104 protein-coding genes and 1 tRNA gene (2 of these 105 only partly in view) are annotated in these 114,442 nt (G+C 71.6%); 61 read left to right on the top strand and 44 right to left on the bottom strand.

Annotated features, from left to right (window positions below):
• On the top strand, positions 1-86 hold the final stretch of the coding sequence (gene pyk / locus OIE75_RS09400) for a pyruvate kinase (RefSeq protein WP_329470317.1). 1,345 nt of this gene lie to the left of the window's left edge; the window shows 86 of its 1,431 coding nt (coding positions 1,346-1,431); its start codon lies beyond the left edge, outside the window; its stop codon occupies positions 84-86.
• Positions 87-134: 48 nt separating this feature from the next.
• On the opposite strand, the gene OIE75_RS09395 is transcribed toward pyk, so the two are convergent.
• A tRNA-Leu gene (locus tag OIE75_RS09395) sits at positions 135-208 on the bottom strand.
• Positions 209-309: 101 nt separating this feature from the next.
• Here OIE75_RS09395 and OIE75_RS09390 point away from each other — a divergent pair.
• The gene (locus tag OIE75_RS09390) at positions 310-966 is read left to right on the top strand and encodes an ANTAR domain-containing response regulator (protein ID WP_122615019.1); all 657 of its coding nucleotides are present in this window, start codon (positions 310-312) and stop codon (positions 964-966) included.
• Positions 967-1,034: 68 nt separating this feature from the next.
• Here the strand turns inward: OIE75_RS09390 and OIE75_RS09385 are convergent, their stop codons facing one another.
• From OIE75_RS09385 to OIE75_RS09345, 9 genes are all read right to left on the bottom strand, one after another.
• Complete coding sequence (locus tag OIE75_RS09385) at positions 1,035-1,751, bottom strand: ABC transporter ATP-binding protein (protein WP_122615020.1); 717 nt, start codon at positions 1,749-1,751, stop codon at positions 1,035-1,037.
• Entirely contained in the window at positions 1,748-2,662 is a 915-nt protein-coding gene (locus OIE75_RS09380) for an ABC transporter ATP-binding protein (RefSeq protein WP_307011299.1), read from the bottom strand. The genes OIE75_RS09385 and OIE75_RS09380 overlap by 4 nt, the downstream gene beginning before the upstream one ends.
• 5 nt (positions 2,663-2,667) lie before the next feature.
• Complete coding sequence (locus OIE75_RS09375) at positions 2,668-4,494, bottom strand: branched-chain amino acid ABC transporter permease (RefSeq protein WP_307011297.1); 1,827 nt, start codon at positions 4,492-4,494, stop codon at positions 2,668-2,670.
• Positions 4,495-4,499: 5 nt separating this feature from the next.
• A complete protein-coding gene (locus OIE75_RS09370) occupies positions 4,500-5,432 on the bottom strand; it encodes a branched-chain amino acid ABC transporter permease (RefSeq protein ID WP_307011294.1) in 933 nt (310 codons plus the stop codon).
• A gap of 122 nt (positions 5,433-5,554) precedes the next feature.
• A complete protein-coding gene (locus OIE75_RS09365) occupies positions 5,555-6,790 on the bottom strand; it encodes a branched-chain amino acid ABC transporter substrate-binding protein (RefSeq protein ID WP_163015660.1) in 1,236 nt (411 codons plus the stop codon).
• Positions 6,791-7,077: 287 nt separating this feature from the next.
• Positions 7,078-7,680, bottom strand: coding sequence for a Tat pathway signal sequence domain protein (locus OIE75_RS09360; protein WP_329470315.1), 603 nt, complete (start codon positions 7,678-7,680; stop codon positions 7,078-7,080).
• Positions 7,677-8,093 carry a hypothetical protein gene (locus tag OIE75_RS09355; protein WP_307011291.1) on the bottom strand — a complete coding sequence of 139 codons (417 nt, stop codon included), beginning with the start codon at positions 8,091-8,093 and terminating at the stop codon, positions 7,677-7,679. Before OIE75_RS09355 ends, OIE75_RS09360 begins: the two co-directional genes overlap by 4 nt.
• An 86-nt stretch (positions 8,094-8,179) precedes the next feature.
• On the bottom strand, positions 8,180-8,659 hold the full coding sequence (locus OIE75_RS09350; RefSeq protein ID WP_307011289.1) for a PaaI family thioesterase: 480 nt from the start codon (positions 8,657-8,659) through the stop codon (positions 8,180-8,182).
• A gap of 79 nt (positions 8,660-8,738) precedes the next feature.
• The gene (locus OIE75_RS09345; RefSeq protein WP_329470313.1) at positions 8,739-11,033 is read right to left on the bottom strand and encodes an FdhF/YdeP family oxidoreductase; all 2,295 of its coding nucleotides are present in this window, start codon (positions 11,031-11,033) and stop codon (positions 8,739-8,741) included.
• Positions 11,034-11,221: 188 nt separating this feature from the next.
• Between OIE75_RS09345 and polA the strand changes: the two genes are divergently transcribed.
• Together polA and OIE75_RS09335 are read left to right on the top strand one after the other, a co-directional pair.
• Positions 11,222-13,945, top strand: a complete 2,724-nt coding sequence (gene polA, locus OIE75_RS09340; protein WP_307011286.1) for a DNA polymerase I — start codon at positions 11,222-11,224, stop codon at positions 13,943-13,945.
• A 724-nt stretch (positions 13,946-14,669) separates the two neighbouring features.
• Positions 14,670-15,017, top strand: a complete 348-nt coding sequence (locus OIE75_RS09335) for a hypothetical protein (RefSeq protein ID WP_329470312.1) — start codon at positions 14,670-14,672, stop codon at positions 15,015-15,017.
• Here OIE75_RS09335 and OIE75_RS09330 read toward each other — a convergent pair.
• Positions 14,938-15,792, bottom strand: a complete 855-nt coding sequence (locus OIE75_RS09330; RefSeq protein ID WP_329470311.1) for a DUF4184 family protein — start codon at positions 15,790-15,792, stop codon at positions 14,938-14,940. The genes OIE75_RS09335 and OIE75_RS09330 overlap by 80 nt on opposite strands.
• 270 nt (positions 15,793-16,062) lie before the next feature.
• On the opposite strand from OIE75_RS09330, the gene OIE75_RS09325 reads away from it, so the two are divergent.
• On the top strand, positions 16,063-17,856 hold the full coding sequence (locus OIE75_RS09325) for a lytic transglycosylase domain-containing protein (protein ID WP_329470310.1): 1,794 nt from the start codon (positions 16,063-16,065) through the stop codon (positions 17,854-17,856).
• 78 nt (positions 17,857-17,934) lie between these two features.
• Here the strand turns inward: OIE75_RS09325 and hrpB are convergent, their stop codons facing one another.
• Both hrpB and OIE75_RS09315 read right to left on the bottom strand, forming a co-directional pair.
• Positions 17,935-20,481, bottom strand: coding sequence for an ATP-dependent helicase HrpB (hrpB, locus tag OIE75_RS09320; RefSeq protein ID WP_329470308.1), 2,547 nt, complete (start codon positions 20,479-20,481; stop codon positions 17,935-17,937).
• Positions 20,482-20,548: 67 nt separating this feature from the next.
• The gene (locus OIE75_RS09315; RefSeq protein WP_329470307.1) at positions 20,549-21,520 is read right to left on the bottom strand and encodes a class I SAM-dependent methyltransferase; all 972 of its coding nucleotides are present in this window, start codon (positions 21,518-21,520) and stop codon (positions 20,549-20,551) included.
• Between the two features lie 226 nt (positions 21,521-21,746).
• Between OIE75_RS09315 and rpsA the strand changes: the two genes are divergently transcribed.
• From rpsA to OIE75_RS09295, 4 genes are all read left to right on the top strand, one after another.
• Complete coding sequence (rpsA, locus tag OIE75_RS09310) at positions 21,747-23,258, top strand: 30S ribosomal protein S1 (protein ID WP_104635556.1); 1,512 nt, start codon at positions 21,747-21,749, stop codon at positions 23,256-23,258.
• A gap of 183 nt (positions 23,259-23,441) precedes the next feature.
• Entirely contained in the window at positions 23,442-24,380 is a 939-nt protein-coding gene (locus tag OIE75_RS09305) for a PAC2 family protein (protein ID WP_307011278.1), read from the top strand.
• A gap of 57 nt (positions 24,381-24,437) precedes the next feature.
• Positions 24,438-25,058 (top strand): dephospho-CoA kinase, encoded by a 621-nt coding sequence (gene coaE, locus OIE75_RS09300; protein WP_307011276.1) that lies wholly within the window; start codon positions 24,438-24,440, stop codon positions 25,056-25,058.
• Positions 25,059-25,107: 49 nt separating this feature from the next.
• Positions 25,108-25,488: a tetratricopeptide repeat protein gene (locus tag OIE75_RS09295; protein WP_307011274.1), complete on the top strand. Its 381-nt coding sequence runs from the start codon at positions 25,108-25,110 to the stop codon at positions 25,486-25,488.
• A gap of 3 nt (positions 25,489-25,491) precedes the next feature.
• On the opposite strand, the gene OIE75_RS09290 is transcribed toward OIE75_RS09295, so the two are convergent.
• Entirely contained in the window at positions 25,492-25,749 is a 258-nt protein-coding gene (locus OIE75_RS09290; RefSeq protein ID WP_307011272.1) for a DUF6343 family protein, read from the bottom strand.
• Positions 25,750-25,921: 172 nt separating this feature from the next.
• Here OIE75_RS09290 and OIE75_RS09285 point away from each other — a divergent pair, with 172 nt between their 5' ends.
• Positions 25,922-26,608, top strand: a complete 687-nt coding sequence (locus OIE75_RS09285; protein ID WP_307011271.1) for a class I SAM-dependent methyltransferase — start codon at positions 25,922-25,924, stop codon at positions 26,606-26,608.
• 136 nt (positions 26,609-26,744) lie between these two features.
• Complete coding sequence (locus tag OIE75_RS09280) at positions 26,745-27,164, top strand: DoxX family protein (RefSeq protein ID WP_329470304.1); 420 nt, start codon at positions 26,745-26,747, stop codon at positions 27,162-27,164.
• 41 nt (positions 27,165-27,205) lie between these two features.
• Here the strand turns inward: OIE75_RS09280 and OIE75_RS09275 are convergent, their stop codons facing one another.
• Entirely contained in the window at positions 27,206-27,745 is a 540-nt protein-coding gene (locus OIE75_RS09275) for an RNA-binding S4 domain-containing protein (RefSeq protein WP_307011267.1), read from the bottom strand.
• Positions 27,746-27,818: 73 nt separating this feature from the next.
• Between OIE75_RS09275 and OIE75_RS09270 the strand changes: the two genes are divergently transcribed.
• Positions 27,819-28,532 carry a uracil-DNA glycosylase gene (locus OIE75_RS09270; RefSeq protein WP_329470303.1) on the top strand — a complete coding sequence of 238 codons (714 nt, stop codon included), beginning with the start codon at positions 27,819-27,821 and terminating at the stop codon, positions 28,530-28,532.
• A 41-nt stretch (positions 28,533-28,573) separates the two neighbouring features.
• Positions 28,574-29,539 carry a prolyl aminopeptidase gene (gene pip / locus OIE75_RS09265; protein WP_329470302.1) on the top strand — a complete coding sequence of 322 codons (966 nt, stop codon included), beginning with the start codon at positions 28,574-28,576 and terminating at the stop codon, positions 29,537-29,539.
• Positions 29,540-29,600: 61 nt separating this feature from the next.
• Here the strand turns inward: pip and OIE75_RS09260 are convergent, their stop codons facing one another.
• On the bottom strand, positions 29,601-30,071 hold the full coding sequence (locus tag OIE75_RS09260; protein WP_329470301.1) for a GNAT family N-acetyltransferase: 471 nt from the start codon (positions 30,069-30,071) through the stop codon (positions 29,601-29,603).
• Positions 30,068-30,481, bottom strand: coding sequence for a RidA family protein (locus OIE75_RS09255; RefSeq protein WP_307011260.1), 414 nt, complete (start codon positions 30,479-30,481; stop codon positions 30,068-30,070). Before OIE75_RS09255 ends, OIE75_RS09260 begins: the two co-directional genes overlap by 4 nt.
• Before the next feature lie 151 nt (positions 30,482-30,632).
• Between OIE75_RS09255 and OIE75_RS09250 the strand changes: the two genes are divergently transcribed.
• From OIE75_RS09250 to OIE75_RS09230, 5 genes are all read left to right on the top strand, one after another.
• Positions 30,633-31,412 (top strand): nucleotidyltransferase domain-containing protein, encoded by a 780-nt coding sequence (locus OIE75_RS09250; protein WP_329470299.1) that lies wholly within the window; start codon positions 30,633-30,635, stop codon positions 31,410-31,412.
• Between the two features lie 148 nt (positions 31,413-31,560).
• The gene (locus OIE75_RS09245) at positions 31,561-33,417 is read left to right on the top strand and encodes an FUSC family protein (RefSeq protein WP_307011257.1); all 1,857 of its coding nucleotides are present in this window, start codon (positions 31,561-31,563) and stop codon (positions 33,415-33,417) included.
• A 53-nt stretch (positions 33,418-33,470) separates the two neighbouring features.
• Positions 33,471-34,835, top strand: a complete 1,365-nt coding sequence (locus OIE75_RS09240; protein ID WP_329470297.1) for an amidohydrolase — start codon at positions 33,471-33,473, stop codon at positions 34,833-34,835.
• Between the two features lie 112 nt (positions 34,836-34,947).
• Positions 34,948-35,637, top strand: coding sequence for a DUF899 domain-containing protein (locus tag OIE75_RS09235; protein WP_329470295.1), 690 nt, complete (start codon positions 34,948-34,950; stop codon positions 35,635-35,637).
• 157 nt (positions 35,638-35,794) lie between these two features.
• Positions 35,795-35,980: a hypothetical protein gene (locus OIE75_RS09230; protein WP_307011254.1), complete on the top strand. Its 186-nt coding sequence runs from the start codon at positions 35,795-35,797 to the stop codon at positions 35,978-35,980.
• A gap of 9 nt (positions 35,981-35,989) precedes the next feature.
• On the opposite strand, the gene OIE75_RS09225 is transcribed toward OIE75_RS09230, so the two are convergent.
• The 3 genes from OIE75_RS09225 to OIE75_RS09215 form a co-directional block, all read right to left on the bottom strand.
• Positions 35,990-37,855, bottom strand: coding sequence for an ABC transporter ATP-binding protein (locus tag OIE75_RS09225; protein WP_307017828.1), 1,866 nt, complete (start codon positions 37,853-37,855; stop codon positions 35,990-35,992).
• A 343-nt stretch (positions 37,856-38,198) separates the two neighbouring features.
• Positions 38,199-38,639, bottom strand: a complete 441-nt coding sequence (locus tag OIE75_RS09220; protein WP_329470294.1) for a hypothetical protein — start codon at positions 38,637-38,639, stop codon at positions 38,199-38,201.
• Entirely contained in the window at positions 38,630-39,289 is a 660-nt protein-coding gene (locus OIE75_RS09215; protein ID WP_307011250.1) for an ATP-binding protein, read from the bottom strand. Before OIE75_RS09215 ends, OIE75_RS09220 begins: the two co-directional genes overlap by 10 nt.
• A 256-nt stretch (positions 39,290-39,545) precedes the next feature.
• Here OIE75_RS09215 and OIE75_RS09210 point away from each other — a divergent pair, with 256 nt between their 5' ends.
• Together OIE75_RS09210 and OIE75_RS09205 are read left to right on the top strand one after the other, a co-directional pair.
• Positions 39,546-40,406, top strand: a complete 861-nt coding sequence (locus OIE75_RS09210) for a helix-turn-helix domain-containing protein (RefSeq protein WP_122615049.1) — start codon at positions 39,546-39,548, stop codon at positions 40,404-40,406.
• Positions 40,407-40,682 carry a DUF397 domain-containing protein gene (locus OIE75_RS09205; RefSeq protein WP_161330137.1) on the top strand — a complete coding sequence of 92 codons (276 nt, stop codon included), beginning with the start codon at positions 40,407-40,409 and terminating at the stop codon, positions 40,680-40,682.
• A gap of 98 nt (positions 40,683-40,780) precedes the next feature.
• Here OIE75_RS09205 and OIE75_RS09200 read toward each other — a convergent pair whose 3' ends face one another.
• Together OIE75_RS09200 and OIE75_RS09195 are read right to left on the bottom strand one after the other, a co-directional pair.
• Positions 40,781-42,271: a glutamate synthase subunit beta gene (locus tag OIE75_RS09200; protein WP_329470293.1), complete on the bottom strand. Its 1,491-nt coding sequence runs from the start codon at positions 42,269-42,271 to the stop codon at positions 40,781-40,783.
• 146 nt (positions 42,272-42,417) lie between these two features.
• Positions 42,418-42,897, bottom strand: a complete 480-nt coding sequence (locus tag OIE75_RS09195; RefSeq protein ID WP_307011246.1) for an anthrone oxygenase family protein — start codon at positions 42,895-42,897, stop codon at positions 42,418-42,420.
• A 163-nt stretch (positions 42,898-43,060) separates the two neighbouring features.
• On the opposite strand from OIE75_RS09195, the gene OIE75_RS09190 reads away from it, so the two are divergent.
• Together OIE75_RS09190 and OIE75_RS09185 are read left to right on the top strand one after the other, a co-directional pair.
• Positions 43,061-43,693, top strand: coding sequence for a uridine kinase (locus OIE75_RS09190; RefSeq protein WP_329470292.1), 633 nt, complete (start codon positions 43,061-43,063; stop codon positions 43,691-43,693).
• Between the two features lie 66 nt (positions 43,694-43,759).
• Positions 43,760-44,203, top strand: a complete 444-nt coding sequence (locus tag OIE75_RS09185) for a PPOX class F420-dependent oxidoreductase (RefSeq protein ID WP_307011242.1) — start codon at positions 43,760-43,762, stop codon at positions 44,201-44,203.
• 32 nt (positions 44,204-44,235) lie between these two features.
• Here OIE75_RS09185 and OIE75_RS09180 read toward each other — a convergent pair whose 3' ends face one another.
• Positions 44,236-45,363 carry a magnesium and cobalt transport protein CorA gene (locus OIE75_RS09180; protein WP_329470291.1) on the bottom strand — a complete coding sequence of 376 codons (1,128 nt, stop codon included), beginning with the start codon at positions 45,361-45,363 and terminating at the stop codon, positions 44,236-44,238.
• Positions 45,364-45,623: 260 nt separating this feature from the next.
• Between OIE75_RS09180 and OIE75_RS09175 the strand changes: the two genes are divergently transcribed.
• Positions 45,624-46,418, top strand: a complete 795-nt coding sequence (locus OIE75_RS09175) for a methyltransferase domain-containing protein (RefSeq protein WP_122615056.1) — start codon at positions 45,624-45,626, stop codon at positions 46,416-46,418.
• A 197-nt stretch (positions 46,419-46,615) separates the two neighbouring features.
• Here the strand turns inward: OIE75_RS09175 and OIE75_RS09170 are convergent, their stop codons facing one another.
• Complete coding sequence (locus OIE75_RS09170) at positions 46,616-47,533, bottom strand: carbohydrate kinase family protein (protein ID WP_329470290.1); 918 nt, start codon at positions 47,531-47,533, stop codon at positions 46,616-46,618.
• The gene (locus OIE75_RS09165; protein ID WP_329470288.1) at positions 47,530-48,438 is read right to left on the bottom strand and encodes a pseudouridine-5'-phosphate glycosidase; all 909 of its coding nucleotides are present in this window, start codon (positions 48,436-48,438) and stop codon (positions 47,530-47,532) included. Before OIE75_RS09165 ends, OIE75_RS09170 begins: the two co-directional genes overlap by 4 nt.
• A gap of 136 nt (positions 48,439-48,574) precedes the next feature.
• Between OIE75_RS09165 and OIE75_RS09160 the strand changes: the two genes are divergently transcribed.
• Complete coding sequence (locus OIE75_RS09160; protein WP_329470286.1) at positions 48,575-49,003, top strand: VOC family protein; 429 nt, start codon at positions 48,575-48,577, stop codon at positions 49,001-49,003.
• A gap of 34 nt (positions 49,004-49,037) precedes the next feature.
• Here OIE75_RS09160 and OIE75_RS09155 read toward each other — a convergent pair whose 3' ends face one another.
• Positions 49,038-49,592: a methylated-DNA--[protein]-cysteine S-methyltransferase gene (locus tag OIE75_RS09155; RefSeq protein WP_307011236.1), complete on the bottom strand. Its 555-nt coding sequence runs from the start codon at positions 49,590-49,592 to the stop codon at positions 49,038-49,040.
• A gap of 79 nt (positions 49,593-49,671) precedes the next feature.
• Positions 49,672-50,565: a glycerophosphodiester phosphodiesterase gene (locus OIE75_RS09150; RefSeq protein ID WP_307011235.1), complete on the bottom strand. Its 894-nt coding sequence runs from the start codon at positions 50,563-50,565 to the stop codon at positions 49,672-49,674.
• Between the two features lie 290 nt (positions 50,566-50,855).
• On the opposite strand from OIE75_RS09150, the gene OIE75_RS09145 reads away from it, so the two are divergent.
• The 7 genes from OIE75_RS09145 to aroQ all read left to right on the top strand — a co-directional run bounded on the left by OIE75_RS09145 (position 50,856) and on the right by aroQ (position 59,885).
• Positions 50,856-51,734, top strand: a complete 879-nt coding sequence (locus tag OIE75_RS09145; RefSeq protein ID WP_329470284.1) for an MHYT domain-containing protein — start codon at positions 50,856-50,858, stop codon at positions 51,732-51,734.
• Between the two features lie 40 nt (positions 51,735-51,774).
• A complete protein-coding gene (uvrB, locus tag OIE75_RS09140) occupies positions 51,775-53,916 on the top strand; it encodes an excinuclease ABC subunit UvrB (RefSeq protein ID WP_307011232.1) in 2,142 nt (713 codons plus the stop codon).
• Positions 53,917-54,057: 141 nt separating this feature from the next.
• Positions 54,058-54,636 carry a TerD family protein gene (locus OIE75_RS09135; RefSeq protein ID WP_329470282.1) on the top strand — a complete coding sequence of 193 codons (579 nt, stop codon included), beginning with the start codon at positions 54,058-54,060 and terminating at the stop codon, positions 54,634-54,636.
• Between the two features lie 125 nt (positions 54,637-54,761).
• Positions 54,762-56,801 carry a TerD family protein gene (locus OIE75_RS09130; protein ID WP_329473953.1) on the top strand — a complete coding sequence of 680 codons (2,040 nt, stop codon included), beginning with the start codon at positions 54,762-54,764 and terminating at the stop codon, positions 56,799-56,801.
• A gap of 256 nt (positions 56,802-57,057) precedes the next feature.
• The gene (locus tag OIE75_RS09125; protein ID WP_307011229.1) at positions 57,058-58,056 is read left to right on the top strand and encodes a TerC family protein; all 999 of its coding nucleotides are present in this window, start codon (positions 57,058-57,060) and stop codon (positions 58,054-58,056) included.
• 152 nt (positions 58,057-58,208) lie between these two features.
• Complete coding sequence (locus OIE75_RS09120; protein WP_307011228.1) at positions 58,209-59,309, top strand: calcium:proton antiporter; 1,101 nt, start codon at positions 58,209-58,211, stop codon at positions 59,307-59,309.
• A gap of 102 nt (positions 59,310-59,411) precedes the next feature.
• Positions 59,412-59,885, top strand: coding sequence for a type II 3-dehydroquinate dehydratase (gene aroQ, locus OIE75_RS09115; protein WP_307011226.1), 474 nt, complete (start codon positions 59,412-59,414; stop codon positions 59,883-59,885).
• A gap of 207 nt (positions 59,886-60,092) precedes the next feature.
• On the opposite strand, the gene OIE75_RS09110 is transcribed toward aroQ, so the two are convergent.
• A complete protein-coding gene (locus tag OIE75_RS09110) occupies positions 60,093-60,749 on the bottom strand; it encodes an MBL fold metallo-hydrolase (protein WP_307011225.1) in 657 nt (218 codons plus the stop codon).
• Between the two features lie 49 nt (positions 60,750-60,798).
• Positions 60,799-61,485 carry a maleylpyruvate isomerase family mycothiol-dependent enzyme gene (locus OIE75_RS09105; RefSeq protein ID WP_307011223.1) on the bottom strand — a complete coding sequence of 229 codons (687 nt, stop codon included), beginning with the start codon at positions 61,483-61,485 and terminating at the stop codon, positions 60,799-60,801.
• A gap of 224 nt (positions 61,486-61,709) precedes the next feature.
• Here OIE75_RS09105 and uvrA point away from each other — a divergent pair, with 224 nt between their 5' ends.
• Complete coding sequence (uvrA, locus tag OIE75_RS09100; RefSeq protein ID WP_307011222.1) at positions 61,710-64,787, top strand: excinuclease ABC subunit UvrA; 3,078 nt, start codon at positions 61,710-61,712, stop codon at positions 64,785-64,787.
• A gap of 159 nt (positions 64,788-64,946) precedes the next feature.
• Here uvrA and OIE75_RS09095 read toward each other — a convergent pair whose 3' ends face one another.
• Both OIE75_RS09095 and OIE75_RS09090 read right to left on the bottom strand, forming a co-directional pair.
• Positions 64,947-65,855 (bottom strand): carbohydrate kinase family protein, encoded by a 909-nt coding sequence (locus tag OIE75_RS09095; protein ID WP_329470278.1) that lies wholly within the window; start codon positions 65,853-65,855, stop codon positions 64,947-64,949.
• A complete protein-coding gene (locus tag OIE75_RS09090) occupies positions 65,852-66,916 on the bottom strand; it encodes a LacI family DNA-binding transcriptional regulator (protein WP_329470276.1) in 1,065 nt (354 codons plus the stop codon). The genes OIE75_RS09095 and OIE75_RS09090 overlap by 4 nt, the downstream gene beginning before the upstream one ends.
• Before the next feature lie 204 nt (positions 66,917-67,120).
• On the opposite strand from OIE75_RS09090, the gene OIE75_RS09085 reads away from it, so the two are divergent.
• Positions 67,121-67,546: a Rieske (2Fe-2S) protein gene (locus tag OIE75_RS09085; protein ID WP_329470274.1), complete on the top strand. Its 426-nt coding sequence runs from the start codon at positions 67,121-67,123 to the stop codon at positions 67,544-67,546.
• Between the two features lie 78 nt (positions 67,547-67,624).
• Here the strand turns inward: OIE75_RS09085 and OIE75_RS09080 are convergent, their stop codons facing one another.
• Positions 67,625-68,575 carry a hypothetical protein gene (locus tag OIE75_RS09080; RefSeq protein ID WP_329470273.1) on the bottom strand — a complete coding sequence of 317 codons (951 nt, stop codon included), beginning with the start codon at positions 68,573-68,575 and terminating at the stop codon, positions 67,625-67,627.
• Positions 68,576-68,927: 352 nt separating this feature from the next.
• Between OIE75_RS09080 and uvrC the strand changes: the two genes are divergently transcribed.
• From uvrC to pgi, 11 genes are all read left to right on the top strand, one after another.
• Entirely contained in the window at positions 68,928-71,102 is a 2,175-nt protein-coding gene (gene uvrC / locus OIE75_RS09075) for an excinuclease ABC subunit UvrC (protein WP_329470272.1), read from the top strand.
• Positions 71,099-72,115, top strand: coding sequence for an RNase adapter RapZ (gene rapZ, locus OIE75_RS09070; RefSeq protein WP_307011210.1), 1,017 nt, complete (start codon positions 71,099-71,101; stop codon positions 72,113-72,115). Before uvrC ends, rapZ begins: the two co-directional genes overlap by 4 nt.
• Complete coding sequence (locus OIE75_RS09065) at positions 72,112-73,203, top strand: gluconeogenesis factor YvcK family protein (protein WP_125492556.1); 1,092 nt, start codon at positions 72,112-72,114, stop codon at positions 73,201-73,203. The genes rapZ and OIE75_RS09065 overlap by 4 nt, the downstream gene beginning before the upstream one ends.
• On the top strand, positions 73,194-74,186 hold the full coding sequence (gene whiA / locus OIE75_RS09060; protein WP_307011207.1) for a DNA-binding protein WhiA: 993 nt from the start codon (positions 73,194-73,196) through the stop codon (positions 74,184-74,186). The genes OIE75_RS09065 and whiA overlap by 10 nt, the downstream gene beginning before the upstream one ends.
• A 211-nt stretch (positions 74,187-74,397) precedes the next feature.
• Complete coding sequence (locus OIE75_RS09055; RefSeq protein ID WP_329470270.1) at positions 74,398-77,352, top strand: M14 family metallopeptidase; 2,955 nt, start codon at positions 74,398-74,400, stop codon at positions 77,350-77,352.
• Positions 77,353-77,578: 226 nt separating this feature from the next.
• Positions 77,579-78,589 carry a type I glyceraldehyde-3-phosphate dehydrogenase gene (gene gap, locus OIE75_RS09050; RefSeq protein ID WP_122615080.1) on the top strand — a complete coding sequence of 337 codons (1,011 nt, stop codon included), beginning with the start codon at positions 77,579-77,581 and terminating at the stop codon, positions 78,587-78,589.
• A gap of 139 nt (positions 78,590-78,728) precedes the next feature.
• A complete protein-coding gene (locus tag OIE75_RS09045; RefSeq protein WP_329470267.1) occupies positions 78,729-79,940 on the top strand; it encodes a phosphoglycerate kinase in 1,212 nt (403 codons plus the stop codon).
• Between the two features lie 39 nt (positions 79,941-79,979).
• Positions 79,980-80,735 (top strand): triose-phosphate isomerase, encoded by a 756-nt coding sequence (gene tpiA, locus OIE75_RS09040; protein ID WP_307017823.1) that lies wholly within the window; start codon positions 79,980-79,982, stop codon positions 80,733-80,735.
• Positions 80,736-80,851: 116 nt separating this feature from the next.
• On the top strand, positions 80,852-81,082 hold the full coding sequence (secG, locus tag OIE75_RS09035; protein WP_030866729.1) for a preprotein translocase subunit SecG: 231 nt from the start codon (positions 80,852-80,854) through the stop codon (positions 81,080-81,082).
• Between the two features lie 199 nt (positions 81,083-81,281).
• Positions 81,282-81,617 (top strand): RNA polymerase-binding protein RbpA, encoded by a 336-nt coding sequence (locus tag OIE75_RS09030; RefSeq protein WP_003976875.1) that lies wholly within the window; start codon positions 81,282-81,284, stop codon positions 81,615-81,617.
• Between the two features lie 104 nt (positions 81,618-81,721).
• Positions 81,722-83,377 carry a glucose-6-phosphate isomerase gene (gene pgi / locus OIE75_RS09025; RefSeq protein ID WP_307011200.1) on the top strand — a complete coding sequence of 552 codons (1,656 nt, stop codon included), beginning with the start codon at positions 81,722-81,724 and terminating at the stop codon, positions 83,375-83,377.
• Between the two features lie 25 nt (positions 83,378-83,402).
• Here the strand turns inward: pgi and OIE75_RS09020 are convergent, their stop codons facing one another.
• The 3 genes from OIE75_RS09020 to OIE75_RS09010 are packed head-to-tail and all read right to left on the bottom strand — an operon-like array spanning position 83,403 to position 87,091.
• Entirely contained in the window at positions 83,403-85,736 is a 2,334-nt protein-coding gene (locus tag OIE75_RS09020; protein ID WP_329470266.1) for an ABC transporter permease, read from the bottom strand.
• A 51-nt stretch (positions 85,737-85,787) separates the two neighbouring features.
• Positions 85,788-86,543, bottom strand: a complete 756-nt coding sequence (locus OIE75_RS09015) for an ABC transporter ATP-binding protein (RefSeq protein ID WP_329473952.1) — start codon at positions 86,541-86,543, stop codon at positions 85,788-85,790.
• A gap of 32 nt (positions 86,544-86,575) precedes the next feature.
• Positions 86,576-87,091: a PadR family transcriptional regulator gene (locus tag OIE75_RS09010; protein WP_307011196.1), complete on the bottom strand. Its 516-nt coding sequence runs from the start codon at positions 87,089-87,091 to the stop codon at positions 86,576-86,578.
• A 110-nt stretch (positions 87,092-87,201) separates the two neighbouring features.
• On the opposite strand from OIE75_RS09010, the gene OIE75_RS09005 reads away from it, so the two are divergent.
• The 5 genes from OIE75_RS09005 (at position 87,202) to OIE75_RS08985 (ending at position 93,931) form a co-directional block, all read left to right on the top strand.
• Positions 87,202-88,473, top strand: a complete 1,272-nt coding sequence (locus OIE75_RS09005; protein WP_329470265.1) for an ABC transporter substrate-binding protein — start codon at positions 87,202-87,204, stop codon at positions 88,471-88,473.
• A gap of 190 nt (positions 88,474-88,663) precedes the next feature.
• Positions 88,664-90,346: a glycoside hydrolase family 13 protein gene (locus tag OIE75_RS09000; RefSeq protein WP_329470263.1), complete on the top strand. Its 1,683-nt coding sequence runs from the start codon at positions 88,664-88,666 to the stop codon at positions 90,344-90,346.
• Positions 90,347-90,381: 35 nt separating this feature from the next.
• Positions 90,382-91,710, top strand: coding sequence for an ABC transporter substrate-binding protein (locus tag OIE75_RS08995; RefSeq protein ID WP_307011192.1), 1,329 nt, complete (start codon positions 90,382-90,384; stop codon positions 91,708-91,710).
• A gap of 6 nt (positions 91,711-91,716) precedes the next feature.
• Entirely contained in the window at positions 91,717-93,081 is a 1,365-nt protein-coding gene (locus tag OIE75_RS08990) for an ABC transporter permease subunit (RefSeq protein WP_307011191.1), read from the top strand.
• Between the two features lie 10 nt (positions 93,082-93,091).
• Complete coding sequence (locus OIE75_RS08985; protein WP_125492569.1) at positions 93,092-93,931, top strand: carbohydrate ABC transporter permease; 840 nt, start codon at positions 93,092-93,094, stop codon at positions 93,929-93,931.
• 117 nt (positions 93,932-94,048) lie between these two features.
• Here the strand turns inward: OIE75_RS08985 and pgl are convergent, their stop codons facing one another.
• Genes pgl through tkt form a run of 5 tightly spaced genes read right to left on the bottom strand, consistent with a single transcriptional unit; the run spans position 94,049 to position 100,650 of the window.
• Entirely contained in the window at positions 94,049-94,834 is a 786-nt protein-coding gene (pgl, locus tag OIE75_RS08980) for a 6-phosphogluconolactonase (protein WP_161332845.1), read from the bottom strand.
• Complete coding sequence (gene opcA, locus OIE75_RS08975) at positions 94,831-95,886, bottom strand: glucose-6-phosphate dehydrogenase assembly protein OpcA (RefSeq protein ID WP_329470261.1); 1,056 nt, start codon at positions 95,884-95,886, stop codon at positions 94,831-94,833. Before opcA ends, pgl begins: the two co-directional genes overlap by 4 nt.
• Complete coding sequence (gene zwf / locus OIE75_RS08970; protein WP_307011186.1) at positions 95,883-97,406, bottom strand: glucose-6-phosphate dehydrogenase; 1,524 nt, start codon at positions 97,404-97,406, stop codon at positions 95,883-95,885. Before zwf ends, opcA begins: the two co-directional genes overlap by 4 nt.
• 3 nt (positions 97,407-97,409) lie before the next feature.
• A complete protein-coding gene (gene tal / locus OIE75_RS08965; protein ID WP_307011185.1) occupies positions 97,410-98,528 on the bottom strand; it encodes a transaldolase in 1,119 nt (372 codons plus the stop codon).
• Positions 98,529-98,562: 34 nt separating this feature from the next.
• On the bottom strand, positions 98,563-100,650 hold the full coding sequence (gene tkt / locus OIE75_RS08960; protein WP_329470259.1) for a transketolase: 2,088 nt from the start codon (positions 100,648-100,650) through the stop codon (positions 98,563-98,565).
• Positions 100,651-101,011: 361 nt separating this feature from the next.
• Here tkt and OIE75_RS08955 point away from each other — a divergent pair, with 361 nt between their 5' ends.
• From OIE75_RS08955 to OIE75_RS08945, 3 genes are all read left to right on the top strand, one after another.
• Positions 101,012-101,980, top strand: coding sequence for a heme o synthase (locus tag OIE75_RS08955; RefSeq protein WP_373462942.1), 969 nt, complete (start codon positions 101,012-101,014; stop codon positions 101,978-101,980).
• Between the two features lie 96 nt (positions 101,981-102,076).
• Complete coding sequence (locus OIE75_RS08950; protein WP_307011181.1) at positions 102,077-102,436, top strand: hypothetical protein; 360 nt, start codon at positions 102,077-102,079, stop codon at positions 102,434-102,436.
• 84 nt (positions 102,437-102,520) lie between these two features.
• Positions 102,521-103,657, top strand: a complete 1,137-nt coding sequence (locus tag OIE75_RS08945) for an amidohydrolase family protein (RefSeq protein WP_307011179.1) — start codon at positions 102,521-102,523, stop codon at positions 103,655-103,657.
• Here the strand turns inward: OIE75_RS08945 and OIE75_RS08940 are convergent.
• From OIE75_RS08940 to OIE75_RS08925, 4 genes are all read right to left on the bottom strand, one after another.
• A complete protein-coding gene (locus OIE75_RS08940) occupies positions 103,644-104,654 on the bottom strand; it encodes a COX15/CtaA family protein (RefSeq protein ID WP_329470257.1) in 1,011 nt (336 codons plus the stop codon). The genes OIE75_RS08945 and OIE75_RS08940 overlap by 14 nt on opposite strands.
• 54 nt (positions 104,655-104,708) lie before the next feature.
• Entirely contained in the window at positions 104,709-105,512 is an 804-nt protein-coding gene (locus OIE75_RS08935; protein ID WP_329470256.1) for an ABC transporter permease, read from the bottom strand.
• On the bottom strand, positions 105,509-106,432 hold the full coding sequence (locus OIE75_RS08930; RefSeq protein WP_329470255.1) for an ABC transporter ATP-binding protein: 924 nt from the start codon (positions 106,430-106,432) through the stop codon (positions 105,509-105,511). The genes OIE75_RS08935 and OIE75_RS08930 overlap by 4 nt, the downstream gene beginning before the upstream one ends.
• A gap of 91 nt (positions 106,433-106,523) precedes the next feature.
• Positions 106,524-107,312, bottom strand: a complete 789-nt coding sequence (locus OIE75_RS08925) for an aminoglycoside N(3)-acetyltransferase (protein WP_329470254.1) — start codon at positions 107,310-107,312, stop codon at positions 106,524-106,526.
• A 160-nt stretch (positions 107,313-107,472) separates the two neighbouring features.
• On the opposite strand from OIE75_RS08925, the gene OIE75_RS08920 reads away from it, so the two are divergent.
• From OIE75_RS08920 to OIE75_RS08880, 9 genes are all read left to right on the top strand, one after another.
• A complete protein-coding gene (locus OIE75_RS08920) occupies positions 107,473-108,231 on the top strand; it encodes a helix-turn-helix transcriptional regulator (protein ID WP_329470252.1) in 759 nt (252 codons plus the stop codon).
• Positions 108,228-109,649, top strand: coding sequence for a Fe-S cluster assembly protein SufB (gene sufB, locus OIE75_RS08915; protein ID WP_003976894.1), 1,422 nt, complete (start codon positions 108,228-108,230; stop codon positions 109,647-109,649). The genes OIE75_RS08920 and sufB overlap by 4 nt, the downstream gene beginning before the upstream one ends.
• Positions 109,650-109,709: 60 nt before the next feature.
• Entirely contained in the window at positions 109,710-110,894 is a 1,185-nt protein-coding gene (sufD, locus tag OIE75_RS08910) for a Fe-S cluster assembly protein SufD (protein ID WP_307011169.1), read from the top strand.
• A complete protein-coding gene (locus tag OIE75_RS08905) occupies positions 110,891-111,208 on the top strand; it encodes a non-heme iron oxygenase ferredoxin subunit (RefSeq protein WP_003976896.1) in 318 nt (105 codons plus the stop codon). Before sufD ends, OIE75_RS08905 begins: the two co-directional genes overlap by 4 nt.
• Positions 111,209-111,215: 7 nt before the next feature.
• On the top strand, positions 111,216-111,980 hold the full coding sequence (gene sufC / locus OIE75_RS08900; RefSeq protein WP_307011159.1) for a Fe-S cluster assembly ATPase SufC: 765 nt from the start codon (positions 111,216-111,218) through the stop codon (positions 111,978-111,980).
• Complete coding sequence (locus tag OIE75_RS08895) at positions 111,977-113,233, top strand: cysteine desulfurase (RefSeq protein ID WP_307011157.1); 1,257 nt, start codon at positions 111,977-111,979, stop codon at positions 113,231-113,233. Before sufC ends, OIE75_RS08895 begins: the two co-directional genes overlap by 4 nt.
• A 17-nt stretch (positions 113,234-113,250) precedes the next feature.
• Entirely contained in the window at positions 113,251-113,721 is a 471-nt protein-coding gene (sufU, locus tag OIE75_RS08890) for a Fe-S cluster assembly sulfur transfer protein SufU (protein WP_307011155.1), read from the top strand.
• Positions 113,718-114,050 (top strand): metal-sulfur cluster assembly factor, encoded by a 333-nt coding sequence (locus OIE75_RS08885; RefSeq protein ID WP_125493824.1) that lies wholly within the window; start codon positions 113,718-113,720, stop codon positions 114,048-114,050. Before sufU ends, OIE75_RS08885 begins: the two co-directional genes overlap by 4 nt.
• 84 nt (positions 114,051-114,134) lie before the next feature.
• Positions 114,135-114,442, top strand: partial view of a DMT family transporter gene (locus OIE75_RS08880; protein ID WP_125493823.1) — the 5' portion only. Its footprint extends 13 nt past the window's final position; 308 of the gene's 321 nt are visible here — the first part of the coding sequence; its start codon is at positions 114,135-114,137; its stop codon lies off the right edge, out of view.

Raw genomic sequence — 114,442 nt, 5'->3', positions numbered from 1 at the left:
TGGTCATCACGGCGGGCTCACCGCCCGGCGTCTCGGGTACGACGAACCTGGTGCGGGTGCATCACATCGGGGAGGACGACCGCTGAACGGGTGCCTCGACGGATCTGAGGGATGCCTTCGAAATGAAGGTAAAGTGCCCCGGGTGGGACTCGAACCCACACTGAATGCCTTTTGAGGGCATCGTCTCTGCCGATTGGACTACCGGAGCCTCTTCGAACCGAAGGTCAGTGTAGCCCCTCGGTGACTCAAAGATACAGGAGCTAGGTAGGCTCTTGTCAGCGGTACCCCTGCCCCGAACTAGGAGCTCACGTGACCTCCCCCGAGTCGCCCCAGCCCGTAGACGTGCCCGACGACGACAAGTCGCACGTGCCTCCGCTGACGACCCGTGTCGTCATCGCCGAGGACGAGGCGCTCATCCGGCTGGACCTCAAAGAGATGCTGGAGGAGGAGGGTTACTCCGTCGTCGGCGAGGCCGGGGACGGGGAGCAGGCCGTGGAGCTGGCCCGCGAGCACCGGCCGGACCTGGTGATCCTCGACGTGAAGATGCCCAAGCTGGACGGCATCTCCGCGGCCGAGAAGATCGCCGAGGAGAGCATCGCGCCGGTGCTGATGCTCACCGCGTTCTCCCAGCGCGACCTGGTGGAGCGGGCCCGGGACGCCGGCGCCATGGCGTATCTCGTGAAGCCCTTCAGCAAGAGCGACGTCGTTCCGGCGATCGAGATGGCCGTCTCGCGGTTCACGGAGCTGAAGGAGCTGGAGAAGGAGGTCGCCGACCTCAGCCAGCGCCTGGAGACGCGGAAGCTGGTGGACCGGGCCAAGTCGGTGCTCCAGACGGAGTACGGCCTGACCGAGCCGGCCGCCTTCCGCTGGATCCAGAAGACCTCCATGGACCGGCGGATGTCGATGCAGCAGGTGGCCGAGGCGGTCATCCAGGACGCCGACGAGAAGAAGGCGGCCAAGGGCTGACACCCAGGACCACGAGAGAGGCCCGCACCCCCGAGGGGGCGCGGGCCTCTCCGGTTCCCGGGGGCGGCTCAGTCCTCGCCGAGGTAGGCCTTGCGGACCGACTCGTCGTGCAGCAGGTCCTGCCCGCTGCCGGACAGGACGATGCTGCCGACCTCCATCACATGGCCGTGGTCCGCCAGGGACAGGGCCGCCTGGGCGTTCTGCTCGACGAGCAGGATGGTGGTGCCCTGGGACTTCAGCTCGGCGATCGTCTGCATGATCTTCTGCATCATGATCGGGGAGAGACCCATGGAGGGCTCGTCGAGCATGAGCAGCTTGGGCTGGGACATCAGGGCGCGGCCCATGGCGAGCATCTGCTGCTCACCGCCGGAGAGGGTGCCCGCTGCCTGCTTCCGGCGCTCCCCGAGGATCGGGAACAGGTCGTAGGCGCGCTGGATGTCCTTCTCGATGCCCGCGCGGTCGCTGCGCAGGAAGGCGCCGAGGCGGAGGTTGTCCTCGATCGTCATGCGGGGGAAGATGTGCCGCCCCTCGGGCGAGTGGGCGAGCCCCATGGAGACGATCTGGTGCGCCGGCACCTTCTTGAGCGACTTGCCCCCGAACTTGATCTGACCGCCGACGGGCTTCAGCAGACCCGACAGCGTGCGCAGGGTGGTGGTCTTGCCGGCGCCGTTGGTGCCGACGAGGGTGACCACCTCACCGGCGTCGACCTTGAAGGAGACGCCCTTCACGGCCTCGATCTTGCCGTAGGCGACGCGGAGGTCCTCGACCTCGAGCAGTGCGGTCATCGGTCGTTCTCCTTGCCGGCCGAGGTGTCCGAGGAGGCGTCGGCCTGGGCGGCCTCGGCGGCCTCCACCTCGGCGGCCTCCGCGGCACCGGGGTCGTTCTCCAGGGGTTCGCCGAGGTAGGCGGCGATGACACGCTCGTCGCCCTGCACGGTCGCGCTGTCGCCCTCGACGAGCTTCTGGCCCTGTACGAGGACGGCGACGCGGTCGCAGAGGTTGAAGATGAACCGCATGTCGTGCTCGATGACGAGGACCGCGATGCCCTTGTCGCGGATGGCGAAGACCAGTTCCTCGGTGGTCCGCGTCTCCTGCGGGTTCATGCCGGCCGTCGGCTCGTCCAGGAGCAGCAGCCCCGGCTCGCTGGCGAGGGCGCGGGCGATCTCCAGCTTGCGCTGCTCGCCGTAGGGCAGGTTCCGTGCGAGGTGGTCGGCCTTGCTCGCCAGGCCCACGAACTCCAGCAGCTCCTCGGCGCGTTCGCGGGAGGCCTTCTCCGCCTTGTGGAAGCCCGGTCCGCGCAGGACGGCCGACCAGAAGCCCTCCTTGGTCCGCGTGTGGCGGCCGACGAGGACGTTCTCCAGGACCGTCATGTTGGAGAACAGGCGGATGTTCTGGAAGGTGCGGGCGATGCCGGCGGCGGTGACCTTGAAGGACTTGGCCGGCAGGACCTTGTCCTTGTAGCGGACCTCGCCCTCGGTCGGGATGTAGAGGCCGGTCAGGCAGTTGAAGAAGGTGGTCTTGCCGGCGCCGTTGGGGCCGATCAGGCCGACGATCTCCCCGCTGTTGACGGTGAGGTCGACGCCGTTGACGGCCGTCAGTCCGCCGAAGCGCATCGTGACGCCGCGCGCGTCGAGGACGGTGGTGCCGGGGGCGGGTGCGCCCGGGGTGGTGTCCCTGGTGGTGGTGTCGGTGGTCATGGTGGTCAGGCCCCTGTCTTGCTCAGGGTGGTGGGTGCTTCGGCCTCTTCGTGGAATTCGAGCTTGCGGCGCCGGTTGGCGATGAGTCCCTCGGGGCGGAAGCGCATGAGCAGGACGAGCGCGAGTCCGAAGGCGAAGAGCTGGTAGTCGCCGAGGAACTGGAGCTTGTTGGGGATCAGGAAGAGCAGCGAGGCGCCGATCAGCGGACCCGCGATGGTGCCCATGCCGCCGAGGACGACCGCGGCGAGCAGGAACGCCGAGTTGGGCGGGGTGGTGCCGGCGAAGAGGTACTGCTCGGGCGTCACGGTGTAGGTGACGTGCGCCTGCACGGTGCCGGCGAGACCGGCGAGGGTGGCGCCCACGGCGAAGGCGATGAGCTTGACGCGGAAGCCGTTGATGCCCATGGCGAGGGCGGCGGTCTCGTCCTCGCGGATGGCGACCCAGGCGCGGCCGATGCGGGAGTCGCCGCTGCGCCGGAAGACGAGCACGACCACGGCCGTGATGACGAGCATCAGGAAGAAGTAGTTGGCGAACCGGCCGATGGTGAAGCCGCCGAAGTCGTGCTGGACGCCGAGGTCGAGCCCGAAGATCTTCAGGTCCGGGATGGACGACACGCCGTTGGAGCCGTTGGTGAGGTCGGGACCCGAGGTGCCGTCGAGGTTGTTGGCGGTGATGCGGAAGATCTCACCGAAGCCGAGGGTGACGATGGCGAGGTAGTCGCCGCGCAGCCGCAGGGTGGGGGCGCCGATGAGGACGCCGAAGACCAGCGACGCCAGGGCACCCACGATGACGGCCGCCCAGAAGGGGAAGTGCACGTCGAACGGCGAGCTGGGCGAGCCGGAGACCAGCGCGGCCGCGTAGGCGCCGACACCGAGGAAGGCGACGTAGCCGAGGTCGAGCAGACCGGCGAGGCCGACGACGATGTTCAGGCCGAGGGCGACCGTGGCGAAGATGAGGATGTAGACGCCGAGAGTCGCGTACTGGTCGTCGGACTGGGTGAAGGGGAAGCAGGCGGCCGCGATGAAGGCACCGCAGACGGTGATGTTCTGGTGCCGGGTGGTGATCTCGGTGGCCTGGGCGACCAGGCCGGCCTTGTTGAGGGCGGCGAAGCCGAGGCCGGCGGTGACCAGGAAGCCGACGAAGAGTTCGTCGTACTCGGTGCCGATGCCGTAGGTGAAGACCAGCAGGGCGATCGCGAGCACGGCGACGATGATCAGGATCTCGACGTACGAGGGCAGGGCGCGCACCGGGCGCGGGGTGCCGCCGGCGAAGGCCGCCCTGACGGTCTGCCAGTTGTGCGCGGTGGTGTGCTTGAACTGCTCCCAGCCGGTGTCGTCCGGGTCGAACGGGTCGGGTTCGGGGCGTTCGAAGGGAAGGGCGAGCGAGCCGAGGACGGCGAGCAGGGTGGCGACGGCGGCGACGTAGGCGCCCGGTTCCAGGTTGACGAGTCCGCCGAGCTGGGCGCTGATCGCGATGACCGTGTACCAGGTGGTGGCGAATGCGGCGAGCGCGGCGAACTTGAGGGCGGCGTCGGCGCCGGCGGGCACCAGCCAGCGCAGCCCCTTCACGTCGTAGGAGGCGAGGCCGAAGAGCGCGGTGAGGGCGCCGGCGATGAGGACCAGGACCTGGAGGCCGCCCGGGTAGCCGTAGAAGGTGAGGTCGCCGGGGAATTCGTCGGTCCAGGTCCAGGCGAGGAAGGTGGAGACGACGGTGAGGATGCCGCCGCCGGTGGCGAGGGCGCGGCCGGCCTGTGCGGGTATGCCGATGAGGCCGGAGGCTTCGCGCGCGGCGGAGGTGCCGGCGTTCTCGGGTGCGGTGGTCTGTGTGGTCATCGGTGTCACGCCCTGTCCGCGACGCGTTCGCCCAGCAGGCCCTGTGGCCTGAACAGGAGCACGAGGATGAGGAGGATGAAGGCCCAGACGTCGGCCCAGGACTGGCTGCCGAGCTTCTCCAGACCGGGTACGTCGGCGATGAACGCGGTGGCCAGGGTCTCGGCGACGCCGAGGACCACGCCGCCGATCATGGCGCCGTAGATGTTGCCGATGCCGCCGAGGACGGCGGCGGTGAAGGCCTTGAGGCCGAGGATGAAGCCCATGCGGAAGTCGATGTCGCCGTACTTCAGGCCGTTGGCGACGGCTCCCACGGCGGCGAACACGGCGCCGAGTGCGAAGGCGATCACGATGATGCGGTCGGTGTCGACACCCATCAGCTTGGCGGTGTCCCGGTCCTGCGCGGTGGCCTGCATGCCGCGTCCGGTGCGGGTGCGCATCACGAAGAAGGCGAGGATGGCCATGCTGACGGGGGCCGCGACGAGCAGGAAGATGTCACCGGTCTGGAGCGTGACGCTGCCGAGGTGGAAGGGGCCGCCGTCGATCTGCGGAAAGCTGATCTTCGACTTGGCGCCGGGGTACCAGGCCCACACGGCCTGCTGGAGAGCGAGGGAGAGACCGATGGCGGTGATGAGGGGGGCGAGGCGGGGTGCGCCGCGCAACGGACGGTAGGCGAACCGTTCCGCCCCGACCGCGACGGTGACCGAGACGATCACTGCGCCGATCAGCATCAGGGGTAGGGCGATCAGCATGGAGGTGCCGTCGGGCAGGATGTAGAGATAGACCGTGAGCGCGCCGAAGGCACCGGTCATGAAGATCTCGCCGTGGGCGAAGTTGATGAGCTGGACGATGCCATAGACCATCGTGTAGCCGATGGCGACCAGCCCGTACATGGATCCCAGTAGCAGGCCGTTGACCAGCTGCTGCGGCAGTTCGTTCACCGCATGTCCTCCGAGACTTTCGGAACTATCGACGGATGTGGCCGGATGCGAGTCCGCGCGGGGCGCCTGGAACGGCGCCCCGCGCGGCTCGTGATCACGTGATCAGTGGTGGGTGCGGTTGATCAGCCGGTGTAGGTGCCGGACTTCACCGACTTCCAGGCACCGTTCTCGACGGCGTACACGGTGAGCTGCTTGTTCGTCGCGTCACCGAACTCGTCGAAGGAGACCTTGCCGGTCACACCGTCGAAGGAGACGTTCTGCATGGCCTCCACGACCTTGGCGCGGGCGTCGTCGGGGAGCTTCCCGTCGTTGTCCTCGACGACCTTCTTGACGGCCTCGATGATCGCCCAGCCGGAGTCGTAGGAGTAGCCGCCGTACGCCTCGTAGGCCTCCTTGTAGCCCGCGGCCTTGTAGTTGGCGACGAACTCCTTGGCCGAGGGCAGCTCCTCGACCGGAGCGCCGACCGAGGTCGCGAGGTCGCCGTTGCCGGTGGCGCCGGCGAGCTTGATGAAGTCGGCGCTGTAGATGCCGTCACCGCCGACCACGGGGATCTTCGCGCCGGCCGCCTTGATCTGCTTGCTGAGCGGACCGGCCTGCGGGTACTCGCCGCCGTAGTAGACGACGTCGGCGCCGGAGTTCTTCACCTTGGTGGCGACGGCGTTGAAGTCCTTGGTGTCCGGGTTGATGTGCTCGGTGCCGACGACCTGGCCGCCGAGCTTCTTGAACTCGTCGGTGAAGGTGGCGGCCAGACCGGCGCCGTAGGTCTTCTTGTCGTCGATGACGAAGACCTTCTTCTTCTTGGAGTCGTTGAAGACGTACTGCGCGGCGAACGGGCCCTGGATGGCGTCCGTGGTCGCGGTGCGGAAGTACGACTTGTACGGCCGGACCTGCTTGGTCTGCCAGTCCACGCCCTGGGTCAGGGCGGGGTTGGTGTTGGCGGGGGAGACCTCGACCAGCTTGGCCGTGTCGAAGACCTTCTGCATGGACTCGCCGACCGAGGAGTTCAGCGGGCCCACCACACCGAGGACGTCGTCGTTGGCGACGAGCTTGGTGGCGTTCTGCTGGCCCACGGACGGCTGGCCCTGGTCGTCCAGCGCCTGGATCTCGAACTTGACGCCGTCGACGTAGTTGTCCTTGTTGGCGGTCTTCGCGGCGAGGTCGACCGAGTTCTTGATGCCGAGGCCCAGCGCGGACAGGTCGCCCGTCAGCGGGGCGTCGACGCCGATGACGACGGTGGTTCCTCCGCCGCCGCTTCCGGAGTCCGAGCCGCCGTCGTCGTCGCGCGAACCGCAGGCGGTGAGGGTGAGCGCTCCCGCCGCCAGAGCGGCGGTGATGGCGATGAGCGAACGTTGACGCACGATCAGTCCTTTCCCTGGCACAGCCGCTTCCCCGTGGAGACGGCCGAGTCGAGCGCTGGGCCGAAGTGACAATCCGACGGCGCGGTGACTGGCCGTGACTCTAAGCGTGTGTGGGGAACGTGGAGGAGGGTCTGACTCATGCTGTGACGCTCTTGTTATGACACCGGGTAATGCAGAGCGGTACTGGCTGGGAAGAAGGGCGGAATTCAGGCCGATTCGCCCTGTCCGCATGGTGAGAACCCGCAGGACGCGCCGCCTGTGTTCAGGTGTCTGGAGCGTTTTGGTGATTACCGTGAATCGTTGCTGCAGGCGACCTGAAGTGCCTGGGAGAGCTGCCGCGCATAGCGTGACCCCAGGATGAAACTGTGGGCTTGTATTGCGCGCGCATTACGCAGCGTTACATCCAAGAAAGGGAATCCGAGGTTCCGGGGCGCTTTATTGCATTCCGTCACCCGCAGCGTGACAATGATCTTGCTGGCGGAATGCGGCTTTGTCTGGAAAGGTGCCGCGGGCGACGAGGTCACCGAGAGGCCGGCCGAGGGCTGGGCGATCCGCGTCACGGTGACGGGCGGTCCCGACCGGACGCTCAGCCGCACCGCGAAGCTGAAGCCGCCGCCCTTCGCCCCGCTCGGGCCGTCCACGGCGTCCAGGTATTCGAGCGTGACCGCCTGGGAGGGGTAGGGCGGCGGGTCGGCCGCCGGCTCCCGGGTCCGGTCGGCGTACAGGTAGCCCCCGCCGAGCAGCAGGAGGAGGGCGGCGGCGGTCGTGAGCACGGTCCGGCGGCGACGCTCGTAGAACCGAGCGACCCGGCCGCGCGGGCGGGCGTGGTCGGCCACGTCCCAGGCGTGGGTGTCCTCGCCCGGCTCGACCGGCCCGATGCCGCCCGTCACTGCCACGGGCCCTCGCTCGGGCCGCCGCCGGCGTACTGCTCCTCGCACGCCTCGCGCACCCGGCGGTCGATCAGCTGCCGGGCGGCGCGGTCGCCCTGGTGCCGCTCGGCGACCCGCGCGGCCGCCACGACCTCGCGCAGGATGCCGTACTGACGGTTGGACAGCCCCATCGACTGGTAGTCGCCGTAGGGCTCGCCGCCGGCCAGCAGCTCGCGGGCCCAGTGGCCGACGGCGCCGACGCAGGCTTCCGTGGGGGAGGGCGGCTCAGCCGTCGCGCTGCTGCTGCCCGAACCGGCCTCCTGGTCACCGGAGTCGCCGCAGGAGACGGTCGTGACCGCCGTGGCGGCCATCAGGGCGCCGAGAAGGAGCCGCCGAGCCGCCACCCCCGGCCAGGGGGCCTCTCCCCGTCCCATGCCCCGACGCTAGGACGGGGGAGAGGCCGGGAGCAATGCCCGAGCCGCGAGTGCTCGGCCGGGGAGGGCCGTGGGACCCCGGCGCCTCAGCTCGCCGGAGCCGCGTCACCCGGGTTCACGTCCCGCAGCAGGCAGGTCAGACGGGCGGTGCACACCCGCCGGTCCTGCTCGTCACTGATCACGATCTCGTACGTCGCCGTCGACCGGCCCCGGTGCACCGGCGTGGCCACCCCGGTGACCAGGCCGGAGCGGGCCCCGCGGTGATGCGTGCAGTTCAGGTCGACGCCGACGGCGATCTTGGAACTGCCTCCGTGCAGCATCGAACCGACCGACCCGAGCGTCTCGGCCAGCACCGCCGAGGCGCCGCCGTGCAGCAGCCCGTACGGCTGGGTGTTGCCCTCCACCGGCATCGTGCCGACGACCCGCTCGGGCGACGCCTCGACGATCTGGACGCCCATGCGCGTCCCCAGGTGCCCGGCGGAGAACAGCGCGGGCAGGTCGACGCCGAGCGCGGCGTACTCGTCGATGACTTCCTGCGGGAACTGCGTCTGCTGCTGCTCGCCCATGGGCCGGCTCCGTCTCGTCGCTCCGTCTGGCTGGCGCGCCGGCCGCCCGGTCGGGCCGTCGGCTCGACTGAGCAAACGCTCAGTCGGTCGCCGATTGTTCCAGACGGACGACCACGGACTTGCTGGCCGGGGTGTTGCTGGTGTCCGCGGTGGCGTCCAGCGGCACCAGCACGTTGGTCTCCGGGTAGTAGGCCGCCGCGCAGCCCCGGGCCGTCGGGTAGTGCACGACGCGGAAACCGGGCGCCCGCCGCTCCACCCCGTCCCGCCACTCGCTCACCAGGTCGACGTACGAGCCGTCCTCGACGTCCAGCCTCCGGGCGTCCTCCGGGTTGACCAGGACGACCCTGCGGCCGTTCCTGATGCCCCGGTAGCGGTCGTCCAGGCCGTAGATCGTGGTGTTGTACTGGTCGTGCGAGCGCAGCGTCTGGAGCAGCAGCCGTCCCTCGGGCAGCTCGGGGTACTCGACGGCCGCGGCCGTGAAGTTGGCCTTGCCGGTGGCCGTCGGGAAGCGGCGCTCGTCGCGAGGGGCGTGCGGGAGGGCGAAGCCCCCGGGGTGCGCCACGCGCGCGTTGAAGTCCTCGAAGCCCGGGACGACCCGCCCGATGCGGTCGCGGATCGCCGCGTAGTCCTTCTCGAACTCCTCCCACGGCGTACGGCTGTCCTCGCCCAGCACCCGGCGCGCCAGGCGGCACACGATCGCCGGCTCGGACAGCAACTGCCCGCTCGCGGGCTCCAGCCGGCCCCGGGAGGCGTGCACCATGCCCATGGAGTCCTCGACGGTGACGAACTGCTCTGTGCTCTGCCCGTCCGGGCCGACTTGGAGATCGCGTTCCGTGCGGCCCAGCGTCGGCAGGATCAGCGCCCGCGCGCCGGTGACCGCGTGCGAGCGGTTCAGCTTCGTCGACACGTGCACCGTCAGGCGCGCCCGGCGCATGGCCGCCTCGGTGACCTCCGTGTCGGGCGAGGCCGACACGAAGTTGCCGCCCATGGCGAAGAAGACCTTCGCCTCCCCGTCGCGCAGCGCGCGGATGGCCCGTACGACGTCGTAGCCGTGCTCGCGCGGCGGGGCGAAGCCGAACTCCTTCTCCAGGGCGTCCAGGAACGCGGGCGCGGGCCGCTCGAAGATGCCCATCGTGCGGTCGCCCTGCACGTTGGAGTGGCCGCGCACCGGGCAGACGCCGGCGCCCGGGCGGCCGATGTTGCCGCGCAGCAGCAGGAAGTTCACGACCTCGCGGATCGTGGGCACGGAGTGCTTGTGCTGGGTCAGACCCATCGCCCAGCACACGATGGTGCGCTCGGAGGCGAGCACCATGCGCAGCGTCTCGTCGATCTCCGTGCGGGTGAGGCCGGTGGCCGCCAGCGTCTCGTCCCAGTCGGCGGCCCGCGCGGTCTCGGCGAACTCCTCGAACCCGTGCGTGTGTTCCGCGACGAAGTCCTCGTCGACCGCGCCCTCGGTCTCCAGGATCAGCTTGTTCAGCAGCCGGAACAGGGCCTGGTCGCCGCCGAGGCGGATCTGCAGGAACAGGTCGGTGAGCGCGGCGCCCGCGGTGAGCCCCTTGGCGGTCTGCGGGTTCTTGAAGCGCTCCAGCCCGGCCTCGGGCAGGGGGTTGACGCTGATGATCCGCGCGCCGTTCGCCTTGGCCTGTTCCAGGGCGGAGAGCATGCGCGGGTGGTTGGTGCCCGGGTTCTGCCCCGCCACGATGATCAGGTCGGACTTGTACAGGTCCTCCAGGAGGACGCTGCCCTTGCCGACGCCGATGGTCTCGGACAGGGCGGAGCCGGACGACTCGTGGCACATGTTGGAGCAGTCGGGCAGGTTGTTCGTGCCCAGCTCGCGCGCGAAGAGCTGGTAGAGGAACGCCGCCTCGTTGCTCGTGCGTCCCGACGTGTAGAAGACCGCCTCGTCGGCGGAGTCCAGGGCGGCGATCTCCTCCGCGACGATGCCGAAGGCGCGCTCCCAGGTGACCGGTTCGTAGTGGTCGCCGCCCTCGGGGAGGTACACCGGGTGCGTGAGCCGTCCCTGCTGGCCCAGCCAGTACCCGCTGCGGGTGGCGAGGTCGGTCACGGGGTGCGCGGCGAAGAACTCCGGGGTGACCCGGCGCAGGGTGGCCTCCTCGGCCACCGCCTTCGCGCCGTTCTCGCAGAACTCCGCCTTGTGCCGGTGGTCCGGCTCGGGCCAGGCGCAGCCCGGGCAGTCGAAGCCGTCCTTCTGGTTGACACTCAGCAGCGTCAGCGCGGTCCGCTTCACGCCCATCTGCCGCTGTGCCATCCGCAGGGTGTGGCCGATGGCCGGGATGCCGGCCGCCGCGTGCTGGGGCTGTGTCACCTGCGGCGCGTCCTGGACGGGATCACCCTTGGGCGGCTTGCTGGCCATCGCGCGCTCCTTCGCTGACGCGTGTGAGGTACGTCTCCGATCCTCGCACGCGCTGCCGACAACTCGTCCGGCCGGGGCGGGCGGAGATCGTGAGCAAGGGTCGCGGACTTCGCGCGCACCACCGCGCCCACGGCGTGGACGGGCGCGGCCGGGACCGACTGTCAGTGGTCCGTGGCAGGATCGGTGTCGTGGCGAAGACAGCATCGAAGAAGACCGACAGCACCTCCGGCGCCCGCCCGCGGCTGATGCTCATGGACGGGCACTCGCTGGCCTACCGCGCGTTCTTCGCGCTGCCCGCGGAGAACTTCACGACCGCGACGGGCCAGCCGACCAACGCGATCTACGGATTCGCGTCGATGCTGGCCAACACGCTGCGTGACGAGGCGCCCACGCACTTCGCGGTGGCGTTCGACGTCTCCCGCAAGACCTGGCGGTCGCAGGAGTTCACCGAATACAAGGCGAACCGCTCCAAGACCCCCGACGAGTTCAAGGGCCAGGTCGAGCTGATCGGCGAGCTGCTCGACGCCATGCACGTGACGCGCTTCGCCGTCGACGGCTTCGAGGCGGACGACGTCATCGCCACGCTCGCCACGCAGGCCGAGGCCGAGGGCTTCGACGTGCTGATCGTCACCGGCGACCGGGACTCCTTCCAGCTGGTCAGCGAGCACACCACGGTCCTCTACCCGACCAAGGGCGTCTCCGAGCTGACCCGCTTCACGCCGGAGAAGGTCTTCGAGAAGTACGGGCTGACCCCCGCCCAGTACCCCGACTTCGCCGCCCTGCGCGGCGACCCGTCCGACAACCTGCCGGGCATCCCGGGCGTCGGCGAGAAGACGGCCGCGAAGTGGATCAACCAGTTCGGATCCTTCGCGGACCTCGTCGAGCGCGTCGACGAGGTCAAGGGCAAGGCCGGGCAGAACCTGCGCGATCACCTGGAGTCCGTCAAGCTCAACCGCCGGCTCACCGAGCTGGAGCGGCGGGTCGAGCTGCCCAAGGCGGTCACCGACCTGGAGCGGCCCGCGTACGACCGCAAGGGCGTCGCGATGATCCTGGACACCCTGGAGATCCGCAATCCGTCCCTGCGCGAGCGGCTCTACGCCGTCGACCCGGGCGCCGAGGAGGCCGAGGCCACCCCGGTCGTGGCGGACGGTGTCGAGCTGGACGGCGTGGTGCTGGGCACCGGCGAGGTGGCCGGCTGGCTCACCGAGCACGGCGCACAGCCCCTGGGCGTCGCCACCGTCGACACCTGGGCCCTGGGCACCGGCTCGGTCGCCGAGGTCGCGCTGGCCGCGGCCGACGGAAAGGCCGCCTGGTTCGACCCGACGGCGCTGGACGAGGCCGACGAGACGGCGTTCGCCGCCTGGCTGTCCGACGCGGACCGGCCGAAGGTGTTCCACAACGCCAAGGGCGCGATGCGCGTCTTCGCCGAACACGGCTGGAGCATCGCCGGCGTGGGCATGGACACCGCGCTCGCCGCCTACCTGGTCAAGCCGGGCCGCCGCTCCTTCGACCTGGACGCGCTGTCCCTGGAGTACCTGCACCGCGAGCTGGCCCCGGCCGCCGCGGCCGACGGCCAGCTGGCGTTCGGCGCGGACGACGGCGCCGAGGCCGAGGCGCTGATGGTGCAGGCCCGCGCGATCCTCGACCTCGGCGAGGCCTTCGAGGGCCGCCTGGCGGACGTCGGTGCCGCGGACCTGCTGCGCGACATGGAGCTGCCGACCTCCGCGCTGCTCGCCCGCATGGAGCGGCACGGCATCGCGGCCGACCGGGCCCATCTGGAGGCCATGGAGCAGATGTTCGCGGGCGCCGTGCAGCAGGCGGTGAAGGAGGCGCACGCGGCGGCCGGACGCGAGTTCAACCTGGGCTCGCCCAAGCAGCTCCAGGAGGTCCTCTTCGGCGAGCTGAACCTGCCCAAGACCAAGAAGACCAAGACCGGCTACACCACCGACGCCGACGCTCTGGCCTGGCTCGCGGCCCAGACCGACAACGAACTGCCGGTGATCATGCTCCGCCACCGCGAGCAGGCCAAGCTGCGCGTCACGGTGGAGGGCCTGATCAAGACGATCGCCGCGGACGGCCGCATCCACACCACGTTCAACCAGACGGTCGCCGCGACCGGCCGCCTCTCCTCCACGGACCCGAACCTGCAGAACATCCCGGTCCGCACCGACGAGGGCCGCGCCATCCGCCGCGGCTTCGTGGTCGGCGAGGGCTTCGAGTCCCTGATGACGGCCGACTACAGCCAGATCGAGCTGCGGGTGATGGCCCACCTGTCCGAGGACGCGGGCCTGACCGAGGCGTTCACCTCGGGCGAGGACCTGCACACCACCGCCGCCGCGCAGGTCTTCTCCGTCGAGCAGTCGGCCGTGGACGCGGAGATGCGCCGCAAGATCAAGGCCATGTCCTACGGCCTGGCGTACGGCCTCTCGGCCTTCGGCCTCTCCCAGCAGCTGAACATCGAGGCGGCCGAGGCGCGCGGCCTGATGGACGCCTACTTCGAGCGCTTCGGCGGCGTACGGGACTACCTGCGCCGGGTGGTCGACGAGGCACGGGCAACGGGCTACACGGCGACCCTCTTCGGCCGCCGCCGCTACCTGCCCGACCTCAACAGCGACAACCGCCAGCGTCGCGAGGCCGCCGAGCGCATGGCCCTCAACGCCCCCATCCAGGGCACCGCGGCCGACATCGTCAAGATCGCCATGCTCAACGTGGACAAGGCGCTGAGCGAGGCCGGTCTCTCCTCCCGCATGCTGCTCCAGGTCCACGACGAAATCGTCCTGGAGATCGCCCCGGGCGAGCGCGCGGCGGCGGAGGAACTGGTCCGCCGCGAAATGGCGAACGCGGTCCAGCTCAGCGTCCCCCTGGGCGTCTCGGTGGGCTCGGGGGCGGACTGGGAGTCGGCTGCGCACTAGCCTCCGGCGGTTGGCGGGGCGGGGGAGCGCGGGCGAGGGCGCCCACCCGCACGCGCCGAGCGCGAGGGCGGCCCGCCGTGCTGTGGGCCCGGCGGCGCGCTGGCCTCCGGCGGTTGGCGGGGTGGGGGAGCGGCCAAGGCGTCCTCCCGCAAGCGCCCGGCGAGGCGGCTCCCCGACGCTTTGCGATGGGTCGAACGCCCGTCTGCCCGGCTGGGCCGTCCGCCCGGTTACGCCGTGACACCGGCAGTGGCAGCGGGGGTCCGGTCGGCTGGGACCTGCGCCGCAGCGTCCGTGAGGGCCCGGCCCCGCCCCCGGTCGGGCCGTCCGCCCGCGTCCCCGGGCTTCCGCCAGACACCGGCCCGGGCGCTCACCGGGCGCGGCGGCCGTTCGGCCGGGCACGGCCCGGGGCCGTGCCGCGCGGACGGCGGGCACCCCGCCGGGCAGCGGCGCTCCGCTCGCGCGCCGCGTGTGCTCCCCCGGGCCGGAGGCCTCGGCGTGGTTCGCTCGCCCTCCGTAAGGCACCCCCGGGGCGCCCCCCTCGGCGGCGACACCGGTGCCGACGCGGCACCCCGCGACGCCCCCAGCCCCCGGAGGGCTCGTCACTCTGGTGGCCCCCGCGGATGCGCCGCCCGCGCTCGTCTCCCGTGAGGATGCGGGCATGGGTATACGCATGCTCCACCACCGGACGACACCGGCACGGGCAAGCACAGACGGACCCGCCCGCGTGCCACTGCTACCGGTCCCGGCCCTCGCGCCAGGCGCGAGTACCGGCCGCATCCCCGCCACCCTCACCACGGCCCTGCGCCGCACGGCGACCGGCCTCCGCCGCAGAGTCGCCCGCCGGGACCCGGCGACCGTCGTCCCACGCGAGACACCGGCCTGGCGGCTGTGGGCCGACCTGGCGTGCGGCTACCTGTCGCTGGCCCTCTCCCGGGTGCCGCGGCCCCGCCCCGCACGCACCTTCACCGTGTTCGTCGCGACCGCCGACACACTCAGCGGGCGACCCGGCGGTCCGGCTCCTTACCGGCACCGGCACGGCTGGTGGGAGCCGGGACCGGACGCCACACCCTGACCGCCACGGCGTACAGCAGCAGCGCCGGGACCAGCCCCGCGCCCGCCCCGAAGCACACCGTCGGGATCAGCTCCCAGGGCTTCGCCATGTGACCCCAGTAGTCCCACCACCGAGTCGCCCGCCGCACCGCCCCGGCCACCGCGCAGCCGCCGAGGAGCGCCGCGGCCCACCACCGGTCCCGGGCCGAGAGGACCGGAACCGCCGGCGTCCCGCTCCGGGGCGTCCGGCGCAGCGCCCGCGTCAGGAACACGACGACGACGACCGCGGCCACCGCGGAACCGCCGTACTGCAGGTACCAGTAGAGCGGCGAGCCCGCGATCTCCCGGCCCAGCACCGGGAACACCCGCATCCCCCAGCGGTCGAGGTGCGTGAACGCGTCCCACACCACGTGCGTGAGCGCCCCCAGCACCGCCGACACGTACCACCACGCCACCAGTGAGGGCAGCACACGCGCGCGTGGCGCCCCGCAGCGCGACAGAGCCGCGACGCGTCCCTGGTGACCGCTCGGCAGCAGGGCCACCAGCGGTTCGCGGACCAGCAGCCACAACCCCACCAGCGCCCAGGCCACCGCCACATCCACCGTGAAGACACCGGGAAACGAGTGCGTGACGTCCCCGAACTCCATCGCCTCGGGCAGGAAACTCGCCGCGTAATAGGTCATGTCGGGCGCGAACGACCCCGCCACCAGCGCGGCCGGCACCAGCCGTCCACGGCCCGTCCCGTCACCCCGCACTCCTGGCAGCACGGCGGCGGCATGACTGAGAGTGAAGGGCAACGGAACTCCTCTTATGGCCAACCGGTGAATATCGGGCGCGAACGGGTGCCCGTGCAAAGCAAGTTGCCGTAGGGTCGCCTGCGGCACCGTGCCGGTCGAACAGACGGACACCGCGCTCGGAAGGTTGCGGTGCAACCGTCGGCGCGGACCGATCGTCACAACAGGGCGGAAACAACGGGCGACGGCACGGCAGCCGACACGGCAGCCGGACACCGCGGCCGGACACGGACGGAGAGGGACGCGCGGGCGTCCACGGGAGGGGTTCACTCTATGGCGGCGCATTTCGACCGGAGGCTCCGTAAGGCGGCGGTCACCACCACCGTGGCGGCGGTCGTGGTCGCGGCCCTGTCCGCGTCCCAGGCCCCGGACGTGACGGCCGACGCCAACGGCAGACAGACCACCGCGGACAACGCGCCGACGTCCGACACACCCTCCCAGGAGAGCGCGACCGGCAACTCGCCGTACTACACGGACCTGCCGCCGCTCAACAGCCCGAGTCCCGCACCCACCATCGGCACCCCCGATTCCCGGGCGGCCGCCGAGGCCGGCATACCCGCCACCGTCCTGGACGCCTACAAGAAGGCCGAGGCGGCGGTGCGCCAGGCCAAGCCCGGCTGCAACCTGCCGTGGCAACTCCTCGCGGCCATCGGCAAGGTGGAGTCCGGCCAGGCCCGCGGCGGCCGCGTCGACGCCCAGGGCACCACCATCGGCAAGATCATCGGACCCCAGCTCGACGGCAACGGCTTCGCGCTCATCAAGGACACCGACGACGGCGTCTACGACGGCAACAGCAGCTACGACAACGCCGTCGGCCCCATGCAGTTCATCCCCTCCACCTGGTCGTGGGCGGGCCGGGACGGCAACGGCGACGGCAAGGACGACCCCAACAACGTCTACGACGCCGCGCTCGCCGCCGGTCACTACCTCTGCCGCTTCACCTGGGACCTCTCCGACGAGGCCGACCTCAAGAGCGCGATCCTCAGCTACAACAACTCGCAGGACTACCTGCACACGGTCCTGTCCTGGCTGGAGCACTACCGCAAGGGCACCCACGAGATCCCCGACGGCACCGGCAGCCTCCCGGTGGGTCGCAGCGACGACCCGATCGGCGCCGGCACCGGTCCCTCACCCGGCGCGACGAGCCCGACGACGCGACCCGGCGCCTCCGGCTCCACGTCGCCCGGCGGCGACAAGCCGAACCGCCCGGCCGAGCCCGGCGAGCCGTCGAACCCCGGCACCGGCTCACCGACCCCCAAGCCGCCGACCGAACCGGAGCCGCCCACCGGCACCCGGCCCCCCACGCCCACCGACACGGTGCACCACCTGGAGAACGCGGGCGCCACCGGGCTCACCGCGATCGCGGGCGACACCTTCGCCAAGAAGCTCAGCGCCCGCGCCGAGACCAAGGCCGGAAAGGCCGTCGGCAAGGTACGTGTCCGCTTCACCGTGCTGGGCGACACGGACGCCGCCTTCACCGGCGGCGACAAGGTGGCCGCGGTCACCACCAACGCCTCCGGCGTGGCCGTCGCGCCCGCGCTGGTGGCGGGCGAGAAGACCGGCGCCTTCACCGTCCGCGCCACCGTCATCGGCCGCACCGTGGGCCTCGACTACAAGGCGACGGTCACCGAACGCGTCGCCGACGCCCTCGCCCGCGTCGGCGACACCGAGCTGACCTGCGCGCCGGGCGGCGAGTTCGCGGACCAGGTCGAGGTGAAGGCCACGCACAAGGGCGCCGCCGCGGACAAGGTCGCCGTCACCGCCACGCTCATCAAGTCGGTGCTCGACCCGACCGAAGCCGACAAGGGCCCCTACTTCAAGGACGCCGACGGCAGGACCGTCCGCACCCTGACCGGCCTCAAGACCGACGCCAAGGGCATGCTGAAGCTGCCGAAGCTGTACGCCGACGACGCCGGCGGCACGTACCTGCTCCGCGTCACCACGGCGGGCGGCGCCGCGCTCAACGTCCAGCTGAAGGTCGCCGAGGCGGCCGAGCCGACGCCCGACCCGTCCACGGAGCCGTCGACCGAGCCGTCCACGAGCCCCTCCACCGAGCCCAAGGCATAAGCGCGATCCCGACCGGACGACCGAGGGCGCCCTCCACCACGGCGGAGGGCGCCCTCGGTCGTCTCCACAGGCACCGCGTCACTTCGCGAGCCGGGCCTTCGTGTACCGGGTCGGCTCCGCCGAGGCGGGATCCTCGGGCCACGGATGCTTCGGGTATCTGCCGCGCAGCTCCGCGCGTACGCCCTTGTAGCCGTCCCGCCAGAAAGAGGCCAGGTCGGCCGTCACCGCGGCGGGGCGTCCGGCGGGGGAGAGGAGATGGACGAGCAGGGGTACCCCGGCGATCCGGGGCGACCGCTGCAACCCGAACATCTCCTGCAACTTCACCGCGAGGACCGGCTGTTCCGGGTCGCCGTAGTCGATCCGGATCCTGGACCCACTGGGGACCGTGATGCGCTCGGGCGCGAGTTCGTCGAGCCGCACCGCCTCCCCGGACGCCCAGGGCAGCAGCCGCGCCAGCGCCTCCACGGCGTCGATCCGGCCCAGGTCGGCCCGCCGTCGGGCCCGGCCCAGCTCGGGCTCCAACCACTCGTCCACGCGCGCGTGGAGGGCGTCGTCGGAGACGTCCGGCCACGGCTCACCGAGATGCCGCCGCAGAAACGCGAGCCGCGCGCGCAGCGCGTCCGCGTCGGCCGTACGGCGCAACAGCCCCAGACCTTCCTGCCGCAGCCCTTCGAGCAGCGCGTCCCGAACGAGACCGGGGTCGGCGCCGGTGAGCGGCCGGACCGCGAGTTCCACGGCGCCGAGCCGCTCCACCCGCCGGGCCACGACGTCGCCGTCGCGCCAGTGGACCTCGTCCCGCTCCGTCAGCAGCGCCCCCGCCGCGAGCCGCGCCGTCTCCTCGTCGACGGCCGCACCGAGCTGCACGCGCGCGTGGCCCCGGCCCACCGGCCGGTCGGCCACGGCGACGGCGATCCACGGCGCACCGCGCAGCGCCGACCCCGCGGACAGCTCGGCCCGGGTGCCGGAGACCATCAGATAGGTACCGCCGTCCTTCTTCGCCACGCGCTCGGGAAAGGCCAGGGCGGCCACCAACCCGGCGAGAGCGTCCTCGGCGAGCGGCAGCCCCCGCCGGCCGTCCCCCGGCTCCACAGCGCCCCGCAGCCGCCGCACCTCCGCCCGCCACCGCGCCGCGTATCCGTCACCTCCACGCCGGGCGGCCCGCAGCACGGACACCAGTTCGTCGCCGTACTCCCGCGGCGCCTCCTCGCTGAGCAGCCCGACCACTTCGGCGACCACCTCAGGACCACCGCCGCCTCCACCGGAGCGACCCGTCCCCGCGTCCCCCGTCGCCGAACCGGCCGCGTCGAGCAGCGCCCGACCCAGGCGGGGATGGACGCCGAGACGGGAGAGCCGGATGCCCCGGGGCGTGGCACGACCTGTGGGGTCGACCGCCCCGACCGCCGTCAGGACCGACCGCGCCGCCGCCATCGCACCGGCCGGCGGCGGGTCCAGGAGCGCCAGTCCGGACGCGTCCGGATCCCCCCAGCAGGCCGCCTGCAGGGCGAACGCGGTCAGATCGGCCACCTTGATCTCCGGCGCCGGGAACCGCGGCAGCCGGGCGTCCTCCGCCTCCGCCCAGCAGCGGTACACCGCGCCGGGGGCCTCCCGCCCGGCCCGCCCCGCCCGCTGCCGCGCCGCCGCCCGCGAGGCCCGTACCGTCGTCAGGGCGCTCAGCCCGCGCGCGTGGTCGACGCGCGGCTCCCGCGCCAGTCCGGCGTCCACGACCGCCCGCACGCCCGGAACCGTCAGCGACGACTCCGCCACCGAGGTCGCCAGCACCACCCGGCGCCGCGCCCCGGGCACCAGCACCGCGTCCTGCACGGCCGCGGGCGCCCGCCCGTGCACCTGGAGCACGTCGACGTCCCCGAGGCCCCCCAACTGCCCGGCGACACGCGCGATCTCCCCGACGCCGGGCAGGAAGCAGAGCACGTCCCCGTCCCGCTCGGCCAGCGCCCGCCGCACCACCGACGCGACGTGCGCGAGCAGCGCCGGATCCACCCGCGTCCCGTGCGGAGGCCGCACCGGACGCGCCGGCGGCGACCAGACCACCTCCACGGGATGCGACACGCCTTCCGCCTCGACGACCGGCGCCCCGCCCAGCAGCCGGGCCCAGCCCTCCGCGTCCGTCGTCGCCGACGCGGCCACCAGGCGCAGCTCCGGGCGGAGCGCCTGGCGCACGTCCCACAGGAACGCCGCCGCCGTGTCCGCGTCCAGGTGCCGCTCGTGGCACTCGTCGAGCACCACCACGTCGACGCCGGTCAGTTCCTGGTCCCGCTGGAGCCGCTGCAGGAGCACGCCGGTCGTGACGACCTCCACGCGCGTGTGCCGCCCGACCACCCGCTCACCGCGCACGGTGTACCCGACACGCGCGCCGGGCTTCTCACCCAGCAGCCACGCCATCCGCCGGGCCGCCGCCCGCGCCGCGATCCGCCGGGGCTCGGCCACGACCACGCGCCGTGCGGGTCCCTCGCCCAGCAGCCCGGCCAACGCGAGCGGCACCAGCGTCGTCTTGCCGGTGCCGGGCGGCGCGACCAGCACCGCGGTGCCGTGCCCCTCCAGGGCGTCGTGCAGCGCGGACAGCGCACCGCGCACGGGCAGCGCGTCCAGGGCGTCGTAACGGATCACGCCCCCAGTGTCGTACGCCCGCGAAACCGGCCTCCACGCGCGCGTGCGCGCGCACGGCCCGTACGGCTCAGTCGCGCTCGCACACGAAGATCGCCGTCCCCGGGATCAGGTGCCCGCGCAGCGGGGACCACCCGCCCCATTCGGAGGTGTTCCAGTCCGGCCACTCCGGTTCCACGAGGTCCACCAGCCGGAACCCGGACGCCACCACGTCCCGCACCCGGTCACCGAGCGTCCGGTGGTGCTCGACGTACACCGCGCGGCCGTCGTCGTCCTGCTCGACGTAGGGCGTGCGGTCGAAGTACGACGCGGACACCGACAGTCCCTCGGGGCCCGGCTCGTCCGGCAGCGCCCAGCGCAGCGGATGCGTGACGGAGAAGACGAAACGGCCCCCCGGGCGCAGCACCCGGCGCACCTCCCGCAGCACCAGCCGCGGATCGGCGACGAACGGCAGCGCCCCGTACGCCGAGCACGCCAGGTCGAACGAGCCGTCCGCGAAGGGCAGCACGGCGGCGTCGGCGCAGACCAGGGGGAAGTCGCCGCCGATGCGCAGGGCGTGCTGGAGCTGGCGATGGGAGAGGTCGAGGGCCACCGGACGGGCACCCTGGGCGGTCAGCCAGCGCGAGCACTGCGCGGCGCCGGCGCCGATCTCCAGGACCGTCCTTCCCTTCAGGTCCTCCGGCGGGCCGAGCAGCTCGGCCTCCACCTCGTCCAGCCCCTCGGGACACCACACGAAGCGGTCGTCGCCGAGGAAGGTGCCGTGCTCGGTCTGGTACTCGTCCGCGTTCCGGTCCCACCAGCCGCGGTTGGCGCGCGAACTCTCCGTGACACCGGCGGCACGCCGGGTGGCCTCGGGTTCTGCCGCCGCGGTCTCGGACGTTACGGGCTCTTGGATGACCGGCTCCCTCGTACTAGTCTGCGGGCTCTTCCGTGCCGCCGGCCCCGGGTAACGCAAGGGACGCTCAGGGGTCCACGTGGCCTCGGGGGACAGCTTTTGTGCCGGGTATGCGGTGATCTGCCCCGGGTGTGCGGCTTCGCGCATTGACCCTGCCCGGCTGCCCCCGTATGCTACAAGTTGCGCTGCGGGCCTGCGCGCCTCAGACGTAGTAGGCCGCGCTCGCATCTGTTGTATGTCCCCTCGGTTCTCGAGGCGCCACCAGTGGTTTTCGGTGACGCTTCCTTGGCTGTCCGGCTTCTGCAGAGCGAAACGGGCTCCCGGCGTAAGCAGTACCTACGACTTCAATGTCCGTACCGGAGCCCTTTCCCACATGACGAGCAGCACCGAGACCACCGCCACCACCCCGCAGGTAGCGGTCAACGACATCGGTAACGAGGAAGCCTTCCTCGCCGCGATCGACGAGACGATCAAGTACTTCAACGACGGCGACATCGTCGACGGCGTCATCGTGAAGGTCGACCGGGACGAGGTCCTGCTCGACATCGGTTACAAGACCGAAGGTGTCATCCCGAGCCGCGAGCTCTCGATCAAGCACGACGTCGACCCCAACGAGGTCGTCGCCGTCGGTGACGAGATCGAGGCCCTTGTTCTCCAGAAGGAGGACAAGGAAGGCCGCCTGATCCTCTCGAAGAAGCGCGCCCAGTACGAGCGTGCCTGGGGCACCATCGAGAAGATCAAGGAAGAAGACGGCATCGTCACCGGTACCGTCATCGAGGTCGTCAAGGGTGGTCTCATCCTCGACATCGGCCTCCGCGGCTTCCTCCCGGCCTCCCTGGTCGAGATGCGCCGCGTCCGCGACCTCCAGCCCTACGTGGGCAAGGAGCTCGAGGCGAAGATCATCGAGCTGGACAAGAACCGCAACAACGTGGTCCTGTCCCGCCGTGCCTGGCTGGAGCAGACCCAGTCCGAGGTCCGCCAGACGTTCCTCACCACCCTCCAGAAGGGTCAGGTCCGTTCCGGCGTCGTCTCCTCGATCGTCAACTTCGGTGCCTTCGTGGACCTGGGTGGCGTCGACGGTCTGGTCCACGTCTCCGAGCTGTCCTGGAAGCACATCGACCACCCCTCCGAGGTTGTCGAGGTCGGCCAGGAGGTCACCGTCGAGGTTCTCGACGTCGACATGGACCGCGAGCGTGTCTCCCTGTCGCTGAAGGCGACCCAGGAAGACCCGTGGCAGCAGTTCGCCCGCACCCACCAGATCGGCCAGGTCGTGCCCGGCAAGGTCACGAAGCTGGTGCCGTTCGGTGCGTTCGTCCGCGTGGACGAGGGCATCGAGGGTCTGGTCCACATCTCCGAGCTGGCCGAGCGCCACGTGGAGATCCCGGAGCAGGTCGTCCAGGTCAACGACGAGATCTTCGTCAAGGTCATCGACATCGACCTCGAGCGCCGTCGCATCAGCCTCTCGCTGAAGCAGGCCAACGAGGCCTTCGGTGCCGACCCGTCGACGGTCGAGTTCGACCCGACCCTGTACGGCATGGCCGCGTCCTACGACGACCAGGGCAACTACATCTACCCCGAGGGCTTCGACCCCGAGACCAACGACTGGCTCGAGGGCTACGAGACCCAGCGCGAGGCGTGGGAGACGCAGTACGCCGAGGCGCAGCAGCGCTTCGAGCAGCACCAGGCCCAGGTCATCAAGTCCCGCGAGGCGGACGAGAAGGCCGCGGCCGAGGGTGTCGACACCGCGGGTGCGGCTCCGGCCGCGTCCGGTGGCGGTGGCGGCGGCGGCTCGTACTCCTCCGAGGGTGGCGACAACTCCGGCGCCCTGGCGTCGGACGAGGCGCTGGCCGCGCTGCGCGAGAAGCTGGCCGGCGGCCAGAGCTGATCGCAGGCCACTGAGGCCAAGCCGTAGACCAAGGGGCCGTACCTTTCGAGGTGCGGCCCTTTGGCGTTGCCCCGGACAGCGCCCCTCCACGCGGCCGCCAAGATCACAGTCCTCGCCCTTCCGGGAATGCCCGTCACCGTCCCTGCGTTGTCACATACGAACACGAGGAGGGGAGCGGTCACTGTGCTTGATCCGCAGGATTTGTACGCATGGGAGCCGAAGGGCCTGGCCGTCGTCGACATGGCGCTCGCGCAGGAGTCGGCCGGACTGGTCATGCTGTACCACTTCGACGGCTACATCGACGCCGGGGAGACCGGTGACCAGATCGTCGAGCGAGTGCTCGACACGCTGCCCCACCAGGTCGTCGCCCGCTTCGACCACGACCGGCTCGTCGACTACCGGGCGCGGCGTCCGCTGCTGACCTTCAAGCGGGACAGCTGGACGGAGTACGAGGACCCCGCCATCGAGGTGCGGCTCGTCCAGGACGCCACCGGGGCGCCGTTCCTGCTGCTGTCCGGCCCCGAGCCGGACGTCGAGTGGGAGCGTTTCGCCGCGGCCGTGGCGCAGATCGTTGAGCGCCTGGGCGTCCGCCTGGCGGTGAGCTTCCACGGCATCCCCATGGGTGTCCCGCACACCCGCCCCGTCGGCGTCACCCCGCACGGCACCCGCACCGACCTCGTGCCGGGCCATCGCAGCCCCTTCGAGGAGGCGCAGGTCCCCGGCAGCGCCGAGGCGCTCGTCGAGTACCGGCTCACTCAGGCCGGCCACGACGTCCTGGGCGTCGCCGCGCACGTCCCGCACTACATCGCCCGCTCCCCGTACCCGGACGCGGCGCTGACCGTCCTGGAGGCGATCACCGCGGCGACCGGTCTGGTCCTGCCCGGCATCGCGCACGCCCTGCGCACGGACGCCCACCGCACCCAGACGGAGATCGACCGGCAGATCCAGGAGGGCGACGAGGAGCTGACCGCCCTCGTCCAGGGCCTGGAGCACCAGTACGACGCGGCCGCGGGCGCCGAGACCCGCGGCAACATGCTCGCCGAGCCCGTCGAGATCCCCTCGGCGGACGAGATCGGCCGCGAGTTCGAACAGTTCCTGGCGGACCGGGAGGGCGACAACTGAGGCCGCCCGACCGGCCCGCGGGCCGGCCCGTCACCGGCAGGCCCTAAGCTTCCGCTCATGCTGAAGGTGGGCCTGACCGGCGGGATCGGTGCCGGCAAGAGCGAGGTGTCGCGGCTGCTCGTCGAGCACGGCGCCGTACTGATCGACGCGGACCGGATCGCGCGCGAGGTCGTCGCGCCCGGGACCCCGGGACTCGCGGCGGTCGTGGCGGCCTTCGGCGAGGACGTGCTCGCCGGGGACGGCAGCCTGGACCGGCCGAAGCTCGGTTCGATCGTCTTCGCCGACCCGGAGCGCCTCGCCGCGCTGAACGCGATCGTGCACCCCCTGGTGGGCGACCGCTCCCGCGCCCTCGAAGAGGCGGCCGACGACGACGCCGTCGTCGTCCACGACGTCCCCCTGCTCACCGAGAACGGCCTGGCACCGCTGTACGACGTGGTGGTCGTCGTGGACGCCGACCCGGCCACCCAGCTCGACCGCCTGGTCCGGCTGCGCGGCATGACCGAACCGGACGCGCGGGCCCGCATGGCCGCCCAGGCGACGCGTGAGCAGCGCCGGGAGATCGCGGACGTGGTCATCGACAACGACGTGCCCCTGGACGAGCTGCGACGCCGCGTCGCGGAGGTGTGGACCGAGCTGGCGCACCGGGCACACGCCCGGCGCCGGACGGCACAGGAATAGCGTGCCCCGCGCGGGCGTTGATCCCTTCCAGTGAGGGAAGGACTCTGCCGTGCCCGAGATCAGCGGTTCCACCGGACGTACCCCGGAGACGGACGTCATCGACTTCCGTGCCGCCGAGCGGTTGCTCGCGGCGCGTGACCCGCGGGGCGCGGTCAAGCTGCTCGACGCGGTCATCGGAGCCCACCCCGAGAACACCGCCGCGCGGCTGCTGCGTGCCCGCGCCTTCTTCGCAGCGGCGCAACTGCGACCGGCCGAGCTGGAGTTCACCATCGTCCTGGAGCGCGAGCCGGACAACGCGTTCGCGCACTTCGCGCTGGCCCGCACCTACGAGCGCCGAGGCTGCCCCGACCAGGCCCGGCGGCACTTCAGGCTGGCGGCGGCCCTGGATCCGAACCCGGAGTACCTCCAGCAGGCGCGTTTCGACTCCTGACGGTCAGCTCCTCGGCGGCGGATACGGCGGGACGTCCCGGCCCGGCTGGTAGTGCGGGCCCTGGCGCAGATGCCGCAGGACCACCGTGAGGTCGATCGTAGCGACCAGCCAGAGCACCCCGCAGGCGACGGCCCAGCCGATTCGGCCGGTGAGCGCGAAGGCCGCCGTTCCGAAGATCGCCCAGACCAGCCCCCACAGGCTCAGCCAGAACCGCGCCCGCAGTGCACTGCGCGCGGTGGCCGGTTCACTGCCTGTACGCATCGGATCACCACTCCTGTAAGCAACGTACTCCGGCGGGCCACGAGGGGGAAACGGGCCGCGTCGGCGGTCCCACCGCACCACCGGACCGCGTGCGTTCACTCGGTCGGGTGAACCGGCGGTGCGTGGGAACGGGTGTGCGGTGGCGGGCCGTTGGACGGGCATGGAACTGGGAATGCGAGAGGGACACCAGGGGACGGGGCCCGGGGCCATCACCCCGGACGGCTGTGCCGTCGAGCTGTATTCGCGGCTGCCCGCGGGACCCGAGCCGGACATCGTCGCCGCCGCCGTGCCCGAGGGTGCGCACATCCTGGAGCTGGGCAGCGGGGTGGGCCGCATGACCCATCCGCTGCTGGAGCGCGGGTTCTCCGTCACCGCGGTCGACGAGTCAGCCGAGATGCTGGAGCACGTGCGCGGCGCACGGACCATATGCGTCCCGATCGAGCACCTCGACCTGGACGAGCGCTTCGACGTGGTGATGATGGCGTCGTTCCTCGTCCACACCGGGGACGTCGAGGTGCGGCGGGGGCTGCTGAGCACCTGTGCGCGGCACGTCGCGCGCGACGGTTGCGTACTGATCCAGCGGGAGGGCGCGGACTACCACACGAACCTGCCGCGCGAGCGGGTCGACCCGAGCGGCTTCACCGTGCGGATCCTGTCGGCGGACCCGGTCGCGGAGGGGGTCAACTCGGTACGCGCGGAGTACGAGTTCCCGGACGCGGTCTGGACCCAGACCTTCCTGGCCCGGCCGCTGACGAAGGAACAGTTCGAGCAGGCACTGGCGGAGGCGGGACTCCGGGTGGACCGGTACCTGACCGACGACGGGACGTGGGTGAGGGCGATTCCGATGCCACAGGCGTGAGGCAACAGGCGTGAGGCAACAGGAGTGGTGCCACAGGATTGCTCCCGCAAGAGCAGGCATCCGGCGATGAGTTCCGGTCCGGCGGGCGGTCTACCCACCCGACAGCAGCACGGATCACCCAGCTCAGGAGACCGCCATGGCCGAGACCGCCGCTTCCACCGCCCCCACGGCTCGCACCGCCCGGATCACCCTGCGCGTGGTGCAGGTGCTCGTCGCGCTGTTCTTCGCCGTGGCGAGCGCCTCGCCCAAGCTCGTCGGGCACTCCTCGGCGGCCGACAGCTTCGCCACGATGGGCTGGGGCGACGCCGGCATGTACGCGATCGGAGTCCTGGAGCTGGCCGGGGCGGTCGCCCTGCTGATCCCGCTGCTCCAGTCGGTGGCGGCGACGGCGCTCGGCGGGCTGATGGTCGGCGCGTTCGTCGTCCAGCTGACCTACTTCGACGGTGAGAACGCGGTGACCCCGCTCATCCTGCTGGTGCCGCTTCTGGTCATCGCGCGGGCCCGCCGCGAGCACAACCGCGAGCTGCTCCGGCTGGTCCGGGCCCGGCGCGGCTGAGCGAGCGGTCCGAGGACGGGATCAGGGCCTGGTCACGGTGATTAGGGCCTGGTCTCGGCGTCCTTACGGGCGCGGGCCAGACTCTCCAGCCCGCGCAGGCGGTCCATCTCACGGCGGTCCCGCTTGGTCGGCCGCCCGGCGCCGCGGTCACGGATCCCGGCCGGGGCGACGGCCTCGCGGGGCGGGGGCGGCGGGGAGTTGTCGACGTAGCACTGGGCGGCGACCGGGGCACCGACGCGCTTGCGGATGAGCCGCTTCACGATGACGACGCGTTCCCGGCCCTCCTGCCGCAAGCGCACCTCGTCGCCCACGCGCAGTGAGTACGCGGGCTTCACCCGGTCACCGTTCACCCGGACATGGCCGCCCCGGCAGGCGGTGGCGCCGAGAGAGCGGGTCTTGATCAGGCGAACGGCCCAGATCCAGCTGTCCACGCGGACGCTCTCGCCGCTCTGCGGCCCGGCCGCCTCGGCGGCGGCGATCGCGGCGGCGGTCTTCGGGTCCTGTTCCGGGGCCCCAGGGGCGTCCTGCGGGACGGCCGCCCCGTCCGCCGGGACCTTGCCCTCGTCATGCTCGGAAGCCATGCTCCGACCTTAGCCGCCCGGCCCGGCGGGAGGGACCGCAATTTCCGCCCGGGGATCGTTCTACGGTGGACGTATGGACACCGGCGGACTCTCCACGCTCGACCAGCGGATCGCGGACTGCCGGGCCTGCCCGCGGCTGGTCGACTGGCGGGAGGAGGTGGCCCGTACGAAGCGGGCGGCCTTCGCCGACTGGACGTACTGGGGCCGTCCGGTGCCGGGCTTCGGACCGCCCGACGCGAGCCTGCTGATCGTCGGACTCGCCCCCGCGGCCCACGGCGGCAACCGCACCGGCCGGATGTTCACCGGGGACCGCTCCGGGGACGTGCTGTACCAGGCCCTGTACGACGTGGGCCTCGCCTCGCAGCCCACCGCGGTCTCCGCCGACGACGGCCTGGAACTGCTCGGCGTGCGCGTCACCTCGCCGGTGCACTGCGCCCCGCCCGCCAACAAGCCCACCCCCGCCGAACGCGACACCTGCCGTCCCTGGCTCGTCCGGGAGCTGGACCTGCTGCGGCCGACGCTGCGTGCAGTGGTCGTACTCGGCGCCTTCGGATGGCAGGCGGCGCTGCCCGCGTTCGCCGGCGCGGGCTGGACCGTACCCCGTCCCCGTCCGCCCTTCGCACACGGCGGCCGGGTCACGCTGGACGCGCCCGACGGGCCCGGCCTGCACCTCTTCGGCTGCTTCCACGTCAGCCAGCGCAACACCTTCACCGGCCGGCTCACTCCCGAGATGCTCCGCGACGTGCTGCGCGCGGCGGCGGACGAGGCGGGCCTGCCCACCCGGTAAAGCGGATGAGCGCCCCGGCCCGGCGGCGCTACGGTGCTCCGATGGGCCTGTATCCGGAGATCGAACCGTACGACCACGGCATGCTCGACGTCGGCGACGGCAACAGCGTCCACTGGGAGACCTGCGGCAACCCGCACGGCAAGCCCGCGCTGGTGCTGCACGGCGGGCCGGGCAGCGGCGCCCGCCCGGGGCACCGGCGGTACTTCGACCCCGCCGCCTACCGGATCGTCCTCCTCGACCAGCGCGGCGCCGGACGGTCACTGCCCGGCGCGAGCGCACACGACACCGACATGAGCGTCAACACCACCGCCCACGTCATGGCGGACCTGGAACGGCTCCGTGCCCACCTGGGCATCGAGCGGTGGCTGGTGTGGGGCGTGTCGTGGGGATCGGCCCTGGGCCTGCGGTACGCGCAGACGCACCCCGGTGTGGTGTCCGAGCTGGTGCTGACCGGCGTCGCGACCGGCTCCAACGCCGAAGTGGCCCTCCTCACCCGGGGGCTGGGCAAGATCTTCCCCGAGGCCTTCGAGCGGTTCCTCGCCGCGCTGCCCCCGGACCAGCGCGACGGCGATCCGGCCGCCGCCTACAACCGGATGCTGGAGTCGCCGGACGCCGCGGTCCGGGAGCGGGCAGCCCGCGCCTGGACCGACTGGGAGACGGCGACCATGCCGGCGCCGCCACGCTCGGTCGCCCGGTTCGAGGACCCGGAGTTCCGCCTGGGCTTCGCCCGCACCGTCACGCACTACTGGGGCAACGACCACTTCCTCGGCGAGGGCAACGACGAGGGCGTGGTCCTCAGGGACGCGCACCTGCTGAAGGGCATCCCCGGCACCCTGGTCCAGGGCAGCCTCGACTTCGGCAACCTCCTGGGCATCGTATGGAGGCTCCACCACGCGTGGCCGGACAGCGAGCTGGTGGTAGTGGACGAGGCCGGACACGACGCAGGAGCCGTCGGGGACGAGGCACTCGTGGCGGCGACGGACACATACGCCCGGCGCGAAGCCTGAGCGGCGTACGGACGCGGGTGCGGCGGCCGGGCGTGCCCGATGCCCTGCCCACGGGCGCCGCCTACGGACGCCACACGTACCGCACGTCCGGCTCCCGCTCCTCGTTCCGGGCGCCGTCCGTCCGCTCCACCGCGGTGAACCCGTGCCGTTCGTAGAAGCGGTGCGCGGGCGCGTTGACCTGGAACGTCCACAGCTCGAGCCCGGCCGGCCTGCGCTCCTTGGCCAGGGCGACGAACCGGTCGCCGAGCCCGCGACCGCGCCGTTCGGGGGCGAGATACAGCTGCGACAGCTCCTCGCCCTCCAGCACCATCACCCCTGCCACCGCACCACCGGTCTCCTCGGCCACCCACGTCTCGTGGTGCTCCACCACCACGTGCCGGAAATACGCCCGGACCTCGTCGTCGGTCCGGGGCCGGACCACGGTCGGCAGCGCGGCGGCGAAGGAGCGCAGCCACACGTCGGCGGCGGCACGCGCGTCGGCGGCCGACGCGCGCCGCAGGACGACCGCCCCGGCTCCCGTGTCCGGGCTCACGGACGGGCCTCACCGGGCACGACCGCCGTTGCCGTGATCTCCACCAGCTGTCCCGTGTAGCCGAGGCAGCTCACCCCGAGGAGCGTCGAGGAATGCGGGCCGGTGCTGAGCCCCGACGCCTCGACGACGTCCCAGACGGCGGACAGTTCGGCGGGCTCGGTACCCACGACGTACACATCGGTCGACAGCACGTACCGCAGGTCGCTGCCGACGGCACGCAACTGCTCGGTGAGGTTCGCGACGACCTGCTCGGCCTGACGGACCGCGTCGCCCTCGCCGACCAGCTTCCCGTCCGCGTCGAGCGGAACGGCCCCGGCGAGAAAGGCGAGCCTCGTGCCGGCCTCGACGACGGAGGCGTGGGAGTAGGTGGGCGGCGGGAAGAGACCTGACACGGTGACGCGCTGAATCACGTTGGCTCCTGGAAGCTGGGCGGACAACCTCCCGATCGTCCGCCTCCCGGCCCACGTCGCGCACCCGGTTTTCCCTCGCGGCCCGCGCCCGGGCCCGCCTAGGCTTCCGGTGTCCGTTCCGTCGCCTCGTCACCGCCAGGAGCCCACCGCAGTGCCCTCCCTCACGGATCCCACGGACGAGGCCTTCCTCGACACCACCGCCGACCGGCTCGCCGCCCTGCCCGCCGTCCGGGCGGTCACCCTCGGCGGCTCCCGGGCACAGGGCACGCACAGACCCGACAGCGACTGGGACATGGCGGTCTACTACCGGGGCGACTTCGACCCCGACGACCTCCGCGCCCTCGGCTGGGCCGGTGAGGTCTCGGAGATCGGCGCCTGGGGCGGCGGCGTCTTCAACGGCGGCGCCTGGCTGACGATCGACGGCCGCCGCGTCGACGTGCACTACCGCGACCTCGACGCGGTCGAGCACCAGGTGACGGAGGCGGAAGCGGGCCGCTTCGGCGTCGAGCCGCTGATGTTCCACCTGGCGGGCATCCCGACGTACCTGGTGGTCGCCGAACTGGCGGTCAACCGGACGCTGCGCGGCCAACTGCCCCGCCCCGGCTACCCCGACGCCCTGCGCGCCACCGCCCCCGACCACTGGCACGGCGCGGCCACGGCCACCCTCGCCTACGCGAGAACCGGCCACGCCCCCAGGGGTGCCCTCACCCAGGTCGCCGGCGCCATCGCCCTCGCCACCACCCAGACGGCACACGCGGTCCTGGCGGGACGGGGGGAATGGGTCACCAACGAGAAGGGCATCGTCGAGCGCGCCGGTCTGGGCGGGATCGACGAACTGGTCGCCGGACTGACCTCGGAGCCGCACTCCCTGACCCGCTCGGTGGAGCACACCGAGACGTTCCTGCGCGTCGCCCTGGAGGGCGCGGCGTAGGCGCCGAGGCCCCGTCATCCTCCGGAAACACGGCCGTTTCCGCCCCCGCGCCATTCCGTCGTACGCTTGACAGCGCACCACCCAGCCCGGCCACCGTCGCCCGAAGGCTCGTCATCGCCCTCGACCGGACGACAGGAGGCCGCGCCCCTTGTTCCGTACCGCCGCCCGTGTGCTCCCGCCGTGGCTCGCCCATGCTCTGAACGCCCAACGCGGTCCCGTGCCCTGGAACGCGGTCACGCGCGGTGCGCTGGCCGGCGGGCCGCTGCTGATCACCGCGCTGGTCGCCGGGCGGCCCTCCCTCGGGGTCGTCGCCGCGATCGCCGCCATGCTGGCCGGCATCAACGACCGGCCGGGCAGTCGCCGCGCGTCCGTGCGGCGGATCGGCGTACCCGCGCTCGCGGGCGCGGCCGGGCTGCTTGTCGGGACGTACGCCGGACAGCAGCTGGGCGCCGTTCCGCTGACCCTGGTGCTGACCGGGCTGGGGCTGGTCGCGGGTGGCGTCAGTGCCGTCGGGCCCGTGGCGTCCCAGACCGGGACGCAGCTGCTGGTCGGCAGTGCGGTGGGCGCCGGGATGCTGTTGCCCGACCCCGGCTGGCAGAGCGTGCTGGCCTTCCTCGCCGGCGCCGGATGGCTGATCCTGCTGCGGCTGGTCCTGCCCACGCCCGGCTCCCTGACCGGCGGCTTCCGCTTCGACGGGGAGCGCGCGGCCGTCGCCGACGTGTACGACGCCGTCGCCGCGCTGCTGGACGCCGTCGGCACCGAGCACGCCGTGGCCCGCCGGGCCGCGCTCACCGCCGCCCTCGACCACGCCCAGGACGCGCTCGCCGGACCCCGGCTGCGTCGCCGTGCCTCCACCGCGGCCGAACGCCGACTGCACGCCCAGTACGCGGCCGCGCTGCCCCTCGGAGAAGCCGCGACCGCGCTCGCGTGGGCCGAGCGGCCCGTGCCCGCCCGTGCCTCGGAAGGGCCCCGTCGGCTCGCGGCCGCCGTACGCGGCAACGCCCACGCGGGACCACTGCCCGCGCCCCACCGCACCGACCCCGCCCTGCGCGCCCTGGACGACGCCCTCCTGCACGCTGCGGTCGCTTTCGACCTGGGCAGGGGCCAGGACCTGCACACTCGCAGGCGGTCGGCCGCCGCCCTCGCCCGCGACGTCTTCGGGGCGGGAGGGCGTGAGTACGGGCTGCGGGCCGGGCTGTGCTTCGGAGCCGCCGCCGCCGTCGCCCAGGCGCTGCACCACGGCCACTGGTACGGCGCCCACCAGCACTGGTACTGGCTGCCCGCCACCGCCGTCTTCCTCGTCAAGCCCGATCTCGGTCCGCTCGTGTCGCGGGTCCTGTGCCGGGCGGCCGGGACCGTGCTCGGGGCCTTGCTGTTCGCCGGGTTCGCGGCCGTACTGCCCCGGCCCGAGGGGCTGGTCGCGCTCGTCGCCGTGTGCGGTGCCCTGGTGCCGGTCGCCGCACGGCACTTCGCCGCCCAGACCACCGTCGTCACCGTCCTCGTCCTCGCCCTGGTCATGGTGGGCGGCGAACCCCAGGCATCCGCCGGCCGCATCGGGGAGACGCTGCTGGCCTGCGCGATCGTGCTGGTCGTCGGGCATCTGCCGATGCCGGGACAGCGGGGCGGCGGCGTACGGGCCCGGATCGGGGCCGCCGACGCCGCAGCGCAGGCCTACCTCGCACACGTACTGAGCGGGTCCGGCGACCGCGCTACCCGGTGGACGCTCCGCCGCGAGGCCTACCGCACGCTCGCCGAGGCACGTGCCGCCATCGACCGCGCCGCCGCCGAACTGCCCGCCCTCGCCCGCCACTCCGAGGGCACGGACGAGGTCGCCGCGGTCCTCGAGCGGCTCGTCGACACCACCACCGCCTGCGCCGTCCACCTCGACGACACCGGCCGGCTCACGCCCCGTCACACCGCCCGGCTCGCCGAGCTGGGGGACGAACTGGCCCAGCGGCGCGGACGCGTGGGCGGCGACCGCCCCGAACTGCCGCTCGCGGGGTGAGCGCCCCCGGCGGACCGGAGCCGTGGCGGCGCCCGCCCCCGTAGGTTGGCGTGATGACGCCTTCTTCGCACGGGAAGCCCGCGGATCTCGTCATCACCGGCTGCACCGTCCTCGTCCACGACGACCGGGAGCGGATCGGTTTCGAGGAGGACGCCGCGATCGTCGTACGGGACGGAGCCGTCGACTCCGTGACGACCGCCGCCGCCGTCGCCGGCCTGGCCGCCGCCGACCGCATCGACGCCCGTGGCCAGGTCGCCCTCCCCGGGCTGGTCAACTGCCACACGCACGCGCCGATGGTCGCCCTGCGGGGCCTCGCCGAGGACCTGCCCACCGAGGAGTGGTTCAACGACGTCGTCTGGCCCGTCGAGTCCAACCTCACCGAACGGGACGTGACCCTGGGCGCCCGGCTGGCCTGCGCCGAGATGATCCGCGCGGGGGTGACCACCTTCGCGGACAGCTACTTCGCCATGGACGCCGTGGCCGCCGTCGTCGCCGCGTGCGGGATGCGGGCGCAGCTGGGCCAGGCGTACTTCTCCTCGCAGGGCCCCGAGGGGCGGGAGGCGTCACTGGAGTTCGCGTTGCGGCACCGGGGCGCCGCAGGCGGCCGCATCACCACCGCCCTCGCCCCGCACGCCCCCTACACGGTGACCGACGCCGACCTCGCCGCCACCGCCGCGCTCGCCCGCGACCACGGACTGCCCGTGCACCTCCACGCCGCCGAGAACCGGGACCAGACCGACACCAGCCTCGCCCGGCACGGGGCCACCCCGATCCGGGTCCTGGAGCGCACGGGCATCCTCGGCACCGACGTGCTCATCGCGCACGGCACCGGCATCACCGGGGACGATCTGCCGCTCCTCGCCCGCGCGGAGGGCCGTACGGCCGTGGCGACCGCACCTCGCGGCTACCTCAAGTTCGCCTGGCCCGACACCACCCCGGTGCGCGCCCTGCGCGACATCGGGATCCCCGTCGGCCTCGCCACGGACGGCGCCGCCTCCAACAACTCCCTCGACGTGTGGGAGTCGATGGCGCTCACCTCCCTGATCCAGAAGTCCACCGAGGGCGATCCGCGCTGGCTGACCTCCCGTCAGGCCCTCCACCACGCCACCCTGCAGAGCGCCGACGCGGTCGGGCTCGCCGGCACCGTCGGCCGCATCGCGCCGGGCCTGCGGGCCGACCTGATCCTCGTCGACCTCACGGAACCGCACACGCAGCCGGTGCACGACCTCGCCGCCACCCTGGTGCACAGCGCCCGCTCCGCCGACGTGCGCACGACGATCGTCGACGGCCGCGTCCTCATGCGGGACCGCGTGCTGCTCACCCTCGACGTGCCCGCCGTGGTGCGGGAGTTGGAGGAGCGGCTGCCCGCCCTCACCGACCGCGGCCACGGGCGGCGTGTCCAGGAGTACGACACCTGAACCGCATCCGCGCGGCGGCCCGGAAAGGAAAGTTCTCCGAGCCGCGATGAGTTCTTCTCCCAACGGCAGTCACCACCTTTCGACGTTCCGTCGCAATGGAGGAGCTGGAGCCATGTCGCTGCCCGAGATCGTGACCCGCGCGGACTGGCGCGCGGCGCGCGCGGCCTTACTGGCCAAGGAGAAGGCGGCCACCCGCGCGCGTGACGCCCTCAACGCCGAACGGCGCGGGTTGCCCATGGTGGAGGTCGACAAGGAGTACGTGTTCGAGGGCGGCGACGGCAAGGCCACCCTCCTCGACCTCTTCGGGGGCCGCGACCAGCTCGTCGTCTACCACTTCATGTTCGCGCCCGAGTGGGACGCGGGCTGCCGCAGTTGCTCCGCGTTCCTGGACCAGATCGGCCACCTCGCGCACCTGAGGGCCCGCGGTACGTCCTTCGCCGCCGTCTCCCGGGCGCCGTACCCGAAGATCCTTCCGTTCAAGGCGCGGATGGGCTGGACGCTGCCCTGGTTCTCGTCGTACGTCAGCGACTTCAACGCCGACTTCGAGGTCACCCTCGAACACGAGGGCGAGCTGGTCGAGCGGCCGGGCCTCAGCTGCTTCCTGCGCGACCGCGAGCGCGTCTTCCACACCTACTCGACGTACGAGCGCGGCCTCGACGGGGTCGGCTCCACCACCAGCCTGCTCGACCTGACCGCGCTCGGCCGGCAGGAGCCGTGGGAGAAACCGGAGGGGCGCGCGACGGCTCTCGGCGCGCCCGCGGGCAGCGAGGGAGTCCGCTACCACGACGAGTACGAGGACTGAGACGCTCCGTAGCGGAAACGGCCGAACGGTCGCGTCACGGCTCACACTTTGCGGTGAACGAGTGTCAACTATGTCTCAGTACCATCACCGCGCGAGGCTTTCGCTCCATGGTTGGCGTTTAACTCTCTACGAGTACAGCGCTACATGGAGGTGCGGAGTGAACGGGCGAACAGTGCTCGAACGCTTTCCCGCAGGTGGACCGCGAGGATCCTGGCCGGCGGAGGAGTTCGCACAGGCACGGCGGCTGGAGGGCCAGCCCGCCGAAGTGGTCATGGACCTCGCCACGGACATGTTCCTGGTCGTGGTGCGCGGCGCCGTCGCCGCGGGTGACGCGGCGGCCTGACGACCCGGGTCAGCCCGCCTCCGGGGCCGGTACCGGCGCCTTCGTGAACTGTTCCGCCTGGAGCGAGTACAGCTCCGCGTAGACCCCGCCGGTGGCCAGCAGCTCGTCCGGGGTCCCGGACTCCACCAGCCTGCCCTGGTCGAGGACGTGCACCAGGTCCGCGTGGCGCACGGAGGCGAGCCGGTGGGTGATCAGGACGACGGTCTGCCCGCTGCCGGCCAGGGCGCGGATCTTCTCGAAGACCTCCACCTCGGCTCGGGCGTCCAGGGCCGCCGTCGGTTCGTCGACGATGAGGATGCGGCCCTGCCGGTACGCCGCCCGCGCGATCCCCACCCGCTGCCACTGGCCGCCGGACAGCTCGTGCCCCCCGCTGAAATTGCGGGCCAGCAGGGTGTCCAGGCCGCGCGGCAGATCCGCGACGACGTCCTCGGCGCCGGCCTCGGCGACCGCGTCGGCCACCCGCTCGTCGCCCAGCGGCACCGAGGAGCGGCCCACGGCGACGTTCACCCGCGCGGTGAACGGCCAGCGCTTGAAGTCCTGGGCCACCATCGCGACCCGTTCGGCGAGCGCGTGCCGGTCCGCCGTCGCCGCGTCGACACCGTCCCAGGTGACGCGGCCCCGGTCCGGTGTGTAGAGGCCCGCGAGCAGCTTGACCAGCGTGGTTTTGCCCGAGCCGTTCTCGCCGACGAGGGCCACGATCCGGCCCAGCGGCAGGGAGAGCGTCACGTCGTCGAGCGCCGGGCGGGTCGCGTCGCCCGGATAACTGAACGTGACGCCCTCGAAGCGGATCTCCTTGGGGTCCTCGGGGAGCGCGGCGCCGCCCAGCGGGATGGCCCGCTCGGCCGCCTCCACGTGCAGCCGGTCCAGGTCGCCGACGAAGAGTGCCTCCTCGTGGAGCGCGTTGACCTCGACGACCAGGGTGCCGAGGCTCTGCGAGCCGGTGCGGATGGCGATCACCGCGGTGCCCGCCACGGACAGGGCCATCGCGCCGCCCAGCAGCAGCCCGCCGAGGGTCGCGTACGTCGCCGCCGTCGCCACCCCCGTCCAGGCCGACGCGATCAGCCCCGTACGGGCCGCCAGCCGGGCCAGCCTGGCCTGCTCCGCCTCCGCGGTCTCCGACATCGCGCGGAAGTGCCGCAGCAGGAAGGGGCCCACCGAGTGCACCCGGATCTCGGGGGCCGCGGCCGGTTCGATCAGCAGACTGCCCAGCAGCCGTCCCGCCCGCTCGTGCTGCACCCAGGCGTGGAAGGACTCGTACCGGCGACGGGCCAGGGTCAGCGCGCTCCAGGCGCTCGGCAGCGTCATCGTCACCAGCAGCGGCAGCAGCGCCGGGTGCAGCACGGTCAGGACGCCGGCCGCCGCGATCAGCGAGATCATCGCGTTCACCACGCGGGCGCCGTACGAGATCATGCGCCGCGCGGAGGCCGCGCCGTACTGGGCGGTGTCCAGGAGCTTGTGGAAGGCGTGGTCCTCGATCGCGGACAGCTCCACGGCCGCCGCCCGCTCCAGGTACCGCTCGGTGGCCACCCGCTCGACCTTCGGCTCCAGCCGCCCGGTCGCGTACGTCGACGTCGCCCGCAGCAGCGCCGCGACCAGCATCACCCCGGCCACCGTGACCAGTGCGGGGACGGTCCCGCGCAGGCGCTCCTCGATCGGACCGGCGGCCATCAGCCCGGCCAGCGCGCTGTTGACGGCGAGGAGACTGACCGCCTGCGCCAGGCCCCGGCCCACCTCGGCCGCGAGTACCGTCCGCGCCGCCCGCGGGTCGGCCTGCCGGGCGAGCCGGAGGCTGGACGCCAGCAGGGACGGCAACCGGGTCAGCATCGCGCGGAAGCCCAGCTCGAGGAACGCGTCGGCGTGCTGGTTCCAGCCCATGTCGTAGCGCAGGGGGCCGCCGAAGAGCAGCCGCTCCGACTCCGACACCCCGGCAGGTTCCGTGCTGCCCTTCCTGCGCACCGTCGGCCTCCCCCGATCGTGGACGGACGGCCACTATCGCGGGGCGGGACGCCAGGGGGCAGGGCGCGGGAGGGGGAGGGCGGAGCGCGCGGGCGCACGCCGGACCCGGCGGAGCCGGAAGGGGGCGCGCGGGGCGAAGCGGCCGGATCCCGGCGCGGTTCGTGCGGGCGTGCGGGGCGGGCCGGCGCCGCGGAGGAGGGAGCGCGTGACGGCGAAGGGGGTGGCCGCGGGCTCGCGGGGGAGAGGCAGGGCGCGGCGACGCCTACGCGCTCACCGGCCGGGACCAGGTGGGCGTCGTGTTCGTCAGCCTGCACAGCGCCAGGTAGAGCGGGATGGGCGGGGTGTACGGAACCGTGCCGTCCGGGCGGTGGATGAGGCCGGGAACGGCCGAGGCGTCCGGGACGACCGCTCCGGTGACGTACCGCGCGGGCGCGGGCCACTCCAGGGCGTAGTCGGAGTCGGACGGAACGATCCACCACCAGTGCGTCTCATCGGCGTAGATGCACCCGACGCGCGGCAGCCTCGGCAGCACCTGTTGGGCGAGGTAGGCGGGTACCGCCACCGCGTCGCAGCCCAGCGGGACCGTCATGCCGTCCGGCACGGGAAGTCGCAGGGGTGTCGCGGAGGCGCGTCGTTCGCGCTGGAGGCGGACCATCGTGTCCAGACCGAGCGGTCGGATGCCGGATGCGGCCCTCACAGCCATTCGGTCCCCGTCCCGCGCCATTGGGTCTCCGTACCGCGGGGCGACCGGAGGTGGTTCTCCGCCTCGCCCTCGTCGCCCGTGTCGTCGGCGGGGCCGGGCTTCGGGCGGGCGCCCCAGCCGAGGTCGTTGTGGGGTTCCGACGGGTCGCGCGGGGTGTCGGTCTTGCGCGCCAGCTCCGCCCAGACCAGGAGGCCGGGGCCGTGCTCGTGGGCGCCCCACGCGTCGCACAGGGCGTCGACGAGGAGCAGTCCTCTGCCGTGTTCGTCCTCGGGCTGCTGATCGTCCGCGGGGTGGGGCTGGCCGGGGGCGCAGCCCTCGTCGCGCACGGCTATGCGGACCAGTTCGTCCCCGTCGTGCAGCTCGCAGACTATGTGTCTGCTCGCGGTGTGCACGATCGCGTTGGTCACCAGCTCGGAGACGACCAGGGCCGCGGTGTCGCAGGTGTCCTCGCACACCGACCAGCCGTTCAGCCGAGCCCGGGTCAGGCGTCTCGCCTGCGCGGGGGAACTCGGATGTGCGGCCAGTTCGAAACGGAACCGGCGCTCGGCGGCTGCGGTCCCCGAAGGGCCGACTCCCATGGCGGCACCGAGGCCCAGGGAGCCCGCGGTGGCGTCTGTTCCTAAGGGCGCGGACGGAATCACGCTTGCCACTATCGCCCCGCCGTGAACACTTGGCAAGTGTCACTCTGAAAAATGCAGAGTGCTGTGTGACGTTCTGGACGGCCGTGGCACACTGCTCGCAACAGCACGTCGAGCGGCGCCACTTCAGTCCGTCGAAGGCCTGCACAGGTTTTCGAACAGGTCTTCGGATGGCGCCGCCGGGCTGTCCGCACCAGGCACGGGCGACAAGCACGGGCGCCGGGCACAGGGACGCAAGGACTCTTCGGGACTCTTCAGGAGGTGGGCGGTGAGTGAGCCGCGGTCCGCGCCGACGGTCGGCCAGGTCGTACTCGGCCGGCGCCTGCTGGACCTGCGGGAACGCGCGGGCCTCAAGCGTGAGGAAGCCGCCCGCATCCTGCGCGTCGCCCCCGCCACCGTCCGCCGGATGGAGATGGCCGAGGTCGCCCTCAAGATCCCGTACCTCCAGCTCCTGCTGAAGGCGTACGGCGTCGGTGACGAGGAGGCCGAAGCCTTCGTGCGGCTGGCCGAGGACGCCAACAAGCCGGGGTGGTGGCAGCGCTTCCACGACATCCTGCCCGGCTGGTTCTCGCTGTACGTCAGCCTGGAGGGCGCCGCCGCCCTGATCCGCTCCTACGAGCCGCACTTCGTCCCGGGAGTGCTGCAGACCGAGGACTACGCGCGTGGCGTGCTGCGCTCGGGGGCCATCGGGCAGACCAGGCCCGACGACATCGAGCGCCACGTCGACCTGCGCATGCAACGCCAGGAACTGCTCACCCGCAAGGACGCGCCCCGGCTGTGGGTCGTGATGGACGAGACCGCGCTGCGCCGCCCCGTCGGGGGCCCGGAGGTGATGCGTGCCCAGATCGACAGGCTGCTCGAGGCCACGAAGCTGCCCAACGTGACGCTGCAGGTCGCCCCGTTCTCCAACGGGCCGCACCCCGGCACCTACGGGCCCTTCGTGCTGTTCCGATTCGCCATGCCGGAACTGCCGGACATGGTCTACAGCGAGTACCTGACCGGCGCCGTCTATCTGGACGCGCGCGCCGAGGTGGCGACCCATCTCGAGGTCATGGACCGCATGGCGGCGCAGGCCGCCACGGCACATCGCACGAAGGAGATCCTCCGGGATCTCCGCAAGGAGCTGTGAATGAACCGCATCAAACCCCAGCGCTCGCCACGGACCCGCGGCGAGCGGATCTACAACGGCATGCCCGCCGGCGAGCTGGGCAGCGAGGGCTGGCACAAGCCGTGGAGCGGGGGCAACGGAGGCAACTGCCTGGAGGCCATGAAGCTCGCGGACGGCCGGATCGCGGTCCGGCAGTCCACCGATCCGGAGGGGCCGGCGCTGATCTACACCTCCGCGGAGATGACGGCCTTCATCGAGGGAGCGAAGGCGGGAGAGGCGGACTTCCTGCTGTCCTGAGACGTGTGTCTTTGATCTTTTTGTTCTTTAAGCTTGTTGGCACTGACCTGACCTGACCTGACCTGATTGCCATTCGCGGCCCGTCGCCGGCGGGCCGCTCAGACCCTCATCGGCCGGTCGAAGGGCCCCACGGGGGCGGGGAGCCGCGTGCGGCCGCCGGACAGGTGGCGGTCGACGGCCGCCGCCACCGCCCGTCCCTCCGCGATCGCCCACACGATGAGCGACTGCCCGCGCGCCGCGTCCCCCGCGGCGAACACCCCCGGGACGCCGGTGGCGAAGTCCTGGTCCCGGGTGATCGTGCCCCGGGGCTCCAACCTCAGCCCCAGCCCGTCGATCAGCCCGTCCTCCCGGTCGGGCCCCGAGAAACCGAGGGCGAGCAGGACGAGGTCCACGGGGAGCGCGCGCTCGGTACCGGGCAGCGGACGGCGCCCCGCGTCCACCCCGACCAGGTGCAGCGACCGCACATGCCCCTCGTCGTCCCCGGTGAAGCGGAGCGTGGACGCCGCGAACAGCCGCGCGTCCGCGTCCGCCGCCGGCGCGGACCGCAGATCGCGTGCCTCCTCGTGCGCCGCCGACAGCCGGTAGAGCCGCGGATAGACCGGCCACGGCTCCGCCTCCTCGTCCCGCTCCGCACCCGGCTGCGCGTAGATGTCCAGCTGGGTCACGGACGCCGCCCGGTCCCGTACCGCCGTGCCCAGACAGTCCGCGCCGGTGTCGCCGCCGCCCACGATGACGACGTGCTTCCCCGCCGCGGACAGCGGGGAGCGCTCCAGGTCTCCCTCGCACACCCGGTTGGCCAGCGGCAGGTACTCCATCGCCTGGTGGATGCCCGCCAGCTCCCGCCCCGGCACGGGCAGCTCGCGCCAGGCGGTCGCCCCGGTGGCGACCACCACGGCGTCGTAACGGCTCCGCAGCTCCGCCGCGCCCACGTCCCGGCCGACCGTGGCCGACGTCCGGAACTTTGTCCCCTCCGCCCGCATCTGCTCGATACGCCGCTCCAGATGCCGCTTCTCCATCTTGAAGGCGGGGATGCCGTAGCGCATCAGCCCCCCGATCCGGTCGTCCCGTTCGAACACCGCCACCGTGTGCCCGGCCCGGGTCAGTTGCTGCGCCGCCGCGAGACCGGCGGGTCCGGAGCCGATCACCGCCACCGTCTTCCCGGAGAGCCGGTCCGGCGGCCGTGGCGGGGTGAACCCCTCCTCCCAGGCGCGGTCGGCGATCGCGCACTCGACGTTCTTGATGGTCACGGCCGGCTGGTTGATGGCGAGGACGCAGCCCGCCTCGCACGGCGCGGGGCACAACCGGCCGGTGAACTCGGGGAAGTTGTTCGTGGCGTGCAGCCGCTCGCTCGCCGCCCGCCAGTCCGAGCGGGCCACCAGATCGTTCCAGTCCGGGATCAGGTTGCCCAGCGGACAGGCCTCGTGGCAGAAGGGGACGCCGCAGTCCATGCAGCGGTCGGCCTGCGCGCCGACGATCGGCAGCAGCGCGCCCGGGACGTACACCTCGTCCCAGTCCCGCACCCGCTCCTCGGCCGGCCTGCGGGGCCACTCCTCGCGGGGGGTCGTCAGGAAACCCTTCGGATCGGCCATGGCCCTCTCCCTTGCGTGCGGGGTGGCTGGCCGTGCGGCGCTCTGCGTTCGGGGCGGCGCTCTTGCGCCCCACGATACGTCGGGCCCGCCCCGGACGCAGAGCGCCGCACACCCTTCCCGCGCCCCGCGCGGCGGCGCCCGCTCCCTCAGCGCAGGGCGAGCACGTAGGCCACCGCCGCCGCGGCCGAGGCGATCGTCCGGACGTGGTTCCACGCCGTCCACTCGCGCACGTACGCGGTCCACCGCTCGGCCGCCTGCGCGGAGCCCGGTTCCACTGCGAGCAGGGCGGTGTTGCGCGGCACATTTGCGGCCGCGGTCACCCCGAACGACCCGATCAGATACAGCGCGCTGCCCAGCAGCAGCTCCACCGCGGCCTCCTCCGGCCACAGCACGAACGTCACCACGGCGATCACCGCGGCCAGCACCGTCGTCCCGAGGAACACGGCCATGAACGGCGGCCGCACCGCCGCCTTGTTGATCGAGTTCATCGCGGCGATCCCCTGAGCCGGCGGCAGCGCGGCCAGCCCCCGCATGACGAAGGTCGAGAAGGCGCAGAACACCCCGGCCGTCAGACCGGCCCCGAGCACACCCAGCACCGTCAGCACGAAGTACGGTCCGTCGATCATGTCGCGTCAACTCCCACCCGTCGACCGGTCGCCCGACCGGTGCCGTCCGCCGCCGGTCACCCCAAGTCAACCGCCGCGCGAGCGCCGTGACCATGGCCGACCCGCGCCCGACCATGCGCGAGCGTCCAAGCGGGCGCACCGGCGAGTGACGCATCATGGGCGGGTGCGACTGGAAGCGATCACCTGGGACCGGCTCGGCGACCAGCTCGCCGAGCGCCTGCTCGACCTCGAACCCGCGGACGGCAGCGCATGGACCCGCGTCGCCCTCGACGGTGCCCCCGCCGCCCGCCCCGGCGATCTCGCCGAACGAGTCTCCGAGGCGCTGCGCGTCCGCGGCCGACCCTCCCTCGTCGTCGGGACGGAGGACTTCCTGCGCCCCGCCTCGCTGCGCCTGGAGTACGGGCACCGGGACACCGAGTCCTACTACAACGGCTGGTACGACATCGGTGCCCTGTGGCGCGAGGTCTTCGACCCCCTCGGGCCCGAGGGGAACGGGCGGGCGCTGCCCGACTTGTGGGACCCGGTCACCGACCGCGCCACCCGCAGTCCCCACGTCCAACTCCCTCCCGGCGGTGTGCTGCTGCTGCACGGCCCGTTCCTGCTGCGTCACTGGTTCCCCCTCGACCTGAGCGTCCATCTCGTCCTCACCCCCGGAGCACTGCGCCGCCGGACCACGGAGACCGAGCAGTGGACCCTGCCTGCCTTCGAGCGCTACGACGAGGAGACCGACCCGGCCGGCACCGCCGACATCGTGGTGCGGGCCGACGATCCACGGCATCCCGCGTGGAGCGGCTGACGGGTTCGGGGCGCCAGTTTCCCCGAAGCGCTTCTATATGCGCATGCATGTAACTAGGCTGCCGGCATGACCACTCACTCCGGCGATGCCGCCGTCACCACCGATGCCCGCAACTCCGCCGCCACCTTCGACGAGCCGGTCCGCGCCCTCCTGGACGGCAAGAACTTCGCCTCGGTCGCCACGCTCGGTCCCGACGGCGCCCCGCAGAACTCCGTGGTCTGGATCAAGCGCGAGGGCGACACCGTGCTCTTCTCCTCCGTGGACGGACGGCAGAAGGTGCGCAACCTCCGCCGGGATCCGCGCATCAGCCTGTCGGTCTACGACCTCGCCAACCCGTACACCTCGGTGGAGATCCGCGGCACCGCCGAGATCGTCCCCGACGAGGGGAAGAGACTTCCGCGCGACCTCTCGCACAAGTACCTCGGCATCGATCCGCCGGCGGAGAAGGACGAGGAGACCCGTGTGATCATCCGTGTCGTGCCACGGAAGATCGTGAGCTTCTCGGCCTGATCGGCCCGGCGCCCGAGCCGCTCGCTCCGCCCTCAGAGCCAGCCGTTGCGCCGGAAGCCGCGGTGCAGCGCCAGGCAGGCGACGGCTATCACCCCGATGACCAGGCCGTATCCGTATCGCCAGCGCAGCTCGGGCATGTGGTCGAAGTTCATGCCGTACACCCCGCAGACCATCGTGGGGACGGCGACGATCGCCGCCCAGGCGGTGATCTTCCGCATGTCCTCGTTCTGCGCGACCGTCACGCGGGCGAGGTGTGCCTGGAGGATGGAGTTGAGCAGCTCGTCGAACGCGGCGATCTGCTCGCCGGCCCGCAGCAGGTGGTCGGAGACGTCACGGAAGTACGCCTGTATCTCCGGGTCGACCACCCGGAACGGCCGTGTGGCCAGCTCCTCCAGCGGCCGGCTGAGCGGTACCACGGCCCGCCTCAGTTCGAGCAGTTCACGCTTGAGCTGGTAGATCCGCCCCGGGTCGACCCGCGCGCCGTTCTCCGCGAACACCTCCGTCTCCACATGGTCGACGTCCGCCTGGACCGAGTCGATGACGGTCAGGAAGTCGTCCACCACGTGGTCCGCGATCGCGTGCAGCACCGCCGACGGCCCCTTGGCGAGCTGCGCGGGATCGGACTCCAGCTCCTCTCGCAGCGGACCCAGGGAGCCGTGCCGTCCGTGGCGCACGGTGATCACGAAGTCCTGGCCGACGAACACCATGATCTCGCCGGTGCTGACCACCTCACTGGTGGCCGTCAGCTCCTCGTGCTCCACGTAGCAGACGGTCTTGAACACGGCGAAGAGCGTCTCGCCGTACCGCTCGACCTTCGGCCGCTGGTGGGCCTCGATCGCGTCCTCCACCGCCAGCGGGTGCAGATCGAACAGCTCCGCGACGCCGGCGAACTCCTGGTCCGTCGGCTCGTGCAGGCCGAGCCAGACGAAGCCCGCAGCGCGCTTGCGCATCCTGGCTACCACGTCGACCGGATCGCCGCCCTCGGGGGTGCGGACACCGTCCCGGTAGGTCACGCAGTTCACCACCGAGGAACCCAGCGGGGAGCGGACCGGGTGGCTCAGGTCCACCCGCCGTCGGCGGCGGCCCAGCTGTGCCACCTTGCGCAGGCCGCCGACCTTTCCCAGGCCGGTGACCTTGCGCAGATTCCCTGCCATGGTCATCCGAATCTCCTCGCGTGGGTCCCCTCGCGCCGTGCTTCCCGCGCCTTGGCAGGCCAGTTTGCCAGTCCTGCGCGAGCGCCGTTCGGGCCTGTGGAAACGGAGCATTCCGCTTCCTTCCGGGCTGTGGACGAACCGTCGGCCACGCACCGCCGGAGCCGCCCCGACGGGCCGTCAGGGGCCGGGGGCGGTGGAGCGGGCGTCGCCCTCGCGCCGGAGCGTCGCCCCCTTCCGACAAGCCGGACAACTGGGATGATCGCAGCATGACGCGAACCGACGGATACCTCCTCGACAACCGGCAGGCCGAGGCTGCGGAGCGCTTCGACGCCTTCGCCAAGCTCTTCGACCCCACCACGTTCCGGCACCTCGAGACGCTCGGCGTCGGACCCGGCTGGCGCTGCTGGGAGGTCGGGGCCGGCGGAACCTCCGTGGTGTCGTGGCTGGCCAAGAAGGTCGGGCCGACCGGCAGGGTCATCGCGACGGACATCGACACCTCGCGGGTCGCTCCGGCCGGGCGCCCGCCGGTCGAGGTGCGTGTGCACGACGTGGGCGCGCAGGAGCCGCCGGGGGAGGGGTTCGACCTGGTGCACGCGAGGCTGGTACTCGTCCACGTCCCGGACCGGGAGCGGGCGTTGCGGTCGATGGTCAAGGCCCTGCGCCCCGGTGGCCGCCTCCTGGTCGAGGACGCCGATCCCGCCCTGCAGCCCCTGCTCTGCCCCGACGAGCACGGCCCCGAGCAGCAACTGGCGAACCGCCTCCGGCAGGGCTTCCGCCAGCTGCTGTCCCGCCGCGGAGCCGACCTCTCCTACGGCCGCCGGCTGCCGCGCCTGCTCCGGGAGGCCGGACTGCGCCGCGTGGAGGCCGACGCCTACTTCCCGGTCACCTCGCCCGCGTGCGCCGCCCTGGAGTCGGCGACCGTCCGTCAGATCCGCGACGAGCTGGTCGGCGAGGGAGTGGCCACCCACGACGACATCGACCGGCATCTCGCCAACGTCGCGTCCGGCAGCATGGACCTGGCGACGGCTCCGATGATCTCGGCGTGGGGGCGCAAGGCGTAAGGAGTACCTGCCGGGGCCCCGGCGCCCCCTCATCGGCCTGTCCGCCCCGTCAGCCACGTCCCGTTGGCCACGTCGTCCCGTCAGCCACGTCCCGTTGTGCACGTCGGCCCGTCAGCCACGTCGGCCCGGATGTCCGGGCCAGGCACGCTCACGGCACGGAGAGCACGCGAGCATGCCTGCCGGGTCTCCGCCGCTGATCAGCCGACCGCCCGCGGAGGTCTCCCGCCCACCCGTTCGACCGCAGTCGCACCCGCCCGGCACCCCGCGGCCGCCGCCTCCTCGGGCGTCGCACCCGCGAGCAGCGCGGCGAGGAACGCGCCGGTGAATGCGTCACCGGCGCCCGTACTGTCCCGCGGCGACGCAGGGGCAGCGGGGACCCGGGCGCACACGGCGCCGGCCCGGGCCACCAGAGCGCCCTCCGCCCCCTGCTTGGAGATCACCAGCGGAACGTGCCGGCTCAGCTTGGCCGCCGCGTCCGCGGCATCGGGCAGCCCGGTCAGCAGGCACGCCTCGTCACGGCTCGGCAGCAGGACGTCCACCCCCTCGACCAGACCCAGGAAACGGTCCACCCCCAGCCCGGCGAGGAACCCCGCCGAGGCCGGGTCAAGGCTGACCGGCACCCCGCGCGCGCGTGCCGCGGCCAGGGCGACCGACACCAGCGCGCGGCTCGGTTCCGCGAACAGGAGGTAGCCCGACAGGTGCAGTCGGTCGACGCCGTCGAGCAGCGTGTCCGACCAGTCGCCCGGCCCGATCCGCAACGAAGCCCCGCTGTCCGTGAGGAAGGTCCGCTCGGCCGACGCGCCCGTGTCGACCAGGCAGATCACCGTCCCCGTCGGCGCCGACGGGTCGACCATCAGCAGCGGACGCACTCCACAGGCCGTCAGCTCCCGCTCGTGCCAGCCGGCCGCGTCGGCGCCGACCCTGCCCAGCAGCCGGACGTTCCCGTACCCCGCCCAGGCCGCCCAGCAGGCCACGTTGGCACCCGCACCGCCGGGCAGGCGACGGATCGAGGCGACCGTGTCCGTACCGGCGGCCAGCGGCACCCGGTGGCGGGCGACCACGTCCGTGACGACATCGCCGACGACCAGCAACGCCCCGCCCGGCCGCACGGTCATGCCCGGGCCCAGGCCGTCGCGATACGGGCCGCCAGCCGTACGTTTCCGCGCACCGCCGCCAGATTGGCGCTCAGCGAGGCACCGTCGGTGTGGCGCACCAGGTGGTCCAGGAGAAACGGGGTGACCGCCTGCCCGGTCACCCCCTCCGCCTCGCACGCGCGCAGCGCGTCGGCCAGCACGCGTGCGTGCAGCGCGGGATCCAGCTGCTCCTCCTCGGGGACCGGGTTGGCGACCACGAACGCGGACCGCGGCCCGTCCAGGCCGTCCTGCGCCCGCATGACGGCCGCCACCTGCTCCGGGCTGTCCAGCGTCCAGTCCACCGGGTGCCCGGAGTCGGACAGGTAGAAGCCGGGGAAGCGGTCCGTGCCGTAGCCCGCCACCGAGACGCCGAGCGTCTCCAGCCGTTGCAGGGTCGCCGGTACGTCCAGGATGGACTTCACCCCCGCGCACACCACGGTGATCCGGGTGCGTGCCAGCAGGCCCAGGTCGGCCGACTCGTCCTGCGTCACCGTCCACTCCCGGTGCACACCGCCCAGCCCACCGGTCGCGAACACCCGCACGCCCGCCAGAGCCGCCAGCAGCGCGGTCGCCGACACGGTGGTCGCGCCGCTCGCTCCGGCCGCCACCGCGAGCGGCAGGTCCCGATGGCCCAGCTTGCGGATGCCGTCCTCGTTGGCGACCCGCTCCAGTTGCTCCTTGTCGAGGCCCACGTGCGGCCGCCCGTCCAGGACGGCGATCGTCGCCGGGACGGCGCCCTCCCGACGGACCACCTCCTCCAGCTCCCCGGCCACCAGCAGATTGCGCGGGCGCGGCAGCCCGTGCGCGATGATCGTGGACTCCAGGGCCACCACGGGCTCACGCGCGTCGATCGCCGCCCGTACCTCTTCCGACACCACCAGCATCACGCGCCTGCCTCCTGTCCGACGGTCTCCCTCGGCTCCGGTCTCCCTCATCCCTGGCGGGCGACGGACCGGGTCAAACCCCCGAGGGGGCCGCACCGGCCTCTTGCGGGTGCCGGGGGAGGGCGCCAGCCTGGGAACCATGACGGACAACACGACACGTCTCGACCACGTGGTGCTCTGGGTCCGCGACCCGGTCGCCGCGGCCGGGTTCTACGAGAAGAACCTGGGGCTGGAGCCCTTGCGGCTCACCGAGTACGCCGCGGGGACCGTGAGTTTTCCTTCCGTGCGGCTCAACGAAGAGACCATCCTCGATCTCGCGCCGCACTCCCTCGCGGCACGCATGCGGGTCGTCGCCGGCGCCGACGAGAGCGCGGGGCATCCCGTCAACCACATCTGCCTGTCCCTGCCCGCGCACGAGTTCCACGCGCTGCGCGCCCGCCTGGAGGAGCAGTCCGTCCCGGTCTCGGAGCTCTCCCACGACTCCTACGGCGCCCGCGGCATGGCCCGGCGCAGCTTCTACTTCGGCGACCCGGACGGCAACATCATCGAGGCCAGGCACTACGACTAGCTCCGCCCGCCACCGGACATCCCGGGGAGCGCGCTCAGAACAGCGGCTCGGGCAGCACACCCTCCAGCGCGAGCAACCGCCGCTTGGTCTCCACCCCGCCGCCGAACCCGCCGATGCCCCCGTCGCGCTCCACCACGCGGTGGCAGGGCACGACGACCGGCAGCGGGTTGGCGCCCATGGCCATACCGACCGCCTGGGCCGCGCCCGGCTGGCCCACCCGGCCGGCCAGGTCGCCGTACCCGACGACCGAGCCGTAAGGGACGCCGGAGGCCAGCTCACGCAGTACCTCCCGGTTGAACCCCGAGATCAGCGACCAGTCCAGCGGCAGGTCGAAGTCCTGCCTGGCCCCCGCGAAGTACGACGCCACCTGGCGTATCGCCTCGGCCAGCAGCGGGGAGCCGGGGGCCTCCACGGGCTCCGTGCCCAGCCGGGCCGCGAGCCTTTCGAGCGCCTGGTCGCGGGCGTCGGCGGTGGCGTGGAACACGACGTTGACCAGGCCGTCGGAGGTGGCGGCCAGCATCAGCGGACCGATGTCGGTGCCGACGACGGTCCACACGACCCGCTGCTCGTACTGCCCAGGGCTGTCCATGCGCCCACGGTACGGCCGACCACTGACAATGCCCGGGACAGCGGCCTGTGCGGCCGGTCCGTCCCGGGCATCGAGGGGGTCAGCGTGCGGACGGGTACGCGTCCTCGCCGACGGCGTCCCGCACCACGTCCGGCTTGTTGGTGATGATGCCGTCGACGCCGTACCCCGCCACCCGCCGGGCTGCGGCAGCGGTGTCCACCGTCCAGGTCAGAACCTCCATCCGCTTGCCGTGCGGCCCCTCGAACGCGTGCACCGAGGCCACGTAGGTCATGGAGAGGGAGCCGTGCGAGGGGTTGATCTGGTCCACGAACTCGGCGTACCCGGGCAGGTCCGACACGAGAGGCGTGCCGAGGAAGCCCGTCTTGACGGCCGGCTTGAGCTCGTGGACCGTCCGGATGCTGTCCGTGCTGAAACTCTGCACCACCAGCCGGCCGGTCACATGGCGGCGGTCGAGCCAGCCCTCGTTGGCGAGCACCTTGAGGGTCTGCTGCTCGATGCCCGGGTACAGGCCGGGGCTCTTCAGCTCCAGCAGCAGCTTCTGGTGGTTGTGCTCCACACGGTTCACGTACTGCTTCAGCGTCGGCACGCGCGCGCCCGCGTACCGGGACCCGAACCAGCTCCCCGCGTCCAGCCGCGCGATCTCCGCGGCGGTGAAGTCCTTCACCTTCCAGGGGGACCGGCCGGGGAAGACCTCCTCCACGTCGGTGGTACGCCGCAGGTCGTCGTCGTGCATGACGACGAGTTCGCCGTCCTTGGTGCGCTGGACGTCGTTCTCCACCCAGCGGATGCCCAGCTCGGCCGCCTTGTCGACGGCGGCCAGCGTGTTCTCCGGCGCGTAGGCCGAAGCGCCCCGGTGCGCGACGACCGTGGGCCCGTCGTCGCCGGTCCCGGTGTCCCGGGCGTGCGAGAGGGGCGCAGTCAGGGCGACTCCCAGAAGTGCGGTGGTCGTGACGGCAACTGTGCGCACGTGCATGCGTACTCCTCGCGTCGAGCGATCACGGACAGCTCCACTGTGACACCGGAGAGTCAACGGGAGAGGGGTACAGAATGGCCACTGGCTGAATGGAGTTGCTCAACTACGCTCACCAGGGCGGCACAAGTGGGGCGAGGCCGTGATTCTTTGCCGGAGAATCGTTCGACCATTCCGGTGGGCGTCATACTCTCTGCCTCGGCCCCGGTCGTTCGCTCAGGCCCGCGAGTGGGTGCACATCAGGGGAATCCGGTACTCCACCGGGGCGTAAGAAGGCGGAAGGGCAGCCGCAGATGCAAGGCACGGTCGACGGATTCAACTACGGACTCGTCACACCACTGGTGGCCTACCTCATGGCGTGCCTCGGCGGTGCCCTCGGTCTGCGCTGCACCACGAGGGCCATGCTGGTCACCCGTTCCTGGCGCCCCGGGTGGCTCGCCCTGGGCTCGGCGGCGATCGGCTCCGGCATCTGGACCATGCACTTCATCGCGATGATGGGGTTCACGATCGAACACACGCCGATCCGCTACGACTGGCTGATGACCTTCGCCAGCCTGGCCGTGGCCATCGTGATGGTGGGGGTCGGGATCTTCATAGTCGGCTACCGCGGCGCCCGCGGGACCGCCCTGTTCACCGGCGGCACCGTCACCGGCCTGGGGATCGCCTCGATGCACTACCTGGGTATGGCCGGGATGCACCTGGACGGACAACTGAGCTACAACACGTTCACCGTGTCCGTGTCCGTCGTCATCGCCATGGGTGCTGCCACCGCCTCACTGTGGGCGGCCGGACAGGTCCGGGGCTTCCTGTGGAGCGTGGGCGCCGCCCTGATCATGGGGCTGGCCGTCACCGGCATGCACTACACGGGCATGGCCGCCCTCGACGTCCATGTCGGCGGCACGTCCGAGCCCAGCGTCGGGGGCTCGCCCGCCGAGCTCCTCGCCCCGATGCTGATCGGACCCCTCGCCTTCCTCGTCCTGGCCGGCGTCGTCGTCCTGCTCGACCCGCTGATGGTCATGGGCAAGCCCACCGCCCCGCCCGTCGAGCGGAAGCCCGGCATCCCCGCCCACTCCGAGATCCCGCGCACGGTCCACCGTCCGGTCCGTCACCCGGCCCGCCACCTGCGCCGTCCGCTCGCCCACCGGCGACCTCGCGCCCCGCAGAACCGCTGATCCGGACCCGTTGTCAGTGGGGGGTCGTACGGTGGAACCCATGCGGCCCGTTTCCCAGATCGAACGCACGGTGGCGCCCTTCGAGGTCGTCAGCCCCTACCAGCCGAACGGCGACCAGCCGGCGGCCATCGCCGAGCTGGCCCGGCGAGTCGAAGCAGGCGAGAAGGACGTCGTCCTGCTCGGCGCGACCGGCACCGGCAAGTCCGCCACCACCGCGTGGATGATCGAGAAGCTCCAGCGGCCCACCCTGGTCATGGCGCCGAACAAGACCCTGGCCGCCCAGCTGGCGAACGAGTTCCGCGAACTGCTGCCGAACAACGCCGTCGAGTACTTCGTCTCGTACTACGACTACTACCAGCCCGAGGCCTACGTCCCCCAGTCGGACACCTACATCGAGAAGGACTCCTCGATCAACGAGGAGGTGGAGCGGCTGCGGCACTCCGCGACCAACTCCCTGCTCACCCGCCGCGACGTCGTCGTGGTCGCCTCCGTCTCCTGCATCTACGGCCTGGGCACCCCCCAGGAGTACGTGGACCGGATGGTCCCCCTCCGGGTCGGCGAGGAGCACGACCGGGACGAGCTGCTGCGCCGCTTCGTCGACATCCAGTACACGCGCAACGACATGGCCTTCGCCCGCGGCACCTTCCGCGTGCGCGGCGACACCATCGAGATCTTCCCGGTCTACGAGGAGCTCGCCGTACGCATCGAGATGTTCGGTGACGAGATCGAGGCCCTGTCCACCCTCCACCCGGTCACCGGCGAGATCATCAGCGACGACCAGCAGCTCTACGTCTTCCCCGCCTCCCACTACGTCGCGGGCCCCGAGCGCTTGGAGCGGGCGGCCAACGACATCGAGAAGGAGCTGGCCGAGCGCCTGACCGAGCTGGAGAAGCAGGGCAAGCTCCTGGAGGCCCAGCGACTGCGGATGCGCACGACGTACGACCTCGAGATGCTCCGCCAGATCGGCAGCTGCTCCGGGGTGGAGAACTACTCGATGCACTTCGACGGTCGCCTCCCCGGCTCCCCGCCGAACACGCTGCTGGACTACTTCCCGGACGACTTCCTGCTCGTCATCGACGAGTCGCACGTCACCGTGCCGCAGATCGGCGCGATGTACGAGGGCGACGCCTCCCGCAAGCGCACCCTCGTCGACCACGGCTTCCGGCTGCCCTCCGCACTCGACAACCGACCGCTGAAGTGGGAGGAGTTCCAGGGGCGTATCGGGCAGACCGTCTACCTGTCCGCGACCCCGGGCGCCTACGAGCTCTCCCGCGCGGACGGTGCCGTGGAGCAGATCATCCGCCCCACCGGCCTCGTCGACCCGGAAGTCGTCGTCAAGTCCACCGAGGGCCAGATCGACGACCTGGTGCACGAGATCCGCAAGCGGACCGAGAAGGACGAGCGGGTCCTGGTCACCACACTCACCAAGAAGATGGCCGAGGACCTCACCGACTACTTCCTGGAACTGGGCATCCAGGTCCGCTACCTGCACAGCGACGTCGACACCCTGCGCCGCGTCGAACTGCTGCGTGAACTGCGCGCCGGTGAGTACGACGTCCTGGTCGGCATCAACCTGCTGCGAGAGGGCCTCGACCTGCCCGAGGTCTCCCTGGTGGCGATCCTCGACGCCGACAAGGAGGGCTTCCTGCGCTCCGGCACCTCGCTGATCCAGACCATCGGCCGCGCGGCGCGCAATGTCTCCGGCGAGGTCCACATGTACGCCGACAAGATCACGCCGGCGATGGAGAAGGCGATCGACGAGACCAACCGCCGACGCGAGAAGCAGGTCGCGTTCAACAAGGCGAACGGCATCGACCCGCAGCCACTCCGCAAGAAGATCAACGACATCGTCGCGCAGATCGCCCGCGAGGACGTCGACACCGAGCAGCTGCTCGGCTCCGGCTACCGCCAGGTGAAGGAGGGGAAGGGCGCCAAGGCCCCCGTGCCCTCCCTCGGCGGCCAGGCGGCGGGTGCGAAACCGGCCAAGGGCCGGGGCAAGACCAAGGAGACGGTGCCGACCGACCGTCCCGCCGCGGAGCTCGCCGAGCAGATCGAGGAACTGACCAACCGCATGCGGGCGGCCGCCGCCGACCTCCAGTTCGAGATCGCCGCCAGGCTGCGCGACGAGGTCTCCGAGATGAAGAAGGAACTGCGTCAGATGAGGGAGGCGGGCCTGGCCTGAGGGCCCGACCGGGCACGGGCTGTGTTGCAAGACCGACACAAAGTGCGGACCGGGGTGGGGCACTGTCAGTGCCCGTGCGTAGGGTTCAGGTCAACCGCGGGCTCCGCGGCAACAGGGGACAGTTCGAGAGGGGATCAGCGCGTGACCGTCAACATGACCAAGGGTCAGGCCATCAGTCTGCAGAAGAACGACGGCGGCAGCCTGACGTCGGTGCGCATGGGTCTCGGCTGGCAGGCGGCTCCCCGGCGCGGCCTGTTCGGCTCCCGCACCCGGGAGATCGACCTGGACGCCTCCGCGGTCCTCTTCGCGGACAAGCAGCCGGTCGACGTCGTCTTCTTCCGCCACCTGGTGAGCGACGACGGCTCGGTGCGCCACACCGGGGACAACCTGGTGGGCGGTGTCGGCCAGGGCGGCGACGACGAGGCGATCCTCGTCGACCTCCAGCGCATCCCGGTCCACATCGACCAGATCGTCTTCACCGTGAACTCGTTCACCGGCCAGACCTTCCAGGAAGTGCAGAACGCGTTCTGCCGCCTGGTCGACGAGACCAACGGGCAGGAACTCGCCCGCTACACGCTGGCCGGTGGCGGCGCCTACACGGCGCAGATCATGGCCAAGGTGGACCGAGCGGGCCAGGGCTGGTCGATGACCGCCATCGGTACCCCGGCCAACGGCCGCACCTTCCAGGACCTGATGCCGGCGATCCTGCCGGTCCTCTGACGAGCGACGAAGCCGCAATGCCGGTCCCGCGAGGGGCCGGCCGGACACCCCGCCCCGCGAGCGGGACGGACGAGCGCCGCACGGCACATCACGAGTGACGCATGAGTGACACAGGGGGACAGGCGATGACGGCCGAGCTGACGCGGGGACAGAACCACCCGCTTCCCCGGACCCGTCTGGAGATCCGGGTCTCGGCCGGCACGCCGATCGTGGCCGGAGCCACGCTCGGCGACGAGAAGGGCACGGTTCACGGGGTGGAGTGGGTGGCTCACCCGGGCACCCCCACCCTGCCGGGCCTGGAGGTCTCCCGGCAGGCGGCCGCCGACCACCGCCTCGCGGTGGACCTGGACGCACTCCCGGACACCGTGCACCGCGTGAGCGTGCTGCTCGCCCTGCCCGCCGCCGGGCAGGGCCCGGTCCGTTTCGGTGCCGTCGCCGCCCCCTTCGTCGCGGTCACGGACCTCGACGGCGACGAAGTCGCCAGCTACACCGTCACCGGCCTGGAACGCGAGTCCGCGGTCGTCGCCCTGGAGCTCTACCGGCGCCAGGGCGCGTGGAAGGTGCGCGCCGTCGGCCAGGGCTACGCGGGCGGCCTCGCCGAACTGCTCACCGACCAGAACCTGCCCCAGGCCCACCAGTTGGCCGGGACCATCCACGAAGCGGTGGGGCGCGGGCTGGCCCGTTCGGTACCGGCCCCTCCGGCCCACGCCGCGGACGCCGACCGCCCCCGGCAGACCGCCGCCCCGGCGCACGGTCCGGACCACGGCTCCGCACCCCAGGGCGCTCCCGGTCCCGTACCGCCGGTGTCCCCGTACGACGGCCAGAGTCCTGCCGGCGGTCAGACACCCGGCGGGCCGGGACAGCACGTGACGCAGCAGCCGTACCGGGACGGCACGGGCGACCCCGCACCGGCCGGCCAGGCGTCCACGCCCACCGGCGGCGGCCCCATCGACTACAGCCACCCGCGCCGCCAGAACGCGGCCCCGCCGCCGCCCCCGCCGGCCGCGCCCCCGGCCGAACCAGGCCGGCCCGCCCGGCCCGTCGCCGGTGACGCCACCGGCTGGTCCATGGAGGAGCGGCTCTACAACCAGGTGTGGGGCATGTTCGAGGACCTGTCCCGCACCATGGCCGCGTACCGCAGCGCCGTCGACTTCGCCGACTCGCGCATGGAGAAGGAACTCGACCAGGCCCTCTCCGACCCGCGCAGCCGGATCGGCGGACAGGGAGACGCCGCCCGCGAGGCGGCACGTGCCCGGCACGACCAGTTGGTCTCCCGGGCCAGGGAGGTCCTGGACCGGGACGTCGCCCAGCTGGTCGCCGAGGCCGAGGTCGTCGAGCCCGCCCTGCCCGCGGCGTTCGCGCGCTGGGACAACCCGGTCTGGCACGCCTACCGCGTCCCCATGGAGATACCGATGGCCCTGCGGCTGGGCGATCTCCATCTGCCGGAGGCCGACCGCGTACGCATCCCGCTGCTGATGCGGCTGCCGCTGGAGCGCGGTCTGTGGATCGACAGCGGGCGTTCCGCCTCGCTCGACGGTGCGGTCCCGGACTCCCACGAGACGCGGCGGCTCGGCCTGGAGACGGCGGTCGCGCACGCGGCCCGGCTGCTCGCCGTGTACCCGGCGGGCGAGTTCACCGTGCACGTCATCGACCCGGCCGGATCCGGTGCGCAGCCGCTGGCACCCCTCGTGCAGACCGGGGTGCTCGCCGCTCCGCCCGCCCTCGGCGCGGCAGGGACGGCGGACGTGCTGGCCCGCCTCACCCAGCGCGTCGACCTGGTGCAGATGGCGTTGCGCGGCGGTGCTCCCGACGCGCTGCCGCCCGGTGTCGACACGTCCCAGCAGCTCCTGATCGTCAACGACTTCCCGCACGGCTTCGACGACCGGGCGGTGAACCAGCTGCGCTACCTCGCCGACGAGGGGCCGGCCGTCGGCGTCCACCTGATGATGGTCGCCGACCGGGAGGAGTCCGCGGGGTACGGGCCGCTGCTGGACCCCCTGTGGCGTTCACTGCTCCGGCTGACACCGGTACCCGAGGACCACCTGGCCGACCCCTGGGTCGGGCATGCGTGGACGTACGAGCCGGCGCTCGTGCCGCCCGGCAGCCAGGTGCTCCAGCAGGTCCTCGCTCAGGTCGCGGCGGCCCGCCGTTCGTGGGGCGGGTAAAGGGCCCCGAGCTGGGCTTTTGAGCTTAATTTGCAAATCTCTTTACCCTCCCTTGGGGAATGGGGTACTGTCGTCCGTACGGAGGGGAGTACTCCCTGTCTGTGCGGCGACCCCGTCAATACGGATCAGGCCAGATCCCGGGGCGTCGGCCCGTGGGTTCCGCGGACGCACAGCGCGTTCCGGACACCCGGGGTGGAAGAGACCTCCGGCAGCGACGACGCTGACATTTGCCGTGTGACGCACTGCCGGAGGCGTAGTGGAAGTTTCTGTGACCCTGTGGGTCCTGACCATCGTGGGCCTCGCCGCCCTTATCGCGGTCGATTTCTTCATCGGCCGCAAGCCGCACGACGTATCGATCAAGGAAGCGGGAATCTGGACGATCGTCTGGATCGTCCTCGCGGGCCTCTTCGGAGTCGGCCTGCTCATCTTCGGCGGCGGCCAGCCCGCCGGTGAGTTCTTCGCGGGCTTCATCACCGAGAAGTCCCTCAGCGTGGACAACCTGTTCGTCTTCGTCCTGATCATGGCGAAGTTCGCGGTGCCCTCGCAGTACCAGCAGCGCGTGCTGCTCATCGGTGTCCTCATAGCCCTGGTCCTCAGGGCGATCTTCATCGCCGCGGGCGCCGCGATCCTCGCCAGCTTCGCGTGGGTCTTCTACATCTTCGGTGCCTTCCTGATCTGGACCGCCTGGAAGCTCATCCAGGAGGCCCGGGCCGATGAGGAGGACGAGGAGTTCGAGGAGAACAAGCTCCTCAAGGCCGCCGAGCGCCGCTTCGGTGTCGCCGACCGATACCACGGCACCAAGCTGTGGATCGAGGAGAACGGCAAGCGGATCATGACCCCGATGCTGGTCGTGATGCTCGCGATCGGCACCACCGACGTGCTCTTCGCGCTCGACTCCATCCCGGCGATCTTCGGTCTGACCCAGGATCCGTACATCGTGTTCACGGCCAACGCGTTCGCCCTGATGGGCCTGCGCCAGCTGTACTTCCTCATCGGTGGTCTGCTGAGGAAGCTGGTCCACCTCTCGTACGGCCTGTCGGTCATCCTGGGCTTCATCGGCGTCAAGCTGGTGTTGCACGCGCTGCACGAGTCCGGGGTGCACGTTCCCGAGATCAGCATTCCGGTCTCGCTCGGCGTGATCTGCTCCGTCCTGATCATCACCACGATCACCAGCCTGCGGGCGTCCAAGAAGCAGGCCCAGGCGGAAGCGGCGGCCGGGAGCGACGACGCCGAGAAGGACAGCGTCGAAGCCTGACCGGAAACGGTCCGATCCCCAGTCGGTCGTAGGCCGGTCGTGGGCGACCCCCACCGGGAGCAGCGGGCGGCGAAGAGCCGCCCGCCGCTTCCCGTTCGCCGGTCCGTGTGACAGAGAATGCGGGGCTCGTCGCCCTCTGCGACGATCGCCGCATGATCACGCGGCCCAGGGACCTCATCACACAGTGGACGGCCATCAGTCCGTTGGCCGCGGTGGTGCTGCTGATCCTCACCTGGGGACGCGATCTGCCCGGAGCCCTGGTCGCGCTGATGACGGTCGTCCTCGCGATGGCCGTCCTGGCCGCCGTGCACCACGCGGAGGTCGTGGCCCATCGGGTCGGCGAACCCTTCGGCTCCCTGGTCCTCGCCGTCGCGGTGACGGTCATCGAGGTCGCGCTCATCGTGACGCTGATGGTGGACGGCGGCGACAAGAGCGCCACCCTGGCCAGGGACACGGTCTTCGCCGCCGTGATGATCACCTGCAACGGCGTGGTGGGCCTCAGCCTCCTGGTCGGCTCCCTCCGGCACGGCATCGCCCAGTTCAACGCCGAGGGCACCGGTGCCGCCCTCGCGACGGTGGCGACCCTGGCCACCCTCAGTCTGGTGCTGCCCACGTTCACCACCAGCGCGCCCGGCCCGGAGTTCTCCACCGTGCAGCTCACCTTCGCGGCGCTCTCCTCGCTCATCCTCTACGGCCTGTTCATCGCCACCCTGACCGTGCGGCACCGCGACTACTTCCTGCCGATCACCCGGCACGGCGAAGTGATCACGGTCGAGGAGCACGCCCACGCACCGTCCGCCCGTACCGCCCTGACCAGCCTGGTGATGCTGGCCCTGGCGCTGATCGGCGTCGTCGGACTGGCGAAGGGGGTGTCGCCGACCATCGAGGACGGAGTGGAGGCCGCCGGGCTCCACCACGCCGTGGTCGGCGTCATCATCGCCCTGCTGGTGCTGCTCCCCGAGACCATCGCCGCGGTGCGTTCCGCGCGCCGCGACCGGGTGCAGACCAGCATGAACCTCGCCCTCGGCTCGGCGATGGCGAGCATCGGCCTGACCATTCCCGCGGTCGCCCTGGCCTCCGTGTGGCTCACCGGGCCGCTGGTCCTGGGCCTGAGCGCCATCCACATGGTGCTGCTCGCCCTGACCGTGGTCGTCGCCTCGCTGACCGTCGTACCGGGACGGGCCACCCCCCTCCAAGGAGGAGTGCACCTGGTGCTGTTCGCGGCGTACTTGGAGCTCGCGATCAATCCGTAGGCGGAGGGGACGGCCGGCCGGGGCTCCGGCGCACCGTGATAGACCGGGGGCCGAGCAGCGGTCGCGCAAGGGCCGCCGCACCCCTCACGGACCGGAGGAACCGTGCCCCGCACCCTGGCCAACGCCCCGATCATGATCCTCAACGGCCCCAACCTGAACCTGCTGGGCCAGCGACAGCCGGAGATCTACGGCTCCGACACCCTTGCCGACGTCGAGGCCCTGTGCGTGAAGGCCGCGGCGGCACACGGCGGCACGGTGGACTTCCGGCAGTCCAACCACGAGGGCGAGTTGGTCGACTGGATCCACGAGGCCCGGCTGAGCCACTGCGGGATCGTGATCAATCCCGCCGCCTACTCGCACACCTCCGTGGCCGTCCTGGACGCGCTCAACACCTGCGACGGGCTGCCCGTGGTGGAGGTCCACATCTCCAACATCCACCAGCGGGAGCCGTTCCGGCACCACTCCTACGTCTCGCAGCGCGCCGACGGAGTCATCGCGGGGTGCGGTGTGCAGGGATACGCGTTCGCCGTGGAGCGGGTCGCCGCGCTGGCCGGGACGGGACAGGCCCGGGCCTGAGTCCGCCGGGGCCGCCGGTCGAGGGCGGGAATCGGGAGACCGGCGGCCCTTACCGCACGGGAGCCGTCATCCCGCGCGGGGCTGCCTTCAGTGGACCGCCCCCGCCGGCGGGCCGGGAGCGCGCGCGGAGCACCGATGTGTGCGAACGCGTCACACGGGGCGCGCGCGCCGGTTCGAGCGCGGGTGTCCGCGCCGCGCTCCCGTCGCTCACCAGCCGCGTGCGCGCCACTCCGCCAGGTGCGGCCGCTCCGCGCCGAGCGTGGTGTCGTCGCCGTGCCCGGGGTAGACCCACGTCTCGTCCGCGAGCACGTCGAAGACCTTCGTCTCCACGTCGTGGAGCAGGCTCGCGAACGCCTTCGGGTCCTTGTGGGTGTTGCCCACACCGCCCGGGAAGAGACAGTCCCCCGTGAACACATGGGGGTGCCCGTGCGGGTCGTCGTACACCAGGACGATGGAGCCCGGGGTGTGGCCGACCAGGTGGCGTGCGGTGAGTTCCACCTGCCCCACCCTGATCGTGTCCCCGTCGTCGACCGCGACGTCGGTCGGCACCGGAATGCCCTCGGCGTCGTACCGGCCGGCGTGGGTGCGGGCCCCGGTGGCGGCGACGACCTCGGCGAGTGCCTGCCAGTGGTCGCCGTGGCGGTGGGTGGTGACGACGGACGCGATGCCGTCGTCACCGATCGTGCCGAGCAGCGTGTGCGCGTCGTTGGCGGCGTCGATCAGCAGTTGCTCGTCGGTGGCCCGGCAGCGCAGCAGATAGGCGTTGTTGTTCATCGGGCCGACCGCGACCTTGGTGATCATCAGGTCCTTGAGCTCGTGCACGTCGGCGGGTCCGCCGACCGTCACCTCTCCGCTGTACGTCATGACGGCCAGCCTAGCTCCGGGAAGCGGTCCGCGGACCGCCGTGCACGGGCTACAGCGGCGGGAGTTCCGGCAGCGGGCCGCCCGTCACCGTGAGCGCGGTGCCCTCTCGGCGCCCGGCGAGCCAGCCGAGCAGATCCGCCGGGGGACCGGTCACGGTCACCTCCGGTGCGTCCGCCTCCCGGCCCGTGCGCCACGCGTGCGTACCGTCCGTCAGGCGGGTGGGCGGCACGTCCGGGTGCCCGGTGAAGCGGGCGGCGAGGAAGTCGGTCTCGCGCCCGGTGAACTCCGCCGGGAGATCCTCCAGCTCGTACCCGATGCCCAGGTCCACGTGGTGCAGCTCCACCTCGACCCACCGCCGGAACGGCACCCGGGACGCGGAGTCGGTGACACCGTTGCGCAGCTCCACCGTGCGCGACCAGTCCGCGGGCGCCGCACCGGCCGCCTGGAACCCGGCCGCGCTCTCGCGGACGTCCGCGAGCTGGGCGTCGAGGGACCGCGGGGCGTCCCGCTCGATGTCGGCGTCCCGGGCCTCGCCGGAGACGTACATGGGACGTCCTTCGAGGACGTTCACGAGCGCGTCGGCGTTCCGGGCGAGGTGGGCGAGGACATGGCCGCGGGTCCAGCCGGGAAGCCGTGACGACTGCGTCACGGACGCGTTGTCCAGTTTCCCGACCGCGGTGAGCAGCCGCTCGGTCGCGTCACGTACAGACGCCAGGTCATGAGCGTGATCAATCATGGTGCTGACCCTAGACCGACCCACACCTTCGGGTGAAGGTGGTGGACGACGCCCGCAATTCGAATGTGCGTGCTATAAGGTCGGAGGCGGCGTCGGGCATGCTGGGAAGTCGGGGTTTGTTGACAACCGGTGAATCCGACCGGCGTTGTCAGTGGCTCCCCCTAGTCTGAGAAAAGACGGGGGCCCCGCCCCTGTCACTTCTCTCAAGAAAGGTGCGGACCGGCGTGGCCGACCGTCTCATCGTCCGTGGCGCGCGCGAGCACAACCTGAAGAACGTCTCGCTCGACCTGCCGCGTGACTCGCTCATCGTCTTCACGGGCCTCTCCGGGTCGGGCAAGTCCTCCCTGGCCTTCGACACCATCTTCGCCGAGGGCCAGCGGCGCTACGTGGAGTCGCTCTCCTCCTACGCCCGGCAGTTCCTCGGACAGATGGACAAGCCGGACGTCGACTTCATCGAGGGCCTCTCCCCGGCGGTCTCCATCGACCAGAAGTCGACCTCGCGCAACCCGCGCTCCACGGTCGGCACCATCACCGAGGTCTACGACTACCTGCGCCTGCTCTTCGCCCGCATCGGCAAGCCGCACTGCCCGGAATGCGGCCGGCCGATCTCGCGCCAGTCGCCGCAGGCCATCGTCGACAAGGTCCTCGAGCTGCCGGAGGGCAGCCGCTTCCAGGTGCTGTCGCCGCTGGTGCGCGAGCGCAAGGGCGAGTTCGTCGACCTCTTCGCGGAGCTCCAGACCAAGGGCTACTCCCGCGCGCGGGTGGACGGCGAGACCATCCAGCTCTCCACCCCGCCGACGCTGAAGAAGCAGGAGAAGCACACCATCGAGGTGGTCGTCGACCGCCTCACCGTCAAGGACTCCGCCAAGCGCCGCCTCACCGACTCCGTCGAGACCGCGCTCGGCCTGTCCGGCGGCATGGTCGTGCTCGACTTCGTCGACCTCCCCGAGGACGACCCCGAGCGCGAGCGCATGTACTCGGAGCACCTGTACTGCCCGTACGACGACCTGTCCTTCGAGGAGCTGGAGCCCCGCTCCTTCTCCTTCAACTCGCCCTTCGGCGCCTGCCCCGACTGCTCCGGCATCGGCACCCGCATGGAGGTCGACCCGGAGCTGATCGTCCCCGACGAGGACAAGTCCCTCGACGAGGGCGCCATCCACCCCTGGTCGCACGGACACACCAAGGACTACTTCGGCCGCCTGATCGGCGCCCTCGCGGACGCGCTCGGCTTCCGCACGGACATCCCCTTCGCGGGCCTCCCGCTGCGCGCCCGCAAGGCCCTGCTGAACGGCCACAAGACCCAGGTCGAGGTCCGCTACCGCAACCGGTACGGCCGCGAGCGCCGGTACACCACGGCGTTCGAGGGCGCGATCCCGTTCGTCAAGCGCCGGCACAGCGAGGCCGAGAGCGACTCCAGCCGCGAGCGCTTCGAGGGCTACATGCGCGAGGTGCCCTGCCCCACCTGTGAGGGCACCCGGCTCAAGCCCCTCGTCCTCGCGGTCACCGTCATGGGCAAGTCGATCGCCGAGGTCTCGGCGATGTCCATCAGCGACTGCGCCGACTTCCTGGGCGAGCTCAAGCTCAGCGCCCGCGACAAGAAGATCGCCGAGCGCGTGCTCAAGGAGGTCAACGAGCGACTCCGCTTCCTGGTCGACGTCGGCCTGGACTACCTCTCGCTGAACCGCGCGGCCGGCACGCTCTCCGGCGGCGAGGCCCAGCGCATCCGGCTGGCCACCCAGATCGGCTCCGGACTCGTCGGCGTGCTCTACGTCCTCGACGAGCCGTCCATCGGCCTGCACCAGCGCGACAACCACCGGCTGATCGAGACCCTCGTCCGGCTCCGCGACATGGGCAACACCCTCATCGTCGTCGAGCACGACGAGGACACCATCAAGGTCGCCGACTGGATCGTCGACATCGGCCCCGGCGCCGGTGAGCACGGCGGCAAGGTCGTGCACAGCGGCTCCCTCGAGGGACTGCTCGACAACGCCGAGTCGCAGACCGGCCTGTACCTGTCCGGCAGGAAGGCCATCCCGCTGCCCGACATCCGGCGCCCGCACGACCCGTCCCGGCAGCTCACCGTGCACGGCGCCCGGGAGAACAACCTCCAGGACATCGACGTCTCCTTCCCGCTGGGCGTCTTCACGGCCGTCACCGGTGTCTCCGGCTCCGGCAAGTCGACCCTGGTCAACGACATCCTGTACACGCACCTGGCCCGCGAGCTGAACGGTGCCCGGAGCGTGCCCGGCCGCCACACGCGCGTGGACGGCGACGACCTCGTCGACAAGGTCGTGCACGTCGACCAGTCGCCCATCGGCCGCACCCCGCGGTCGAACCCGGCGACGTACACCGGAGTCTTCGACCACGTCCGCAAGCTGTTCGCCGAGACGACGGAGGCAAAGGTCCGCGGCTACCTGCCCGGCCGCTTCTCCTTCAACGTCAAGGGCGGCCGCTGCGAGAACTGCGCGGGCGACGGCACGATCAAGATCGAGATGAACTTCCTACCGGACGTCTACGTCCCGTGCGAGGTCTGCCACGGTGCCCGGTACAACCGGGAGACCCTGGAGGTCCACTACAAGGGCAAGTCCATCGCCGACGTCCTGAACATGCCGATCGAGGAGGCGACCGACTTCTTCGAGGCGGTCCCCGCGATCTCCCGGCACATGAAGACGCTCAAGGACGTCGGCCTCGGCTATGTCCGGCTCGGCCAGTCAGCGACCACCCTGTCCGGCGGTGAGGCCCAGCGCGTCAAGCTCGCCAGCGAGCTGCAGCGCCGCTCCACCGGCCGCACGGTCTACGTTCTGGACGAGCCGACCACCGGTCTGCACTTCGAGGACATCAGCAAGCTGCTGACGGTCCTGGCCGGGCTGGTCGACAAGGGCAACACGGTCATCGTCATCGAGCACAACCTCGACGTGATCAAGACCGCCGACTGGGTCGTCGACATGGGCCCCGAGGGCGGCGCCGGCGGTGGCCTGGTGGTCGCCGAGGGCACGCCCGAGCAGGTCGCCGGGGTTGCCACCAGCCACACCGGCAAGTTCCTGCGGGACGTCCTCGGTGCCGACCGGATCAGCGACGCGTCCTCCGTGCGGAGCCCGCGCAAGGCGGCGGCGAAGACGGTGGCGTCCAAGGCCACCGCCAAGAGGACCGCGACGAAGTCGGTCGCGGACACGGCCGCGAAGAAGGCCGCTCCCAAGGGGGCCGCGGCGAAGAAGACCACCGCGAAGACCTCCGCCGCGAAGACGGCCAAGAAGGCCGCCAAGCCCGCCGCGAAGAAGACGGCGCGGACGAGCAAGGCCTGAGCCGAGTCCGGCGCCGCACCGGCCGACATCGACGCGCCGGGGCCCACGATCATCCGTGGGCCCCGGCGCGTCGCACAGGTGGCCCGGGCCGGCCGGACGGCGCGCCCCGCGGGCTTGACGACCCGCGTTGGTGCGGTCCGCCGCCCGCCGGGCGCGCCGTCAGGCGGTCATCTCGTGGGCGTACGGCGGTTCGGCGCCCGCGCGGGAGCAGGTGAGCGCGGCCGCGCGGGCGGCGAATCCCAGCAGCCCCGTCCATCCCTCCGGTCCCAGGGCGGCCAGGCCGTCGGGGTCGAGGGCGTCGCGTGCGGCGAGGCCGTGCAGCAGTGCGGCGTTCACCGTGTCGCCCGCACCGATCGTGTCCACCACCTCGACCCGCTCGCCCGGCACCGCGTACTCGCCCCCGTCGCGGGTGAACGCGGTGAGCCCGGCTCCACCCCGGGTGACCACGACCGCCGCCGGTCCGGACGCCAGCCACTCCCGGGGCGTGCCGCCGAGCCACGCGGCATCCTCCTCGGACAACTTCAGCAGCGACACGGACGGCAGCCAGCTCTTGAACCGGGCCCGGTAGGCGTCCGGATCCGGAATCAGTCCGGCCCTGATGTTCGGGTCCAGCGCGGTGAGGACGCCCCGCGCGGCCGTCTCGCGCAGCAGCCCCTCGTACGCGCTCGCACCCGGCTCCAGCACCAGCGAGCAGGTCCCGAAGGACGCCGCCCGGGTGCCCGACGGCAGGTCGGCGGGGACCGTGAACAGCCGGTCCGCCGTGCCGTCCACGTAGAAGGAGTACGCGGCCGAACCGTCCGCGCCCACCGAGGCCACGGCGAGCGTCGTCGGCTCGGTCCCGCGTTGCACGGGCGCGATGTCCACCCCCGTCTCCCGCAGCCGGTCCAGGAGCGCCTCGCCGAAGGCGTCGTACGAGACCCGGGAGCAGAAGGCGGTGGGGGAGCCGAGGCGGCCGAGTGCGACGGCCGTGTTGTACGGGCCGCCACCGAGGGCGGGCCGCAGAGCGGCGAGGGCGCCCGTGCCCTGCGGTACCAGGTCGATCAGTGCCTCACCGGCGACGACGATCACGGGAGGGTCCTTTCGGGAGCGGTGACGTGGGCTTGCTCGGTCTGCTCGGGGCAGCCGCAGGACGTGCGGTGGACGAAGGCGCAGGGCAGGCGCACGGTCCGGGCGGGCCGGTCCGGCGCGGCGAGGCGTTCCAGCAGCAGCCGCACGGCCTGCGCGCCGAGGTCCCTGCTGGGCTGGGCGACGGCGGTGAGGCGCGGCGTGAAGAGATCGGCCCACGCGAAGTCGTCGAAGCAGCACAGCGCGACGTCGCCGGGCACGGACAGGCCCCGGTCCCGAAGGGCGCGCAGCGCGCCGATCGTCATCGCGTTGTTGGCCGTGACCAGCGCGGTGGGCGGCACCGACCACGACAGCAGGGCCGCGGTGGCCCTTTCGCCGCCGTCCGCCTCGGAGTCGCCGTGGACCAGCAGCCGGTCGTCGAAGGGCAGTCCGGCGGTCGCGAGGCCGTGCCGGTACCCGGTGATCCGCTCGCGCGTCGTGCTGAGCCCCGGCCGGCCCGCGACCAGGCCGATCCGGCGATGGCCGAGTCCGGCGAGGTGGCCGACCAGCAGCGCCGTCGGCTCGGCGCCCTCCGCGCAGACCTGGTCGAAGCGCGGCGCGCCGTCGCCCTCCGGCACCTCGACCACCCGGTCGAGGAACACGGCCGGCACCCGGTGGCGCCCGAGATAGGCGACCAGGTCCCCCGGCTCGGCGGAGGGCGCGACGATCATGCCGTCCACGCGCCGCTCGTGCAGCAGCTGTACGACCTTGCGTTCGTGTCCGGGATCGTCGTGCGGGTCGGCGATGAGCAGGCTGTAGCCGTGCTCCAGCGCACTGGCCTCGACGCCCTGGAGAATCTCCGTGAAGTACGGGTTGCTGATCGCCGACACCGCGAGCCCGATCGAGCGGGTGCGGGAGGTCACCAGGGAACGGGCCAGCGTGTTGGGGGTGTAGCCCAGCTCCTCGACGGCGTCGAGCACCGCCTGACGGGTGCCCGGCAGGACCGGGCGCGTGTCGTTGAGCACGTGCGAGACGGTGGCCACGGAGACCCCGGCGCTCCGTGCGACATCCACCATGGTCGGCATCGGCGTCCCCATTTCCGTATCGCCGCGCACCGGCTCCGTGCCGCGTGTGCGTGCGTCGGCCGGGACCGTACCCCATGCGCCGGGTCCGCGTAAACGCTTGCGCAAACGTTTACGCCAGGACCCCGAACCGCCCACCCGCCCCGGAACGCCGACCCGCCCGCCGGATATCGTCGCCCTGCACGCCCCCTGAACAGTGGAGACCCCATGCCTGGCCGCCCCGCCCCGAGCCGCCGTACCGTCCTTCGCTCGGCGGCCCTCACGCCCGTCGCCGGACTCACGGCGGCCGCATGCTCACCGGGCGACGACGGCGCCGCCCCGGCCAGGCCCACCGCGCCCGTCGAGCTGGGAGCGGAGGGCGAGGTCGCCAAGGGCGCGACGAAGCTCTACCCCGACGGCAACGTGGTGGTCAGCCGGGCCGAGGACGGCACCCTGAAGGCGTTCAGCACGGTCTGCACGCACGCGGGGTGCCCCATCAAGAAGCTGGAGGGCACGAAACTGGTCTGCCCCTGTCACGGCAGCGAGTTCGACGCCCGGACCGGCGAAGTGCTGCACGCCCCGGCGACCGCGCCGCTCATCGAACTCCCGGTCGAGGTGAAGCGGGGCCGCATCGTCGCGAGCCCCGGGACCTGACCGTGGCGGGCGAGGAGCCGCCGGCTCACCGCGCCCGTCCGCGCCCGTCCGCGCCCGCCCGCGCCCGCCCGCGCCCGCCTACTCCCAGTCCCACCCGATCCCCAGCATCCCCGTCCGCGCCCGCGGCTCCACGAGATGCACCGAGTGGTGCCGCCCGCTGAGGGTCAGCTCCTGCCGGCCGCCGCGCGGCGCCGCCGGCGAGTGCTGGGTGAACCGGTGGCAGCGCACCGGCAGCGCCGCGGCGTCGAACCGCACCTGGAGCGCGTACTGCCCGCCCGCCGCACCGAACCCGCGGACGTACTCCCGTGACACTCCCGCCGTGCCGTCCTCCACGCCGTAGCGGAAGAGATGGGTGTCCCCGGCGCGCAGCCACGTGTCGAAGAGCACCTCCGTCACCAGCAGACCGGTGTCGTGGTGGATGCGGACGCGTCCCGTGCGGCAGTTCTCCAGCGCGTGGACCGTCATCCGCGCGGGAGCGCATCCCGGATCGCCGTAGTGGACGGCGACGAAGCGGTCGACGCCGTTGCGGTGGGCGCGGACGATGTGGTGCGACTCGCGTCCCGCCAGTTCGCGGTGTGCACCGACGCGGATCAGCTCGTGGTGGCCGAGGATGTGCACCCCGCTGTCCGGCGACGGTTGGTCCAGTTCGGCCAGCAGCCGGTCCAGGACGCCCGAAGCCTCCAGGTGGGCGCGGTAGGAGCGGGCGGCGGGCCGTCGCTCGGGGGAGTCCTCCTCGGCCTCGGCGAGCAGGCGGATCAGCGATTCCTCGGGCAGCTGGAGTATCTCCTCCAGGGCTCGCACGGCCCGCAGCGACTCGGGGCGCTGCGGGCGGCGGGCGCCCTGCTGCCAGTAGCTCAGGCTGGTGACGCCCACCTTCACCCCGTGGCGCGACAGATGGTGCTGCACACGCTGCAACGGTAGTCCGCGAGCGGCGATCGCGGCGCGCAGGGCGACGTGGAAGGGGCCACCGCGCAGGGCCGAGTCGAGTTCCGCGGTGGCGACGTCCGCGTGCTGTGTGGCGTGCGGCATGCAGGGGCCTTTCTGTGAAGTTCACGACGGCTGGTCAGACCGTCGACGCGGATCGGCCGGGGCCGCCCTCCCCCGGTCGCGGCGCAGCGGTCTTCACATCCGTACGCCGCGCTTCAGGGCCCCGAGTCCCCCCGCATTGAAGCGTGTTGACCTAGTCCCGACAACACCTGACGCCCGACCGTCACGCGCTCCTGGCCGAGAACGCACGGGCCCGCCGTCCCGAGGGCACGCGGCGTGACCGACCGGCCCCGGACCGTCCCTCCCCGGGCTTCCCCGGCGGCCGTCCACAGGGGCCGGACCCGTCGTCCACAGCCCCGCCGGAGTGTCGGCCCTCGCCAGTAGGGTGTGACTCATGGCCGACCCCTCCAGCTACCGCCCCAGGCCGGGTGAGATCCCGGACTCCCCGGGGGTGTACAGGTTCCGTGACGAGCACCGCCGGGTGATCTACGTCGGAAAGGCGAAGAGCCTGCGCCAGCGCCTGGCGAACTACTTCCAGGACCTGGCGAACCTTCACCCCCGCACCCGCACCATGGTCACCACGGCCGCGTCCGTGGAGTGGACCGTGGTGTCCACGGAGGTCGAGGCGCTCCAGCTGGAGTACTCCTGGATCAAGGAGTACGACCCCCGGTTCAACGTCAAGTACCGCGACGACAAGAGCTACCCGTACCTCGCGGTGACGATGAACGAGGAGTTCCCACGCGTCCAGGTGATGCGCGGCCACAAGAAGAAGGGCGTGCGCTACTTCGGGCCGTACGGGCACGCCTGGGCGATCCGCGACACGGTCGACCTCCTGTTGCGCGTCTTCCCGGTGCGCACCTGCTCCGCCGGTGTCTTCAAGAACGCCGCCCGTACCGGCCGCCCCTGTCTGCTCGGCTACATCGGCAAGTGCTCCGCCCCCTGCGTGGAGCGGATCTCCGCCGAGGACCACCAGGAGCTGGCCGAGGAGTTCTGCGACTTCATGGCCGGCCGCACCGGCACCTATCTGCGCCGTCTGGAGCGGAAGATGGGTGAGGCGGCCGAGGACATGGAGTACGAGCGGGCGGCGCGCCTGCGCGACGACATCGGGGCGCTCAGGAAGGCCATGGAGAAGAGCGCGGTCGTGCTCGCCGACGCCACCGACGCCGATCTGATCGCGGTCGCGGAGGACGAGCTGGAGGCCGCCGTCCAGATCTTCCACGTGCGCGGCGGACGCGTGCGCGGCCAGCGCGGCTGGGTCACCGACAAGGTGGAGGAGATCACTACCGGCGCCCTCGTGGAACACGCCCTCCAGCAGTTGTACGGGGAGGAGAGCGGGGACGCCGTTCCCAAGGAGGTCCTGGTCCCCGCCCTGCCCGATCCGGTGGAGCCGGTCCAGCAGTGGCTGACCGACCGCCGGGGTTCGGGCGTGTCGCTGCGCATCCCGCAGCGCGGCGACAAGAAGGCGTTGATGGAGACCGTTCAGCGCAACGCCCAGCAGGCACTCGTCCTGCACAAGACCAAGCGCGCCTCCGACCTGACGACGCGCTCGCGCGCCCTGGAGGAGATCGCCGACGCCCTGGATCTCGACAGCGCCCCGCTGCGGATCGAGTGCTACGACATCTCCCACCTCCAGGGCGACGACGTCGTGGCCTCCATGGTCGTCTTCGAGGACGGACTGGCCCGGAAGAGCGAATACCGCCGATTCCAGATCAAGGGCTTCCGGGGACAGGACGACGTCCGTTCCATGCACGAGGTCATCACCCGCCGCTTCCGCCGCTATCTCGCCGAGAAGGAGCGGACCGGCGAGTGGGCGGACGGGGAGGACGACGGCGTCACGACGGCCACCACCGACGGCGAGACCCCCGGCCACGGCACCGCGCCCGGCCAGGGCACCGCGCCCGACCACCACGCCACGCCCAGCGACGCCGCCGACGACCTCGCCCTCACGGACGGGCCGGCCCTCAAGGACGACGACGGTCGCCCCAAGCGCTTCGCCTACCCGCCCCAGCTCGTCGTCGTCGACGGCGGACAGCCGCAGGTGGCGGCCGCCCAACGGGCCCTGGACGAGCTCGGCATCGACGACATCGCCGTCTGCGGCCTCGCCAAGCGGCTGGAGGAGGTCTGGCTGCCCCGCGAGGACGACCCGGTCGTCCTGCCGCGCACCAGCGAGGGGCTGTACCTGCTCCAGCGGGTCCGCGACGAGGCCCACCGCTTCGCGATCACCTATCAGCGCACCAAGCGAGCCAAACGCTTCCGCTCCAGCCCGCTGGACGAGGTGCCGGGCCTGGGGGAGACCCGCAAGCAGGCGCTGATCAAGCACTTCGGTTCGGTGAAGAAGCTGCGGTCGGCGACGATCGACCAGATCTGCGAGGTGCCCGGCATAGGCCGGAAGACGGCCGAGACGGTCGCCGTGGCCCTCGCCCGGGCCACCCCGGCCGCGCCCGCCGTCAACACGGCGACCGGAGAGATCATGGATGACGAGGACGGGGCGCCCGAGACGACGGCGGACGCCCCGGGGGAGCCCGTGTCCGCGGGCACCCCGGACGAACGACGGGGGCAGGAGAGATGACCGAGCACGAGGCACAGCCCACAGCCGGACGAGAACAGACCCACCGCACGACCGGCGAGGACGCCGGCCCGCAGACGGCCGGCCCCGGACCGGGCCAGGACGACGGAGCACAGGTGAGTACGGGCAAGGAAACAGCCGGGGCGCACGAGGCGGCCATCCCCGAGCTGGTGATCATCTCCGGCATGTCCGGAGCCGGCCGCTCGACGGCCGCCAAGTGTCTGGAGGACCTCGGCTGGTTCGTCGTCGACAACCTGCCGCCGGCGCTGATCCCCACCATGGTGGAGCTCGGCGCCCGCTCGCAGGGCAACGTGGCCCGCATCGCGGTCGTCGTCGACGTCCGCGGCCGGCGCTTCTTCGACAACCTGCGCGAATCCCTCGCGGACCTCGACACCCGCGGTGTCACCCGGCGGATCGTCTTCCTGGAATCCTCCGACGACGCGCTGGTGCGCCGCTTCGAGTCGGTGCGCCGCCCGCACCCCCTCCAGGGCGACGGCCGCATCGTCGACGGCATCGCCGCCGAGCGGCAGCTCCTCCGCGAGCTGCGCGGCGACGCCGACCTGGTGATCGACACCTCCAGCCTCAACGTGCACGAGCTGCGCGCCAAGATGGACGCCCAGTTCGCCGGTGAGGAGGAGCCCGAGCTGCGGGCCACCGTCATGTCCTTCGGCTTCAAGTACGGCCTGCCGGTCGACGCCGACCTGGTCGTGGACATGCGCTTCCTGCCCAACCCGCACTGGGTCCCGGAGCTGCGCCCCTTCACCGGCCTGAACGAGGAGGTCTCCTCGTACGTCCTCAACCAGCCGGGCGCCAAGGAGTTCCTCGACCGCTACGCCGAGCTGCTCCAGCTGATCGCCGCGGGCTACCGTCGGGAGGGCAAGCGCTATGTGACCGTCGCCGTCGGCTGCACGGGCGGCAAGCACCGGTCCGTGGCCATGTCGGAGAAGCTCGCCGCCCGGCTCGCCGCCGAGGGCGTGGAGACGGTGGTCGTCCACCGGGACATGGGACGGGAATGACTGGACGTACTCCGCGGCTGAGCAGGCTGCGCCGGGTGGTGCCCGAGGGACGCGGCGGCAGGACCGCCGAGACCCGCGCCGCCCGGCCCGAACAGGCGCGCGGCGGCAGGCCGCGCCGCCGGGGCGCCCAGCCCAAGGTCGTCGCCCTCGGCGGCGGCATGGGACTGTCCGCCTCGCTCGCCGCACTGCGCCGGATCACCGGCGACCTGACCGCCGTCGTCACCGTGGCGGACGACGGCGGCTCCAGCGGGCGCCTGCGCGACGAGCTGGGCGTGCTGCCGCCCGGCGACCTGCGCAAGGCGCTGGCCGCGCTGTGCGGCGACGACGACTGGGGCCAGACCTGGGCCCGCGTCATCCAGCACCGCTTCCAGTCCCAGGGCGACCTGCACGAACACGCGGTCGGCAATCTGCTGATCGTCGCCCTGTGGGAGCAGCTCGGCGACCATGTCCAGGCACTGGACCTGGTCGGCAAGCTGCTCGGCGCGCACGGGCGGGTGCTGCCCATGTCCGCCGTCCCGCTGGAGCTGCAGGCCCTGGTCCGGGGGCACGACCCCGGCCGCCCGGACGAGGTCGACACCGTCCGGGGGCAGGCGACGGTGGCGCTCACGCCCGGTGAGGTGCAGTCCGTGCACCTGGTGCCGGGCGCCCCGCCGGCCGTCCCCGAGGCGGTGGACGCCGTCCTGGACGCCGACTGGGTGGTGCTCGGCCCGGGCTCCTGGTTCTCCTCGGTCATCCCGCACCTGCTCGTGCCGGATCTGCTGGACGCGCTGGCCGAGACGAAGGCCCGCCGGGTCCTCTCCCTCAACCTCGCTCCCCAGCCCGGAGAAACCGAGGGGTTCTCTCCGCAGCGTCATTTGGAGGTTTTGGGACGACACGCCCCTAAACTCGCCCTGGACGTGGTGCTGGCCGACGAGGCCGCCGTGCCCGACCGTGACTCGCTCACCGACGCCGCGAAACGGTTCGGCGCCGCGGTCGAACTGGCTCCGGTTGCCCGGACCGACGGGACCCCGAGGCACGACCCGGAGCTGCTGGCCGCCGCGTACGACCGTATTTTTCGGATGCATGGAAGGATCGGCCCATGGCGATGACGGCAGCGGTGAAGGACGAGATCTCCCGGCTCCCCGTCACCCGGACCTGCTGCAGAAAGGCGGAGGTATCCGCCATCCTGCGGTTCGCCGGCGGCCTTCACCTGGTGAGCGGGCGCATCGTGATCGAGGCGGAGCTGGACACCGCGCGGGCGGCCCGCAGGCTCAAGCAGGACATCCTGGAGATCTTCGGGCACAGCTCGGAGCTGATCGTGATGGCGCCGGGCGGGCTGCGGCGCGGCTCGCGTTACGTCGTTCGGGTGGTCGCGGGCGGTGACCAGCTGGCCCGGCAGACCGGCCTGGTGGACGGGCGGGGCCGCCCCATCCGCGGCCTGCCGCCGCAGGTGGTCTCGGGGGCCACCTGCGACGCCGAGGCCGCCTGGCGCGGCGCCTTCCTGGCGCACGGCTCGCTCACCGAGCCCGGCCGTTCCTCCTCCCTGGAGGTGACCTGCCCGGGTCCCGAGGCCGCGCTCGCCCTGGTCGGCGCCGCCCGTCGGCTCTCGATCCCCGCCAAGGCCCGCGAGGTGCGCGGCGTGGACCGGGTCGTCGTCCGCGACGGCGACGCGATCGGCGCCCTGCTCACCCGGCTCGGCGCCCACGACTCGGTGCTGGCCTGGGAGGAGCGGCGGCTGCGCCGTGAGGTCCGCGCCACCGCCAACCGCCTCGCCAACTTCGACGACGCCAACCTGCGCCGCTCGGCCCGCGCGGCCGTCGCCGCGGGCGCCCGGGTCCAGCGGGCCCTGGAGATCCTCGCCGACGACGTGCCGGAGCACCTCGCGGCCGCCGGCCGGCTCCGCATGGAGCACAAGCAGGCATCCCTGGAGGAGCTGGGCGCCCTCGCGGACCCGCCGCTGACCAAGGACGCCGTCGCGGGCCGCATCCGCCGCCTGCTGGCCATGGCCGACAAGCGGGCCTCGGACCTCGGCATCCCCGGCACGGACGCCAACCTCGGCGAGGAGGAGTTGGCGGACAGCCTCGTCGGCTGACCGAACGCGTACCGGTCCGCCGCACACGCACCAACCTCGCCGCACACGAGCCGTCAACACGTCGGTGCGGGCGCCCACTTGGGTGACCCGCACCGGCTTTCACGTGTCTTTACCGCGCCCTTGACTCGATCATGAGCTGTCATGAGCCTGGCATCTGTTCGCCACTGTGGCGGAACCAGGCCTGTCAGACAGGCCCCATCTAGGGGGGTTCATGAGACGAAGAGCGAGATCGATCCTCGCCGTCGGCGCGCTCCTGATCGGCGGAGCGGGCTTCGCACCCGTCGCCCAGGCACAACCCGCGAGCCCGGAGACCCCGGACGCGGACGAGGTGAAGGTCTTCCGTGCCGACGTCACCCAGGAGCAGGTGCCCCTGCTGCTGGCCGCCGGACAGGACGGCCACGAACTCACCGAGCGGGTCCCCGACCGGGGCACCGCCACCGTGGAGGTCTACCTCACCGACCAGCAGGCCGACAAGCTGGAGAAACAGGGCGTCGACCTCACCGAGCACTCCCTTTCCGGCCGGGCCGAGAAGCGCGTCGAGGACGCCGCCGACGGTGTCTTCCGCCCGTACAGCGGCAGCGGCGGCCTCCGCGAGGAGATCCTGCGGACCGCCCGGCAGAACCCCCGCCTCACCAAGGTCGTCTCCATCGGCAGGACGGTGAACGGCCAGGACATCCTAGCGCTCAAGCTCACCAGGAACGCGAAGGAGTCCAAGGACGGCTCCAAGCCCTCCGTCCTCTACATGTCCAACCAGCACGCGCGCGAGTGGATCACCCCGGAGATGACCCGGCGGCTGATGCACCACTACCTGGACAAGTACGACGAGGACCGGCGGGTCAGGAAGCTGGTCGACTCCACCGAGCTGTGGTTCCTGCTGTCGGCCAACCCGGACGGCTACGACTACACGTTCGAGAACACCGACAACCGCCTGTGGCGCAAGAACCTGCGCGACAACAACGGCGACGGCGCCCTCGGTGCCGGCGACGGCGTCGACCTCAACCGCAACTTCGCCTACAAGTGGGGCTACGACGACGAGGGCTCGTCCCCCAACCCCACCAGCCAGACCTACCGGGGCGCCGGCCCGAACTCCGAGCCCGAGACCAAGGCCCTGGACCGCTTCCAGAAGCGGATCGGCTTCACCTACGGCATCAACTACCACTCCGCCGCCGAGCTGCTCCTCTACGGCGTCGGCTGGCAGGTGGCCACCGACACCCCGGACGACGTCCTCTACAAGGCGCTGGCCGGCACGCCCGAGAACTCTGCGATCCCCGGCTACCACCCGCAGGTCTCCTCGGAGCTGTACACCACCAACGGCGAGGCCGACGGACACGCCGCCAACGTCAACGGCACGGCGATGTTCACCCCGGAGATGTCGACCTGCCAGACGGTCTCCGAGCAGGACCCCGACGACGAATGGAACGCGGCCGACTGCCAGTCGGGCTTCAATTTCCCCGACGACGAGAAGCTGATCCAGCAGGAGTTCGCGAAGAACATCCCCTTCGCGCTCTCCGTCGCCGAGAGCGCCGCCCACCCGGACCGGCCCTCCTCCTCGGTCGGCCCGGACGCCGCCGACTTCACCCCGGACGCCTTCACCACGTCCTACGCGCGCGGCGCCGACCAGGAGGTCTCCGTCGTCGCCCGCAAGTCCGTGCGCGACAAGGAACTGAAGTACCGCGTCAACGGCGGACGCACCCACGACGTGCGGCTGAAGCCCTGGCGGGGCGGCGAGACGTACGGCGGTGAGGACAACCTCTACTTCGACGAGTACCGCGCCAAGATCCGCCACGGCGAACGCGGCGACCGGGTCGAGGTCTGGTTCACCGGCGAGACCAAGGGCGGCAGACGCACCGCGAGCGAGCACTTCACGTACAAGGTCGCGGAGCGGCCCGGCGCGGACGTCCTCGTCGTCGCCGAGGAAGGCGCGAAGGCCACGCAGACCCGGACCTACGTCGACGCCCTCAAGGCGAGCGGCAAGCGGGCCGCCGTCTGGGACGTCGCCACGCAGGGCGCGCCCGACGCGCTCGGCGTCCTCGGCCACTTCGACACCGTCGTCCACTACACGGGCGCCGCGGTGCCCGGCAACGCCACCCAGCTCCAGCTGCGCGCCTTCCTCAACGAGGGCGGCCGGCTGATCGAGGCCGGTGAGCAGGCGGGCGGCGACGTCGACCTCGGCGGCGGCAGCCTCTCCGACGACTTCAGCCAGTACTACCTGGGCGCCTACACCCGCACTTCGACCACCGGCGCCACCGGGTTCACCGGCACCGGACGGCTCGACGGAGCCACCGGCGCGTTCGGGGCCGCGCCCGGCAACCCGCTGGACGCCGCCGGAACCTACAGCGTCACCTCGGACGAGCTGCCCGCCGACACCTATCCCCAGTTCGCGAGCGAGGGCGCCGGAAAGTTCGCCGGGACGGTCAACCCCTACGGGCCCTACGCGGGCGCGTGGATGGCGGCCGCCGTCCACACCGACGACGCCTACAAGCGCCTCACCCGCACCATCGACCTCACCGGTGTCACCGCCGCCGACCGTCCCACCCTCCGCACCCAGCTGCTGTGGGACACCGAACGCGGCTACGACCACGCACTGGTCGAGGCGCACACCACCGGCGCCGACGACTGGACCACGCTCCCCGAGGCCGCTGGCGCCACCGGCACGGCCGTGCCCGCGGAGTGCGGGGCCGGCTTCTACGTCGGCGAGCACCCCTGGCTGGAGCACTACCTCACCCTGTCCGACGACGGCTGCACCGCGACCGGCACCACCGGGCAGTGGAACAGCCTCACCGGCGCCTCCGGGGGCTGGCGGCAGGTCGAGTTCGACCTGAGCGCCTACGCCGGGAAGTCCGTGGACGTGTCGATCGCCTACGTCACCGACCCCGGCAGCGGCGGCCGCGGCGTCCTCGCCGACGAAGCCTCGCTGGTCGTCGGTTCCACGGCCACCGGCACCGAGGGCTTCGAGACCTCGCTGGGTGCCTGGCGGGTCTCCGGACCGCCCGCCGGCAGCCCCGCCGTCCTGAAGGACTGGGACCGCACCGGGACCCTGTTCCAGACGTACGGCGCGGTCACCACGGACGACACCGTGCTGCTGGGCTTCGGCCTGGAGCACCTGACCGAGCCGGCCGCCCGGGCGGCACTGGTCAGGCAGGCGCTGCGTGCCCTGGACGAGTGAATCCGGGCCCGGCGGGGACCTGACGGTGTAACGAAATCGGGTGATCGGTCCCCGTACCGCGCGGCGGTCCGTACCCCTACTGGCGGGTACGGACCGCCGTGCCGGGTATGGGTCGTCTCGATGTCACCCCGCAAGCCTCGGAGAGGTAGGGTCGGGGGTGGTCGGGGACATCCCAAATACAGCTCGCCGGCACATCGGGCCGGCGTACCAACGAGGAGATCGGTTCGTGACGATCCGCGTAGGCATCAACGGCTTTGGCCGCATCGGTCGTAACTACTTCCGCGCGCTGCTGGAGCAGGGTGCAGACATCGAGATCGTGGCTGTCAACGACCTGGGTGACACCGCGACCACCGCCCACCTGCTGAAGTACGACACCATCCTCGGCCGCCTCAAGCAGGAGGTCACGCACACCGAGGACACCATCACCGTCGACGGCAAGACCATCAAGGTCCTGTCCGAGCGCAACCCGGCCGACATCCCGTGGGGTGAGCTGGGCGTCGACGTCGTGATCGAGTCGACCGGCATCTTCACCAAGAAGGCCGACGCCGAGAAGCACATCGCCGGTGGCGCCAAGAAGGTCCTCATCTCGGCTCCGGCCAAGGACGAGGACATCACCATCGTGATGGGCGTCAACCAGGACAAGTACGACCCGGCGAACCACCACGTCATCTCCAACGCCTCCTGCACCACCAACTGTGTGGCGCCGATGGCCAAGGTCCTCGACGAGAACTTCGGCATCGTCAAGGGCCTGATGACGACGGTCCACGCGTACACGAACGACCAGCGCATCCTGGACTTCCCGCACAAGGACCTGCGCCGCGCCCGCGCCGCCGCGGAGAACATCATCCCGACCACCACGGGTGCCGCCAAGGCCACCGCGCTGGTCCTCCCGCAGCTCAAGGGCAAGCTGGACGGCATCGCGATGCGCGTCCCGGTGCCCACCGGTTCGGCCACCGACCTGGTCGTGGAGCTCCAGCGCGAGGTCACCAAGGACGAGGTCAACGCCGCGTTCAAGAAGGCCGCCGACGACGGCGACCTCAAGGGCGTCCTGTTCTACACCGAGGACGCGATCGTCTCCTCGGACATCGTCGGCGACCCGGCCTCCTGCACCTTCGACTCCTCCCTGACCATGGTCCAGGAAGGCAAGTCGGTGAAGATCCTCGGCTGGTACGACAACGAGTGGGGCTACTCGAACCGCCTCGTCGACCTCACGGTCTTCGTCGGCGAGCAGCTCTGAGCGACTCAGACTCAGCCGGCACCTCGCATGCGGTAGCAGGGCTCGGGCAGCGCAACGTCGCGCCGTCCGGGCCCTGCGTCGCGTCCGCGGTGACCGGCCCTCGTAGGATCACGAGCGATCCGAGAACCCAGGAGCCCTCTTGAAGACGATCGACGAACTGCTCTCCGAAGGCGTCGCGGGCAAGCGCGTATTCGTCCGCGCCGACCTCAACGTGCCGCTGGACGGCACCACCATCACCGACGACGGCCGCATCCGCGCCGTGGTGCCCACCGTCAAGGCCCTGGCGGACGCGGGCGCGCGCGTGATCGTCGCCTCGCACCTGGGCCGCCCCAAGGGCGCCCCGGACCCCGTCTACTCGCTGGCCCCGGCCGCCGCCCGCCTCGGTGAGCTGCTCGGCGCCGACGTCGCCTTCGCCGAGGACACCGTCGGCACCTCCGCCGAGGCCGCCGTGTCCGGCCTCGCCGACGGCGGCGTCGCGGTGCTGGAGAACCTGCGCTTCAACGCCGGTGAGACCAGCAAGGACGACGCCGAGCGCGCCGCCTTCGCCGACCGGCTGGCCGGCCTCGCGGACGTCTACGTGGGCGACGGCTTCGGCGCCGTGCACCGCAAGCACGCCTCGGTCTTCGACCTCCCCAAGCGGCTGCCGCACTACGCCGGCTATCTGATCGCCACCGAGGTCGGCGTCCTCAAGAAGCTCACCGACGACGTCCGGCGCCCGTACGTGGTCGCCCTCGGCGGCGCCAAGGTCTCGGACAAGCTCGCGGTCATCGACGAGCTGCTCGGCAAGGCCGACCGGCTCCTCATCGGCGGCGGCATGGCCTACACCTTCCTCAAGGCCAAGGGCTACGAGGTCGGCATCTCCCTCCTCCAGGAGGACCAGATCCCGGCCGTCAAGGAGTACATCGAGCGCGCGGAGAAGACCGGCGTCGAGCTGGTCCTCCCCGTCGACGTCGTGGTCGCGCCCGAGTTCCCCGACCTCAAGGCGAAGGCGCCGACCCACCCCGACACCGTCGCCGCGGACGCCGTCCCGGCGGACCGGATGGGGCTGGACATCGGTCCCGAGTCCCGCAAGCTGTACGCGTCCAAGCTCGTCGACGCCGCCACCGTCTTCTGGAACGGGCCCATGGGCGTCTTCGAGCACCCCGACTACGCCGAGGGCACCAAGACGGTCGCCCAGGCGCTTCTCGACGCCCCGGGCTTCACCGTGGTCGGCGGCGGCGACTCCGCCGCGGCCGTGCGGACGCTCGGTTTCGACGAGAATGCGTTCGGCCACATCTCGACCGGCGGCGGCGCCTCCCTCGAATACCTCGAGGGCAAGACGCTCCCCGGCCTCGCCGCACTGGAGGACTGACCCGCAATGGCATCCAATCCGTCCGGACGCACGCCGCTGATGGCGGGCAACTGGAAGATGAACCTCAACCACCTCGAGGCCATCGCCCACGTCCAGAAGCTCGCCTTCGCCCTCGCGGACAAGGACTACGACGCCGTCGAGGTCGCCGTCCTCGTGCCCTTCACCGACCTGCGCTCCGTGCAGACCCTGGTCGAGCACGACAAGCTCAAGATCAAGTACGGCGCCCAGGACATCTCCGCCCACGACGGCGGCGCCTACACCGGCGAGATCTCCGGCGCGATGCTGGCCAAGCTGCGCTGCACCTACGTGGCGATCGGCCACTCCGAGCGCCGGCAGTACCACGCCGAGACCGACGAGCAGGTCAACGCCAAGGTCAAGGCGGCCTACAAGCACGGCCTGACCCCGATCATGTGCGTCGGCGAGGAGCTGGAGGTCCGCGAGGCGGGCAACCACGTCGCCCACACCCTCGCCCAGGTCGAGGGCGGTCTCAAGGACCTCCCGGCCGAGCAGGCCGAGTCGATCGTGATCGCCTACGAGCCCGTCTGGGCCATCGGCACCGGCAAGGTCTGCGGCGCCGACGACGCCCAGGAGGTCTGCGCGGCGATCCGCGGCAAGCTCGCCGAGCTGTACACGCAGGAGCTGGCCGACAAGGTCCGCATCCAGTACGGCGGCTCGGTCAAGTCCGGCAACGTCGCCGAGATCATGGCGCAGGCGGACATCGACGGCGCCCTGGTCGGCGGTGCCTCGCTGGACCCGGACGAGTTCGTCAAGATCGTCCGTTTCCGCGACCAGTAGGTCGACCGGTGAGTATGCGGTAGCGGCGATACGTCGTACCCTTGCGGGGGCATGGTGGCCCGCTGTCACCCTGCCCCCGTTCATCCGAAGCCGAGGAAGTTGGTCCAGCCGTGGTTATGGGGTTCTCGATCGCCCTGATCGTCTTCAGCCTGCTGCTGATGCTGCTGGTGCTGATGCACAAGGGGAAGGGCGGCGGCCTCTCCGACATGTTCGGTGGCGGCATGCAGTCGTCCGTCGGCGGATCCTCCGTCGCCGAGCGCAACCTCGACCGGATCACCGTGGTGGTCGGTCTGGCGTGGTTCGCGTGCATCATGGTGCTCGGCCTGCTCATGAAGGCGAACAACTGACACCTCACGCACTTGTACACGTAAAGCCCCATGTCCGGTACGCGCTTGAGCGCGCCGCCTATCATGGGGCTTGCGTCTGTGCGCTGGAGCTTGTAACTCCAATCACTGGACGCGCGTTGGGCCTTACGTAGACTGAGGCGCTCGCAGCGAAGCGAACGCCGACTCGCTTTGCGGCACCATCACGCAGGGAGTTACGACCGTGGCAAGTGGCAACGCGATCCGGGGAAGCCGGGTCGGGGCGGGGCCGATGGGCGAGGCCGAGCGTGGCGAGTCCGCGCCGCGTCTGCGCATCTCCTTCTGGTGCTCCAACGGACACGAGACACAGCCGAGCTTCGCGAGCGACGCCCAGGTCCCCGAGACCTGGGACTGCCCGCGCTGCGGCTTCCCCGCCGGACAGGACCGGGACAACCCACCGGACCCGCCGCGCACCGAGCCCTACAAGACGCACCTGGCGTACGTGCGCGAACGCCGCAGCGACGCGGACGGCGAGGCGATCCTCGCCGAGGCGCTCGCCAAACTGCGGGGCGAGATCTAGCAACGGGCGGAGTTCCGTCTCCGTCGGTCGCCTTCACCTCTGATCAATTAGGTTGGAACAGCCGGGACAGCTGGGACACCTGAGGAAGAAGGCTGAAGACCGACATGAACGCAGACGGCCGTACCAGGCTCGACCAGACGCCCGAATGGACCGCGCTGGCCAAGCATCGCGAGCAACTCGGTGACGTGCGGCTGCGCGAACTGTTCGCCGCGGACCCGGGGCGTGGCACGGACTGGTCGCTGCGGGTGGGAGACCTGTACGTCGACCACTCGAAGCACCTGGTCACCGAAGAGACGCTCCGACTGCTGCGCCAACTGGCCGCCGCCACCGGCGTGTTCGGGCTCCGCGACGCCATGTTCCGCGGCGAGCGGATCAACATCACCGAGGACCGGGCGGTCCTGCACACCGCGCTGCGCGCCCCGCGGGACGCGGTCGTCGAGGTCGACGGCGAGAACGTCGTGCCGAAGGTGCACGCCGTCCTCGACAAGATGGCCGCCTTCTCCGACAAGGTCCGTTCCGGCGAGTGGACCGGTCACAGCGGCCGGCGCATCCGCAACGTCGTCAACATCGGCATCGGCGGCTCCGACCTCGGTCCGGCGATGGCGTACGAGGCGCTGCGCGCCTTCACCGACCGCTCGCTGACCTTCCGGTTCGTGTCCAACGTGGACGGCGCGGACCTGCACGAGGCGGTGCGGGACCTGGACCCGGCCGAGACGCTGTTCATCGTGGCGTCCAAGACGTTCACCACGATCGAGACGATCACGAACGCGACCTCGGCGCGCTCCTGGCTGCTCGACGCCTACGACGGCGACGAGAAGGCGGTGGCGAAGCACTTCGTGGCGCTGTCGACGAACGCGGAGAAGGTCTCCGGCTTCGGGATCGACACGGCCAACATGTTCGAGTTCTGGGACTGGGTCGGTGGCCGGTACTCCTACGACTCGGCGATCGGCCTGTCCCTGATGATCGCCATCGGCCCGGACCGCTTCCGGGAGATGCTCGACGGCTTCCGCATCGTCGACGACCACTTCCGCACCGCGCCCGCCGAATCCAACGTGCCTCTGCTGATGGGCCTGTTGGGCGTCTGGTACGGCAACTTCCACGACGCGCAGTCGCACGCGGTGCTGCCGTACTCGCACTACCTGTCGAAGTTCACCGCCTACCTCCAGCAGCTCGACATGGAGTCCAACGGCAAGTCCGTCGACCGCGAGGGCCGCGAGGTCGAGTGGCAGACCGGTCCGGTGGTCTGGGGCACGCCCGGCACCAACGGGCAGCACGCCTACTACCAGCTGATCCACCAGGGCACCAAGCTGATCCCGGCGGACTTCATCGGCTTCGCCGAGCCGGTGGCCGAGCTGAGCGACGGACTGAAGGCCCAGCACGACCTGCTGATGGCCAACTTCTTCGCCCAGACCCAGGCCCTCGCCTTCGGCAAGACGGCGGACGAGGTGCGCGCCGAGGGAGTGCCGGAGGAACTGGTCCCGCACAAGACGTTCCGGGGCGACCGTCCGACGACCACGATCCTCGCGCGGGAACTGACCCCGTCGGTGCTCGGGCAGCTCGTCGCGCTGTACGAGCACAAGGTGTTCGTGCAGGGCGCGGTCTGGGGCGTCGACTCCTTCGACCAGTGGGGTGTCGAACTGGGCAAGGTGCTGGCCAAGAGGGTCGAGCCGGCGCTCACGGAAGGGACGGAGGTGCCCGGTCTGGACGCCTCCACGAAGGCGCTGGTCGCCGCCTACCGGGAGCTGCGCGGCCGGCGGTGACCATGGTGCGGGTGGCCCGACCCGGTCAGGCCACCGCGCTCAACGTGTCCGCCAGACGTCTGCGGGCCGCCCGGGCCGACGGTACGGCGGCCAGGGCCGCGGCACCGAGCACGGCCGCCGTACCGAGGAGCGCCAGGAACACGGGGGAGGGGGACCGGGCGATCCCCGCGCCGATGCCGCTGGAGGCACCCTGGGCGTCGATCAGCCAGTGCGCCAGCGGCAGCCCGAGGGCGGTGGCGAGAACCACGGCCGCCAGCGCTGTGTACCCGGTGGCCGCGACGGTGATGCCGGTGATCTGGCGCGGTGACAGGCCGATCGCCTTGAGGGCGAGCAGGTCCCGTTCGCTCTCGCGGACGGTACCGCCGATCGCGGTGAGCAGTTCGATCAGCCCGATCAGGGCGAGCACGGCGATCAGCCCGAGGACGACCCCGCGCAGCGGGGAGAGCCCGTCGGCCGGGTTGGCCGCGGCGTGCACGTCGAGCCGGCCCCCTCCGGCCTCGGCGAGCCGCCCGGCCACGCCGTCCGGGTCGGCGCCGGGGTCCAGGCGCACCTGGTAGAAGGTCGGGTTCAGCCGCGGGTCGTTCTCCCTGAGGGTGTCCAGGGACGTGGAGATCACCCGGCCGGCGTTCTCCGGCTCGATGCTGCGGCCCACGATGTGCAGGATCTGCGGCTGGTCGCCGACGGTCATCCGCACCCAGTCGCCGACCTCCACCTCCAGCAGGTCGAGCAGCCCCTGCCCGGCCACCGCCTCGTCCGGACCCTGCGCGCGGCGGCCGTCGGCCAGGGCGTACGGGTAGGGGTCCTCGCGGGTGCCGAGTCCGCGCAGCGCGATGGTCGCGGTCTGGCCCGGCACCAGGGCGGCCACCTCGACGCCCGGATAGGCGGCGGAGACCTCCGGGTCGCGCTCCAGCAGGGCACGGGTGCCGCGGTCGCCGAGTCCGGCGTCGGCGCGGACGGAGAGGGCGGTCGGCAGCCCGATCTGCTCCGGCTTGCTGTGGAAGCGGTCGATCGTGGTCCACGCGCTCATCGCCACCACGATCAGCAGCAGCGGCAGGGTGAGGCGGGCGACCGTGGCGAGTGAGCGGGGGCGCCGGGTGAACGCCTTGTGCCAGCCGAGGACGAGCGCGGGCGGCACCCGGATGTCGAGCGGACCCTCACGCCCCCGCACCCCGCGCACCCTGAATCCGCGCACCCCCAGGGCGCGCCGGGCCGTGCCCGACAGCCCGCCGCCCCGTGCCGCCGCCGGACGGGGCACCGGAACCGGTGGCACCCGGCCCGCGCGCCAGGCCGCCAGCCCGGTGGTGGCGCCGATGAACAGGACCGCGCCCGCCGGTACGGCGAACAGGGCGACGGTGTGTCCGGGCAGCCCCTGCCACACGCCGACCGCGTCACCCAGCCGCCCGGGGACAAGGCTGCCGAGGGCCTGGGTGAGCGCGGCGGCGGCCACCGCCCCGAGCAGGGCGTAGGCGAGGTGCTGGAGCAGGAAGACCCGGACGACCTGGCCCGGGGTGAAGCCGATCGCCTTCAGCACGGAGATGTCCCGCAGATGACCCCGGATCCGGGTGCCGATCGCCCCGTGCACCGCGAACCCCGCGGCGAGCAGCGCGCCCAGCCCGAACAGGCCGAGGACCTGGCCGAGCAGCCGGTTGTCGCCCTGTGCCTCCGCACGGGCCTGCTGCCAGGTGGAGACCTGCCCGATCGCCCCGGCGCCCAGCACGGTCACCGCGCGCTGCACGACGTAGTCGGTGTCCCCGGGGTCGGTCAGCCGCAGCCCGATCACCTGGCCGCCCGGGTCGGGCACCCCGCCCGGCGGCGCCCACACCAGGCCCGGCTGCTCGCCCGGCCGGTAGCGGCGCTCGGGGCTGTCGGCGATGCCGAGCACCGTCAGGGTCCGGGGCGTACCCGGCAGGGTGAGGGCGTCGCCGGGCTGGGCCAGCAGCGCGCGGGCCAGACGGCTCTCCAGGACCACCCCGTCGGGATCCGACTGGTCGAGCCAGCGCCCCGCCGTGAGCAACGGCCGCCCCACGTCGGGCTCCTCGGCGGTGCCGCGCAGCTCGACGGAGGCGCGGGTGCCGCGCACGGCGACGGTCGTGGAGGCGGTGGGGTAGGGGCCGGCGACGGTCCGGACGCCGTCCAGACCGGCCAGCTCGCGGGTGTCGGCGCCGGTGTCGGTGTGCAGCCAGACGTGGGCGCCGCGGGCCTGCGTGAAGACGCGCTGCCACGGGTTCGTCGCGTACCCGAACAGGGCCGTGGCCAGCAGCAGCGAGGCGACGATGCCCGCGGTGGCGAGGACGAGGAACAGCGCCTCGCCCCGGTGCGCGCGCAGATCGGAGTGGGCCCGACGCAGGGTGGCTCGCACCGGCCTCAACGCTCCGATGCGCGGTGCGCGCGGTGGTCGTACGCCCGCATGTCAGTCCTTGAGTTCCAGCACGGCGGACGTGCCGGACCGGCGGCTCGGGGGCGGGCCGGCGTCCAGTTCGGCGTCGTCGGCGATGCGCCCGTCGAAGAAGCTGATCACCCGGTCCGCGGCGCTCGCGAGCCGCGCGTCATGGGTGACCAGCAGGATCGTCTGACCGCGCTGGTGGAAGCGGGTCAGCAGCCGCATCACCTCGCGGGTGCCCTTGCTGTCCAGGCTGCCCGCGGGCTCGTCGGCCAGCAGCAGCGGCGGATGGTTGACCAGCGCCCGGGCGAGCGCCACCCGCTGCTGCTCGCCGCCGGACAACTCACCGGGCATGCTGCGCTCCTTGCCCGCCAGGCCCAGCTCGGCCAGCAGCTCCTCCCGCTCGGCGCGCGCCCGCTTGGGCGGCACCCCGGCGAGCAGGGCGGGCAGCTCGACGTTGTCGGCGACGGACAGGTCGGAGACCAGGTTGAAGAACTGGAAGACGATCCCGATGCGCTTCCTGCGCTCGACCGCCCAGCGCGCCTCGCTGTACCGGTCCGTGCACGCGCCGTCCAGCCAGAGGCTCCCGGCGTCCGGCCGCTGGAGCCCGCCGAGCAGATGCAGCAGCGTCGACTTCCCGGCGCCGGACGGCCCGGTGATCGCCACGAACTCGCCCCGCCGCACGGACAGCCCGACCCCGCGCACGGCGTGTGCCGGGGCGCCCTCGCCGTGATGCGTCTTGACCAGGCCCTCGGCGCGCAGCACGGGAGCCTCGTCCTCGCTCACCCCGGAGGTGTCCCCGGAGCCGACCGCAGCGCTCACTCCAGCTCCTCCAGCTCTTCCTGGCACCGTTCCAGCCAGTCGAGGTCGGCCTGCAGGTGCAGCATCGCGCCCTCGATGAGGAGGTGGGCGACGCGGTTGTCGCGGTCTTCGGCGGCGGCCAGCTTCGACAGCTGCCGCATCGTGTTCAGATACTGCCGCCGCTGCTTGTTGATGAGGGCGACCTGGTCGGCGAGCCCCGTCTGCGGAGCCAGGGCGAGCTTCATGAAGAACTCGTCCCGCACCCGCGGCTCGTCCGCCGTCTCCTCGTACCAGGCCCGCAGCTCGTCGCGCCCGGCCTCGGTGAGGTGGTAGACCTTCTTGTTGGGCCGGCTCGACTGCTCGATGTCCTCGCCCTCGATCAGTCCCGTCTTCTCGAGGCGGCCGAGGGTGACGTAGATCTGGCCGACGTTCGGCTGAGGGTACGCGGAGCCCAGCAGTTGCTCAAGGTCCTGCTTCAGCTCGTAGCCGTGGGCCGGTCCGCGGGCCAGAAGGGCCAGAAGGTGCAGGCGCACTCAGCCGTCCTTCCCTTCTGGTCACATGTGCTCCAGGCCCTAGTATCGCGCATACCTAACAGGTATACATGGCCCCTGACCGGTGTACGAGGGTGTACAGGGAGGAACCTATGCGGTGGATCCACGCCGCCGGTAGGGGCCTTCTCGTCCTGGTGGTGCTCCTGACCGGCTACGTCGCCTCGGGCGCCCGCGCCGACGTGGGTGCCGGGAGCGGGCGCGGACCGCTCACGCTGGCCACCGCCGGTGACCTCACCGGTTACCTCGGCCCGCTGCTGGAGGGCTGGAACCGCGACCATCCCGACGAGAAGGTCACCCTCGTCGAACTGCCCGACTCCGCCGACGAGACCCGCGCGCAGATGGCCACCGACCTGCGCGACGGCGACCGGCACCGCTTCGACGTCCTCAACATCGACGTCAACTGGACCTCCGAGTTCGCCGCCGCGGGCTGGATACGCCCGCTGCCCCGCGACCGCTTCCCGCTCGGCACCTTCCTGCCGCCGGTCGTCGACACCGCGACCTACGACGGGCGGCTGTACGCCGTCCCGTACGTCACCAACGCCGGCCTCCTCCTCTACCGCAAGGACGTCCTCGCGGCGGAGGGCGTCCCGCCGCCGCGCACCTGGGCCGAGCTGGAGCGGTACGCCGGGACCCTCGCCCCGAAGCACGGGCTCGACGGCTACGCGGGGCAGTTCCTGCCCTACGAGGGCCTCACCGTCAACGCGGCCGAGGCCGTGTACTCGGCCGGCGGCAGCATCCTCGGCGACGAGGGCGAACGCGTCACCGTGGACTCGGCGGCGGCCCGCGAGGGCATCGGGTTCCTGGCCCGCGGGGTGCGCGAGGGCTGGATACCCAGGGACGCGCTGACCTACAAGGAGGAGGAGTCCAAGCAGGCCTTCCAGGACGGCCGCCTGCTCTTCCTGCGCAACTGGCCCTACGCCTACGTGGGCGCCTCCGCCGAGGACTCGAAGATCGCCGGAAAGGTCGGCGCGGTGCCGCTGCCCGGCCCCGACGGGCCCGGCGCGAGCGTCCTGGGCGGCTCCAACCTCGCCGTCGGCACCCACGCCCGGCACCCCGACTCGGCCGCGCGCCTCATCGCGTACCTGACCAGCGAGCGCGTTCAGCGCCAGGTCCTCACGCGCGGCGCGCTGCCGCCCGTACGGGCCGACCTCTACGAGGACCCCCGGCTCGTCGAGGCGTTCCCGTATCTGCCGACCCTGCGCGAGAGCGTGCTCGCCGCCGCCCCGCGCCCCAAGAGCCCGCGCTACGACCAGGTCAGCCTGGCCGTGCAGGCGGTCGTGCACGACGCGATGACCGGGCGGCAGGCGCCCGAGGCGGCGGTGCGCCGGCTGGCGCGCGAACTGGCCGCGATCTCCCACCGCTGAGCTTCGCCGAGCTTCCTAGTTACGTGTTAGGTAACGCTGACGTCTCATCTGGGCTCTTCGCGTGCCATTAAGTCCGGATATGCCCACCCAACCGGCCAGTAGCTTCTGTTTCCTTCGTTGACACCCTCGCGACACCGCTACCTAACATGCATGCACAACGGCAGCGGCTCTCGACAGACGGGTCCATGAGGTGAACAGGCACCACTGGTGGCGTGACGCGGTGATCTACCAGGTCTACGTCCGCAGCTTTCTCGACAGCACCGGCGACGGGGTCGGCGATCTCGCCGGGGTCCGGGCCGGACTGCCGTATCTGCGCAAGCTCGGCGTGGACGGGATCTGGCTGAGCCCCTTCTATCCGTCGCCGCAGCACGACCACGGCTACGACGTCGCCGACTACCGCGGGGTCGACCCGCTCTTCGGCGACCTCGACGAGTTCGACGCGCTGGTCGCCGCGGCCCGGCGCCTCGGCGTCCGGGTGCTGCTGGACATCGTCCCCAACCACTGCTCCAGCGAGCACCCGTGGTTCCGCGAGGCCCTCGCCGCCGAGCCCGGCAGCCCGGCCCGCGCCCGCTTCCACTTCGCCGACGGCCGCGGCCCGGACGGCGACGAGCCGCCCAACAACTGGCACGCCATGTTCGGCGGCCCGGCCTGGACCCGCGTGACGGAGCCCGACGGCCGGCCCGGCCAGTGGTACCTGCACATGTTCACGCCCGAGCAGCCGGACTGGAACTGGCGCACCCCCGAGGTCGCCGCCGAGTTCGACCGGATACTCCGCTTCTGGCTGGACCGCGGGGTCGACGGCTTCCGCATCGACGTCGCCGCCGGCCTCTACAAGCACCCGGACCTGCCGGACTCCCCGGACCCGGAGGCCGACGCCCGCACCCGCGACTCGGTCAACCCGCTCGCCTGGAACCAGCCCGAGGTGCACGACGTGTGGCGCCAGTGGCGCGCGGTGTGCGAGGAGTACGCCGACCGCGACGGCCGCGAACGCCTCCTGGTCGGCGAGGTGTCCGTCCCGTCGGCCCGCGAACACGCGCGCTACGTCCGCCCCGACGAACTCCACCAGGCCTTCTTCTTCGACCTGCTCGGCGCCCCCTGGGACCCCGACGCGTTCCGCAAGGTCATCTCCGAGGCCATGCAGGACATCGCCGGGACCGGCTCCACGGTCACCTGGGTCCTCAACAACCACGACCAGGTCCGCACCGTCACCCGCTACGGCGAACCCGCCACCGACGGCAGCGGACGAGGGCCTGGTACGAAGACCCCGCCCGCCGGGCAGACGGCGGGGTCTCCGCACCAGGCCCTCGGCACCGCCCGCGCCCGCGCCGCCGCCCTGCTGATGCTGGCGCTGCCCGGGGCCGCGTACATCTACCAGGGCGAGGAACTGGGCCTGCCCGAGGTCGTCGACCTGCCCGACGACGTGCTCACCGACCCGATCTTCCGCCGTACCGGCAGCCGGGCCCGGGTCCGCGACGGCTGCCGGGTGCCGCTGCCCTGGTCGGGACAGGCGTCCCCGTTCGGCTTCACCTCGGGCGACGGGAGCGCCAAGCCCTGGCTGCCGCAGCCGGAGTACTTCGCCGAGTACGCCACCGACCGCGCCCTCGCCGACACCCGCTCCTTCTGGCACCTCTACCGCGACGGCCTCCAGCTCCGGGGCGACCTGCCCCAGCTGGGGGAGGGCACCCTGCGCTGGCTGGACACCCCGCCCGGCGTCCTCGCGTTCGTCCGCGGCGACGGACTGGTCTGCGCCGTCAACTTCGGCACCGCCCCGACGCCCGCGCCGGTCTCCGGCACCCCGCTGCTGAGCAGCGGCCCCTGCCCGGCCGGCTCCCTGCCCGGCTCCACCGCCGCCTGGTGGATCGCCGACCTCTGACCTCGCTCCGCCCACCCTTCGAAGGGACATCAACGATGATGCGACGACGTTCCACCCTGCTCACCGGCTGCACCGCCCTCGTACTCGCCCTCGGCGCGACCGCCTGCGGCGGCGGCGGACCCGTCTCGGCCGGCGGCGGCGACAAGGCGCTCAGCGGCCAGTCCGTCACCGTCGCCGGGGTCTGGTCCGGCACCGAACAGGAGAACTTCCAGAAGGTGCTGGACGCCTTCACCGAGAAGACCGGCGCCAAGACCTCGTTCGTCTCCACCGGCGACAACGTCTCCACCGTCGTCGGCAGCAAGATCGAGGGCGGCAACGCCCCCGACGTCGTGATGGTCCCGCAGGTCGGCGTGCTCCAGCAGTTCGCCGCGAAGGGCTGGCTGAAGCCGCTGTCCAAGACGGCCCAGCAGTCCGTGGACAGCAACTTCGCGAACGTCTGGAAGTCGTACGGCAGCGTCGACGGCACCCTCTACGGCCTCTACTTCAAGGCCGCCCACAAGTCGACCGTCTGGTACAGCCCCGACGCCCTCGCCCAGGCCGGGGTCGAGCCGCCGAAGACCTACGACGAGATGCTGAAGGCCGGGCAGACCGTCTCCGACTCCGGGCTCGCCGCCTTCTCGGTCGCCGGGCAGGACGGCTGGACGCTGACCGACTGGTTCGAGAACGTCTACCTCTCCCAGGCGGGACCGGAGAAGTACGACGCCCTGGCCGCCCACGAACTGAAGTGGACCGACGCCAGCGTGGTCGAGGCGCTCACCACCCTCGGTAAGCTCTTCAAGGACAAGCAGCTCATCCAGGGCGGCCAGAAGGGCGCCCTGAACACCGACTTCCCGGGCTCCGTGGAGAAGGTCTTCGGCCCGAAGCCCGAGGCCGGCATGGTCTACGAGGGCGACTTCGTCGCCGGGGTGGCCAAGGACCAGTTCGGCAAGGAGATCGGCAAGGACGCCGACTTCTTCCCGTTCCCCGCGGTCGCCGGCGGTGAGGCGCCGGTGGTCAGCGGCGGTGACGCGGCCGTCGTCCTCAAGGACGGCAAGAACTCCAAGGCCGGAACGGCGCTCCTGGAGTACCTCGCGACGCCGGAGGCCGCGGCCGTGTGGGCCGAGGCGGGCGGCTTCCTCTCCCCGAACAAGAAGCTCGACCTCGCCTCCTACGGCGACGACGTCAGCAGGGCCACCGCCAAGTCCCTGGTGGGAGCCGGGGACTCGGTCCGCTTCGACATGTCCGACCAGGCACCGGCGGCCTTCGGCGGCACCAAGGGCACGGGCGAGTGGAAGATCCTCCAGGACTTCCTGCGCGACCCGTCCGACCCGAAGGCGACCGCCGCGCAGCTGGAGGCCGCGGCGGCCAAGGCCTACAAGGGCTGACCGGTCATGACCTCGACCCTGGTGAAAGAGGCGAGCCCGCCCACCGCCCCCGGACCGGCGCCGCTGCGGCGCCCCCGGCGGCGCCGGGCGGCCGTCGCCCTGCTCTTCGTCCTCCCCGCGCTGCTCCTGCTCGGCGCGCTCGTCGTCTACCCCGTGCTGTTCTCCGTCGGCCGCAGCTTCTTCGACGCCTCGGGGACGCGCTTCGTGGGCGGCGAGAACTACACCGAGATGTTCCGCGACCCGGCCACCCTCAAGGCCATCCGCAACACGGCGATCTGGGTCGTGATCGCACCCACGCTGCTGACCGGCCTCGGCCTGATCCTCGCCGTCCTGGTCGAGAAGGTCCGCTGGGCCACCGCCTTCAAGCTGCTGCTCTTCATGCCGATGGCGGTCTCCTTCCTCGCCGCCGGCATCATCTTCCGGCTCGCCTACGACCACGACCCGGACAAGGGCGTCCTCAACGCCGCCGTGACCGGCGTCCACGACGCCTTCGCCGACACCGCCTCCTACCCGACCGCGCGGGCGCGCGAGGGACAGGACGGCGGCCTGGTCAAGGCGGCGGACGGCGCGTACCGGACGAGTGCCGGCGTGTCCCCCGGAGACACCGTGGCGCTCGGACTGGTCGGGGTGGGGCCCGACGACCTGCCGTCCGGCACGGAGCCGGCGTACGGCGCGGCCGGGCGCGAGGCGGCGTCCGGTGAGGTGAGCGGTGTCGTCTACCTGGACTTCACGCCCGGCGGGGGAGGGGAGCAGGGCAGGGTGGACCGGCGCGAGAGCGGGCTGCCCGGAATGACGGTCGAGGCCGTGCGCGACGGACGTACGGTCGCCACCGCCACCACCGCGTCCGACGGCTCCTTCCGCTTCGAGTCGCTGGCCGACGGCTCGTACACCGTCGAGCTGCCCGCCTCGAACTTCGCCCCGCCCTACGAGGGCGTCTCCTGGCTCGGGCCCGCGCTGGTCACGCCCGCGATCATCGGGGCGTACCTGTGGATCTGGACCGGGTTCGCGATGGTGCTGATCGGCGCCGGCCTGTCCTCGCTGCCGCGCGACGCGCTGGAGGCGGCGCGGATGGACGGCGCGAACGAGTGGCAGATCTTCCGGCGGATCACCGTGCCGCTGCTGGCGCCGGTGCTCACGGTCGTCTTCATCACCCTCGTCATCAACGTGATGAAGGTCTTCGACCTCGTCTACATCATCGCGCCCGGGCCGGTGCAGGAGGACGCGACGGTGCTCGCGACGCAGATGTGGCTGGTGTCGTTCGGCGGCGGCAACAACCAGGGGCTCGGCAGCGCGCTGGGCGTACTGCTCCTGCTGCTCGTCGTCCCGGCCATGGTCTTCAACGTCCGCCGCTTCAAGAGGAGTCAGCGATGAGGAGTCAGCGATGAACGCCGTCCGGCGGTATCTGGGCAACGGAGTCGTCCAGGCCTTCCTCGTGCTCGTCGGTCTCGTGTGGATGACGCCGCTGGCCGGGCTCTTCCTCTCCTCTCTCCGGTCGGCCGAGGAGACGGCTGAGGGCGGCTGGTGGACGGCGCTGGCCAGTCCCGGGCAGCTGTCCCTCGACAACTACTCGGCGCTGCTGGGCAACTCGGGCATCACCCAGGCCTTCTGGAACACGGTGCTGATCTCCGTGCCGACGACGGTGCTCGTCGTGGTCGTCGGGGCGCTCGCCGGGTACGCCTTCGCGTGGCTGGACTTCCCGGGGCGCGAGGCGATCTTCCTGATCGTCGTGGCGCTGCTGGTGGTGCCCGTGCAGATCGGGCTGCTGCCGGTCGCCAAGCTCTTCGGGCAGCTGGGGCTGTTCGGGACCATCCCGGGTGTGGTGCTGTTCCACGTGGCGTACGGGCTGCCGTTCGCGGTGTTCCTGCTGCGGAACTACTTCGCCGAGATGCCCAAGGAGATGCTGGAGGCCGCCCGCATGGACGGCGGCACCGAGTGGCGGATCTTCATCCGTCTGGTGCTGCCGGTGGGGCGGCCGGCCATCGCCAGCCTCGCCATCTTCCAGTTCCTGTGGGTGTGGAACGACATGCTGGTGGCGCTGCTGTTCGCGGACAGCTCGGCGCAGCCGCTGACCGTGGAACTCCAGTCGCAGATCCGGCAGTTCGGGAGCAACATCGACGTGCTGGCGCCGGGGGCCTTCCTGTCGCTCGTCGTGCCGGTGGTCGTGTTCTTCGCCTTCCAGCGGCACTTCGTGCAGGGGGTCATGGCGGGGTCGGTGAAGTGAGGGCGGGGTGGTGACCCGCTCGGGCGGAGACCAGCCCACCGAGGGCGACCAGGCGACGCCCCCGACCGTGCGAGCGAGGGCGCTCACGGTCGGGGGCGTCGGACGGTGCCCGGCCGGCTAGGCGGACGCCGGCGGGTACAGCGACCTCGGCAACTGCGACGCCGCCGCCGAGTCCAGCAGCCACAGGGTGCGGGCGCGGCCCTTCGCGCCGGCCGCCGGGGCCTGGATCTCGCCCGCGCCCGACAGGGCCATCGCGACCGCGTTCGCCTTGTCCTCGCCCGCCGCGAGCAGCCACACCTCGCGGGCCGCGCGGATCGCGGGCAGGGTGAGCGAGACGCGGGTGGGCGGCGGCTTGGGGGAGCCGTGGACGCCGATCACGGTGCGCTCCGTCTCCCGCACGCCCGGGTGCTCCGGGAACAGGGAGGCGACGTGCGTGTCCGGGCCGACGCCCAGCAGCAGGACGTCGAAGGACGGCACCGCGGCGTGGTTCTCGGGGACGGACGCCTCGGCCAGCTCCCGCGCGTACGCCGCCGCAGCGGCCTCCGCGTCGGCGCCGTGCGGGCCGTCGGACGCCGGCATCGCGTGCACCCGCTTCGGGTCCAGCGGCACCGAGTCCAGCAGCGCCTGGCGTGCCTGGGTGACATTGCGCTCCGGGTCGCCCTCGGGCAGGAAGCGCTCGTCGCCCCACCACAGGTCGAGACGGCTCCAGTCGATCGCGTCCCGGGCCGGGGACCCGGCGAGCGCCGCGAGCAGGCCGTTGCCGTTGCGCCCGCCGGTGAGGACCACGGACGCGCTGCCCCGGGAGGCCTGCGCGTCCACGATCTTCGTGATCAGCCGGGCCGCGGCGGCCTCGGCCATCAGCTCCTTGTCGCGGTGCACGACCAGCTGAGGGGTCTCGCTCACTTCGCCGCCGCCTTCCTCACCGGTGTCTTCTCCTGCGCCGCGTCCTGCGCGCGGGCCTTCGCGACCGTTTCGACGGGAGCGGCGACCGCGACGGCGCCCTCCTGGCCGTCGGAGCCTCCTTTGGCCGGGGAGTTCAGCCGCTCCACCCCGTAGCGCAGCGCCGAGGCGTAGGTGTCGTCCGGGTCGAGGCGGCGCAGCTCCTCCGCGATCAGCTCGGCCGTGTCGCGGCGCTTGAGCGCCACCGCGCGGGACGGCTGCCCCTGGATCGACAGGTTCGCGAGCGACCCGTCGGCCCGGTCCAGGACGACCGGACCGCAGTCGGTGTCCATCCGGACCGCCGTCAGACCCGGGCCGCTCGACGCGGAACGCTTCACCGGGACGTCCAGCCGGTCCGCCAGCCACATCGCCAGCAGCTCGCAGCTCGGGTTGAACTCCTCGCCCTCCACCTCGACCGCCTGCACCTGGCAGTCGACCTGGTCCAGGGCCGCCGCCAGCATCGAGCGCCACGGCGTGATGCGGGTCCACGACAGATCGGTGTCGCCCGGCGCGTAGGCGTCGGCGCGGGCCGTCAGCTCCCGGACCGGCTCCTCGCAGGCGTAGGTGTCGGTGACCCGGCGCTGGGCGAGGGCGCCGAGCGGGTCCCGGGCCGGGTCCAGCGGCGCGTTCACCGGCCACCACACCACGACCGGCGCGTCCGGCAGCAGCAGCGGCAGGACCACCGACTGGGCGTGGTCGACGACGTCGCCGTACAGCCGCAGCACGATCGTCTCGCCGGTGCCCGCGTCGGCGCCGAGGCGCACCTCGGCGTCCAGCCGGGACCTGGTGCGGTCCCGGGGTGAGCGCGAGACGCGCCTGATGACGACGAGCGTGCGCGAGGGGTGCTCGTGCGCGGCGTCGCTCGCGGCCTTCAGCGCGTCGTAGGCGTTCTCCTCGTCGGTGACGATGACCAGCGTCAGCACCATGCCGATGGCCGGAGTGCCGATGGCCCGGCGGCCGAGGACCAACGCCTTGTTGATCTTGCTGGCCGTGGTGTCCGTGAGGTCCGTCTTCATGGGCGGCGCCAGCTCCGTCCGTCTCGCTCCAGCATGTCGTCGGCCTCGACGGGGCCCCAGGTGCCGGCCGGGTACTGGGCCGGGGTGCCGTGCTGGTCCCAGTACACCTCGATCGGGTCGAGGATCTTCCAGGACAGCTCGACCTCCTCCGTGCGCGGGAAGAGGTTCGCGTCGCCGAGCAGCACGTCCAGGATGAGGCGCTCGTACGCCTCGGGGCTGGACTCCGTGAAGGACTCGCCGTACGCGAAGTCCATGGACACGTCCCGGATCTCCATCGACGTGCCCGGCACCTTGGAGCCGAACCGGACCGTGACGCCCTCGTCGGGCTGGACGCGGATGACGATCGCGTTCGAGCCCAGTTCCTCGGTGGCCGTCGTGTCGAAGGGGGAGTGCGGGGCGCGCTGGAAGACGACCGCGATCTCGGTGACGCGGCGGCCCAGGCGCTTGCCGGTGCGCAGGTAGAAGGGGACGCCCGCCCAGCGGCGGTTGTCGATGCCGACCTTGATCGCGGCGTAGGTGTCGGTCTTCGACTTGGGGTCGATGCCCTCTTCCTCCAGGTAGCCGACGGCCTTCGCGCCGCCCTGCCACCCGGCCGCGTACTGGGCGTGCACGGTGTCCCGGCCCAGGTCCTTCGGGAGCCGGACCGCGCCGAGCACCTTGGTCTTCTCGGCGGCCAGCGCGTCCGCGTCGAAGGAGGCGGGCTCCTCCATGGCGGTCAGCGCGAGCAGCTGGAGGAGGTGGTTCTGGATGACGTCACGGGCGGCGCCGATGCCGTCGTAGTAGCCGGCCCGGCCGCCGATGCCGATGTCCTCGGCCATCGTGATCTGCACGTGGTCCACGTACGACCGGTTCCAGATCGGCTCGAACATCGTGTTGGCGAACCGCAGCGCCAGGATGTTCTGGACGGTCTCCTTGCCCAGGTAGTGGTCGATGCGGAAGACCTGGTCGGAGCCGAAGACCTCGTGGACGATCGCGTTCAGTTCCTCGGCCGACTTCAGGTCGTGGCCGAAGGGCTTCTCGATCACCGCGCGGCGCCAGGAGCCGCTCGACTGGTCGGCCAGCCCGTGCTTCTTCAGCTGCTGGATGACGACCGGGAAGGACTTCGGCGGCACCGAGAGGTAGAAGGCGAAGTTGCCGCCCGTCCCCTGGGCCTTGTCCAGCTCTTCGATGGTGCCGCGCAGCCGCTCGAAGGCCTCGTCGTCGTCGAAGGTGCCCTGGACGAAGCGCATCCCCTGGATGAGCTGCTGCCAGACCTCCTCGCGGAACGGCGTGCGCGAGTGTTCCTTGACGGCGTCGTGCACGACCTGGGCGAAGTCCTCGTGTTCCCAGTCGCGGCGGGCGAATCCGACGAGCGAGAAGCCCGGCGGCAGCAGACCCCGGTTGGCGAGGTCGTACACGGCGGGCATGAGCTTCTTGCGGGAGAGGTCGCCGGTGACGCCGAAGATGACCAGACCCGACGGCCCCGCGATACGCGGGAGCCGTCGGTCTGCGGGGTCACGCAGCGGGTTGCTGCTTGACAATTCTCAGCCCTTCGAGGGAGCGAGGCGCTTGAGCTCCGCCTCCGTGGACTTGAGCAGGTCGTTCCAGGACGCCTCGAACTTCTCGACGCCCTCGTCCTCCAGGAGCTGGACCACCTCGTCGTAGGAGATCCCGAGCTTCTCGACCGCGTCGAGGTCGGCACGGGCCTGCTCGTAGGTGCCGGTGACGGTGTCGCCGGTGATCTCGCCGTGGTCCTCGGTGGCCAGCAGGGTGGCCTCCGGCATGGTGTTGACCGTGTTCGGCGCGACCAGGTCGGTGACGTACATGGTGTCGCTGTACGCCTTGTCCTTCACGCCGGTCGACGCCCACAGCGGGCGCTGCTTGTTGGCGCCGGCCTTCTCCAGGGCCGCCCAGCGGTCGGTGGAGAAGAGCTCCTCGTACGCCTGGTAGGCGAGGCGGGCGTTGGCGATGGCGGCCTTGCCGCGCGCGGCCTTGGCCTCGTCGGTGCCGAGCGCGTCGATCCGCTTGTCGATCTCGGTGTCGACGCGCGACACGAAGAAGGACGCCACGGAGTGGATCTGCGAGAGGTCCAGGCCGCGCTCCTTGGCCTTCTCCAGGCCGGTCTGGAAGGCGTCCATCACCTTGCGGTAGCGCTCCAGCGAGAAGATCAGCGTGACGTTGACGCTGATGCCCAGACCGATGGTCTCGGCGATGGCCGGCAGGCCCGCCTCGGTGGCCGGGATCTTGATGAAGGTGTTGGGCCGGTCCACCAGCCAGGCCAGCTGCTTGGCCTCGGCCACCGTCGCGTGCGTGTTGTGCGCCAGGCGCGGGTCCACCTCGATGGAGACCCGGCCGTCCTTGCCGCCGGTGGAGTCGAAGACGGGGCGCAGGATGTCGGCGGCGTCGCGGACGTCCGCCGTGGTGATCATGCGGATGGCCTCTTCGACCGTGACCCCGCGCACGGCGAGGTCGGCGAGCTGCTGGTCGTAGCCGTCGCCCTGCGAGATCGCCTTCTGGAAGATCGACGGGTTGGTGGTGACGCCCACGACGTGCTGCTGGTCGATCAGCTCGGCGAGGTTGCCGGACGTGATCCGCTTGCGGGACAGGTCGTCCAGCCAGATCGCCACGCCTTCATCGGAGAGGCGCTTGAGTGCGTCTGTCATGGAAAATGCATCTCCTACGTGTCGTATACGGGCGTCAGCGCCGAGCCGCGGCGAGGGATTCCCGCGCGGCGTCGGCCACGTTCTCGGCGGTGAAACCGAACTCCTTGAAGAGCACCTTGCCGTCGGCCGAGGCACCGAAGTGCTCCAGCGAGACGATGTGGCCGGCGTCTCCCACGTACTTGTGCCACGTCAGGCCGATACCGGCCTCGACCGCGACACGGGCACGCACGGACGGGGGCAGGACGCTGTCCCGGTACCCCTGGTCCTGCTGCTCGAACCACTCGACGGACGGCATCGACACCACGCGCGTGGGCACACCGTCGGCCTGGAGCCGCTCGCGCGCCTCGACGGCGACGTGCACCTCGGAGCCGGTGGCGATGAGCACGACCTCGGCGTCGCCTCCGTCGGCCTCGAACAGCACGTAGCCGCCCTTGGCCGCGTCGTCGTTGGGCTCGTACGTCGGCACGCCCTGGCGGGTCAGCGCCAGACCGTGCGGCTGGCCCTTGCCGAACTCCTTCGTCCAGCGGCGCAGGATCTCGCGCCAGGCGATCGCCGTCTCGTTGGCGTCCGCCGGACGGACCACGTTCAGACCGGGGATGGCGCGCAGCGAGGCCAGGTGCTCGACCGGCTGGTGGGTCGGGCCGTCCTCGCCGAGACCGATGGAGTCGTGCGTCCACACGTACGTCACCGGCAGGTGCATCAGCGCCGACAGACGGACGGCGTTGCGCATGTAGTCGGAGAAGACCAGGAACGTTCCGCCGTAGATGCGGGTGTTGCCGTGCAGCGCGATGCCGTTCATCTCCGCGGCCATCGCGTGCTCGCGGATGCCGAAGTGGATGGTGCGGCCGTACGGGTCCGCCTCGGGCAGCGGGTTGCCCGCCGGGAGGAAGGAGGACGTCTTGTCGATCGTCGTGTTGTTCGAGCCGGCCAGGTCGGCCGAGCCGCCCCACAGCTCGGGCACGAACGCGCCGAGCGCCTGGAGCACCTTGCCGGACGCGGCGCGGGTGGCGACGCCCTTGCCCGTCTCGAAGACCGGGATCTTCTCCTCCCAGCCCTTGGGCAGCTCACCCTTGGCGACACGCTCGTACTCGGCGGCGCGGTCGGGGTTGTTGTCCCGCCACTGCTGGAAGGCCTTCTCCCACACGGCACGGGCCGCCTGGCCGCGCTCCAGGGCGCCGCGGGTGTGCTCGATGACCTCGTCGGAGACCTCGAAGGACTTCTCCGGGTCGAAGCCCAGGACGCGCTTGGTGGCCGCGACCTCGTCGTCGCCGAGCGCCGAGCCGTGCGCCGCCTCGGTGTTCTGCGCGTTCGGGGCGGGCCAGGCGATGATCGAGCGCATGGCGATGAAGGACGGCCGGTCGGTGACCTTCTTCGCCGCCTCGATGGCGTCGTAGAGCGCGTTCGGGTCCAGGTCCCCGTCCGGCTTCGGGGCGACGCGCTGCACGTGCCAGCCGTACGCCTCGTAGCGCTTGCAGGTGTCCTCGGAGACGGCGGTCTCCGTGTCACCCTCGATGGAGATGTGGTTGTCGTCCCACAGCAGGACCAGGTTGCCGAGCTGCTGGTGGCCCGCGAGCGAGGACGCCTCGGCGGAGATGCCCTCCTGGAGGCAGCCGTCACCGGCGATGCAGTAGATGAAGTGGTCGAACGGGGAGGTGCCCTCGGCGGCCTCCGGGTCGAACAGGCCGCGCTCGTAGCGCGCGGCCATCGCCATGCCCACCGCGTTGGCGACACCCTGGCCCAGCGGGCCGGTCGTCGTCTCCACGCCCGTGGTGTGGCCGTACTCCGGGTGCCCGGGGGTCTTGGAGCCCCAGGTGCGGAAGGACTCCAGGTCCGCCAGCTCCAGACCGAAGCCGGCCAGGTACAGCTGGGTGTAGAGGGTCAGGGACGAGTGGCCGGCGGACAGCACGAAGCGGTCGCGTCCGACCCAGTTCGCGTCGGCGGGGTCGTGCCGCATCACCTTCTGGAAGAGGGTGTAGGCGGCGGGCGCCAGGCTCATCGCCGTACCCGGATGGCCGTTGCCAACCTTCTGTACGGCATCGGCGGCCAGGACGCGGGCGGTGTCCACGGCCCGCTGGTCCAGTTCGGTCCACTCGAGGTCTGTGGTGGTCGGCTTGGTGCTCACCCTGAGTCAGGGCTCCTCTCCACATGTCGGATGCCGGTGCACGTGGGCGCCCACCGGCTGCCGGCGCGTCCGTGAGATCGGCCGGCCGCTGTCGAGCCTACCCCCGTAAGTACGTGCGTTTTTCCGCTGGAATCCAGACTGCCGGGACTCTTCTCGATCCGCCTGTCGACTGGGCGAAACCGCATTCGGCATGTGAATACGGCGCCGCTCATCTGACTGCTCAATCGACTCTCCGAACGCACGTCGGAGCACCCCTTCCAACACGACCCCACCCCCGCGAAGGCCGAGGTATGGGCAACGTCTAAAGTGGCGTGGTACGCGCGAGCCTTTACCGCCACTTCACACGGTCGGGCTTGCTGGGATGTCTCTGTCAGGGGTGTGCGTGACGGCCGTTGAATCCCGTCCTGCGGGGGTAATCGGGACGAGCCAGAGCCCGAGTCACCGGCCGTTCGGGGCCCGTGTCAAGGCGTTCGTGGCGCTGACCAAGCCGCGGATCATCGAGCTTCTGCTGATCACCACGGTTCCGGTGATGTTCCTCGCCGAACAGGGTGTTCCGGATCTGGGGCTGGTGCTGCTGACCTGCGTCGGCGGTTACCTCTCGGCCGGCGGCGCGAACGCGCTGAACATGTACATCGACCGCGACATCGACGCGTTGATGGACCGCACCTCGCAGCGCCCCCTGGTGACCGGCATGGTCAGCCCGGTGGAATGCCTCGTCTTCGGCATCACCCTGGCCGTCGTCTCCACCCTGCTGTTCGGTCTCACCGTCAACTGGCTGTCGGCCTGGCTCTCCCTCGGCGCGCTCCTCTTCTACGTGGTCGTCTACACGATGATCCTCAAGCGCCGCACCTCGCAGAACATCGTCTGGGGCGGCATCGCCGGCTGTCTCCCGGTGCTCATCGGCTGGTCGGCCGTGACCAACTCGATGTCCTGGGCGCCGATCATCCTCTTCGGGGTGATGTTCTTCTGGACGCCGCCGCACTACTGGCCGCTGTCCATGAAGGTCAAGGAGGACTACGCGCGCGTGGGCGTGCCGATGCTCCCGGTCATCGCCTCCAACAAGGTGGTCGCACGGCAGATCGTCATCTACAGCTGGGTGATGGTCGTGGTGTCGCTGCTGCTGACCCCGCTGGGCTACACCGGCTGGTTCTACACGGCCGTCGCCCTGCTGGCGGGCGGCATGTGGCTGTGGGAGGCGCACGGGCTGCAGAACCGTGCCAAGGCCGAGGTCACGGGCGGCAAGCTCAAGGAGATGCGGCTCTTCCACTGGTCCATCACCTACGTGTCGGTGCTGTTCCTCGCGATCGCGGTGGACCCCTTCCTGCGCTGATGCCCCCGGGGGCCGTGTCCGACGGGCGGGGTGCGTGGCCAAGGCCACGCACCCCGCCCGTCGCCGTTCGATCTACCCGTCGGTAGCATCCTGGTCATGGCAGACACGCAGCAGGTGGACACGCAGCAGGGGGACACGAAGGCCGACCGGCGCGCCGAGCGCCGGGTGGCGCGCCTCGCCCGGTCGATCGACTCCTTCTCCAAGGCGCACGGCGGCGCCGAGGCCCAGGTGGCCTACCTCGGTGAGCGCGGCGCCCGGATCGTCCTCGTGGGCGAGGACGGCGCCTGGGGAGACCTGGTCGCGCGCTCCCACGAGACGGCCCGGCAGGCCGTGGAGAAGTCCGGACTCACCGTCCACGAGGACTTCGACGGCGAGTTCGCCGCGAAGGTGACGACGGGCCGCTACGAGTGGTCGCGCATGGCCGGCATCCAGGTCGGCGGCCCGAGCAACACCTGAGACCGGGTTCACCCGTTAGGACCGTAGGAAGCCGTACGGCGCACGAGCCGCGACGGCCCGCGGTCCCGTCACGGGGGAGTCCGGATGATCGAAACGCCGTCCCTGGTGGACCAGTACTGCCACGGCGTCCTGAGAACGGAGCTGGGCCTCGGCACCTTCGAGGCCCAGCTGGCCCGCACCGAGGGTCCGCCCGCGCCGGGCACCACCCTCTTCGACACCCAGACCGGCTTCGCGGTACGCCGCTGGTGCCCGCCCCTGCTCGGCCTGGAACCGCACTGCCCGCCCGCCCGCTACCTGGCCCGGCGCCGGGAGCTGGGCGTCATGGAGGCCGACCGCAGGCTGCTGCGCGGCAGCGGCATCACGACGTACCTGGTGGACGCGGGGCTGCCCGGCGACCTGACGGGACCGGGGGAGATGGCCTCCGCGGCGGACGCCGACACCCACGAGATCGTGCGCCTCGAACTGCTGGCCGAACAGGTCGCCGACACCTCCGGCACCGTCGAGTCCTTCCTCGCCAACCTCGCCGAGGCGGTGCACGGGGCCGCCGCGGGCGCGGTCGCCTTCACCTCGGTCGCGGGCGTACGGCACGGACTCGCGCTCGCTCCCGAACCGCCCGGCCCCGGCGAGGTGCGCGGGGCCGCCGGGCGCTGGCTGAGCGGGCGCGAGGTGGGCGGGGAACTGAGCGACCCGGTGCTGCTGCGGCACCTGCTGTGGATCGCCGTCGCCTCCGGACTGCCGCTCCAGTTGCACGCGGGCCTCGGCGAGCCGGGCCTGCGCATCGACCGCACCGACCCGGTCCTGCTCACGGACTTCGTCCGGGCCACCGCGGGTCTCGGCACCGACCTGGTCCTCCTGCACGGCTACCCGTACCACCGCCACGCCGCCCACCTGGCGGGCGTCTTCCCGCACGTCTACGCCGACTCCGGCGCCGCGCTGGTGCGCACCGGCGCGCGCGCCGCGACGGTCCTCGCCGAGATCCTGGAGCTGGCCCCCTTCGGCAAGATCCTGTTCTCCAGCGGCGCCCAGGGCCTGCCCGAGCTGCACGTGGTGGCCGCCCGCCTGTTCCGCGAGGCCCTCGGCCGGGTGCTGGGCACCTGGGTGGCCGAGGGGGCGTGGTGCCTGGGGGACGCGCAGCGGGTGGCCGCCATGATCGCGTCGGGGAACGCGGGCCGGGTCTACGGACTGGAGGCGGCCCCGCCGAGCCCCGTCAGGCCCGGGTGAGCGTCGCCTCCGCCGCGGGACCCGGCACCCCGGCCTCCGTCCCGCCGGCGCGCTCGCGCACCGCCAGCAGCACCCGCAGCACCGCGATCCACACCAGGCACGAGCCGAGCATGTGCAGCCCGACCAGGACCTCGGGCAGGTCGGTGAAGTACTGGACGTAGCCGATGACGCCCTGGGCGAGCAGCACCAGGAAGAGGTCACGGGTACGGGCCAGCGGCCACTTGGGGGCGTCGACCGCCTTCAGCACGAACCACAGGGCGAACGTCAGCGTCACCACGATCCACGCCAGGACGGCGTGCACCTTGCTCACCGTCTCCCAGTCGACCGGCATCCGCGCGACCTCGCTGGAGTCGCCCGCGTGCGGACCGGCGCCGGTGACGACCGTGCCGACCGCGATCAGCAGCACGGAGACGACGGTCAGCACCCACACCATCTGCTGGACGGGCTTGCCGACCAGGGGCCGCGGTGCCGCGTCGCCCTCCCGGGTGCGCTGCCACATCACGGTGGCGACCGCGATCAGCGCGCTCGACAGCAGGAAGTGCGCGGCGACCGTGTACGGGTTGAGACCGACCAGGACGACGATGCCGCCGAGGATCGCGTTGCCCATCACGATCCAGAACTGCACCCAGCCCAGCCGGGTCAGCGAGCGCCTGAACGGCTTCTGCGACCGCGCGGCGATGATCGCCCAGCCGACCGCCGCGCACAGCACGTAGGCCAGCATGCGGTTGCCGAACTCGATGACGCCGTGGACGCCCATCTCGCTGGTGTTGGTCAGCGAGTCCTCGGTGCACTTCGGCCAGGTCGGGCAGCCGAGGCCCGAGCCGGTCAGGCGCACCGCGCCGCCGGTGACCACGATGACCACCGACATGACGAGGGCGACGAGAGCCGCCCGCCGGACGGTCCGGGGATCCGGGGTCCAGCGTGCGGCGATGAAGGCGAGCGGGTTGCGCACGGCTGCTACGGCGTCGGCGCGGGTCACGTTTGGCACGCCGTCCATCGTAGGGGTCCGCTTGTGCACGCTTTCACGAGGGTCGGTCCCGGGCATGCGGCCCTACTCCCAGCGGAAGAACTTCCCGGCGGCCGCGAGTGACGCGACCGCCCACACGGCGAGGACCGCCAGGTTCCCCCACGGCATCCCGGCACCGTGCTGGAGCACGTCGCGCAGCCCGTCCGAGAGGGCGGAGATGGGCAGCAGCCCCAGCACGTCCTGCGCGGCGTCCGGGAACCTGTCCAGCGGCACGATCACCCCGCCGCCCACGAGCAGCAGCAGGAAGACCAGGTTGGCGGCGGCCAGCGTGGCCTCCGCCTTCAGCGTGCCCGCCATGAGCAGCCCGAGCCCGGAGAAGGCGGCCGTGCCGGCGACCAGGAGCAGCAGCACGGCCACCGGGCTGCCGTGCGGCGACCAGCCCAGCGCGAAGGCGATCACCGTCAGCAGGACGATCTGGAGCACCTCGGTGACCAGCACCGACACCGTCTTCGCGGCCATCAGGGCCCAGCGGGGCAGCGGCGAAGCGGCCAGCCGCTTCAGCACCCCGTACCGGCGCTCGAAGCCGGTGGCGATGGCCTGTCCGGTGAACGCCGTGGACATGACGGCGAGGGCGAGCACGCCGGGGGCGAGGAAGTCGACGGCCTCCTCGGTGCCGGTGTCGACGATGTCCACGGTGCTGAACAGGACGAGCAGCAGCGTCGGGATGATCACCGTCAGCAGGAGCTGCTCGCCGTTGCGCAGCAGCATCCTCGTCTCCAGCGCCGCCTGCGCCGCGATCATCCGTCCGAGGGGCGCGGCACCGGGCCTCGGTGCGTACGTACCGGTCGTGGTCACCCGCGCGACTCCTTGCCCGTGAGCTCCAGTCATGAGCGCAACTCCTTGCCCGTGAGCTCCAGAAAGACGTCCTCCAGGGTGTGCCGCTCCACCGAGATGCGGTCCGGCATCACCCCGTGCTGGGCGCACCAGGAGGTCACCGTCGCGAGCAGCTGCGGGTCGACCTTGCCGACGACGCGGTAGGAGCCCGGAGTCAGCTCCGCCGCCGCCGAGTCCGGGGGCAGCGCCTTGAGGAGGGAGGCCACGTCCAGTCCCGGCCGGCCGGTGAACCGCAGAGTGTTCTCGGCGCCGCCGCGGCACAGGTCCTCGGGCGAGCCCTGGGCGATGACCCGGCCCGCGTCGATGATGGCGACGTCGTCGGCCAGCTGCTCGGCCTCGTCCATGTGGTGGGTGGTGAGGATGACGGAGACGCCGTCGCCGCGCAGGTCCCGCACGAGGTCCCAGGTGGCGCGGCGGGCCTGGGGGTCCAGGCCGGCCGTCGGCTCGTCCAGGAACACCAGCTCCGGACGTCCGACCACCGCCATCGCCAGGGCGAGCCGCTGCTGCTGCCCGCCGGAGAGCCTGCGGTACGTGGTCCGGCCGCACGACCCCAGGCCGAGCCGCTCGATCAGCGCGTCGACGTCCAGCGGGTGGGCGTGCAGTCTCGCGACGTGGCGCAGCATCTCGTCGGCCCGGGCGCCGGAGTAGACGCCGCCGGACTGGAGCATCACCCCGATCCGGGGCCGCAGCTCGGCGCCCTGCCCCACCGGGTCGAGGCCCAGGACGCGCACCGTCCCGGAGTCCGGTCTGCGGTATCCCTCACAGGTCTCGACGGTCGTCGACTTGCCCGCTCCGTTGGGGCCGAGTACGGCGGTGACTCCCGCCCCGGCCTCCAGGTCCAGGCCGTCCACCGCGGTCTTCGTGCCGTACCGCTTCACCAGGGCCTGCACCTGGACCACGGGCTCGCTTCGCATGGGTCACGAGTCTAGGTAGGCGGCGCGGCCCCCGGGCGCGGGGGTGCGGGATCTCCCCCGCACGGGGCGGGAGCGGCGCGTTAGTGGGCCGTCAGTCGCGGGGGCGGTGCACGGGCAGCCACCGTTCGGCGTAGGCGACCGCGTCCGGCAGGGGGAACAGGCGTGCGGTGGCCGCGCCGATGGTGCCGCGGGCGACCGGCCGGTCGCGTTCGAAGTCGTGGCCGAGTTCGTCGAAGCGGTCCGACGTGATCGACACCTCGGTCACCCGTTCCCAGCCCACCGGCCCCGGGCGCCCCACCTCCACCAAAGGGGAGGGGATCCGGTATTCGGCGAGGTGGAAGGCGGTGCACGCCTCGTAGCCCGCGCCGAGCAGCAGGACGCGGGCGCCGAGCCGTTCCAGCGTGGCCAGCGGGCTGCGCTCGCCGAGCCGGCAGTCGGTCGCGTGGCCCTCGACCACCTCGGCGGCGCGTGCCCCGAGGGCCGCGAACGAGGTCTGCGGATGCGCGCTGCGCAGGGCGCCGGGCCAGGTGCGGACCGTCTCGGGGACCACCCCGACGCCGCGCGAGGGCGTGATCAGCGGGTCGTACGCGGGCGTCGCGGTGCGCACGGTGTCCCACCACTCCTCGGGCACCGGAGGGCTGGTCCACAGGGCCGGGTCCGACAGATCGCCCGTCTGCGTCGGGACCACCAGCGTGCCGACCGGACCGAGGGCGTCGAGCAGTCCCTGGACCACCGCGACCGGCCCTCCGCAGACCCAGCCGAGTGAGCTGAGGGAGGTGTGCGCGAGGAGGGTGTCACCGGTCCGCACACCCAGCTCGCGCAGACCCGCCGCGATGGTGCCGCGGGTGACGAGTGGGCCGGTCGGAGGGGGTGTGGGCATGCCGGGGAGTGTCCCGCAGGTCCGCTCGGAACGCCACTGAATTGATCGATCAAAGATCGTTTCCGCAGGTCAGATTAGGTATGCCTAAGTGACGCAGGGCACCGTAGGAAGATCCGGACGCGGCTTGCCCGCCTCCGAGGAATTACGCAACAATGGCGTTGTGAAAAACGTTGGCGAGGCTCCGCAGGAGGAACTCGCGACCGGTGAGCGGTCCACCCGCAACCGTGTCGCGCGCTCCATCCTGGACCACGGGCCGTCGACGGTCGCCGAACTCGCCGGGCGCCTGGGCCTCACCCAGGCGGCGGTCCGGCGCCACCTCGACGCCCTGGTCGCCGACGACGTGGTCGAGGCGCGCCAGCAGCGGGTCTACGGCACGCGCACGCGCGGGCGCCCCGCCAAGGTCTTCGCGCTCACCGACTGCGGCCGCGACGCCTTCGACCAGTCGTACGACAAGCTGGCCGTGGACGCCCTGCGCTGGATCGCCGAGCGGGAGGGCGGGGAGCAGGCGATCGCCGCCTTCGCCCGGGCCCGGATCGCCGCCCAGGGCGGCGCCTACCGCGAGGCGGTCGAGTCCGCCCCGCCCGAGGAGCGCACCGAAGCCCTGGCCAAGGCCCTGAGCGCGGACGGGTACGCTGCTACGGCGCGGAGCGCACCCCATCCGCAGCAGGGCGAGCAGCTGTGCCAGCACCACTGCCCGGTCGCCCACGTCGCAGAGCAGTTTCCGCAGCTGTGCGAGGCGGAGACGGAATTTTTCGCCGAGCTGCTCGGTACGCATGTACAGCGGCTCGCGACCATCGCGCACGGCGACGGGGTCTGCACCACGTTCATTCCGAAGACCTCGCACGCGCCGCCCGCGGCGCACACGTCCAAGAACACCGCTAACGCATCCGCAAGCACGGCCGGGAGGAACCCCGCATGACTCTCCCCACGGAGACTGCCCACCCCGAGCTCGAGGGCCTGGGCAAGTACGAATACGGCTGGGCCGACTCCGACACGGCCGGCGCCTCTGCCAAGCGCGGCATCAACGAGGACGTCGTCCGCGACATCTCCGCGAAGAAGAACGAGCCGGAGTGGATGACCAAGCTCCGCCTCAAGGGCCTGCGCCTCTTCGAGAAGAAGCCCATGCCCAACTGGGGCTCGGACCTGTCGGGCATCGACTTCGACAACATCAAGTACTTCGTGCGCTCCACGGAGAAGCAGGCGGAGTCCTGGGAGGACCTGCCCGAGGACATCAAGAACACCTACGACAAGCTCGGCATCCCCGAGGCGGAGAAGCAGCGCCTCGTCGCCGGTGTCGCCGCGCAGTACGAGTCGGAGGTCGTCTACCACCAGATCCGCGAGGACCTGGAGGAGCAGGGCGTCATCTTCCTCGACACCGACACGGCCCTGAAGGAGCACCCGGAGCTCTTCAAGGAGTACTTCGGGACCGTCATCCCCGTCGGCGACAACAAGTTCGCCTCGCTGAACAGCGCGGTGTGGTCCGGCGGCTCCTTCATCTACGTGCCGAAGGGCGTGCACGTCGAGATCCCGCTCCAGGCCTACTTCCGTATCAACACGGAGAACATGGGCCAGTTCGAGCGGACCCTGATCATCGTCGACGAGGGTGCCTACGTGCACTACGTCGAGGGCTGCACGGCGCCGATCTACAAGAGCGACTCGCTGCACTCCGCCGTGGTCGAGATCATCGTCAAGAAGAACGCCCGCTGCCGCTACACGACCATCCAGAACTGGTCGAACAACGTCTACAACCTGGTCACCAAGCGCGCCGTGGCGTACGAGGGCGCGACCATGGAGTGGATCGACGGCAACATCGGCTCCAAGGTGACGATGAAGTACCCGGCCGTCTACCTGATGGGCGAGCACGCCAAGGGCGAGACCCTGTCCATCGCCTTCGCGGGCGAGGGCCAGCACCAGGACGCCGGCTCCAAGATGGTTCACATGGCGCCGAACACGTCGTCCAACATCGTCTCGAAGTCCGTGGCGCGCGGCGGCGGCCGTACCTCCTACCGCGGTCTCGTCGAGATCGGCGAGGGCGCGCACGGCTCCAAGTCGAACGTGCTGTGCGACGCGCTGCTCGTCGACACCATCTCCCGCTCCGACACGTACCCCTACGTGGACGTCCGCGAGGACGACGTGTCCATGGGCCACGAGGCGACCGTCTCCAAGGTCTCCGAGGACCAGCTCTTCTACCTGATGAGCCGCGGTCTGAGCGAGTTCGAGGCGATGGCGATGATCGTGCGCGGTTTCGTCGAGCCGATCGCGAAGGAGCTGCCCATGGAGTACGCCCTCGAACTCAACCGGCTGATCGAGCTGCAGATGGAAGGCGCGGTCGGCTGAGGCCCGTCCTTCGCAGCACTCCCCGATTTCTTGACGCAGGAAGAGAGCAGACCGACAGCCATGGCTGAGGCTCAGAACATCCCCGTGGGGTCCACCACCGCGGGCCAGATCGCGGTGGCCGCCGAGTCGACCGTCGCCACGCGCATGAGCGCGCCCGCGTCCTTCGACGTGGCGGACTTCGCGGTCCCCCACGGCCGCGAGGAGGAGTGGCGGTTCACGCCGCTGGAGCGGCTGCGCGGGCTGCACGACGGCACCGCGGTCGCCACCGGCGACGGAGTGAAGGTCGACGTCGACGCGCCCGAGGGCGTGGTCGTCGAGACCGTCGGCCGCGACGACGCGCGCATCGGCCGGGCCGGCACCCCGGTGGACCGGGTCGCCGCCCAGGCGTACTCGGCGTTCGAGAAGGCCGGCGTGATCACCGTCCCCAAGGAGACGGTCCTCACCGAGCCGATCCGCATCGCCGTGCACGGCGAGGGCGGCACCGCCTACGCCCACCAGGTCGTCGAGCTGGGCGCCTTCGCCGAGGCCGTGGTCGTCATCGACCACACCGGTGACGCGGTGCTCGCCGCCAACGTCGACTACGTCCTGGGCGACGGTGCCAAGCTGACCGTCGTCTCCGTCCAGGACTGGGACGACAAGGCCGTGCACGTCGGTCAGCACAACGCGCTGATCGGCCGGGACGCCGGCTTCAAGTCCTTCGTCGTCACCTTCGGCGGCGACCTGGTCCGGCTGCACCCGCGCGTCGCCTACGCGGGACCCGGCGGCGAGGCCGAGCTGTTCGGCCTGTACTTCACCGACGCCGGCCAGCACCAGGAGCACCGCCTCCTGGTCGACCACAACGTGCCGCACTGCAAGTCCAACGTCGTCTACAAGGGCGCGCTCCAGGGCGACGACGCGCACGCTGTCTGGATCGGCGACGTGCTGATCGAGGCCGCGGCCGAGGGCACCGACACCTACGAGATGAACCGCAACCTCGTCCTCACGGACGGCGCGCGGGTCGACTCGGTGCCCAACCTGGAGATCGAGACCGGCGAGATCGTCGGCGCCGGCCACGCCTCCGCCACCGGCCGCTTCGACGACGAGCAGCTCTTCTACCTGATGGCGCGCGGCATCCCCGAGATCGACGCCCGCCGCCTGGTGGTCCGCGGCTTCTTCGCCGAACTGGTCCAGCAGATCGGTGTCCCGGACATCGAGGAGCGCCTGATCGCCAAGATCGAGGAAGAGCTGGAGGCGTCGGTCGCATGACCTTCGTACGCGTCTGTGGAGCGGACGAGCTGGAGGAGGACACCCCCAAGAGGGTGGAACTCGACGGCACGCCGATCTCCGTCGTGCGGACCGAGGGCGAGCTGTTCGCGATCCACGACATCTGCTCGCACGCGAACGTGTCGCTGGCCGAGGGCGAGGTCGACGACTGCCACATCGAGTGCTGGCTGCACGGCTCGCGCTTCGACCTCCGTTCCGGCAAGCCCGACAGTCTTCCGGCGACGCGCCCCGTCCCCGTTTACCCCGTAAAGATCGAAGGGGACGACGTGCTCGTCTCCCTCACCCAGGAGTCCTGAGGCACCCATGGCAACGCTTGAAATCCGAGACCTGCACGTCACCGTCGAGGCCGACAACGCCACGAAGGAGATCCTCAAGGGCGTCGACCTGACCGTGAAGCAGGGCGAGACGCACGCCATCATGGGCCCGAACGGCTCCGGCAAGTCGACCCTCGCCTACTCCCTCGCGGGTCACCCCAAGTACACGATCACCAGCGGCACCGTCCTGCTCGACGGCGAGGACGTCCTGGAGATGTCCGTCGACGAGCGCGCCCGCGCCGGCCTCTTCCTCGCCATGCAGTACCCGGTCGAGGTCCCCGGCGTCTCGGTCTCCAACTTCCTGCGCACCTCCGCCACCGCCGTCCGCGGCGAGGCCCCCAAGCTGCGCACCTGGGTGAAGGAGGTCAAGGAGGCCATGCAGAACCTCAACATGGACCCCGCCTTCGCCGAGCGCAACGTCAACGAGGGCTTCTCCGGCGGTGAGAAGAAGCGCCACGAGATCCTCCAGCTGGAGTTGCTCAAGCCGAAGATCGCGATCCTCGACGAGACCGACTCCGGCCTCGACGTCGACGCCCTGCGCGTCGTCTCCGAGGGCGTCAACCGCGTCCGCGAGACCGGTGAGGTCGGCACGCTGCTGATCACCCACTACACGCGCATCCTGCGCTACATCAAGCCCGACCACGTCCACGTCTTCGCCAACGGCCGGATCGCCGAGTCCGGCGGCCCCGAGCTGGCCGACAAGCTGGAGGCCGAGGGCTACGAGGCATACACGAAGGGTGGCGCATCCGAGTGACACAGCTGCCGGGCCTCCTCGACACCGAGGCGATCCGCAAGGACTTCCCCATCCTGGACCGCCAGGTCCACGACGGACAGAAGCTCGTGTACCTGGACAACGCGGCGACCAGCCAGAAGCCGCGGCAGGTGCTGGACGCGCTCAGCGAGTACTACGAGCGCTACAACGCCAACGTCCACCGCGGCGTGCACGTCCTCGCCGAGGAGGCCACGGCGCTGTACGAGGGCGCGCGCGACAAGGTCGCGGAGTTCATCAACGCGCCCTCGCGGGACGAGGTGATCTTCACCAAGAACGCCTCCGAGTCCCTGAACCTCGTCGCCAACATGCTGGGCTGGGCCGACGACCCGTACCGCGTGGACCACGAGACCGAGATCGTCATCACGGAGATGGAGCACCACTCCAACATCGTGCCGTGGCAGCTGCTCGCGCAGCGCACCGGCGCGAAGCTCCGCTGGTTCGGCCTGACCGACGACGGCCGCCTCGACCTGTCCAACATCGACGAGGTCATCACCGAGAAGACGAAGATCGTCTCCTTCGTGCTGGTCTCCAACATCCTGGGCACCCAGAACCCGGTCGAGGCGATCGTGCGCCGCGCCCAGGAGGTCGGCGCGCTCGTGTGCGTCGACGCCTCCCAGGCCGCGCCGCACATGCCGCTGGACGTACAGGCCCTCCAGGCCGACTTCGTGGCCTTCACCGGCCACAAGATGTGCGGCCCGACCGGCATCGGCGTCCTGTGGGGCCGCCAGGAGCTGCTGGAGGACCTCCCGCCGTTCCTCGGCGGCGGTGAGATGATCGAGACCGTCTCGATGCACTCCTCCACGTACGCCCCGGCGCCGCACAAGTTCGAGGCGGGCACGCCCCCGGTCGCGCAGGCGGTCGGTCTGGGCGCGGCGATCGACTACTTGCGGTCGATCGGCATGGACAAGATCCTCGCGCACGAGCACGCGCTGACCGAGTACGCGGTCAAGCGGTTGCTGGAGGTCCCCGACCTGCGCATCATCGGCCCCACCACGGCCGAGGAGCGCGGCGCGGCGATCAGCTTCACGCTCGGCGACATCCATCCGCACGACGTGGGCCAGGTCCTCGACGAGCAGGGCATCGCGGTCCGGGTCGGCCACCACTGCGCCCGCCCCGTATGCCTGCGCTACGGAATTCCTGCGACCACGCGAGCGTCGTTCTATCTGTACTCCACGCCGGCCGAGATCGACGCACTGGTCGACGGCCTGGAGCACGTACGGAACTTCTTCGGCTGACGGGACGAGCGAAGAGCATGAAGCTGGACTCCATGTACCAGGAAGTCATCCTGGACCACTACAAGCACCCGCACGGGCGGGGCTTGCGGGAGGGCGACGCCGAGGTCCACCACGTCAACCCGACATGCGGCGACGAGATCACCCTCCGTGTGAAGTACGACGGCACGACGATCAGTGACGTCAGCTACGAGGGCCAGGGCTGCTCGATCAGCCAGGCGAGCGCCTCCGTGCTGAACGACCTGCTGGTCGGCAAGGACCTCGCCCAGGCGCAGCGGATCCAGGAGACCTTCCTGGAGCTGATGCAGTCCAAGGGCAGGATCGAGCCCGACGACGAGATGGAGGAGGTCCTGGAGGACGCGGTCGCGTTCGCCGGGGTCTCGAAGTACCCGGCCCGGGTCAAGTGCGCCCTGCTGAGCTGGATGGCCTGGAAGGACGCGACGGCCCAGGCGCTGGACGGCGCCGACGCCGAGAAGGAGACGACGGCATGACTGAGACCGTGGAAATGAAGCCTGCCTCCGAGGAGGAGGTCCGCGAGGCCCTGCTGGACGTGGTGGACCCCGAGCTGGGCATCGACGTCGTCAACCTGGGCCTGATCTACGGCGTCCACATCGACGACGCGAACATCGCGACCATCGACATGACCCTGACGTCGGCGGCCTGCCCGCTGACGGACGTGATCGAGGACCAGGCCAAGTCCGCCACGGACGGCCTCGTCAACGAGCTGCGCATCAACTGGGTCTGGATGCCGCCGTGGGGCCCGGACAAGATCACGGACGACGGCCGCGAGCAGCTGCGGGCGCTCGGGTTCAACGTCTGATCGCACCGCTTCCCAGAACGGCGACGCCCATCGGGCGTCGCCGTTCTCGTGTCATCGGGTCCTCTGTTATGTACGCTCGTACACATGGGATATCTGCTCCTGGCCGGAGCCATCGCCGCCGAGGTCGCCGGAACCACCGCCATGAAGTACAGCGAGGGCTTCAGCAGGCTGGTCCCCTCGCTGCTGACGGCGCTCGGGTACGTGCTCTCCTTCGCGCTGCTCGCGCAGACCCTGAAGGTGCTGTCCGTCGGCACCGCCTACGCCATCTGGGCGGGCGTGGGCACGGCCGCGATCGCCACGATCGGGGTGGCGTTCATGGGGGAGGGGATGACGCTCACCAAGGCCGCCGGGATCGCGCTGATCATCATCGGGGTCGTCGTCCTCAACCTGGG

This window comes from Streptomyces sp. NBC_01723, from assembly GCF_036246005.1.
Taxonomy (GTDB): Bacteria; Actinomycetota; Actinomycetes; order Streptomycetales; family Streptomycetaceae; genus Streptomyces.
Note: the sequence above shows the minus strand (reverse complement) of the source record. Positions and strands in the feature narration are given on the sequence as shown.

Bases quoted from the DNA above. Each gene is read 5' to 3' on its own strand.
- OIE75_RS09385 (WP_122615020.1), bottom strand. From the start codon at position 1,751: ATGACCGCACTGCTCGAGGTCGAGGACCTCCGCGTCGCCTACGGCAAG.
- OIE75_RS09380 (WP_307011299.1), bottom strand. From the start codon at position 2,662: ATGACCACCGACACCACCACCAGGGACACCACCCCGGGCGCACCCGCC.
- OIE75_RS09375 (WP_307011297.1), bottom strand. From the start codon at position 4,494: ATGACCACACAGACCACCGCACCCGAGAACGCCGGCACCTCCGCCGCG.
- OIE75_RS09355 (WP_307011291.1), bottom strand. From the start codon at position 8,093: ATGGGACGGGGAGAGGCCCCCTGGCCGGGGGTGGCGGCTCGGCGGCTC.
- OIE75_RS09350 (WP_307011289.1), bottom strand. From the start codon at position 8,659: ATGGGCGAGCAGCAGCAGACGCAGTTCCCGCAGGAAGTCATCGACGAG.
- OIE75_RS09345 (WP_329470313.1), bottom strand. From the start codon at position 11,033: ATGGCCAGCAAGCCGCCCAAGGGTGATCCCGTCCAGGACGCGCCGCAG.
- OIE75_RS09325 (WP_329470310.1), top strand. From the start codon at position 16,063: ATGGCGGCGCATTTCGACCGGAGGCTCCGTAAGGCGGCGGTCACCACC.
- OIE75_RS09315 (WP_329470307.1), bottom strand. From the start codon at position 21,520: ATGCGCGAAGCCGCACACCCGGGGCAGATCACCGCATACCCGGCACAA.
- rpsA (WP_104635556.1), top strand. From the start codon at position 21,747: ATGACGAGCAGCACCGAGACCACCGCCACCACCCCGCAGGTAGCGGTC.
- coaE (WP_307011276.1), top strand. From the start codon at position 24,438: ATGCTGAAGGTGGGCCTGACCGGCGGGATCGGTGCCGGCAAGAGCGAG.
- OIE75_RS09290 (WP_307011272.1), bottom strand. From the start codon at position 25,749: ATGCGTACAGGCAGTGAACCGGCCACCGCGCGCAGTGCACTGCGGGCG.
- OIE75_RS09285 (WP_307011271.1), top strand. From the start codon at position 25,922: ATGCGAGAGGGACACCAGGGGACGGGGCCCGGGGCCATCACCCCGGAC.
- OIE75_RS09280 (WP_329470304.1), top strand. From the start codon at position 26,745: ATGGCCGAGACCGCCGCTTCCACCGCCCCCACGGCTCGCACCGCCCGG.
- OIE75_RS09275 (WP_307011267.1), bottom strand. From the start codon at position 27,745: ATGGCTTCCGAGCATGACGAGGGCAAGGTCCCGGCGGACGGGGCGGCC.
- OIE75_RS09270 (WP_329470303.1), top strand. From the start codon at position 27,819: ATGGACACCGGCGGACTCTCCACGCTCGACCAGCGGATCGCGGACTGC.
- pip (WP_329470302.1), top strand. From the start codon at position 28,574: ATGGGCCTGTATCCGGAGATCGAACCGTACGACCACGGCATGCTCGAC.
- OIE75_RS09240 (WP_329470297.1), top strand. From the start codon at position 33,471: ATGACGCCTTCTTCGCACGGGAAGCCCGCGGATCTCGTCATCACCGGC.
- OIE75_RS09235 (WP_329470295.1), top strand. From the start codon at position 34,948: ATGTCGCTGCCCGAGATCGTGACCCGCGCGGACTGGCGCGCGGCGCGC.
- OIE75_RS09225 (WP_307017828.1), bottom strand. From the start codon at position 37,855: ATGGGCTGGAACCAGCACGCCGACGCGTTCCTCGAGCTGGGCTTCCGC.
- OIE75_RS09220 (WP_329470294.1), bottom strand. From the start codon at position 38,639: ATGGCTGTGAGGGCCGCATCCGGCATCCGACCGCTCGGTCTGGACACG.
- OIE75_RS09205 (WP_161330137.1), top strand. From the start codon at position 40,407: ATGAACCGCATCAAACCCCAGCGCTCGCCACGGACCCGCGGCGAGCGG.
- OIE75_RS09200 (WP_329470293.1), bottom strand. From the start codon at position 42,271: ATGGCCGATCCGAAGGGTTTCCTGACGACCCCCCGCGAGGAGTGGCCC.
- OIE75_RS09195 (WP_307011246.1), bottom strand. From the start codon at position 42,897: ATGATCGACGGACCGTACTTCGTGCTGACGGTGCTGGGTGTGCTCGGG.
- OIE75_RS09185 (WP_307011242.1), top strand. From the start codon at position 43,760: ATGACCACTCACTCCGGCGATGCCGCCGTCACCACCGATGCCCGCAAC.
- OIE75_RS09180 (WP_329470291.1), bottom strand. From the start codon at position 45,363: ATGACCATGGCAGGGAATCTGCGCAAGGTCACCGGCCTGGGAAAGGTC.
- OIE75_RS09175 (WP_122615056.1), top strand. From the start codon at position 45,624: ATGACGCGAACCGACGGATACCTCCTCGACAACCGGCAGGCCGAGGCT.
- OIE75_RS09170 (WP_329470290.1), bottom strand. From the start codon at position 47,533: ATGACCGTGCGGCCGGGCGGGGCGTTGCTGGTCGTCGGCGATGTCGTC.
- OIE75_RS09160 (WP_329470286.1), top strand. From the start codon at position 48,575: ATGACGGACAACACGACACGTCTCGACCACGTGGTGCTCTGGGTCCGC.
- OIE75_RS09155 (WP_307011236.1), bottom strand. From the start codon at position 49,592: ATGGACAGCCCTGGGCAGTACGAGCAGCGGGTCGTGTGGACCGTCGTC.
- OIE75_RS09150 (WP_307011235.1), bottom strand. From the start codon at position 50,565: ATGCACGTGCGCACAGTTGCCGTCACGACCACCGCACTTCTGGGAGTC.
- OIE75_RS09145 (WP_329470284.1), top strand. From the start codon at position 50,856: ATGCAAGGCACGGTCGACGGATTCAACTACGGACTCGTCACACCACTG.
- uvrB (WP_307011232.1), top strand. From the start codon at position 51,775: ATGCGGCCCGTTTCCCAGATCGAACGCACGGTGGCGCCCTTCGAGGTC.
- OIE75_RS09130 (WP_329473953.1), top strand. From the start codon at position 54,762: ATGACGGCCGAGCTGACGCGGGGACAGAACCACCCGCTTCCCCGGACC.
- OIE75_RS09120 (WP_307011228.1), top strand. From the start codon at position 58,209: ATGATCACGCGGCCCAGGGACCTCATCACACAGTGGACGGCCATCAGT.
- OIE75_RS09110 (WP_307011225.1), bottom strand. From the start codon at position 60,749: ATGACGTACAGCGGAGAGGTGACGGTCGGCGGACCCGCCGACGTGCAC.
- OIE75_RS09105 (WP_307011223.1), bottom strand. From the start codon at position 61,485: ATGATTGATCACGCTCATGACCTGGCGTCTGTACGTGACGCGACCGAG.
- OIE75_RS09090 (WP_329470276.1), bottom strand. From the start codon at position 66,916: ATGCCGACCATGGTGGATGTCGCACGGAGCGCCGGGGTCTCCGTGGCC.
- OIE75_RS09085 (WP_329470274.1), top strand. From the start codon at position 67,121: ATGCCTGGCCGCCCCGCCCCGAGCCGCCGTACCGTCCTTCGCTCGGCG.
- OIE75_RS09080 (WP_329470273.1), bottom strand. From the start codon at position 68,575: ATGCCGCACGCCACACAGCACGCGGACGTCGCCACCGCGGAACTCGAC.
- uvrC (WP_329470272.1), top strand. From the start codon at position 68,928: ATGGCCGACCCCTCCAGCTACCGCCCCAGGCCGGGTGAGATCCCGGAC.
- rapZ (WP_307011210.1), top strand. From the start codon at position 71,099: ATGACCGAGCACGAGGCACAGCCCACAGCCGGACGAGAACAGACCCAC.
- OIE75_RS09065 (WP_125492556.1), top strand. From the start codon at position 72,112: ATGACTGGACGTACTCCGCGGCTGAGCAGGCTGCGCCGGGTGGTGCCC.
- whiA (WP_307011207.1), top strand. From the start codon at position 73,194: ATGGCGATGACGGCAGCGGTGAAGGACGAGATCTCCCGGCTCCCCGTC.
- OIE75_RS09055 (WP_329470270.1), top strand. From the start codon at position 74,398: ATGAGACGAAGAGCGAGATCGATCCTCGCCGTCGGCGCGCTCCTGATC.
- tpiA (WP_307017823.1), top strand. From the start codon at position 79,980: ATGGCGGGCAACTGGAAGATGAACCTCAACCACCTCGAGGCCATCGCC.
- secG (WP_030866729.1), top strand. From the start codon at position 80,852: ATGGGGTTCTCGATCGCCCTGATCGTCTTCAGCCTGCTGCTGATGCTG.
- pgi (WP_307011200.1), top strand. From the start codon at position 81,722: ATGAACGCAGACGGCCGTACCAGGCTCGACCAGACGCCCGAATGGACC.
- OIE75_RS09005 (WP_329470265.1), top strand. From the start codon at position 87,202: ATGCGGTGGATCCACGCCGCCGGTAGGGGCCTTCTCGTCCTGGTGGTG.
- OIE75_RS08995 (WP_307011192.1), top strand. From the start codon at position 90,382: ATGATGCGACGACGTTCCACCCTGCTCACCGGCTGCACCGCCCTCGTA.
- OIE75_RS08990 (WP_307011191.1), top strand. From the start codon at position 91,717: ATGACCTCGACCCTGGTGAAAGAGGCGAGCCCGCCCACCGCCCCCGGA.
- OIE75_RS08985 (WP_125492569.1), top strand. From the start codon at position 93,092: ATGAACGCCGTCCGGCGGTATCTGGGCAACGGAGTCGTCCAGGCCTTC.
- opcA (WP_329470261.1), bottom strand. From the start codon at position 95,886: ATGAAGACGGACCTCACGGACACCACGGCCAGCAAGATCAACAAGGCG.
- tal (WP_307011185.1), bottom strand. From the start codon at position 98,528: ATGACAGACGCACTCAAGCGCCTCTCCGATGAAGGCGTGGCGATCTGG.
- OIE75_RS08955 (WP_373462942.1), top strand. From the start codon at position 101,012: ATGTCTCTGTCAGGGGTGTGCGTGACGGCCGTTGAATCCCGTCCTGCG.
- OIE75_RS08950 (WP_307011181.1), top strand. From the start codon at position 102,077: ATGGCAGACACGCAGCAGGTGGACACGCAGCAGGGGGACACGAAGGCC.
- OIE75_RS08945 (WP_307011179.1), top strand. From the start codon at position 102,521: ATGATCGAAACGCCGTCCCTGGTGGACCAGTACTGCCACGGCGTCCTG.
- OIE75_RS08940 (WP_329470257.1), bottom strand. From the start codon at position 104,654: ATGGACGGCGTGCCAAACGTGACCCGCGCCGACGCCGTAGCAGCCGTG.
- OIE75_RS08935 (WP_329470256.1), bottom strand. From the start codon at position 105,512: ATGACTGGAGCTCACGGGCAAGGAGTCGCGCGGGTGACCACGACCGGT.
- OIE75_RS08930 (WP_329470255.1), bottom strand. From the start codon at position 106,432: ATGCGAAGCGAGCCCGTGGTCCAGGTGCAGGCCCTGGTGAAGCGGTAC.
- OIE75_RS08925 (WP_329470254.1), bottom strand. From the start codon at position 107,312: ATGCCCACACCCCCTCCGACCGGCCCACTCGTCACCCGCGGCACCATC.
- sufB (WP_003976894.1), top strand. From the start codon at position 108,228: ATGACTCTCCCCACGGAGACTGCCCACCCCGAGCTCGAGGGCCTGGGC.
- sufD (WP_307011169.1), top strand. From the start codon at position 109,710: ATGGCTGAGGCTCAGAACATCCCCGTGGGGTCCACCACCGCGGGCCAG.
- OIE75_RS08905 (WP_003976896.1), top strand. From the start codon at position 110,891: ATGACCTTCGTACGCGTCTGTGGAGCGGACGAGCTGGAGGAGGACACC.
- sufC (WP_307011159.1), top strand. From the start codon at position 111,216: ATGGCAACGCTTGAAATCCGAGACCTGCACGTCACCGTCGAGGCCGAC.
- sufU (WP_307011155.1), top strand. From the start codon at position 113,251: ATGAAGCTGGACTCCATGTACCAGGAAGTCATCCTGGACCACTACAAG.
- OIE75_RS08885 (WP_125493824.1), top strand. From the start codon at position 113,718: ATGACTGAGACCGTGGAAATGAAGCCTGCCTCCGAGGAGGAGGTCCGC.